The following is a 111,420-nucleotide window of genomic DNA, read 5'->3' as shown; positions in this document are numbered from 1 at the left end:
TATGTCGAAGTCGAGATCGACGAAGAGCTGATGAAGATCCTGCGGGCCGGCAAGGCCGCCGTTTTCGCGCTGCGCGAATCCGCCGACCAGGACCGCGTCGGCATCCCGATCGAACTCGCCGGCTTCGGCGAAGGCTATGACAAGCTGCCATAATATATGAAGTGCGAGGCCCTGCCCGCAGTCGCTCCGCTTTTCGTGAAGACCGGAATGAGACGGGCAGGCCCTGCAGGCTTGCCCCTTTTCTTATGTGCGCCTACATGCAGGGGCCACGGCCAAGGAGACCAGCATGACCCAGGACCTTCTCTCCCTCTTCGATTGCGACGAGGCAACCTTGACGAAGCGCGTCTCGGATGCCCTGGCCGGCGCCGATGATGGTGAACTGTACATAGAGCACGCCCAGGCGGAATCGCTGACCTTCGACAATGGCCGGCTGAAGGGCGGTTCGTTCAATACCGACCAGGGTTTTGGCCTGCGCGCGGTCGCCGGCGAGGCGGTGGGCTATGCGCATGCCGGCGAGTTGTCGCTTGCCGCCCTGTCGCGTGCCGCCGATGCGGTCGGAGCCGTCACCCATGGGCATTCGGGTTCCTATGCGGCGGCACCGCAAAGGACCAATGCCAAGCTTTACGGCGACGGCAATCCGATCGGTTCGCCGACCTTCGAGGAGAAGGTCAAGCTGCTGTCCGAGATCGACGCCTATCTGCGCGACAAGGACAACAAGGTGCGCCAGGTGACCGCCTCGATCGCCGCTAGCTGGCAGGTGGTCGAGATTCTCCGCGCCGACGGCCACCGGGTGCGCGACATAAGGCCGATGACCCGGATCAACATTTCCGTCATCACCGGCCAGGGCGACCGCCAGGAAAGCGGCTCCTTCGGCGTCGGCGGCCGCATGGGGTTTGACGAATTCCTCAGCGCGGAAAGCTGGCAGCACGGCGCCGACGAGGCACTGCGCCAGGCGCTGGTCAATCTGGAGGCGCAGGAAGCGCCGGCCGGCACGATGGACATCGTGCTTGGCAATGGCTGGCCGGGCGTCATGCTGCATGAAGCGGTCGGCCATGGACTGGAAGGCGACTTCAACCGCAAGAAGACCTCGGCCTTTGCTGGCCTGATGGGCGAGATGGTTGCCGCTCCCGGCGTCACCGTCGTCGACGACGGCACGATCAATGACCGGCGCGGCTCGATCACTGTGGACGACGAGGGCACGCCATCCGCCTACAATGTGCTGATCGAGGACGGACGCCTGGTCGGCTACATGCAGGACCGGCAGAATGCCCGGCTGATGGGCATGAAGGCGACCGGCAACGGCCGCCGCCAGGGCTATGCGCACCAGCCGATGCCGCGCATGACCAACACCTTCATGCTGTCCGGCGACAAGAGCCCAGACGAGATCATCGCTTCGGTGAAGAAGGGCATCTATGCCGTCTCCTTCGGCGGCGGCCAGGTGGACATCACCTCGGGCAAGTTCGTCTTCGGCTGCACCGAGGCCTATCTGATCGAAAACGGGAAGATCGGCGCGCCGGTCAAGGGCGCCATGCTGATCGGCAATGGCCCCGACGCCATGAAGCGGATCTCGATGATCGGCAACGACACCAAGCTCGATACCGGCATCGGCAATTGCGGCAAGGCCGGCCAATGGGTCCCGGTCGGCGTCGGCCAGCCACATCTCAGGATGGACCAGATCACGGTGGGTGGGACGAAGACCTGAACATGTGCCGTTGAAGCGCAAGCTTCGGCGGCATCTTGCCTTTGCCCCTGCACCGCCGTCCCCGTCTCTCCGCCTGTCCGAAAGTGATGCGCACATCATGCTGCCACGTCCGCCAAAAGCTGTGATCTTCGACATGGACGGGCTGCTGATCGACAGTGAGATCCACTATCGCAATTCGTTGATGGCCGCCGGGGCGGAACGCGGCCTGCCAATGACCCCCTCGATTTACGACGGCATGCTGGGGCAACCCTGGTCCGGCAATGCGCAGTTGCTGATCGCGCATTATGGGGCCGATTTCGATGCCGAGAGTTTCCGCCACATCTGGCTTTCGCACTTCAATCGCCTGATGGAGCAGGACCTGCGCCTGAAGCCCGGCGTAGTCGAACTGCTGGACCTGCTCGATCGGCTCGCTCTCCCGCGCGCCATCGCCACCTCCTCGGCCCATCACCAGGTCGAGCACCATCTGGCCGGTTTCGACCTGATCCGCCGCTTCGACACGGTGGTCGCGCAAGGCGACTACAGGCGTGGGAAACCGGCGCCGGATCCCTATCTGGTGGCGGCGGACAGGCTCGGCATCGCGGCTGCCGATTGTCTGGCGCTGGAGGATTCGCACAATGGCATCCGCTCGGCATCATCCGCCGGCATGATGGCGGTGATGGTGCCGGACCTGCTCGCGCCGACGGATGAGATCTTCGGTCTGTGCGCGCATGTCGCGGAGAGCCTGCTGGAATGCATGGGGTTGCTGGCGGTCAAAGCCGACGCATGAAAATCGAAATGCAGTTTGCACGACAAGCAAAATCTGCGACACTTCTCATTGGATAAATTCTGAGCAAAGCGTCTCCGGAGCGATCTCATGTCCAGCAAAAGCCTGCGTATCACTCTCGACAAGACCCTCGAAGCTTATCTTTTGACGCGAACCGGCGAAAGCAGCCCCTTTGCCAAGCCCGAAGACTATGTCGAAGACCTGATCCGACGCGAGATGAAGGCCGACGACTTGTCTGCCGCCTATCTAGCCGACACTCTCGGTGCAGCTGCTTCAGCCACTGAGGAAAGCTATCTCACCGTGTCGGCTGAAGACGTTATCCGTCGAAATTCCAGATCCTGACATGGGAGGATATCTGTTCTATTCCGTTGCGGATAAGGAACAGGATGCCATTTTCAGCGACACCAAGCTTCGATGGGGAGAACTTCAGGCCGAACGCTATATTCGCAAGCTTCATGACCACTTGTCGCTGCTGTGCGACAACAAAGCTTTATGGCGCCGTGTGCCGGGACGATTGACCGAGAAAGCCGGAATTCAGGAAACCGTCTATGTCAGCCGCTTGAGCGGCACTACATATTCTTCAGACAGCTTCCGAGTGGTCGCCTCGGCGTCATGAGTCTATTGCATGTGCAGATGGACATCCCCGACCGACTTGCAAAAGACCTGCAGATCGCGTTGCGAGAGCGCCCTTGATCACCCTCACCCGCGGGCGGGCATCAGCACGCAGTCGTAGCGGTTCTGCACCAGCATGTCGCAGGCGGTGCGGGCTTCGTCCTTGGTGACGAAGCCGGTGAAGCGGGCGCGGTAGAAGGTCGTGCCATTGCGGGTGACCATTTCGGTATAGGTGTCGAGACCCTGGAGCGGCTGGCCGATCTTGGAGCGGGCGTCCGACAGCATGTCCATGGCGGCCTGGGCGCTGGTCGCGGCGGCAATCTGGATCTGCCATTTGCGATCCTTGCCGGTCATCGACTGTGTCCGGGCCTGGGACGACGCCTGACGTGGCGCCTCATTGGCACCAACCGTTGCGCGCGGCGCGGGGACTGCCAGCGGCTGGCTTGCATCGGACAGGCTGCCGGCAGCATAGGCGGTCGCGGTGGATGCCGCGGCTGCGGATGTGCCAGCCATGCTCTCAAGGGCTGCGACAGCCGATGCCCGCGGGGCCGGCACAGGCACGGCGCCGTCCAGACGGGCGATATCCATCTGAACACCGGTCGAACGGCTGACCAGCAGCTTGTTGCCCGTCGAGGCCTTGCGGATATTGGCGGTGATCAGCTTTTCCATGACCTTGTCGCGGCTGGCGGCGGAGCGCCCCCCCATGACGACGCCAATGACGCGGCGGCCATCGTCTTCGACGGCGCTGACGAGATTGTAACCGGAGGCATTGGTATAGCCCGTCTTGATGCCGTCCATGCCCTTGTAGCGATACATCAGGTTGTTGTGGCCATTGATCGTACGGCCGCGGAAAGTGAAACTCTTGGTGGCAAACAGCTTATAGTCTTCCGGGAAGTCGCGCATCAGCGCAATGCCGAGCGTCGACATATCGCGCGCCGTGGTGAACTGCTGGTCGTGCGGCAGGCCGGAGGCATTAAAGAAGGTGGTGTTCAGCATGCCGAGTGCACGGGCCTTGCGGGTCATCATGGCGGCAAAGGCTTCTTCGGAACCGCCGAGTTTTTCACCGAGCGCTGCAGCGGAATCATTGGCGGAAACGATGATCAGCGACAGGACCGCTTCCTTGACGGTGATCTTGTCTCCGGCCTTGACGCGCAGCTTGGTCGGCGGGCGGGCGGCTGCATATTTCGAGAAGGGGACCGGGCTGTCCCAGGAGAGCTTGCCGGCGCGGATCGCATCGAGCGCCATATAGATGGTCATCATCTTGGTCAGCGATGCGGGATGATTGAGGGTATCCGGATTTTCTGAAGCCAGCACCTCACCGGTGCGTGCATCAAGCAGAAACTGCGCACTGCCTGCATGAGCCGTTGTCGAAAGTGAAAAGACCGCCACGCAAAACGACAGTACGATCATTAACTTGCTCATGAAAACTCCAATTGCTGCCTGGATCTGGATGAGAGATCCGGCAAAACTGATTCCCGCAACGCACCGGATGCGGGAGTGCGCTTAGGGCAAGAATAGGGCGACAATCAGCCAAGCGGGCTCATGTGTAACCAATCATCCCCAAGTGTTGCAACTTTTATGGTTACCGTCATGTTAATGTCACAGGGCAAGATGATGCCCTCTCACCCGGTTTTGCAGCACCTGGCGCCGAAATCAGCCGATGCGGCGCAAGTGAGATGGCGCTAAAAAAAATGTCCGGCGCCCTGTTTACCTCAACCTATCTTGAGGTTGTAGCGTCCGACCATCTTCAATGACGGTCACAAGAAAGCAGTGCATGATGGACAGCATGGAACGACGCGGGCAAGACGAACCGGACACAAAGACCGATCAAAACAATCCACAAGCTGCAGAGGCCGTCGCAGCCGATCCGGCACATGAAGCCGGACGCTGGGCCGAGCTCATTGCACCGCGCTATCTCGCCACGACATTGATGCTGTGCATGGGTGTCGCACTGTTTGCCTTCAACGGTTTTCTCGTGACGACTGTCCTGCCGACGGCGGTCGCTGATATCGGCGGTGGCGCATTGCTGTCGTGGTCACTGACGCTTTATCTGGTCGCCTCGATTGCCGCCGGCGCCAGTGCTGCCTTGCTGAAGGCGCGCTACGGCGCGCGCACCGTGCTGGTCGCCGCGGCCCTGGTCTTCCTGGCGGGCACGCTGATCGCAGCCTTTGCCGGCTCGATGAGCCAGGTGCTTGTCGGACGTGTCGCGCAGGGTCTCGGCGAAGGCGTGGTCGCGGCACTTTGCTACGCGCTGATCCCCGACATGTTTCCGTCGCGCCTGGTTCCCAAGGTCTTCGGCGCGGAAGCGACAGTCTGGGCGGTGGCTTCGTTCGGCGGACCGGTCGGCGCCGGCTACATCACGGAAACCGTGTCATGGCGCGCAGCCTTCCTGGTCAACGCGCCGCTGATCGCGATCTTCCTGGCACTCGCGCTGGTGATCGCACCGTCGAAAACCAGCAAAGCGACTGCGGAGGCGGTTCCCCTGCCCCGTCTGATCGTGTTGTCGCTCGGACTGCTGTCGATGCTGATTGCCGGTCTTGCCGAGAATTTCCTTTCGGCCAGCATCGGCGTTCTCGCGGCCATGCTTCTGGTGCTGACGTCTTTCCGACTTGATCGCAACGCGGCAAACGGGCTGTTGCCGAAGCAGGCCTTTTCGCGCCGTTCGACGCTCGGGCTCGGTCTCTGGGTGGTTCTGCTGATGCCACTCGCCCAGGCGACGAGCAGTGTCTATCTGGTCTTCAGCCTGCAGCATCTGTTCGGCTATGGCCCGACAGCCGCCGGTGCGCTCGGTGCGGTGATGGCGATGAGCTGGAGTCTGGTCGCCATTGCCATCGCCAACCTGCATTCGCTGTCTGCCCGGCGCGTGGCGATCCGGCTGGGGCCACTGCTGCAGGTCGTCGGGATCGGGCTCCTGATGCTGGCGATCGCGGGTGGGCGGATCGAACTGATCATCATCGGCCAGATTGTGATTGGCGCTGCCTTCGGCGCAAGCTGGGGCTATCTCAGCCAGATGCTGATGGATGTCGCGCCCGACCATGAGCGGGACAAGACCTCGGCATTGCTGCCGACACTGCAGTCGGCCGGATTTGCGCTGGGGGCTGCGGTCGCGGGGCTGGCCGCCAACAGCGCCGGCTTCGCCACGGCCACCGGTCCCGATGCGGTGCGCGGTGCGCTGACGGTCACCTTTGCGCTGCCGCTGGCCTGGGCGATCCCGGCCGTTCTTGCTGCGCGCAAGGCAATCGCGATGGCTCCGCCGCCCTGGCAGGTTCGGTGAAGCCATCGCGATGATGCCCGATTGATACATGTTTCAATGCCTCATTGAGCGAAGCTTAACCTGTGCCCGGCTAGGTTGGCGCTTTGGGGAGAGCGGGCCATGGAAATCCCGCGCGGGTAATATGACAAAGGCGGATTTCAAAAGGCTGGTGCGGCGGCTGGCGATCACCGGCGGGCTGGAGGTTGCGCACGGCCTGGCGAAGCTTGGCATTCTGGCATCTGCGCGTGGGCGCGGCATGATCCTGACGCTGCACCATGTCCAGCCGTTCAGACCAGCGGCGTTCGCGCCCAACCGCCATCTGGAGATCACGCCGGACTTCCTGGAAAACACAATCCTGCAGCTGAAAGCCGCAGGGTTTCGCTTTGCGCGGCTCGAGGACGTGCCAACGCTGATGGCTGACGACACAGCCGCACCATTTGTCGTCTTTACGCTCGATGATGGGTTTCGCAACAATGCCGAACACGCAGTGCCGATTTTCGAGCGCCACGGTGTGCCCTGCACGATCTTCGTCTGCAAGGGCCTGTCCGAGCGCAGCCACACGATGTGGTGGGAGACCGCCGCCGCATTGATCGGCGCGAACGACCGGGTTGCCTTCGATTTCGGCGATGGCGAGAGCGGCTTCGACACACGCACGCTATCGGGGAAACTCGGCGCCTTCGACCATGTCTGCAAGCAGATCTTCGTGCGCGATGAAACCGCTGCGATCGAACGGCTAAATGCGACGGCCTATAGCGCCGGGATCGACCCGCACGCGATCGTGGCCGACGCCGTGATGAATGCGGACGAACTGCGTGCACTGGTCAACAATCATCCGCTGGTCACGCTTGGTGCCCATACCGTCAGCCATCGCGGCCTTGGCTTCCTGGCAGACGAGGTTGTCCTTGAAGAAATCAACCAGAGCGCCGACTATGTCGCCTCGCTCTCGGGAACTAGACCCACCACCTTTGCCTATCCGTATGGTGACACGCGCAGCGTCACGCCGAAAACGGCAGCGCTTGCCGATTGGGCCGGCTTCAAGCTGTCCGTCACGACAAAGCCGGCCACGCTCTGCCCCAAGGCGATGTCGGCGCCGCAAAGCCTGCCGCGCCTGTCACTCAATGGCTTCTACCAGAAGCCCCGCTATGTCACGGCGCTGGTCTCGGGCATTCCCTCCAAGCTCGCCTATGGCTGTGGCTGAGCATCCACGCCATTAATGCAGGGCACGAATGCAGGGCACGGGTCATGGGTACATGCGGACCTTTGACCAGAGATCGTCCGGTGTCTCGCGACGGAATTCGATGCGATCATGCAGGCGGAACTTGCGGTCGTGCCAGAATTCGATCGATTGCGGCACGATGCGAAAACCCGACCAATGCGGTGGCCGCGGGACGTTTCCGAGCGCGTAGCGGGCGGTGTATTCGGCGACCGATTTTTCCAGTGCAAACCGGCCTTCCAGCGGGCGCGACTGCTTGGAGGCCCAGGCGCCGATGCGGCTGCCGAGCGGGCGGGAGGCGTAATATTCGTCGGCCTCGGCATCGGTGACGATCTCGACCGCACCGCGCAGGCGGACCTGACGGCGCAAGGATTTCCAATGAAAACACATTGCCGCCTTTTTCTGGCCGAGAATTTCCTGTCCTTTCTGGCTCTCAAAATTGGTGTAAAATACAAAACCGCGGCTATCAAAACCTTTGAGCAGAACCATCCTGACATTCGGAAGACCATCGGCGTCCACGGTTGCCAGCGCTACCGCGTTGGGATCGTTGAGCTCTGACGCCTGGGCATCCTGCAACCACGCGCCAAACAGGGCGAAGGGTTCGTTCTCTTCGGTAAAGTCACCACTTGTTAACCCGATATCCGACATATTGCCTCAAATGCTCCTGACCTTCATGATGGGTGTCCAGAACGCGATATTGGACGGGGCCCCATTTGGAAGTAGACATAGCAAAGTCGGTCGAGCGTACAAAGGGTAGGTGCATGGGCAAACGCAAGATCCTTCTCGCTCTTGCTGCGACACTTCCGCTCAGCGGATGCTTCGGCGGCAGCATGGACCTCTTCGGTTCCGATAACGTCGACAGTTCCATCTCGACCAATACCATTTCCAAGACTGGCAATTCCGGAAACGGCTCCGACGAACTGACCGTACAAAGCGCGGTATCGTCTGCGGATCTTTCCAAGACCGAGGGCAAGCCCCTCCCCTGGGCCAATGCCACGACCGGCAGCGCCGGTGTCGTGACGGCAATCCAGGAGGAAAAGGGCCAGGGCGTCATCTGCCGCAACTTCTCGACGACCCGCCACTCCTATGAGGGCATCGCGTATTTCTCGGGCAAGACCTGCACGTCCGGGTCCGGCAACTGGCAGCTGTTGAGTTTTGATCGCCGGTCCTGATATCGTTCGCATTTGAAACGTTTGCTTAAGCAAACGAGAAGAAACAACTCTTCGCCGCTCATCCTGCGTAAGATTCAATTAGCGCCTTGCGTGCAAACCTCGCCAACATTGTAGTGCCGAGACCGCATGAAACTCCGCGGGACGGCTTTGAGTATTCGCTGGGAGCCGCTCCATGACCCGGATGCGCGACTGGTCGACGGATGTTGGTGACGTTGATGCGAGATTTTTATTCAGTCCTCGGCGTTAAGCGCGATGCGGGCGCAGACGAAATCAAGGCGGCTTGGCGCTCCAAGGCGAAAAGCGTGCATCCTGATCAGAATCGCGACGATCCGCAGGCCAATAACCGCTTTGCAGAGATCGGCCGCGCCTACGAAGTCCTGAAAGATCCGGCAAAACGCAACCGATATGACCAGCAACGCGTGAAGGTCGAGGCGATGGAACGCGAGCAGACGATCATGCAGCAGCGCCAGTCGGCGCGTGAAGCTGCCGAAAAGGCAAAACAGGCCAAGGCCAATGCAGAGCGCATCCTGGCAGAGCTAGCCCAGGCGGAAGCTGCCAAAGCAAAGGCGGACACGGCTGCCGCTCATGCGGTGCAGGCTGCCAAAGCAGCGCAGGCACACGCCCAGAAGGCGGAGGCTCAATCGGCGCAGGCACAATCTGCACATGCGCAGGCTCAAGCCCAGGCCGAACAGGCTGATACCCAGCCCTCGCAGCCGGGGCAGCAAAGCCAGGCGGCGGGCCAACAGGACAAGAAGACCGACGCGGCCGGCGCACACTCCGGCAAACCGCAGGGTCCCGAGGACTTGGTCAGCCGCATTTTCGGCGAAAGCCCGGAAGCGGCAGCCGCCGCCGAAAACCTCAGGCGCGACGCCGAGGCCGCCGAACTCGCCGAGGGCACGCGGCTGCGTGCTCCAAGCTCGCCGCTTCTGGCGCCAATCGAACTGATCAGCTCGCTGGTCCGTCGCATCCGCGGCGTTCCACCACCACCGCCGGAAAAAGCGCCGGATGTCTTCTCCGAAGCCGTGGTCGCGATCAGCGACCTGCTGGAACAGAAGTCCGTGCCGATCACCCTCAACGATGGCCGCGAAGTGCGTGTGCCGCTGGACGGCGTGACCGAAGGCCATGTCGTGCGCCTGAAGGCGCAAGGGCTGAAGTTCCAGGGTATGCAGCGAGGCGACGTCGCCGTCACCATCAAGGTGGTGCGGACCGAGAAGTTCCTCGTCGACGCCTATGACATCCGCACCGTTTTGCCGATTACCCTGGAGAACGCGGTTCTCGGCTGCGAGGTCGAGGTCGAAGGACCTGAAGGCATGGTGAAGGTCACCGTTCCTGCGTGGTCGAATTCAGATCAGGTGATCCGCATCGACGAGCTCGGCTTGCCGGACGGTGCCGGCGGACGCGGCGCACTTCTGGTCGAATTGCGGGTGATGCTCTGGGAAAAGCCGGACGAGAAGGTCACCGACCTGATGCGACTGATGCGCGAAGGGCTCTATCTCTGACGCCAGGCTTGACGCCTCCCAGGAACGCCGACCCGGCATCCCTTCGGAAAACCGCGACACCGATTGTCGTGCAGGCCAGAAGGCAGGCGACAGTTAAATCCCGGTCCCTTTTCACCATAAGTGCAGCCTTCCCGCTGATTTATGGTGGTTTTTTGATGAACACACCCTTTGTTACGCTGCCTTACAGTAGATGATCCGGTTCAATCTTGTACGCCGGAACGGCCTATGCCATAGGCAGTCCATCGAAAGTATCAGGGGATCACATCATGGCTCAAGGTTCCGGCCTTATGGCAGGCAAGCGCGGCGTCATCATGGGCGTTGCAAACAATCGCTCCATCGCATGGGGCATTGCCAAAGCCTGTCACGACCAGGGCGCTGAGATTGCCTTCACTTGGCAAGGCGACGCGCTGAAGAAGCGCGTCGAGCCACTTGCGCAGGAACTCGACGCCTTTCTGGCCGGCGACTGCGACGTTACCAATCTCGACAGCATCGACGCCGTCTTCAACAATCTCGAAGCCAAGTGGGGCAAGATCGACTTCGTCGTTCACGCCATCGCGTTCTCCGACAAGGACGAACTGACCGGCCGCTACATCGAGACGACGCGCGAGAATTTCACCAAGACGATGGACATTTCCGTCTACTCGTTCACAGCCGTTGCTGCCCGTGCCGAGAAGATCATGAACGACGGCGGTTCGCTTCTGACGCTCACCTATTATGGCGCCGAAAAGGTCATGCCGCACTACAACGTCATGGGCGTCGCCAAGGCAGCGCTCGAAGCCTCCGTGCGTTATCTCGCCGTCGACATGGGTGGCCGCGGTATCCGCGTCAATGCGATCTCGGCCGGCCCGATCAAGACGCTGGCCGCATCCGGCATCGGCGATTTCCGCTATATTCTCAAGTGGAACGAGTACAACTCGCCGCTGAAGCGCAACGTCACGACCGACGAAGTCGGTACATCCGGCATGTATCTCCTGTCGGACCTGTCATCGGGCGTCTCCGGCGAAGTCCATCACGTCGACTGTGGTTATCACACGGTCGGCATGAAAGCTGTCGATGCGCCGGATATCTCGGTCGCCAAGGACTGAAGCCAGGGGTCTGACGCCGTGCTGATTTACATGATCCGTCACGGCCAGACCGACTGGAACGCCGAAGGCCGGATGCAGGGTCAGAAAGACATCGACCTCAATGCGACCGGCCGCGGCCAAGCAATGCGCAACGGCGAAACGCTGGCGCATGTGCTCGGCGACAGCGTTGCCCAGTTTGATTTCGTCGCCTCGCCGCTCAGGCGCACGCGCGAAACCATGGAGCGCCTTCGCGCCGAAATGGGACTGGATCCCCTCGCCTACCGGTTGGACGACCGCCTGAAGGAATTGTCGTTCGGCGACTGGGAGGGGTTTACGCTTGCCGAATTGGCGAAAACGTCGCCAGAGCGGGTGGCGGCCCGCGCGGAGCGAAAATGGGGCTTCATTCCACCCGGCCAGGATGCCGAAAGCTACGAAATCCTGTCCTGGCGAATCGGTGCATGGCTGAATTCGGTGGAACGGCAGACTGTCTGCGTCAGCCATGGCGGCGTCATTCGCAGTTGCTTCCGCCTGATCGGCGGGATGGACGAGGACGAGGCCTGCGATATCAATATCCCGCAGGACAGGATCCTGAAAATGGATCGTGACGCCGGCATTATCGGCTGGATGTAAAAACCGTTAAGTCATTTGAAGGAAATGGGCAGAAATCGGTCCGGGATCCCTGCCGTCAAACTATCTCCAGGTGTCTGCTACTGGATGACTTCGAGATCATCGACGACGCGCTTGCCGTCCACTTCCGTGTAGAACACGATAACCTTCTGTCCACTTTCCAAACCTTCGAAATTGAACTCGGCAGGCACGGTGTAAGTCTTGCCGTCGTCCAGCACCAGGCTCATGCTATCGACATTGACAGCCTCGATGGTCGCCTCGACATCGTCGCTGCCGGCAAAGGCAGAGATGGGGGACAGGAAGCTGGCTGTTGCCAGCAGAACAGAAATGACGATGCGCATACGGACCACCCTCGACCAAACGACTAAATAAATATGATGCAAAATAGCCTCCTGAATGTGGCGAAATTCGCCCGCAGATGTGTCCTTTTCGCAAAGATTGTGGACCGTAACGAGGGCAAGGATCAACCCACCCGCCGTTGTTATTCCCGGCTGACCCGCAATCTCACACAAGATTTCGGAGGTGGCGTCGAAAAAGTCAAAAATGGTCAAGCAGAACCAAGGCTTAGATGCGCCGCTGTATCTTGGGGCAATGCTAAATTAACCGGCGACCTCTAGACTTCCCGTAACTTGGGGTGACGGGAATTTTACAGTTGCGTATCTTCGATGCAGGACAGAGACACGATGGCGAAGGGTGGAGCAGAGGCGTTGTATGGCTCGCGCTTGGCGCTCTGATCAGCACCGTGATCATCGGCGCCGGCGTGCTGATCGACCGCAGCTCCGCACACTATGAGCAGCAGCGCGTCGAACATGAAGTCGCAGATGCCCTGCAGCACGCGCAAGTATCCCTGCGCAACCGACTGAACATCGATGTTGCCAATGCGCTGGCCATTGCCGACGACATTGCCGACGATCCGATGCTATCGCCGGCGGAGCTGAACCGGACGATCAACAAGATCGTCGCGCGAGACCCGCATCTCACCACTGTTACATTCCAACCATTGAGCGACATTCACCGGATGGCGTTTCAGCCGAAGCTGTCGCTCGAAGGCAATGTGGTGCATCTCAGCATTCCCGTGCCGCCGCCGGGCTGGGAAACGACGACCGCATGGAAGCTGATGGTCGTCTCGATGGACATTTCCAAGGTGTTTGATGCCGCGGGCCTGTCCGGTCAGCCCGATGCCAATGGACCTGATCATGCAGGCGATTTCGATCACAACATCGATCGGCTGCACCTGGCGATCGCGACCGACGGCCCGCAGGCGCGGATGCTGTTCGGCTCAGCTGGCATCCACGACAAGCAGCCAATCGCACAGAATTTCAGCCATTACGATCTCTCCTTCGTCCTGTATGGCGCACCGGCCGAAGGCTGGGACGCGGCCATGAGCCGCCTGATGCCGACCAGGATGATCGTGCTTGCGACCGTGGCCGCGATGATGGTGCCGATGCTTCTTGCACTGTTTCTGCTGCGAGAGCGCAATCGCAACATCAGCCAATTGCAGCGTCGAGAGGAGCGGCTGATCGACCTCTCGCATCGCTTCCAGCTGGCCATGGAGACATCAAATATCGGCATCTGGGACATAGACGACGAGAGCCATGCACTGCACTGGGACGAGCGTAGCGCCGGACTGCACGGCATGCCGGTCAGCCTTACGGACAATGAGGATCGTCTGGCCGATTGGTATGCGACCATCCATCCGGACGACGTGCCGAAGGCCGAGCAACAGTATTTCGACTGTGTCGTCGCCGGTACGGAGACTGTCTGGGACGTCACATACCGTATCGCGCTATCCGACGGGACCTATCGCTATCTGCGTTCCGCCGGCGCCTGCTCGGTCAACGAACGCGGCCGCAAGCGCCTGACAGGCATCGTCTGCGACGTCACCACCGATACTCTGGTGACGCAGTCGTTGAGCCAGGCCAAGGAAAACAGCGACATCAAGAATGCCGAGCTGGAACTTGCCCTCGACGAGCTGTCCAGCCGCGAACATCAGCTGGCGGAACTGTCGCACAGGCTGGATCTGGCGCTGGCGTCCTATAGTTGCGGGATCTGGGAAGGCGACCCGGTCAGTCGGACCGCCGTCTGGGACGAACGCATGCACCAGCTCTATGGCCTGCCCTATAGCGAGCAGCCTGTAACGGAACACCAATGGATGGCCTGCCTGCACCCGGACGAGCGTGGCGACATCCTGATCACCACGAAGCGGGCAACCACAAACGAACAGACGCTCAATACCATCCAGCGGGTAATCCTGCCGAACAACGAGGTCCGCTATATCCGCTCGGTCGGACAGGCGCATTTCGGCCGCGACGGCAAGAAAAAGCTGATCGGCATCGCTTTCGACGTGACGGCAGATTCACTGTTGGCGGAGCAGCTGCGTTCGGCAAAGGCCGAAGCCGACATGCGCAATATCGAGCTGGAACTGGCCAAGAACCGCATCGAGTTCAATGCCCTGCATGATCCGCTGACGTCGCTTGCCAATCGCCGTAAGCTCGACCTGGAGCTCGATTCACTGACCCGCAAGGGTGAGAACCAGCGGCACAAGTTCGCCATCCTGCATCTCGATCTCGACCGCTTCAAGGAAATCAACGACACCCTCGGTCATGCGGCCGGCGACGCCATGCTGGTGCATGCCTCCCGCGTCCTGATGCGGCATGTGCCGCGCGGCGATCTTGTCGCGCGCATCGGCGGCGACGAATTCGTCATTCTGGCCCGGCGCGCAACGACGATGGATGAGCTGACCGATCTGTCGAACCGGATCATCGAAGAGATGCGCCTGCCGATCGATTTCGAAGGCTTCGAATGCCGTTGCGGCGTTTCGATCGGCATTGCCCAGTCCGTCGGCATGGCGCCGGATGCCCGCAAGGTGCTGATCAACGCCGATATCGCGCTCTACCAGGCGAAGGAAAAGGGCCGCAACTGCTACGAATTCTTCACGCCTGACCTGCAGGCGAACATCATCGCCAAGAAGCGTATGGCCGACGATATCCTGGCGGGGCTTGATCGGGACGAGTTCATCGTCTGGTACCAGCCGCAATTCGAAACCAACAGCATGCAGCTATGCGGCGCCGAGGCCCTGGTGCGCTGGCGCCATCCCGATCGCGGCGTGCTTGCCTCCGGCGCCTTCCTGAAAGTGGCCGAAGACCTGAACGTCATGGCCCGCATCGACCAGCTGGTGCTGCAGACGGCCCTGAAGGACCAGATGCGCTGGACGGCGCTCGGATTGCAGGTGCCGCGTATTTCGGTGAATGTCTCGTCCAAGCGTCTGCATGACGAAAACCTGATCGAGCAGCTCGAAGGGCTGAACGTGCCCCAGGGCTCGATCTGTTTCGAGCTGGTGGAATCCATCTTCCTCGATGACAGCGACACGATCGCGACCAGCAATATCGACCGCATCAAGGCGCTCGGCATCGATATCGAGATCGACGATTTCGGCACCGGCCACACATCGATCGTCAGCCTTTTGAAACTCAAGCCGAAACGGCTGAAGATCGACCGGCAGCTCGTCATGCCGATCACCACGCAGCCGCAGGAACGCAGTCTGGTGCGCTCGATCGTCGAGATCGCCGGCTCGCTCGGCATCGAGACCGTGGCAGAAGGGGTGGAAACCCACGAACATGCCGCATTGCTGCGCCAGCTCGGCTGCGATTACCTGCAGGGTTATGCATTTGCCAAGCCGCTGTCCTTCGAGGATTTCAGCCGTTTCGTCACTCGGTTGCCGCAGAGAAAGGCGTCCTGACGACATTGGCCGTATTGACAACTGCCGGATACGCGAGTGTCCGGCGGATTGCCTAGGCAATCGGATTGCGCCTGTTTTCGCCAAACAAGGAAATGTCTGTCCGTTTTTTGGCTGATGGCAGGTCGAAAAGCGCTTCACACCCCTCCCGAATTTGCTCTATGAGTGACGCCATCCAAGGCCCCAGCCGACGAGCATGCCTCGTCGGCCAGAATGGAGCGGTTCGTCACCCATGTCGCATAACACCTTCGGTCATCTTTTCCGCGTCACCACCTGGGGCGAAAGCCATGGGCCGGCGCTCGGCGCCGTCGTCGACGGCTGCCCGCCCGGCGTGCGTTTTCGCCAGGAAGACCTGCAGATGTTCATGGACAAGCGCAAACCCGGCCAGTCGCGCTTCGTCACGCAGCGTCGCGAGGACGATATCGTCAAGGTGCTGTCCGGCGTGATGCCGCAGGAAGACGGCTCGATGATCACGACCGGCACGCCCGTGTCGCTGTTCATCGAGAATACCGACCAGCGCTCCAAGGATTATGGCGATATCGCCAAGCGTTACCGTCCGGGGCATGCCGACTTCACCTATGATCTGAAATACGGCATTCGCGACTATCGCGGCGGCGGACGCTCCTCTGCCCGCGAGACGGCGGCCCGTGTTGCCGCCGGTGCGCTGGCGCGGCTTGCCATGCCTGACGTCACCATTCGCGGCGCGCTGGTGCAGATCGGCAAACACAAGATCAACCGGGCCAACTGGGACTGGGCCCAGGTTGAGCAGAACCCGTTCTTCGCGCCCGACGCCGAGATCGTGCCTGTCTGGGAACGCTATCTCGACGAGATCCGCAAGTCAGGCTCCTCTGTCGGCGCCGTGATCGAGGTTGTGGCCGAAGGCGTGCCGGCCGGGATCGGCGCGCCGGTCTATGGCAAGCTCGACCAGGAGATTGCTGCGGGCCTGATGTCGATCAATGCCGTCAAGGGTGTCGAGATCGGTAACGGCTTCGGGGCCGCCGAAATCACCGGCGAGGAAAATGCCGACGAGATGCGGATCGGACCGGATGGCAAGCCGGTCTTCCTGTCCAACCATGCCGGCGGCGTGCTGGGCGGGATCGCCACCGGCGAGCCGCTGGTGGCGCGTTTCGCCATCAAGCCGACCTCGTCGATCCTGACCGAACGTCGATCGATCGATTCCGACGGCCAGGAAGTCGATGTGCGCACCAAGGGTCGCCACGACCCCTGTGTCGGAATTCGCGCCGTGCCTGTCGGCGAGGCGATGCTCGCCTGCACCATTCTCGACCATATTCTGAGGGATCGCGGCCAGACCGGCCGCCTGAAGTGAGGCCCGACCCATGAGCTATGACCAGAAGCGCGTCGTCGACGCCATCCGTGCCTTTGAAGCGGGCGAAATCGTCGTCGTGATGGACGATGACGGCCGCGAGAATGAGGGTGACCTGATCGTGGCGGCGGTGCATTGCACGCCGGAAAAAATGGCCTTCATCGTGCGCCATACATCGGGCATCGTCTGCGCGCCAATGCCGAAGGAAGAGGCCAAGCGTCTGAACCTTTCGGCCATGGTCGCCGACAATGACAGCGCCCATACGACCGCCTTTACCGTCTCAGTGGACTTCAAACATGGCACCTCGACCGGGATCTCGGCAGACGACCGGACGCTGACGGTGCGCAATCTCGCCAATCCCAATGTCGGCGCGGCCGATTTCGTCCGTCCCGGCCACATCTTCCCGCTGGTGGCCCGCGAAGGCGGCGTTTTGATGCGCTCCGGCCATACGGAAGCGGCCGTCGATCTCTGCCGGCTGGCATCGCTGCCGCTGATCGGCGTGATTTCCGAACTGGTCAATGACGACGGCACCGTGATGCGCGGACCGCAGGTCGCCTCGTTTGCCGAGCAGCATGGCCTCAAGCAGGTGTCGGTCGCCGATCTGATCGCCTATCGCCAGCGCAAGGAAACGCTGATCCAGCTGCATTCGAGCTTCGACATCCAGACGCCCTATGGCACGGCCAAGGGCCACAGCTATTCGCTGCCCTGGGACCCGATGCAGCATCTCGCCGTGGTGTTCGGCGACATCCGCGACGGCGAGGACATTCCCGTGCGCCTGCATCTCGAACATGTCGGCGCCGACGTCTTCGGCAACAACCGGCAGATCGACGGCATCATGAAGAAGATCGCCGAAAAGGGCCGCGGCGTGATCGTATACTTGCGCGAAGGCTCGGTCGGCGTCGGCGTCTCGACCACGGCGCGCACCGGCAAGCATGACCGGGAAGCCCATCAGGAAGCGCAGGCGCGCGAAAACGAGTGGCTGGAAATCGGGCTGGGGGCGCAGATCCTGAAAGATCTCGGCGTCACCTCGATCAGGCTGATGTCGTCGCGCGAGCGCCACTATGTCGGACTCGAAGGCTTCGGCATCAAGATCTCGGCGACCGAGATCGTCTGAGGAGTACAGGCGTCATTGGCATTCAGGATAGCCATCGCAAGCATTGCCGCACGGCATCACCCCACCCCGGACCTGCGGTCCGCCCCTCCCCCTCAAGGAGAGGGTGGAGAGGTGATCGGGCCTTCCATGGTCGGTGCCGGGTTGCCGGACCAGACGAGCCGGTAGACATCGCCCTGGCGGACGGACTGCACGGCTGCGGGGCGGAGCACGGCAAAACAGGTGCCGCCCGGGTGTCTGACGGATGGATAGACGATGCCGTTTGCCCCTGCCCTGCGGGCCGCCTCGGCAAGCGCGTTGCCGAGCGGATAGCCAAACGTCTTGTCGGGATCAAGCGCGCCATGAGCCGGCGCGGCGCGCAGATCGACGAAATCACCCGACAGGCTGCAAAACATCTCGGCATAGTCGACCACAGCGTTGAAATCCCCGGCCCTGCTGAGGAACTCGGTCATGTGGAAGGCGATTTCGGCGAGGCAGGTTTCGACTGCCAGCGCCGAGTACCAGGCGCCCCGGTCAGAACCGTTGAAACGGTTCGGCTCGCGCGGCTTAGCATAGGCAAAACAGGCATTGATGAAATGGGCGTGCGGCACGTCATAGACCAGTTCATTGGCGGCGAGCCCGGAAATACCGCGCGTCTCGGCGATCATCCTGTTGCTGGTGGCGGCCTCGATCTCGGCCAGTTCGGCGAGTTCATCGGCAGTGTCGACGAGGGGTTGCAGCACGGCCTGGCGCAGCCGCGCCGTCGAGACAAGCCGCACGGTCCTTGGATAGGCGATCGTGACGATCGGTGCGCCGTCGACCCGCAATCAGAGCCCCCCGCGCACGGCGTCCACATAGCGGCGGACCTCGAGCATATGGGGTATGCCACCGTCGATCATGGCGGCGAGCGGCGTCCGGCGATCAAACAGCGGGCCGGAATTGTCCAGCGACAGCCAGCGGTCGGCCATGCTGTCGGCAAATAGGAGATGCAGCCCCTTGTAGATGCCGGTCAGGGCGGAGATGCGTGTCATCTGGTCCTGGCTCAGGATCTTGACCGCCGTTTCCGGCTTCAACCTTTCCCAGGTGCTGACAGAGACGCCGAGCAATGCCGCCGCCTGTTGGCTGGTCAGGTCCCACTGGGCTACGATGCGGCGATAGGCTTTCAGCGCCGTCTTCGACAGCCGATCACGATCGGCCTCTGTCGCAAATCCCTGCGGCCTTGCGGCTAATTTGGCCTGTGTCCGGTCGAGCATGCCTTGCATGGAAACCACCTCCATCAAATGACTGATAGAATATACTTCATCTGATGGGCTTACAAGGAGTCCGGCGAACCGATCTTCATCGCCATGCCGAGCGAGCGGGGTGCTGTCTCGGCAAAACCGAACTGTTCGTAAAGCCTGTTGGCCGGAACATCGGCGATCAGGCTGACATAGGCGGTGGCCGGCAAATGCGCCTGCATGTAGTCGCTGAGGGCCGCCATGATGCGCTTGCCCAGCCCCCTGCCCTGATGCTCGGGCAGGACTGCGATATCGGTCACCTGATAGAAGCAGCCGCCATCGCCGATGATGCGGCCCATGCCGACGATCTCTGAGCCCTGCATCAGCGAGACGCCGAAGATCGAGCCCGCCAGTCCGCGGGTTGCGGCTTCCTCGGAAAACGGGCTGAGGCCGGCCTGCTGGCGCAGGCGGAGATAATCTTTTACGGCAGGCGTGACGGGTTCGATGCGATAGGCGTCAGATGTGGCGGACATTGCGGCAAATTTTCCTGCTTGCGATGGGGTAGATTGGTGGACGCAGGCCATCGAGACAGCCAGCGCGGAAAGGTCAGCCGAGCCAGCCGTCGCGCAAGGTGACCTGCTCGACGCCGGAAAAGCGGGCGAGACGGCCCAGTTCGGCTTCCAGTTTTTCAAGGCGGCCGGCAGAGGGGCGCACACCCGGTTCCAGCCACAGGCGCTTGACGTCGAGCACGCCGGCCTTGCGGTCGGCCTTCATGTCGATACGGCCGATCAGGCGATCGCCTTCGAGCAGCGGGAAAACATAATAGCCGTATTGGCGCTTCGCTTCGGGCACGAAGACCTCGATGCGGTAGAAGAAGCCAAACAGGCGTTCGGTGCGGTTGCGGTCGCGGATCAGCGGATCGAAGGGGCTGAGCACGCGGATGCGGGCCGGCGGTTCGGGCGCATCCAGCAAGGTTTGAAGCCCCTCCATAAACGCGAAGGACAAACGCGACTTGCCGTCCATCGTCCCGATCAGCACCTCCTCCAGTTCCCCGCGATGGGCGGTCACCCAGGCCTTCGCCTCGTCGGGCGTGACGATATCGAAAAAGGCGGCGATCTCGCCGGACGTGGCAAAACCCAGGCGTGTCAGTGCTGACCGGCAGGCCCAGTCGACGAAGCTGTCGTGATCGACTTCGCCGGCATGGTGTTCGCCTGGGATCACCCGCTCGGACAGGTCATAGACCTTCTGGAAATTTTCCCGCCTTGCGATCGACAGCTTGCCGGTGTGCCAGAGGAATTCCAGCGCCGTCTTGTTGGGATGCCAGTTCCACCAGCCGCCCGACTTGTGGTCCTCGGCCTTGACGTCGCGCGACAGGATCGGCCCGCCGGACCGGATACGCTCATAGGTCTCCACGAAAGCCTGGTCGAAACCCTCGCCCTGCCATTTGCGCCAGTTTTCGAGGATCTTCGCCTCGCGGCGGCGAAAGCGGTGCTTCCAGTAAGGGAAGAAGGCCGATGGGATGATTGAGGCGTCATGCGTCCAGTGTTCGAAGAGGGAGCGGTCCTTTTCCAACAGATGCGACAGGTCCTCGCGGCGATAGGTCTGGCTGCGGGAAAACAAGATCTGGTGATGGGCGCGCTCGACCACCTGGATGCTGTCGACCTGGACGAAACCGAGATCATGGATCAAGCCATAAAGGCCCTCGCGGCCAAGCGCCTTGTGCGGCGGGCGCGACAGGCCCTGCCGTTCGAGGAAGATGCGCCGGGCCTGCGGATTTGAAATTGGAATCGCCATGAGACTGAGGCTAGCGGATGTTCGCGGTTTGTTCAATCGACGAATTTTCTCTATTTTCAACTGGCACGGCAAAGCGATACAACCGGAGGATTAAGACACGCGACGGACGACACGAAGGAACGCAGATTGAGCGATCCCAGAGACTGGCCCCGTTTCCGACCTTTGATCCTAGGGGAACTTCCGGTCCACCAGTTGAAGAGCTTTGGCCTCCACTTGACCAAAGGCTTCGTGACCTTCTCCATCCCTGCCCAAAAGCACGCATTCAGGTCGCACCCGGACAGCTTTGTGTCATGCGTGCCATCTCTCACAGACCGTCACGGATCCAACCCATGTGGGCCAGTCCCCGAAGCATGTCGGCCACGGGTTCGAACTCGTCAGGGAAGTCAATCAGGCTGGACTCATCGTTCTGGTGGCCGTGCTGATCAAGCCCGCGGGACAGGGCATCTACATGGTAAAGTCCACCTATCCCATAGACCGGGACAAACTCGCCAACCGATTGCGAAAGGGACATCTGATCCGCGCCAAATGAAAAACCCCGCACGAGCGGGGTTTCCATTTCCGCCGGGGTGCCAAATCCCGGATCTCTTCGCCTTGCGGCTACTGACCCTTGCGGGTGCGTGGGTAGGCCGTTCCCACCTCGAAACTTCTATGCAGAATATGGAGCGAAGAGGCGATTTTGTCAACGAAGCAGCCGTCGTTGTCGCCTACGCGGCCCCATTCCCCTCATCGCACCGAGGGTCTATAGAACCGGCAGGCTTCAGGAGACGTCCGCCCTTGCATATCCGTTTCGACCAGACCGAACTCCGCTACGGCGAACATTCAGCGCTGAAGCCGCTCACGCTTGCGCTATCCGAGCAGCGGATCGGCGTGATCGGGCTCAACGGCTCGGGCAAGACCAGTTTCGCCCGGCTGATCAACGGCCTTGCCAAACCGACGTCGGGGACAGTGACGCTGGACGGGCTCGACACAGTGAAGGACGAGAGGGCCGTGCTCAGCCGGACCGGCTTCATCTTCCAGAACCCGGCGAACCAGATTATCCTGCCGATCATTCGCGACGACATCGCGATGGGGCCGAAAAGCCGCGGACTGAAAGGCCCGGCGCTCGAGGCTGCTGTCGACCGCGTTCTGGAGCGTTTCGGCATCACCCATCTGGCCGGTCGTCGGCCGCATGAACTGTCGGGCGGTGAACTGCAACTGGCAGCACTTGCCGCGGTCGTGGTCACCGAGCCGGGGTTGATCCTGTTCGACGAGCCGACCAACCAGCTCGACCTGAAGAACCGGGCGATGGTCAAGGCGGCGATCGAGGGGCTTGCCCAGCAGGCGATCGTCATCACCCACGACCTCGACCTGATCAGCGATTATCCGCGCGTGCTGGTGTTCCACGAAGGGGCGCTGGCCTTTGACGGGCAGGGCGAGGAGGCCGTTCAGCGCTATATCGAGATCGCTGGCGCATGAGGAGCCTCTATCACGACGGCCAGACAGTCATGCACCGCCTGCCGGCCAGCGCCAAGCTCGCCGGGCTGATGGTCTTTGCCGTGCTGCTGTTCCTGACGCGGTCGATCCCGCTGCTGGCACTTGCGATGCTGGCGACCGGCTCAATTTATCTTGGCCTCGGCCAGCCGCTGCGGGTGGCCATCCGGCCGCTGATCCCGATCCTTGTCACCATCCTCGCCGTCGTCGGCCTGCATCTGGTGTTCAACGGCATCGAGGAAGCAAGCGTCACGGGGCTGCGACTGACGGCGCTGATGCTGCTGGCCGCAAGCGTCACGGTAACAACCAGCATTTCAGATTTCATCGCGGTCATCACCCGCGCGGCGATGCCGCTGGAACGGCTGGGGCTGCTGAAGGCCGCCGATATCGGCCTTGCGGTCGGGCTGGTCGTGCGCTTCATTCCGGAAATCATGACGCGCTACGATGCCATCCGCGAGGCGCATCGCGCCCGCGGGTTGAAACCGAAGGCCGGCACGGTGATTGCGCCGCTGATCATCGCCACACTCAAGGATGCGGACAGCATCGCCGCCGCCATTGACGCCCGCGGCATTCGCGGGCAGTGAAGCAGGATCAGGTTTTTCAGGAGGATGTCATGAAGACACGCGACCTCGTACTCATCGCCTTGTTTGCCGCCATCATCGTCGCGCTCGGCGCCGTGCCGCCGATCACGCTCGGCTTCATTCCGGTACCGATCACCGCGCAGTCGCTTGGCGTCATGCTGGCCGGCGTGGTTCTCGGCGCCAAACGCGGTGTTCTTGCGGTGGCGCTGGTCATCCTGCTTGTTGCGATCGGCCTGCCGGTGCTGTCGGGCGGACGCGGTGGCCTGGGTGTCTTTGCCGGCCCGACCGTCGGCTTCCTGATCGGCTGGCTGCCGGCCGCCTATGTTACCGGCCGGATCGCCGAAGGTTTTGCCGGTTATACGTTCGCCGCAACCAAACAGACGCTCGGCTTCATCGCGGCGGCCGCCATCGGCGGGGTTGTCGTGCTCTATCTCTTCGGCATCGGCTATCTTGCCTTCGGCGCCGGTCTCGGCTTCGAAAAGGCCTTCTACGGCTCGCTCGCCTTCATCCCCGGCGACCTTTTGAAGGCCGTCGTGGCAGGCCTTGCCGGACGCGCCGTGATGGTCGGTTATCCGATCCTGCAGCGGAGCGCCTGATCAGACGGGCCAGAATGCCCGTGCTACGGCATCGGCACAGATGGAGCGCTTGTATTGAGTGACCGGCTGGACATTAGCGAGCCCTTGGTGCGCGCACTGATCGCCGAGCAGTTTCCACATTGGGCGGCACTGCCGGTTCGCAAGGTGGTGCCCGGCGGCTGGGACAACCAGACATTCCGGCTCGGCGAGACGATGTCGGTGCGGCTGCCCAGTGCGCAACGCTATGCGGCGCAGGGGGCGAAGGAACAACGGATCCTTCCCGTGCTGGCGCCGCAGCTTTCTCTGCCGATCCCGACCCCGCTGGCACGGGGACAGCCTTCGTCACATTATCCCTTCCCCTTCGGCGTTTATGGCTGGATCGCCGGCGAACCGGCCATGACGGCAGCGATTACGGAGATGGCCGGATTTGCCGACAACCTTGCCGGCTTCCTGCAATCGCTGCATCGCGCCGAGACGGCGGGCGGCCCCGTGGCGGGCCCGCACAGTTTCCACCGCGGCGGCGACCTGGACATCTACAGCGCCGAGACTGTCGCGGCGATTGCCGAACTTTCCGACGAAATCGATGGCGATGGCGCGACAGCGATCTGGGATGAAGCCCTTTCAAGCCGCTGGGAGCGGCCACCGGTCTGGGTTCACGGCGACATCGCGCCGGGCAATCTGTTGGTGGCGGACGGAGAACTTGTTGCCGTGATCGACTTCGGTACGTCCGCCATCGGCGATCCTGCCTGCGATCTGGTCATTGCCTGGACCTTCCTCGATGGCGAGGCAAGAACACGATTTCACACCGCCCTGCCACTTGATGCCGCGACATGGCAGCGTGCAAGAGGCTGGGCTCTATGGAAGGCGCTGGTCACAACGGTCGACATGCGCCGCAACGGTTCACCGGCACTTAACGACCAGCGTCGGCTTCTGACGCTTATCCTGGATGTGGCTCTCTAACGCAGATAGCGATAGAGCCAGTCGCGCGTGTCTTCCGGAAGCGCCACCGGTTCGTTGGTGTCGGGATCGCGGGCCGTCCAGATCACGTCGACCTCGGCCGCCGCCTGGCCGTTCTTGTCGAACATCACCTCGAAACCGAGCGACTTGCCGCCGATCTTGTCGATCTTGACGGTCAGGGTAACCTTGTCTTCGAAACGCAAGGGGAAAAAAAGCCGCAGTTCGAGCTTGGAGACGGCAAAATGCGGCTCGTCCTCGAGCGGCGGGCGATAGCGCCAGAAATGCGTCAGGGCGGCCTCGGCATGGGTCACATAGGCGGCCGCCTGCATCTCGCCGGACATGCCAATGTCGCGATAGGGAATGGTGAGTTGGCTCACCTCGACCCGTTCGATCTCATTCATGAATAAGGCCTGTCTTTCCATGGCTTTGGCGCATTTAACGGCATTGACTAAAAGATAACAAGGCCGACCGCCAACCGTCGCAAAACAGGGTAAACCTCCAAACGGATGCCGAATACGGTAAAAACGTCGTCTTGCGGTGGAAGATCACGCGCTTGCGCGTTATGTACTGCGGCGATCGAGGAAATATGCCATGACCACACATCTTTATGAGAACCCGCTGTTTCTCGAGCACAATACGCCGCCCGGCCACCCGGAGCGCGCCGACCGGCTGCGCTCGCTGAACATCGCCCTGGAGCATCCGAATTTCGAACGGCTGGTGCGGATCGAAGCGAAGCAGGCCAACGAGGATGCGGTGACGCTGGCGCATCCGGAGGAGCATCTGTTCGCCGTGATGCGACAGATCCCCGAGGAAGAGGGCGAGATCAACCAGATCGAGGCCGATACCTATGCCTCGCCGAAAAGCCTGCAGGTGGCGCTGACCGCGATCGGCGGCGCTCTTTCGGCGGTCGATGACGTGATGACGGGCAAGGCCGACAACGCCTTTGTCGCCGGGCGGCCGCCGGGGCATCATGCCGAGAAGAGCAAGGCGATGGGGTTCTGCCTGTTCAATACGGTGGCGATTGCCGCGCGCCACGCGCAAAAAGTCTATGGCGTCGAACGTGTCGCGATCGTCGACTGGGACGTGCATCACGGCAATGGCACGCAGGACATCTTCTGGGATGACCCGTCCGTGCTGTTCTGCTCGACACACCAGATGCCGCTTTATCCCGGCACCGGCGCCAAGGACGAGACGGGCATCAAGAACAACATCGTCAATGCACCGCTCTCGCCGAATGTCGGCTCCGACCATTTTCGCGAAGCGTTCAAATCACGCGTGCTGACGGCGCTCAATGATTTTTCGCCCGACCTGATCCTGATCTCGGCCGGCTTCGACGCCCATCACCGCGATCCACTGGCGCAGATCAACCTGGTCGGCGAGGATTTCGACTGGGCGACCGGACGCCTGCTCGAAGTTGCCGATCGCTTTGCCAAGAACCGGGTCGTCAGCCTGCTGGAAGGCGGCTATGATCTCGAGGGGCTCGCCGAATCGGCTGGCCTGCATATCGCTAGACTGATGAAGGGTTGAGTATGTCCGACACCGCCGCCCCCGCCGACCTGACCGGCTATTCCTTCGAAAAGGCCGTGGCCGAGCTCGAAAGCATCGTGGCGCGGCTGGAACGCGGCGATGTGGCGCTGGACGAATCCATCGCCATCTACGAACGCGGCGAACTGCTGAAGAAACATTGCGAGACGCTGCTCTCGGCCGCCGAAAACCGCATCGAGAAGATCCGCCTCGACCGCGCTGGCAAGCCGGCCGGCGTGGAACCGCTCGACGGGCAGTGAGCTTATCTCACGGCTCCTGCTGAAGCCGACAACCATTGCCCAAACTTATGTTCTCACAGCGCAATCACTGTGCGAATTTCATCGTATCCCGCAGTCAGCGCCAGCCCGTCACGATTGATCAGACCGGCCGCGGTCAAAATCTCGACGTCCTCATGCACCCGGCGGTAGTCGCGCTTGAGGCTACGGGCCAAGGCTGCAACGCTATCCTGGGGATGACGGTGAAGATACCGCAACAACTCAAGGCGCTTGCCCGTCATGGTTCGGGCAAAGGCCTCCCAGTCGACGAAGGTCAGGTGCTCTTCCGAAACCGGATCTCCCGCCTCGGCGCGATGCCATGCGTCGATAAAACGACTAGCAGCCTGGTCGAAGGAGCCGCCGACGTGGATATTGATATCCTTGCTCATATTGTTTCACCTCTGGCCAGTTCGACATCGCTTCTGAAGTCTGTGAGCAATCGCTCCACGGAGACAAATCGGTATGCCTCCTCACGTGGTCCATAATGTCTATGATCACCTTTACCGCGCTCGTTATCGTACAAGACGATGCGCTCGCCGGGCCGACCATAGAACAGCGAGTATTTCATGAAATGCCGCGATGGCGGGACAGGCATAGGAACCCGCCAGACGGTCATCTCGAGAATGGCCCCATCGTTGTAGATGATACGTTCACGAAAGAGCAGCTCGGCCTCCATATCGACAATATGGCATTCAACGCCATAGGCGTCAATCAATCGTAGACACCGCAAGTTCCCCGAAAATTGAACGCTGCGTCACAGCTTCCGTCGGCGCAGCGCACTGTGCGTGGCCTCAATCCCGGATTACAGTGGCGCCACGAAAAACCGGAGACCGCACCCATGTCCTTCTTCCCCGGCAATGACCCCGTGCCCGGCGATGCGTTTGCCTGCGATGCGATCGAGCATCTGATCATCCCGCGCTCCAGCGATATCGGCAATTTTTCGGTGCGGCGGGCGCTGCCTTCGGCCAAGCGGCGGCTGGTCGGACCGTTCATTTTCTTCGATCGCATGGGTCCGGCCGTGCTGAAGGCGGGCGATGCGATGGATGTCAGGCCGCATCCGCATATCGGACTGTCGACAGTAACCTATCTGTTCGACGGCGAGATCAAACATCGTGACAGCCTCGGCACCGAACTGGTGATCGCGCCCGGCGACATCAACCTGATGACGGCCGGCCGTGGCATCGTGCATTCGGAGCGCACGCCGGAAAACCTGCGCGGCCACCCTCTGTCGATTTCCGGCCTGCAGACATGGCTGGCGCTGCCGGAGCGGATCGAGGAGATCGATCCGGCCTTTGCCCATACGGCAAAGACCGAGTTGCCTCTGTTTGACGCGGGCGGTGCGTCCGGGCGCGTGGTGATCGGTTCGATGGGCGGCATAACGTCGCCGGTCAAATCGTTTTCCGAGACACTCTATGTGGACCTGACCCTGAAGCCGCATGCCCGTTTCCCCTTCGATGCGACGCAGGAAGAGCGGGCGCTCTATGTGCTTGAAGGCGAAATCGAGATCGCCGGCGACCGGTTTGCCGCCGATCAGTTGCTGGTTTTCCGGGCCGGAGACGCGATCACGCTGATCGGTGGCGCCCAGGGCTGTCACGTCATGCTGTTCGGAGGTGCTGCGATGGATTCGCAGAAATTCATCTGGTGGAATTTCGTTTCCTCGTCGAAGGAACGCATCGAACAGGCCAAGGAGGAGTGGAGAACCGGCCGCTTCGATATCGTTCCTGGCGACGAAGAGGAGTTTGTGCCTTTGCCGGAAGGGCGTTGATGTCTATATAAGGACTTGATGCCAGCGATTTGCCCTCTTCTTGCGGGAATGATATCGCGCATCCAACGACGACTAGAAGAGGCATGAGCCCGTGACATCCCTGCCCGACACACCCCTTCTCGACACGGTCAAGCTGCCTGCCGATTTGCGGACCATCGATGATCGTGATCTGCCGCAACTCGCCCGCGAGCTGCGCGACGAGATGATCGACGCCGTCTCCAAGACCGGTGGCCACCTGGGTGCGGGCCTTGGCGTGGTCGAGCTGACCATCGCCATCCACAAGGTGTTCAACACGCCGGACGACCGGCTGATCTTCGATGTCGGGCATCAGTGTTATCCGCACAAGATCCTCACCGGTCGTCGCGACCGTATCCGCACGCTGCGCCAGGAAGACGGGCTTTCCGGCTTCACCAAGCGCGCCGAGAGCGAATACGATCCCTTTGGCGCTGCGCATTCGTCCACCTCGATTTCCGCCGGCCTCGGCATGGCGGTGGCGGCGGAGCTCTCCAAGTCCGACCGCAAGGTGATCGCCGTGATCGGCGATGGCGCAATGTCGGCCGGCATGGCCTATGAGGCGCTGAACAATGCCGGCGCGCTCGATGCCCGGCTGATCGTCATTCTCAACGACAACGACATGTCGATCGCGCCGCCGACCGGGGCAATGAGTGCCTATCTGGCACGTCTCGCCTCGGGCCGCACCTATATGGGCATCCGCGATATCGGCAAGAAGCTGACGGCCTATCTCGGCAAGAATATCGACCGGGCTATCACCCGCGCCGTCGAGCATGCGCGCGGCTATGTGACCGGCGGCACCATGTTCGAAGAGATGGGCTTCTATCACATCGGACCAATCGACGGGCATTCCTTCGAGCATCTGCTGCCGGTTCTGCGCAATGTGCGCGACAACCAGCAGGGACCCGTTCTGATCCATGTGGTGACGCAGAAGGGCAAGGGCTATGCGCCGGCGGAAGCCGCCGCCGACAAATATCACGGGGTCAACAAGTTCGACGTGATCACCGGCACCCAGGCAAAAGCCAAGCCGAATGCGCCGAGCTATACCGCCGTGTTCGGCGATGCGCTGGTTCAGGAGGCAACGCTTGACGAGAAGATCGTCGGCATTACCGCAGCCATGCCGTCGGGCACCGGCCTCGACAAACTGCAGGAACTCTTCCCGAAGCGCACTTTCGATGTCGGCATCGCCGAACAGCATGCCGTGACCTTTGCTGCAGGCCTCGCATCCGAAGGTTTCAAGCCGTTCTGTGCGCTCTATTCGACCTTCCTGCAGCGCGGCTATGACCAGGTCGTGCATGACGTGGCGATCCAGGGCCTGCCGGTGCGTTTCCCGATCGACCGTGCCGGCTTCGTTGGCGCCGACGGGCCGACCCATGCCGGTTCGTTCGACACCGGCTTCCTCGCCTCCCTGCCCGGTTTCGTCGTCATGGCAGCCGCGGACGAGGCGGAACTGAAACACATGGTGCGCACGGCCGCGGCTTACGACGACGGCCCGATCTCGTTCCGCTACCCGCGCGGCGAAGGTGTCGGCGTTGCCCTGCCGGAACGCGGCGAAATCCTTGAGATCGGCAAAGGCCGGATCGTCAAGGAAGGTACCAAGGTGGCGCTTTTGTCCTTCGGTACACGTCTGGCCGACTGCCTGCTGGCCGCCGAGGATCTCGACGCGGCGGGCCTGTCGACGACGGTTGCTGACGCGCGTTTTGCCAAGCCGCTCGATGTCGACCTGATCCGACGTCTCGCCCGCGACCATGCGGTGCTGGTCACCGTCGAGGAGGGCGCCGTCGGCGGCTTCGGTAGCCAGGTCGTGCATCTTCTGGTCAATGAAGGCCTGCTCGACGGCGGTCTCAAGATGCGTTCGCTGGTCCTGCCGGACTACTGGATGGACCAGGCCAAGCCTGAGGTGATGTATGCCAAGGCCGGCCTCGATGCCGCCGGAATTCTCAAGACCGTGTTTGCCGCACTCGGCGAAAGCCATGCCGGGGTGAATGCGGCGGGGTAATCTCCGTGATGGCCTGTTGCTGGCACCGACGATCAGCAGACATTGAAGCGTACGCCGGTTCGGCGTACAATATGTGCTTTCACTCTATCGGAGGCGGCAGCCATGGGCGCAGGCAAGGACAGTATCGACACGACGACTGAGCGTGCCAGCGAACGGATGAATTTCCGCACCAAGCCGCATATCAAAAAAGCGATCCAACGCGCGGCAGCGCTGCGCGGCCTTGATGACTCGGTCTTCACCATGAACGCTGCCTATGCTTCAGCGCTGGAAACCATTGAAGCGCATGATCGCACGCGACTGGCGCCACTGGATCACGCAGTGTTTTTCGAAGCCCTGGACGAAGTGCCGGCCCCGACGGCGGCTTTGCGCGCGGCTTTCGACAGCTATCAGAAACGTGTCACTGCAAAATGAGCAGACGGGCGCCTCACACGGTTGCCATAGAGCCACTGGATCCGGCACGGCACGATCGCGACGGGTTTTCCTGTGGTGTCGCTGCGGTTGACAACTATTTCAGAAAGACGGCCAACAAACTTTCAAAAGCCGGCAATACCCGTGTCTTTGTCATGGTCTCGCAAGATAGCGATGTGATCGGCTTCTACGCGCTCAATGCGCATGCTGTCGATTATCAGGATCTTCCAGCGCGTTTCTCCAAGACGCGGCCATCGAACGGATCGATCCCCGCAGCCTTTATCTCGATGATCGGGGTCGATAGACGTCATGCAGGACAAGGATATGGTGGCGACCTGCTGATCGACGCCCTTTTGCGCGTCATGCATGCAGCCGAGAGGATCGGCATTTCTGTCGTCATTCTCGATGTTCTCGACGATGGAAATGCCGACCTTGTCGAGCGCCGGAGTGCGCTTTACATCCGCTATGGCTTCCAGCCGCTGCCATCGAATCCCCGTCGATTATACCTGCCGGTCGCCACGATAAAGTTGCTCCTGCTGGACTTCCCAGCCCTGTCCCGATAGAGGAAGCCAAGATAAGCGGGTGCTGAACAGCGCCAGGAGGTCCCCATGCACAGTGTGACGACAGCGGAGGACTTCGCGCCCGACTGGGCCGCGATCGGCGTCGTCATCCTGGGGGTTACTGCCTTTGCCGTCGGCCAGGGACTGACTTATCCGCTGATTGCGCTGATCCTCGAAAGCCGTGGCGTGTCTTCGACGATGTCCGGACTGAACGCATCGGTGTTTGCGCTCGGGCTTGCCTCCTCGACATTGATGATCGGCACCCTGACGCGCAGGATGCGCGGCGACCGGCTGATCATCGCCGCCCTGTGCGGCGTCTCGGTGGCGCTTGCGACCTTTTCCGCTTTCGACCAGATGTGGGTCTGGTTTGCCGCACGTTTCCTGCTCGGGTTCTGCACCAGCATCATCTACACGGTGAGCGAAGCCTGGCTGAACACGGCCTGTCCCGACCGGATACGCGGGCGGGTGTCCGGGGCCTATAGCGCCGGCATGTGTGCGGGTTTTGCCGCCGGACCGCTTGCCATCCCGCTGATCGGCATCGAAGGTGGCTTCGCCTTTGCGCTGACGGCTGCCTATGTCGCGCTTGTCGCCTTCGCCTCGGTCATGCTCGGACGCTACGCCAAGACCAAGCCGGAAGCGTCGCAGGCGGGCGGACTCGTGACCTTCGTCAAGCTTGCGCCGATCCTGACGCTGATGGTGCTTGCCTTCGGTTTTTCGGACATCGCCGCGATCTCGATGATCCCGCTCTATTTCGTCGAGCGTGGCTATTCGACCAATTTCGCCGCCTTCGTCGTCACCATGGTCGCCCTGCCGACGGCGATCGCGCAGCCGTTCGTCGGCTGGCTGCTCGACCGCGTGTCGCGGCCGGTGGTGGCGGTCTCCGGTTCGCTGATTGCCGCACTCGCCTTCCTGGCCCTGCCGCTGATGACATCGCAGGCAGGCCTGCTCATTGCCGTCTCCATTCTCGGGGCCGCCAGCTTCTCACTTTATACCGCCAGCCTGACGCTGCTGGGGGAGCGCTTCCGTGGCGGGCTTCTGGTGTCGGGCGCTGCCGTCTTTGCCCTGTCCTATGCGATCGGCAGCGCCTTCGGCTCGGGCGCCACGGGGGCCAGCATGGATCTCGTCTCGGTTGATGCCGGGCCGGTGTTTACCGGTCTTTTGATGCTGGTCTTCACCTTCGTTTTTGCGGTCAACCTGCTGCGCATCCGGCAGCGGAACTGAGGCGGGCTGATGCTGGAAACTTCGCCCCCGGAGATCTTCGACTGTCAAAGCTGCGGTGCCTGCTGCGCCTATTCGGCAGACTGGCCGCGCTTTTCGCTCGAAAGCGACGAGGAGCTTGCCGCCATTCCCGAGGCGATGATCGCCAAGGACGAAAGCGGGATGAAGTTCGAGAACGGCCGCTGCTCGGCGCTGACCGGCGAAGTCGGCAAACATGTCGGCTGCTCGGTCTATATGGTCCGGCCGCATGTCTGCCGGACCTGCATGCCGGGCGACGAGGAATGCAAGATCGCCCGGGCCGAATTCGGCTTCAGCCTGAACGGGCTGCCGGAGCCGGAGGTCTACTTCAAATAAGGCCTGTCAGGGGATGGTGACGCCGAGCTTGTCGGCAGGCAATTCGCTGCCGATCTGGGCTGTCTTGTCCTGCTTGTTGTAGACGCAAAGATAGCTGACCCTGGCGTCCGCACCGGCAGCCTTGCCGTTCAGGATCGCCACGCCATAACTCTCGGTGCCGAAGGGATCGACGACAATCGACGGCGTTTCAAGACTGCCTTTGGCAGCCTCGAGGCACTTGGTGGAGACGTCCTTGGCGAAGTCCGCCCAGGCGGTGTCGGATGAAGCATAAGCCGTGGCGGATGTTGCAAAAGCCATTGCGAAAACAAGCGTGAAGCGTGACATTTCATATTCCTTCGGATGAAAACTCGAGCCGTATGACTCCGGCTAAACCATTGCCGCAAAACATGGCAAGGCCGAGACAAATCTTTCCGATCGCGTACCGATTTTAGGTGATCAGCGGTTGCCTCACCCCTGTTCCGCACCTATGTTCCCGTCACCTGCCAAAACGCAATCTTTTGCCAAGAGGAGATACCACCATGGCCTTCGAATTGCCCGCCCTTCCCTATGCCTACGACTCGCTCGGCCCGTTCATGTCGGCTGAAACTCTCGAGTTTCACCACGACAAGCACCATCAGGCCTATGTTACCAACGGCAACAACCTGCTGAAGGATTCGGGCCTCGAAGGCCTGTCGCTGGAAGAGGTCGTCAAGCAGTCCTATGGCAAGAATGCCGGCCTGTTCAACAATGCCGGCCAGCACTACAACCACATCCACTTCTGGAACTGGATGAAGAAGGACGGCGGCGGCAAGACCCTGCCTGGCAAGCTGCAGGCCGCAATCGACAGCGACCTTGGTGGCTATGACAAGTTCAAGGCCGATTTCATCGCCGCTGGCACGACGCAGTTCGGCTCCGGCTGGGCCTGGCTCTCGGTCAAGGACGGCAAGCTGGAAATCTCCAAGACCCCGAATGGCGAGAACCCACTGGTTCACGGTGCCTCGCCGATCCTCGGCGTCGACGTCTGGGAACATTCCTACTACATCGACTACCGCAACGCCCGTCCGAAGTATCTCGAAGCCTTCGTCGACAGCCTGATCAACTGGGATTACGTGCTGGAAATGTACGAAGCTGCCTCGAAGTAATTCGGCAGACTTTTGTTCTGACAGAAAAGCCCGGCGCGGAAACGTGTCGGGCTTTTCTGTGTCTTTCCCAGATCTCCATGTCTTTCCCAGATCGGCGGTCGCGGCGATGGAACAATTTCACGGTGCTGGCGTTTGTCTCTCGAAGTCAGAAACAACGTGAAAGGATCCACCGTGGCCACGAATTCAGCCCTTCAGGCAGAACTGCGCGAACTGCGCGATCAGATGAGCGAACTCCAGGACGTCATTGCACAGCAGGCAAGCCGCAAGGGTATCGACCTGCGCAACAAGGCGTCGGATGTCGCGCAGACCGCAGCGCAGAGCGCGACCCGGACGGCCAGCGCCGTTGTCGATTACGCCCGTGATGGCGCAGACAGCGTTGCCGGTGTCGTGCGACGCCATCCGACCGCGACCTCGACCGCCCTGCTCACCATCGGCATTATCGGTGGCCTCATCGGTTATCTGGTCGCCACCTCCACGCCGGCGCCGCGCGACAGCCGCTGGTCGTGGCACTGAGGAACGTCGGCATGGCCAAGGTAACGTACCACGTCGTCGCGCATGACGAAGGCTATGCCTATCGGCTGGGCGCGGTCTATTCCGAGGCCTTTGCGACACATGCCGAAGCCGTACGTGCCGCACGGCACGCGGCCGGTGCACAGCAATTGGCCGATGGCGATGCCGAGATCAGCTGGCAGGATGAGGCCGGCAACTGGCATCACGAGCATGCCGATGGCGCCGACCGGCCGCAGACGGATGTCGTTGACGACGTCTAGTCGGTCACATCTGGTCCAATGACAAAAGACCCGGCCGCTTGCGCGCCGGGTCTTTTCGCGTTGTGACAGAGCGAGATGGTTGCCAGATCAGAATTCCGACCATTCCTGTTCCGACTTTGCCGGGGCTGCGGCACCACCGAAGGCGCGACCGAGCTTGCTGGCCAGAGCCCTGGCCGGCGATGGCGCTGCGGAATGCGACACCGATGCAACCTGAGGCGTGCCTTTGCGAGCTGCCGGTGCTGCCGTGGGTGTAGCGGTGGACTGGCGCAAGGCGGCGGCCGACTGTCGTGCAGCCACATGCTGCCCCTGGCCCAATCGGAACTGGGCAAGCAGCGTATTCAACGAACCTGCCTCTGCGGCCAGCGAATGCGAGGCTGCCGTCTGCTGTTCGACCATGGCGGCGTTCTGCTGGGTGCCCTGATCCATGGCGTTGACGGCAGTGTTGATTTCCTGCAGGCCGGTCGACTGTTCGCGGGCCGCCGTCACGATCGCATTGACGTGCTGGCTGATTTCCTGAACGGCCGCGACAATCTTTTCCAGCTCGATACCGGTTTCGCCGACCAGAGACACGCCGTTGCTGACATGGTTGGTGGAATTGGAGATCAGGCCCTTGATCTCCTTGGCCGCATTGGCCGAGCGCTGGGCCAGTTCACGAACTTCCTGGGCAACCACGGCAAAGCCCTTGCCGGCTTCGCCAGCACGGGCCGCCTCGACGCCGGCATTCAGTGCCAGCAGATTGGTCTGGAAGGCAATGTCCTCGATGACGCCGATGATGTTGCCGATCGCCCCGGACGACTTCTCGATTTCGGTCATCGCCTGGACCGCATTGCGGACGACAGTGCCGGAGCGCTCGGCGCCGGTACGGGTACGCGCCACCAGCTCACCGACATTCTCGGCGCGCCTTGCGGTATCCTTGACCGTGGTCGTCACCTGTTCCAGGGCGGCGGCGGTTTGCTCGACGGAGGCTGCCTGCTGCTCCGTGCGGCGGGAGAGATCATCGGCCGAAGCGCGGATCTCGGCTGCACCGGCATTGATCGCCTGGGCATTGGCACCGACCGAATTCAGGGCGGCCTGAAGCTTGTCGAGCGAGTCGTTGAAATTGCCGCGCAGGCTGTCGAGGCGCGCGGCAAAAGGCTTGTCCAGCCGGAAGACGACATCGCCATTGGCCAGCGCCGAGAGGCCTTCGGCCAGTTGCCCCATGGCAAACCCAACTTCCTCGGCCTCGCGGGCCTTTTCGGCTTCACTCTTCTGCCGTTCCGTTTCCGCCTGCTGGCGCATCGACTGGCGCTCCTCGGCCATGCGGGCACTTTCGATCGCCGCATCCTTGAAGACCAGAACGGCCTTGGCCATTTTGCCAACCTCGTCGCCGCGATCGACGGCCGGAACGTCGATGGCGTGGTTGCCGGCAGCAAGGCTGGTCATGGCTTCCGTCATGCCGGTGATCGGCGTGACGATCGATCGGGCGAGAAGATAGATGAGGCCAATGGCAAAGACGCCGGCGACCGCCGCGCCAAGGAACAGGGCAAGCTCAAGCTGACGATGGGCGGCTTCGAGCGCGTCACGGGTCTTCGCCGTGCGGGCGGCAAGCGACGCCTTGATATCGGCTGCGGCCTGACGGAACTGGTCCAACTGACCGCCGCTCGATTTGTGGCCGATTGCGACGATCTCGGCCAGCGGTGCATCGCCCTTGGCCGCAAGGATCTGCGGATCCACAACTTCGCTGGCATAACTGTCGGCCGACATGCGCATCGCGTCGAGCGAACGCAAGATATCCGGTTCACCGGCAGCCATTGTCTTGGCCGCGTCGATCGCCGTGTTCAGCGCCTGACGTTCTGCCGTGACCGCGCCAAGCGTGCTGTCGCTGCGCATGAGCAGGAAGCCGCGCTGGTTGACCGCCTGTTCGAGCATCGCCGCCACCGACGCGTCGACGAGACTGCCGATATGCTGCGAGCGATCCTGGTCGCGTGCGGCGAGCTTTGCGCCATAGGCCTGCAGCAAAACCACCAGCGAAGCGATGAAGCAGCCCGTCATGATGGCGCAGAACGTCAAAATGAGTTTCTTGCTCAATGATAGATTTTTCAATGACATAGTGACGACTTTCCGACCCCGTGGGAGAGGGGCACAGGCGACACAAAACGTGCGCCAGCAATGCGGGTCCATGATCCGATCCGGGCGTGCGCGACCATCATGACGCGCGTCAGGGACCGCCGGTTCTGTTCGATCGGCCGGATAGTTGCCCAAACCACTTTACAAGGCGTTACCGCTCCGGCTCCGACTTGACGACTGTCAAGGCTGGCTGGGGACAAACTGCAAAAGTCCCAGATCCTGCGTCAGGTTGGTGGTTTTGAAACGCAACCCGAACGGTCGGACCTTCGTCAAGCGTCACAGGGCGAAACGCAAATCGCCCCCGGATACCGGGGGCGATCGCATATAAAAGCAACCGTCGTGGGTGCGATCAGAACTCGCTCCACTCTTCCTTGACAGCCAGGTTGCCCTGGACGGCAGGCCCGCGACGGACCGGCGCCGACGGTGCCCGAACAGCCGTTGAAGACGCGTAGCCGCGATCGGCCATGGCCGGCGCCGCCGAGGCCTGTCCCGCCAGCTTGAACTGACCGACGAGACTGCGCAGACGTCCGGCTTCCTGGGCCAATGTGGCAGATGCGGCCGTCGATTGCTCGACCATGGCGGCATTCTGCTGGGTGGTCTGATCCATTTGGTTGACGGCTGTGTTGACCTCGGCCAGGCCCGTCGACTGCTCGCGGGCGGAGGTGGCGATAGCATCCATCAGGTGATTGATCTGCGAGACATAATCGCCGATCGCCTTCAGCGCGACGCCGGTGTCGCGCACCAGCTTGACGCCGTTGTCGACCTCGGCCGAGGAGTTCTGGATCAGACCCTTGATTTCCTTGGCGGCATTGGCCGAGCGCTGGGCGAGTTCGCGGACTTCCTGGGCAACGACGGCAAACCCCTTGCCCGCCTCACCCGCTCGGGCCGCTTCAACGCCCGCATTCAGGGCAAGCAGGTTGGTCTGGAAGGCGATCTCGTCGATGACGCCGATAATGTTGGCGATCTGGCTGGAAGCCTGTTCGATACGCTGCATGGCATCGACCGCGTTGGACACCACTTCCGCAGACTTCGTCGTGTTTTCATTGGCCAGGATGGCGACCGAGCGGGCCTCCTCCGTGCGCTTGGACGAATTCGACACGTTGACGGTAATCTGGTCCAGGGCTGCGGCTGTCTCTTCCAAGGCAGCAGCCTGCTGTTCGGTGCGCTTCGATAGGTCATTTGCGCCCGAGGCGATTTCGCGGGTGCCGTTGTCGATGCTGCCGGTCGTTTCCGCAACTGAGCTCATCGTCTGCGCAAGCTGCGTGACCGAGGCATTGAAATCGTCGCGCAGGCCTTCGAAATCCTCCGACACGGCCTCGGTTATCTTGTAGGTCAGATCGCCGGAAGCCAGCTTCTTCAGGCCAATGGCGAGCGCGCTCGTGGCCTGCAGGAGCTTGCGTCGCGCATCTTCCTCTGCCTGCTTCTGCAGAATGACGCGCTGTTCCTCGGCGCTCTTGCGCTGGAATTCGGCGTCTGCCGTCAGGCGATTGTTCTCGATCGCCGCCTGCCGGAAGACCTCGACGGCGCCGGCCATGGCGCCGATCTCATCCGCACGTCCGGAGAAAGGAATGGCATCATCGACATTGCCGCCGGCCAGTTTGCGCATCGCGTCGGTGATCCGCTCGATCGGCCTGGCGACGCCGGCAAGAGCGTAGAAAATGGCGGTGATCAGCAGGATCGCGAGAACGCCGATGGCCGCATAGGTCTGGATTAGGGCGGAATCGAAGGCGGCTTCGCCGGCGCGGACCGAGTCGTCCGCCCCCTGAACATTGATCGCAACGAGTTCGTCGATCGTCTTGGAGACCGGCTCCATCAGCGCCCGCATCTCGTTGAGAACCTCGCCCGCCTCGGCATTCTTGTTGACCCGCGACAGGACGAGCATGTCCTCGCCGCGCTTTTCATAGGCAATCACGCCATCCCTGATGGCCGCGAGTTTCTGGCGTTCGACTTCCGAAGAGATCAGCGGCTCATAATGCTTGATGGCTTCGATAACAGTGGCCGAATGGGACTCCACCGCCTTGTCTGCGGCAGCGATCGCCTCAGCCGTCAATGACGTGATATGGTTGAGATAAGCAATGCGAAGTCCGAAGACCTCGGCCTGGATCTCCTTGACGGTCTTGACGCTCGGCAGCCAGTTGCGTGCGATGTTTTCCGAAGATGTATTGACCGTGTTCAGGGCACTGACCGACAGCCAGGCGAAAACGGATGAAACAAGGGCGATCAGCGTGAAGATCGCAATCAAAGAAGCCTTGATGCTCAGACGGGACATGTCTTGCCTTCCCTCAATATGTCGTGTGGCGACGGCAGGTTTCGCGTTCACATTGCTTCATCATGAGGGCCGTGACGGTGAAGCCCGTGGTCATCGCGAGCCATGGAACAATTTAGATGGGCTATATTTAATTTTCTCTAAAATACTAAGATCGGGCTGCTAAAAATCGCATAGCTATCCGTAAGCTATTGTTAACTAAGACCGGATGAGGAAGGCCATCAACGGGGCGACGACAGCAGGAAGCGAAGCTTTAAAGCGGGGCCAGAAACGCCGAAGCCCTCCGGGCCCGAAACCGGAGGGCTTCTGCTTGTCTGCGGTCCGGGAGGAGGAGGTATCCGCAGCCTAGATAGAGCACGAAAGCCGCGGGCGGATGGAGGAGATCCGGCTTTGCAGGCTCAGATAAACATTAGCTGACTTTTATTAATTAAAAGCTAATTAACCAGAAGTCCGCATTTTTGACAAGTATCAAGCACCGGCAGGGCATAAATGCGGCAGCCGCTGGCGTGCGCGGCACAAAAGACTTGCGCCGAAGGCCCTCTCGGATCATTGACGGGACATGACAGATCTTCCAGAGCCCCAACGCCTCGACCAGTTGCTGGTCGCCCTCGACCTTTTTGCCAGCCGCTCGCGCGCGCGCGACGCCATCCAGCGCGGAACCGTCAAGGTCGACGGCCGGGTGGTGAGCAAACCGAGCCTGGTGTTTGCCGCCACGCATACCTTCACCATCGACGATCCGGCACAGGACTATGTCTCGCGCGCGGCGCTGAAACTGGTTGCCGGTCTCGATCATTTCGGCCTGTCGCCCGAGGGCTGCGACTGCCTCGATGTCGGCGCCTCGACCGGCGGCTTCACCGAAGTGCTGCTGAAGCGCGGGGCCGCCCATGTGACCTCCGTGGATGTCGGACACGACCAGTTTCATCCGCGCCTGGCGTCCGATCCGCGTGTGACCAATATCGAGGGCCTTAACGCCCGCTACATGGAGCCGGACGATATCGACGACCGGCCGATCGATTTCATCGTCTCGGATGTCTCGTTCATCTCACTCAAGCTGGCCCTGGTGCCAGCGCTCGATCTTGCCGAGCCGGGGGCTTACTGCCTGCTCCTGGTCAAGCCGCAGTTCGAAGCCGGTCGCGACGCGATCAGCAAGGCCGGGCTGCTGAAGGAACCTGAAACGGCGCCTCTGGTGGCAGCCGAGCTCGAACGCTGGCTGACCGAAGACATGGGCTGGACCAGCCTTGGAATGATCCCCTCCCCCATCGCCGGCGGCGACGGCAATGTGGAGTTTTTGCTCGCCGGCCAAAAGCCGCTCGACGACGCTGATGAAGACGCAGATGACGAAACGGGCGAGGACGCCGAATGAGCGCCGAGACCGTGACCATATTGAGCCTCGGCGCCAAGGGCGACGGCGTCGCGCATGACGAAAACGGACCGATCTTCGTGCCTTTCGCCCTGCCCGGCGAAACCGTGTCGATTGCGCGGGTCAAGGGTGAAGGCACGATCATGTCCTTCGCCACGACCTCGCCAGACCGGATCGAACCGGTGTGCAAACATTTCGGCCCCGACGGCGTCGGCGGCACCTGCGGCGGCTGTTCGATGCAGCATCTGGCAAAACCCGCCTATAATGCCTTCAAGCGACAGATCCTGATTGCGGCGCTGAAATCGAAGGGCATCGAAGCGCCGGTCGCTGACATGGTCGAAGCACATGCCCATCAGCGGCGCCGGATCGTGTTTACCGTGCGCCGGCGTGAAAAGGATCTGGTCATCGGCATCAACCAGGCCGAGACGCATCATGTCGTGCCGATCGAGGAATGTCCCATCGCGTCGAACGGGATCATTTCCCGACTCGACGCTCTGAAGGTCATCGCCAGAGCTGCGGGATCGGACGCCTTCCGGATGACCGTGACCGAAACGCTGACCGGCCTCGACATTTCCCTCGACGGCTTGCGTGGTGGGCTTGGCGATCGCGAACGCCGCGCCGTCAGCGACGCGGTGATCAAGCTGCGCGGCATTGCCCGCGTGTCTGCAAATGGCGAAATCGTCATCGAGCCGGTCAAGCCGATGCTGGATTTCGGCGGCGCACGCGTCTCGCTGCCGCCGGGTGGTTTTACCCAGGCGACGTTCGAGGCCGAGGAAACGATGGCCGAGATCGCGATCACCCATATCGGCAAGGCCAAACGCGTCGCGGACCTGTTTGCCGGGATCGGCACATTCGGCCTGCGCATTGCCCGCAAGGCGCAGGTGCATGCGGTCGAGGGCGACGAGAAGGCGATCAAGGCACTGGATCACGGTGCCCGCAATACACAGGGCCTGAAGACCTTCAGCGTTGAACGGCGCGACCTGTTCCGCCGGCCGCTGATGACCTCGGAATTCAAGCATTTCGATGCCGTCGTCTTCGACCCGCCGCGCGCCGGCGCCGAAGCCCAATGCGCCGAGCTGGCAAGATCGCAGGTGAAAAAGGTCGTGGCGATCAGCTGCAATCCGCTGACGCTGGCCCGCGACCTGTCAATCCTGATTGCCGGCGGCTACAGGATCGACCAAGTGACACCGATCGACCAGTTCCTCTGGTCGCCGCATGTGGAAGCCGTCGTGACGCTGTCGAAGGGCTGAACTGCGGTTCAGCGTCCGTCAATCGCCAGATTTTTCGATACACGCAGATACTTCTTTTGCGTGTATTTTGGTTGCTTGCGCAATTACTGATTTCATCCGATGATTGTATCGCTCTTCGAGCACAATCCAGGGAGCCGGGAGCCAGGGAACCAGGAGACTGTCATGTCGGAAATTGCCATGCACGGACACGGTGTCCGCGGGATGAAACGCGCCTCCTTGATGGCGCTGGCCGGAAATGCCGATCCGGGAAAGTTCGGCCTGATGTTTCCACATCTGCCGCCGCTGGTTGCCAACGAGGATGCGCTGTTCCAGCTGGCATTGGCGATGAAGGACACCAAGGGCGACGACGGAGACAATCCGAAAATTCCGGCCGGCTATACCTATCTGGGGCAGTTCGTCGACCATGACATCACGCTCGACACGACGCCGCTGAAGCAGCAGAAGGCCGACCCGCTGGCGACCACCAATTTCCGCTCGCCGGCGCTCGATCTCGATTCGCTCTATGGTGACGGACCGGGCATCCACCCTTATCTCTATGCGAAGGACGGCATATCCTTGCCGCCGGGGCCGCGCTTCCTGATCGGCAAGGCGCATGAATCCGATGGCCTCGTTGCGCAACGCATTCCCGAACGTCCCAACGACCTGCCGCGCAACAGCCATGGCCATGCGCTGATCTTCGACGAGCGCAATGACGAGAACCTGCTGGTCGCGCAGTTCCACCTGCTGATGCTGAAATTCCACAACAAGGTGGTCGACCGGATCGCGGCGAGCAAACCGGGGCTGACCGGCCTCGATCTCTTCCACGAGGCGCGGCGGGTCGTGACCTGGCACTACCAGTGGATCGTGATGTTCGATTTCGTCGAGAAGCTGACCGAACCCGGGCTGATCCGCAGGATCAAGCAGGAAGGTCGTCGCTTCTACCGTTTTCGCGCCAAGCCCTACATGCCGGCGGAATTTGCTGCCGCTGCCTATCGGCTCGGCCATTCCATGGTTCGCCAGTCCTACAGCCACAATGCTGTGTTCCGGACGGGAGGCATCACCGAAGGCACACTCAACCTGATGTTCAACTTCACCGGTAAATCCGGTCAGATCGTCGGAGACCTCGCGCCGGACGTGCCGCCGACACCGCTCGGGCCGCTGCGCAGCCTGCCGTCCAATTGGGTGATCGACTGGCGCCGGTTCTTCGAACTTGGCACGCTGGCGCAGACGGATCCGACTTTCACGCTCAACCTGTCTCGGCGGCTCGACCCGTTCATCGTGCCGGAACTGCACGCACTGCCCGGCCATCCGCCGGACATGACGACACCGCAGGCGCGTGAATTCGTCCTGCCATTCCGCAATCTCCGGCGCGGCGCCCAAATCGGTCTGCCGTCCGGCCAGGATGTCTGTCTTGCGATGGGCTTTGCCCCACTCAGCCAAGCCAACTTGTCGGACGGCGAAGATGGTGTGGTGGCGGCAACCCATGGTTTTCACAAGCGCACGCCGCTCTGGTATTACATCCTGAAGGAAGCGGAACAGCTGCACCATGGCGAGCGGCTCGGGCCTGTCGGCTCGACGATCATCGCCGAGACCTTTCTCGGCCTGGTGCATGGGGACGACAGATCCTTCCTATGGCAGCGATCAAACTGGGTGCCGGAACTGCCCGGCGAGACGCCGGGCCATTTCACCATGGCCGACCTCGTGCGCTTCGTCGATGACATCAACCCGGTCGGCGCCGGCTGACGTCACGAGAGCGGCTCAATAGGTGAAGAGCGTGCCTGTGCCGGTCGTATTGGCGCAGCGGCAGCGCTCGCCGACACGACCGGAGCTGGCCGGGCAGGATGCTTCTGCACCGCCGTTGCGGGTGCCTGACGGGGGAATGACGCAGTAGTAGCGCTGTGGCCGGACGCCCGGCTGCCTCTGGCGTCTCGACTGGCTCTGGATGATGACATCCTGATTGTCGTTCACCAACTGGAAATCGGCCTTGGATCGGCTGCCTGCCATCGCGGAGCCGGAAACGGTCGGCAGGTTCAAGACGGCCAGGCAAAGGAAAACGCAAAATGCACGCAACATGGCGACCTCTAATACTTCGCTCTTCATCTCGATAAACGCATGAGACGAACGTTTGTGCGATCACTATCGGCAGAACCGGTGAACAGAAACTGAACCGACGAACAAACTCCGGGCAAAAAAACGGCACCACGATGGGTGCCGTTTCTGCGTTTCAGGGTGAAAACCGGGATCAGGCCGCGTAGCGACGACGCGGCTCCTGCGTGTTTGCCCGCTCATCGATGCGGAACTGGGCGAGAAGACCGGTCAGGGCTGCGGCTTCGGTGGCCAGACCATGACTTGCCGCCGTCTGTTCCTCGACCATGGCGGCGTTCTGCTGGGTGCCCTGGTCCATGGTGTTGACGGCGGTGTTGATCTCGGACAGGCCGGTCGACTGTTCGCGCGACGCGGTCACGATCGCGTTGACATGGCCGTTGATCTCCTGAACCTCGCGAACGATGACGTCCAGCGCCTGGCCGGTCTGGTTGACCAGTTCGACACCGGCACGCACCTGGTCTCCCGATGCACTGATCAGCGTCTTGATCTCCTTCGCCGCATTGGCCGAGCGCTGGGCGAGTTCCCGGACTTCCTGGGCGACGACGGCAAAACCCTTGCCGGCCTCACCGGCGCGGGCGGCTTCCACGCCGGCATTCAGCGCCAGCAGATTGGTCTGGAAGGCAATCTCGTCGATCACGCCGATGATGTTGGAGATCTCGCCGGACGACTTCTCGATCCCCTGCATGGCGCCGACCGCGCGCTGCACGATCTCGCCGGACTTTTCCGCCCCGCCCCGGGCACGGGTGACCAGCTGGCCGACTTCCTCGGCACGATGGGCACTGTCCTTGACCGTGGTGGTGATTTCCTCGAGGGCGGCGGCCGTTTCTTCGACGGAGGCCGCCTGCTGCTCGGTGCGGCGGGCGAGATTGTCGGCCGACGAGCGGATTTCGGTCGCGCCGCTGTCGATGGCGCGGGCATTGCGGCCAACCATGGCCAGCGCATCATGCAGCTTGGTCACCGAGTTGTTGAAGTCGGCGCGCAGGCGATCGAGATCACCGGCGAACGGCGTGTCGATGCGGTGGACGAGATCGCCATTGGCAAGGCGACCGAGGCCATCGGCCAGAGCCTGCACGGCGAACGACACCTGCTCGGCCTCGCGAGCCTTGATCGTTTCGCGCTCGCGGCGCTCCTGTTCGGTCATCGTGCGGGTTTCATCCGCCTCGCGGGCCAGGCGCCCACGCTCGATGATATTGTCGCGGAAGACGGCAACGGCGGCTGCCATCTGGCCGATTTCGTCGACGCGGTCGGTGCCCGGAATATCGGCGGAGACATCGCCACCGGCGAGCTTGCCCATGACCCCGGTCATATCGACGACCGGACGCACGACGAGCCGCGAAAGCAGTGCTGCAAGCACCGCCGTCATCGCGATGACGCCGATGATCGTGGCGATGGTGGCGGCCACGCGGAACTGGCCGATGCTGGCATAGGCCAGGTCGCTGTCGACGGTGACGCCGAGATACCAGTCGCCCATCGGCAGGCCCTTGATCGGCAGGAAACTGACCAGGACGGACTTGTCGGCAAATGTGCTTTCGCTGATGCCGCTGCCGATCGTCGGCGTGTTGGCCGGGAAGGCATCAGCCAGCTTCTTGGTCACCAGCGCATTGTCGGCATGAACCAGGATGGTGCCATCGGCCTTGACGAGAAAGGCGGAGCCCTTGCCGCCCATGTCGACGGATTTGACCATGTCGACCAGGGAGGTCAACGAGAAGTCGCTGGCGGCGACGCCGAAGAGCTTGCCGTCGCGCTTGACCGGCATGGCGGCGCTGATGATCAGGTTGCCGGTCGATGCATCGGCATACGGGTCGGTCAGGACCATCTTGTCGGCCTTGACGGCATCCTGGTACCACGGGCGCTTGCGCGGATCGTAGCCTTCCGGCAGCGGCTGGTTCGGAACGGAGGTGAACACGCCCTGCTCGTCGCCAACATAGGTCGACATGAACTCACGGATCAGCACGGGATTGTCGAAGGCCGCGGTGATGCCGGCGGCGTCGCTCGCCTTGGCGGCCGCATTGCCGGCCAGCTCGGTCAGCATGACGCGGGCACCCAGCCAGTTGGCGATGCTCTGCGATGCCTGAAGGCCGGAGGAACTGATCTCGCTTTCCACCGCATCGGTGGCGGCCCGGCGTTGCAGGCTATCGATATAGACCGAGAAACCGGTCAGAGCGGCCACGACCACAAGGGACGCGACCAGCAGGATTTTGGTCATCAGATTGGAACGGGCGCTCACGGGAATTCCTGAAATTCTCATCCGACATTTCGGCATGCAGATGCAGCCGGGCCGGACACTGCCATTGGGTCATGGTGTGACAAGCATGCAACCTCATGTCGATGCCGCGATTCTTTTGGATCGCCATTCACCCATGAATAGGTCGAGAGAATTAAGAGGAATTTAAGCAAAAGCTCACGCTGGCAAATAAACTGACGAACGTCATTTATTTCCGCAGTGCGACCCGAGCCTAGCGTCCTTTCATGAAGGCCTCGAAGGCGGCGCGGGCTTCCGTGCTCTTCAGCTGGGCGACAAAATGCACCAGCTCTTCCTGCATGCGTTGACGCACCTCGTCCGGATTGCCCCGAACCAGGGCACGGGCGATCTTCATTGCGGCCGGCGGCTTTGCGGCGAGCGCGGCGGCTATCTTCAGGGTTTCGGCCTCGACGTCTGCGGGCGCGACCACTTTCCAGATCAGGCCGGCCTCTCGCGCCTGCTCGGCGGAAAACCCTTCGCTTGCGGCCAGCATGGCAAAGGCACGCTGATGGCCCATGATGCGCGGCGCGATCAGGCTGGAGGCGGCTTCCGGCACCAGGGCGAGATCGACGAAGGGGGTCTTGAACAGGCTGCGGTCGGAGGCGACGGTGAGGTCGCAATGCATGTGCAGCGTGGTGCCGATGCCGATGGCGAGGCCGTCGACGCCGGAGACCAGCGGCTTGGTGACCTCGGTCAGCGCCTTCAAAAGGCCAAAGGCGGCGGGTTCACCCACGGCGCCGGCCATGGCGAAACCGAGGAAATCGGCCATGTCGTTGCCGGCCGAGAAACAGCCTTCCGAGCCGAGGAAGACGATGGCGCGGACCTGATCGTCGGCTTCGCCTTCGAGCAGACCGGCGGTGAGCTTCTGGTACATGGCCTGGGTAATGGCGTTCTTCTTGTCCGGCCGGTTGAAGCGCAGGACGAGGACGCCGGGATGGGTGTCTGGGCGGGTGATCTGGATGTGGTCGGTCATCTCGGGTTCCTGAGGTGATCCCCACCCTCCCCTTGAGGGGGAGGGTCGGAGCGCAGCTCCGGGGTGGGGTGAACAACGGCAATCGATGGGATTTGCAATGGGGTCACCCCCACCCGCCGCTTTGCGGCGACCTCCCCCCTCAAGGGGGAGGTGGAGCGTTAAGCGAATAAAGCCCGTGCCGCCTCCAGGCTCGCAGCACCATTGATGACGCGGTCCTTCAGGGCTGCGGTTTCTGCGATGATGTTTTCGGCGGCAAAGCGGCAGAGCGCCAGGCGATGGTCGCGGCCGTGTTCCTCGTCGGCGAGTGCACCCTTGGCGAGATAGACGCCGGTGAGCGCCAGGCCGAAGAGACGCTGGTAAGGCGTGGCACCGGCGAGTGCAGCACTTGCGTTGCCTGCAGCCAACTGCGAGAGCAGCCATTCCGTCGTCTCATCCAGATCGGCGAGGCTTGCGTCCAGACGGTCTGCGGTTTCGCCGAAGCCGTCGAGGTTGGAGGCACGGACCGCCGCGACGATGTCCCGCAACTCATCGATGAAGCCGCGCACCTGGGCGCCGTTCGATAGCGGCAGTTTGCGGGTGACGAGGTCGGCGGCCTGGATGCCGTTGGTGCCTTCATAAATCGGGGCGATGCGGCTGTCGCGCCAGAAGCGGGCAGCACCGGTCTCCTCGATGAAACCCATGCCGCCATGGGTCTGGATGCCGAGCGAGGCCACTTCGACGCCGGCATCGGTGGCGAAGGACTTGGCGATCGGGGTGAGCAAGGCTGCGCGCTCGGCCCAGTGACGGGCCGTATCACCCGCCTCGTGGTGGCTCATGTCGGTGGCGTGGGCGCAGACATAGCAGATGGCACGCGCGCCTTGCGTCAAAGCCTTCATCGTCACCAGCATGCGGGCGACATCCGGGTGCTCGATGATCGGGCTCATGCCGCCGGTCTGGCCCTGCCCCGTCCAGCCAGGGGCTTTGCCTTGGGTGCGGTCCTTTGCATATTGAACCGCCTTCTGGGTGGCGGCCTCGCAGATGGCCACACCCTGCATACCGACCGCGAGACGCGCATTGTTCATCATCGTGAACATGCAATTCAGGCCCTTGTTCTCCTCGCCGATAAGATAGCCGATGGCACCCGGCTCATCGCCGAACTTGCCGTCGCCGTAGATCATCGTGCAGGTCGGCGAGCCGTGGATACCGAGCTTGTGCTCGAGCGAATGGCAATGGAGATCGTTGCGTGCGCCGAGCGAACCGTCGTCGTTGACGAGGAATTTCGGCACGAGAAAGAGCGAGATGCCGCGGGTGCCGGCAGGCGCATCGGGCAGGCGCGCGAGAACGAGATGGATGATGTTCTCGGTGATCTCGTGTTCGCCCCAGGTGATGAAGATCTTCTGGCCGAAGATGCGGTAGGTGCCATCATCACGACGCTCGGCGCGCGATTTCATCACACCGAGGTCGGAGCCGGCATGCGGCTCGGTCAGGTTCATGGTGCCGGTCCATTCGCCGGAGACCATTTTCGGCAGATAGGTCTGCTTGAGACTGTCGGCGCCGTGGACCGTAACCGCATCGACTGCGCCCATGGTCAGCGTGGGGCCGAGCGCAAAGGCCATCGAGCCGGAATTCCACATTTCCAGCGCTGCTACATTGAGCATATGCGGCAATGCCTGGCCGCCGAATTCTTCCGCAGCGGTCAGCGAATTCCAGCCGCCTTCGGCCCAGTGGCGATAAAGATCGGCCCAGCCGTCGGGAACGATGACCTTGCCGTCGACCATGCGGGCACCCTGGGTGTCGCCGATCTCGGCAAGCGGTGCGACTTCGTCAGACGCGAAGCGACCAGCCTCCGACAGAATGGCATCAACGAGATCGTCGCTCAGGTCGCCGAGCTTGCCCTCGTCAATTGCCTTGGCCAGACCGGCCACATGCTTCAAGGTGAACGCAATCTCCTCCACGGGCGCCTTGTACATGGCATTCTCCTCCACATCTCATGTGCAACTGCCCGCAATCATCCCCCACCCGGGATGTGCGAAGCTTCCCACTTTGGCTAATTGATTTTTACGTAAACGTCAAACTATTTGCATGAACGCAGCCCTTGAGCCGGCACCCGTCACGCCTCTTCGCGATCATCATTTGTGGCCGCATCTGTTGCCTAGGGCCTTGCAAACCATAGCATGAGCGCTGCGCCATCGGTGTTTCAGGCATGCGCGATGTAGCGGCGCGTCCCCCATTCGTCACATGTCTGTCATCGCCACTGACTAACCCAAATGCTGGAACCATTCCAATCCAACCTCGGAGGTCAACCATGAGCGACACGAACACGAACCATCTGTCCTGGGATGAATGGGACGAACTGCACAACCCGCCGCCGGCCGTGACCGATTTCGACCGCGTGGTCGAGCGCGCCGTCTCGCGCCGCGGCTTTCTCGGTGTACTCGCCATGGGTTCGGCTGCTGTTGCCATGGGCTCGGTGGGCAACCTGATGTCCTCGACATCCGCACAGGCCCAGGAAGCCGCATCGCGCTTCCCGTTCAAGCCGATCGCCATTGCCACCGACGCCACCGTGCATGTGCCGGAAGGCTATAGCTGGAAGCCGCTCGCCAAGTGGGGCCAGCCGCTGTTTTCCAATGTCGCCGATATCGATCCGGTCAACGGCGTTTCGCTGGAAGCCTCCGACAAGGTGTTCGGCGAGAATACCGACGGCATGGAGAGCTTCGTCGTCGGCACCCATCAGGTGATCGCCGTCAACCACGAATATGTGAACAACGAGACCAACCTGCCCAACAACGAAAAGGGCATGCCGAAAAGTCTCGACGACGTGAAGATCCTGCAGAACATGCAGGGCGTGACCGTGATGGAAGTGGCTGAAGGTTCCGACGGCTGGCAGATCGTCCTCGACAGCCCGTTCAACCGCCGCATCCATCACAACACACCGATGAAGCTCTCCGGTCCGGCTGTCGGCTCGGACCTCGTCAAGACGGCTGCCGATCCGAACGGTGTCGACTGTCTCGGGACCTTCAACAACTGCGGCGCCGGCAAGACGCCCTGGGGCACGTATCTCACCTGCGAAGAAAACTTCAACGGTTACTTCGGCTCGACCGTCGCCGACTTCAAAATGCCTGACGATTACAAGCGTTACGGCATCGTTGCCGAGACGCGCTACGGCTACGAACTCTTCGACGAGCGTTTCGACGTGTCGAAAAATCCGAACGAACCGCGCCGCGCCGGTTATGTCGTCGAGATCGATCCGACGGATGCATCCTCGACCCCGATCAAGCGCACCGCGCTTGGCCGTATCAAGCATGAAAACGCCGCCGTGGTGATTGCCCGCGACGGCCGTGTAGTCGTCTATATGGGCGACGACGAGCGTGGCGAGTTCCTCTACAAGTTCGTCTCCGCCGGCATCTATGTCCCGGGCGGCGACACATCGACGCTGCTCGACGAAGGCACGCTCTTTGTCGCGAAATTCTCCGACGAAGGCACCGGCGAATGGCTGGCGCTGACGCCGGAGACCACCGGCATGAAGGCAGACGAGATCGCCGTCTTTACCCGCCAGGCCGCCTCCAAGGTCGGTGCGACCACGATGGACCGTCCAGAATGGGTCGCGGTCAACCCGGTCGCCATCGAAGCCTATTGCGCGCTGACCAACAACAGCCATCGCGGCGTCCTGAAGGACGGCAAGATGCGCACCAATGCTGGTGGCGACGTGATGGAAATCAGTGCCGTCAACCCGCGCGAAAGCAACGAGTTCGGCCAGATCGTACGCTGGTATCCGGAAAACGACGACCACGCAGACGGCAAGTTCAAGTGGGACCTGTTCGTCATGGCCGGCAATCCGGACGTGCACAAGGGCGATGCCTATGCAGGTTCGTCGAACATCAATTCCGGCAACATGTTCAACTCGCCGGACGGCATGATGTTCGATTCGACCGGACTGCTGTGGATCCAGACGGATGGCGAGGATTCGAACGAAGGCGATTTCGTCGGCCAGGGCAACAACCAGATGCTTGCCGGCGATCCGGCAACCGGCCGCATCGAACGCTTCCTCACCGGCCCGAAAGGCGGCGAAGTGACCGGCATGACCTGGACGGGCGACAAGCGGACGATGTTTGTCGGCATCCAGCATCCGGGCGCGCCCTTCCCGGATGGCGAAGGCAAGCTGCCGCGTTCGACCATCGTCGCCGTCAAGCGAGAGGACAATGCCAGGATTGGCTAAGCCCTCGACATGAACCATCATGGAGCGCGCCGGCAAACCGGCGCGCTTTTTGCGTTCTCCGCCCGCATAGGTCTCGCCGCCGCATACAGCTTCGAAGGACAGCCGCCCATGCTCAATGCAATCCATGCCCTGCCGGGCCTTGTCTGGGGTTACCGGATCGATCCGGTCTCGGGCCAGGCAACACGGCTTTCAGCCGAGGTCACGCCTGCGATGCTGGCCGAAGGTCCCGGATTTCTCTGGTTGCATTTGAACATCGCGGATGCGCGCGTCGGCGCCCTGCTCGACGGTTTCGAATGGCTGACGGAGCAGGCGCGTTCCGTGCTGACCACACACGACACGCACGCCGCCTTGACGGTGGACGACCAGATGGTGTTCGGCACGCTGGTGGATTTTCAGCGCGAGTTCGACAAGGAGACACGCGATCTCGGCTGGCTGCACTTTGCCCTGGGGGAACGGTACATCATCACCACCAGGCTGCAACCGATCCGCTCGCTCGACCGGGTGCGGGCCGCAGTCGAGAAGAATTCCACGAAATATCGCAGCCCGATGCATCTGTTCGAAACGCTGGTGGCCGAATTCCAGCGTGGCATCATCGCGGTGGTGATCGACCTGACCGAGGAGCTGAACGCGATCGAGGATGTCGTCTATGACAGCGAATTGCGTGACGAGCGGCGCAGGCTGGCGCCGGTGCGGCGTGTGGTTGTCCGGCTCTACCGGCATTTGCGCACCATGCTGTCGCTGATGCGCCGCGCGGCGGCCAGCGACGACGAGGACATGCCATTCGGCTTCGATGAAGTGGCACAGCGGCTGACAGCCAGGCTGGAATCCGTCGATCACGACGTCCATGCCCTGCAGGAGCGCGCCCGGCTGCTGCATGAAGAAATCGATTCGAAACTGTCGTCAGAAACCAATCGACACCTCTACATCCTGTCGCTGATGACCGCGTTCCTGCTGCCGCCTTCCTTGGTTACCGGCTTTTTCGGCATGAACACATCCAATCTGCCGTTCGCCGCCGAGGCCGACGGCACGATCTTTGCCATCGGCTTCATCGCGGTCTCAATCGCCGCTGCCTGGTATCTGCTCAGGCGGGCGGGCATTCTCTAAGTAAATGCGCGTCTGCGTCTGGCCCAAACCAGCGTGTGGCAAGACCAGCATTGGCCAAAACGACAATACCCGGCACGAGGCCGGGTATTGAAGCGCTGACGGGGCGAGCTGTTCGGGCACGCCGATCAGAGAGGTATTGGCTCAATAGTAGGGCGACAGGCAACGCTGACGCGGACCGTTGTAGGGCTGGAACGTATTGCTGCGGCTGTCATACGAGCGGTAGCGGTTGGCGCACCACTGGTAGTGGCTCGGATTGATACCACCGGCGCTGGCGCGCGGCGGCTGCGAGGCCACAGCACCGCCAATGATCGCGCCGGCTGCAAACGCCGCAAGCGGGAACCAGGCGCCATTGTGATAGCGATAGCCCGGGCGACGATGCGAGTAACCACGGTGACCGTTGTGATAATGATCGCGGTTATAGTGACGGCGATATTCACGACGACGGTACTGAACCTCGGCGACGTCGGAGCTTGCCTCGACCGGCGCACGCGGCAGGCTCATGGCCTGTGCCGGCACGATGCCGGTAAAGCCGACGGCGGCAGCCAGTACGAGACCGGCCATACGTTTGAATGCAGTCTTCATGCGACTTTCTCCCTGCGTTTTCCGCGACCAGCATTATGTCCCGGCCCATGCCTTGAGACTGCTGATCCTGAAACGAAAATTAACGGCTTCATCCTGAACCCAGCATTAACATTGGTTTTATTCTAAAACTGATGCCGCCGCCTGTTTCGATGGCCGCGACCAAGCGACCGCGATTGCCTGTTAACGGGGCTGAGAGGAAATTGTTCCATCGAAACAAAGTCATGACGAAGGCCATGCGCCGGGCGCAAATCCCGGATGAAACGCAAAAGGCGTGCCGGCAATGCGGCACGCCTCTTGAAAACAGACCTGCGACCTTCAGGCCTCGATTTCGATATCGCCTTTCGGGCGCGAACAGCAGGCCAGAATGTAGCCCTCGTCGATTTCCTCATCGAGGATGCCGCCATTGTGCTCCATCTCGACCTCGCCGGAAATCTTGAGCACCTTGCAGGTGCCGCAGAGACCGGATTCGCAGGCGGCTCCGATGCGCACGCCGGCAGAACGGGCCGCCTGCAGAACGGTATGGCCCGGCGCACAAAGGCCGTCCTTGCCGGACATGGCGAATGTCACCATAGTCGGCTGCTCGCCATCAGAATGGTCGGCGACGACGATCGGCAGTTGCGGCTTGGCCGGCTGGAAGGTCTCTTCGTGATACTGGCTCATGTCGAAGCCGGCGCCGGACAAAGCCTCGCGAACCGTGGCCATGAACGGCTCCGGTCCACAACAGAAGACAGTGCGCTCAAGGAAATCAGAGGCCAGAAGCGCGATCTTCGCCTTGTCGATGCGGCCTTTCAATCCCGACCAGAGCTGTCCGCGACCCAATTGCTCGATGATGAAGCCGAGCGTGAAATGCGGCATGTCGCGCGCCTTGGCCTCAAGCTCCCAGCGGAAGATGATGTCGTCGGGCGAACGCGCACAATGCAGGAAGGCGATATCGCTGTCGGGCGAGCGATCGCCCATGTCGCGGCTCATCGACATCATCGGGGTGATGCCGGAGCCGGCCGAGATGAACAGGTATTTCTTGCCCGGATGGCGGGCATAGGAGAAATCGCCGAGCGGGCCGATCGCCTTCAGCGCCATGCCGGGCTTCAGGTTGTCGAACATCCAGCGGGTGCCGATCGAATCCTTCTGCGCCTTGACCGTGATTGCCACCGTGTAGGGCCGCGACGGGCTGGACGACAGCGTATAGGTGCGCATCACCGGTTCCGGCGAGGCCGGGATCTCCAGCGTGACGAACTGGCCGGGCTGGTAGCGGAACCACAGGCCCGGCTTGTTCGGCCGGAAGGTGAAGGTCATCACGTCGGGGGCTTCCGGCGTGACGGCAACGCATTCGAGCATGTGCTCCCGGTCCGACCAGGGACGCATCTCATCGACATGGCGATACTGGGTGACAGCGATATTCATCTCAGGCCACCGCAGACAGGCGGGCCTTGTCGCCCTGCAGCCTGTTGATCATGAAGGTCGTGTACCAGTCGACGAACTGCATGACGCCACCTTCGTGCTCGACCGAATAGGGCCCCGGCTCATAGGCCGGCGAACGGATGCCAAAGGCATTTTCCTCGACGATCGAGCGGTCCTGGTCATTGGTCATTTCCCAGACATGGGTCAGTTCCTTGAGATCGTAATCCACACCTTCGACCGCATCCTTGTGCACCAGCCAGGTGGTGGTGACCGCCGTTTCCTCGGCCGACAGCGGCGTGACCCGGAAGGAGATCGCGTGATCGACCAGGATGTGGTTCCAGGTCGAGGGATAGTGGAAGAGAAGCATGGTGCCGATATGCGAGGTCGAGACATCGTCAGACAATGGGCGCCTGACGGCGCGCTTGCCGGACATCGTGTAGCTTTCGGCCTCCTGGATTAGCGGCATGCGGGCGGTGCGGAACTGGCCGGACGGGTCAATATTGAAGGTGCTCGGCAGACCGGCGGCTTCGCAGCGGGCCCAGTGTTCAGCGATGACCGGATCATCGCCGGCGCCCTGCACGCCAGTCGCAGTCGGGGCTTCCGGATAGGTGCGGCAGAGTTCCGGGTGGTTGCTGGCGCAATGATAGCACTCGCGGTTGTTTTCCCAGACGAGTTTCCAGTTGCCCTTCTCGATGATGGTGCTGCGATGGGCGACCTTGGCTTCGGCAAGCCGATGCGGCTTCATGTAGGGTTCGATCGACGCGCGGACCGGGGCGAAATCGGCCGGCTCATTGGCCAGGCAGATGAAGATATAGCCGGCGACGCTTTCGCAATGAACCGGCTTCAGGCCGAATTCACTCTTGTCGAAGGTTTCGCCCATCTGGCGGGCGAAGACCAGCGAACCATCGAGATCATAGGTCCAGTTGTGATAGGGACAGACCAGCTTGGCGGACGCGCCACGATCCGAGGTGCAGACACGGTGGCCGCGGTGACGGCAGGTGTTGTGGAAGGCGCGGATCACCTGATCCTTGCCGCGGACCATGACGATCGGATAGTCGCCGACCTGAGCGGTGAAATAGTTGCCGGCGCGCGGGATCTCGCAGTCATGGCCGATGAACAGCCAGTCGCGGTACCAGATCTGCTCCATGTCGAGCTTGAAATAATCCTGATCGATGTAGAAAGGCTGCTCCAGGCTGAAGCCTTCCCGGCGGTTCTTCAACTGCCGCAATACGGTGCTGTGCAGATCCATGTCGTCCTCGTTCGTTTCACCGGCGATGGAACAGGAGCGCAGCACCAATCGACCCGAAACGGGCGATCACGGCTATCTCCGGCCGCCCACCGCGACCTCATATATCCTTGCATCAAGGCTGGTTTCCGGGCTCTGGAGACGTCTGTTGCCAGACTACGTGCGGCGCCTTCCCAGGATCTTCCCAGTGGCCTTTTGCCGTCACGCGAATCTCCACCACCGTTGCGGGGGCAGCGCCGGATTTTGACCGGCTTCCCGATTTCCCACCCTCCCTACGGGGCAGCACCTCGAGCTTGCCGATATCTAAACACAGCCAGCCGTCGGGTGCTGCATTGCGAAACGACACGTCCGGGAATGTTTGCGACATGCCCATGCAAATGCGCCAAAAGCAGCTCCTCAAAAATGATGTGTCTTTTCTTGGGGATAGGTCGTTTCAGTGACGTCTGTGACTATTGCGATGGCGCAAAATGACAAATCTGTGCAGGTCGCAGCAAGAACTGCATTGCGGCAAGCCTCGCGAAACCTCAAGGGGCCACAGTAGACGCAAATCATGATTAACCATGTCGCTGTAAGATCGGCGTACCGAGCCAGTAACCGTCAGAGCCTCGACATGCAAAAACTTCGATATTACGCGGCCCCGAAAGTCCCGGACAAAAGCGCGACTGCGACGAAGGCCGCGCATACCGAATTCCTGCGCACCGGACGCATCTCGCGCCATCGCGACGACTGGCTTTCGGAGGAAAAGCGCTACCTCACCTATGCGGAGGTGGCCGTGCGTACCGGGCGGCGTCTGGAAACGGCGGCGGAGACCACCCATAGCCGGATCAACGGCTTTCATCGCTCGATCCAGTTTCCGAAAATTATCTTTCACAAGACGCTCGATGACAGCCCGCATCTCGGCTACTGTCACGTCACGGCGGCACGCACCAATTTCGCCCAATATGCCGACGTGAAATGGGCCTTCTACATTGCCAACTTCTTCGCCGAAATCGGCGGCAGCGAGCAATTCTTCGAACAGATCCGGCAGAGCTATACCCGGATGTATTTTGCCGTGGCAATCAAGCCGGAAACCGAGCAGAAGGCCATGGTCGTCGACCGGTCGATCCGCGACAACGGGCTGCTGTTTCGCACCCACGACCCACGGGAAGCCTTGCGCAATGTGTTGATGCTGGGTGCCCGCGACACGGAAATCCGCAAGATCATCGCCAAGCTCTGACCCCAGGCCTGCTTAGCCGGGCTCAGGACCGGCTCAGACGCCGAAGCCACCCACCGGCTTCTTCTTGTAGATAAGCCAATCCTTGGACGTATAGTCGTTGGCGCCATAAATCGTGACGGTGTCGCCGCCATTGGCCTTCGAGGTGGCAAGCGCCTTCTCGGCAAAATTGGTGAAATCGAACGCATTCGGAGCCTGTTCGGAGAAGCAGACGCCGAAGGACATGGCCATCTGACCCGGAGTGCGCCCGCTGGACGAGCCAACAAAGGCCGTTGCCTTGAGCTTGGCGCGCACCAGCTCGATGACACGGCTGATTTCATCCGCGTCGGACGTATAGAGCAACAGACCGAAGCGGCCGGCATCGAAGCGGCAGGCAAGGTCGCCGCCACCGGATGCGGCCTCGAGCACCTTGGCAACCTGCATCAGGAAACGTTCCGCGACAGCCGGCCCCATCTGTTCCTGGATATGGGTGAAATCGTCGATTTCCCCGACGGCAACGCCGCAAAGAACCGGCATTTCCGGATTGGCATAGATCTTTGCCACGGCCTTGTTGAAGGCGCGGCGGCTGGCAAGACGGGTGAGCGGATCGACAAATTTCGCCTGTTCGGCTTCCTCGGCCTCGCGTTGCATGTCGGCCAGCGATGCCGTCTTGTCGACCACGGCGCGCACGACATTGCTGTTCTGGTGGGCGCGTTTTTCGGTCGCGGCCTTGAGCGCCTTGATCGACTGACCAAGCGGCGTTCCCTCGAGATCGGCCTCTGTCAGGATGGTTTTCGAGGCATTGCCGATGGCACGACCATAGTCGGAGAGGGAAATCTTTTCCTCGTTGAGCAGATTGATGAAATTGCTCATCTCCGCGCGGACCTGGCCGCTCTGGCGGCTGAGCAGGCCATCTTCATGGTGATGGGGCAGGTATTTGCGGCCCAGTTCGTCCAGCGCCTCCTGGCTCTTCACCTTGCCGAGCGCGATGAATTCCCGCACCAGTTCCGGATTGCTGCCGGCGTAGGCCTCGTAGACAAGCTCATAGTTGCGCGGAAGTCCGTCAATGCCCATCTGATGCATGGCAGTTGCCACACGAAGCGCTATGCTGGAGGCGGGATTCTTGACTTGCTGCATCTGTGGCTTCCCGGCTTGAGGCGGCGTTTGTCTCGTTGTCGGCGACTATAGGCAGAAGAATTCTTTCTTTCGGTTACATCGATATATAAAATTTTATCTTTGCTGGATCCCCTCAAATTACACTGTGGAACATTGTAGGCAGTGGTTCTGCAAAAAGGCATTTGATCGCGCATAAGGGAACACGCTAAGGACAGCGGGAACACAGCTAACGAGGCAGGCACATGGCCCGGATCATCGCAATCGGCGACGGCATGGATGAGGCGATCAACGCCGCATCGGTGATCCTTGCACTCGGCCGTCCGGTAGCGATCCCGACCGAAACGGTTTACGGCCTTGCTGCCGACGCCACCAATCCGGCCGCCATCACCAGCATCTACGAGACGAAGGGCCGACCGCGGTTCAACCCGCTGATCTGCCACATGGCCGACCTGGACATGGCCGAGCAGCATGCCGAGTTCGATCCGCTTTCGCGCAGACTGGCCGAGCATTTCTGGCCCGGGCCTCTGACATTGGTGCTGGCGCTCAAGCCGGAAAGCGACATCCACCCGCTGGCAACGGCCGGGCTGGACAGTGTTGGCATCCGCGTTCCTGTCGGCTTCACCGGCGACCTGATCCGGCATTTCGGCCGGCCGCTTGCGGCACCGAGCGCCAATTCGTCCGGCAAGATCAGCCCGACGTCGGCAGCCCATGTCGATGGCGATCTCGGCGACAGGATCAATCTGGTGATCGATGGCGGCGCCTGCGAAGTCGGCGTCGAATCCACAATTCTCAAGGTTGAGGACGGTGAAATCCACCTGCTGCGCCCTGGCGGCGTGTCCGTCGAGGATATCGAGGCATTCGCCGGTGTGCCGGTGCAGCGCCCCAAGATTGCCGGCGCGGCGATCATCGAGGCCCCCGGCATGCTGGCCTCGCATTACGCGCCGAATGCAGGGGTCCGCCTGAATGCCACTTCGGTTGGCAGGCTCGAAGCGCTTCTGAACTTTGGCAACACAGCCGTCGCCGGTCAGGACGACTCCAGAATGGTGTTGAACCTGAGCCCCGCCGGCGATCTGGCCGAGGCGGCCGCCAATCTGTTCGACTATCTCAAACAGGCCGATGCGACCGGTGCCGTCGCCATTGCCGTAGCGCCCGTGCCCGACACCGGCCTTGGCGAAGCGATCAATGACAGACTGGTGCGCGCCGCTGCACCGCGTGATGCGGAAGGACCCGTGGAATGACCATGACGCTGACCATGACATTGACGCGGGCCGAAACGCTGCGGGCATTCATCGACATCGTGGGGGAAGCCCATGCGCTGATCCTGCAGGACGACATCAAACCGTACCTCACCGAGAACCGCGGGCTCTATCACGGTTCATCGCCACTGGTGCTGAAGCCTGGTTCGACAGCGGAGGTTTCTGCCATCCTAAAACTCGCCAGCGAGACCGGAATGCCGATCGTCCCGGTCAGCGGCGGCACCGGCCTTGTCGGTGGCCAAGTGCCGCGCGAGGGCAGCGAGGACATTCTGCTGTCCCTGGAGCGGATGAACAAGATCCGTGAAATCGATCCGCTCGCCGACGTGATCGTCGTCGATGGCGGCTGCATCCTGGCCGAGGTGCAGAAGGCGGCCGAAGCGCATGACCGGCTGTTTCCGCTGTCGCTCGGGTCCGAAGGCTCCTGCCGGATCGGTGGCAACCTCTCGACCAATGCCGGCGGCACGGCCGTGCTTGCCTATGGAAACATGCGCCAGCTTTGCCTCGGGCTAGAGGTTGTGCTGCCGACCGGCGAGATCTGGGACGGTCTGCGGCGGCTGAAGAAGGACAATAGCGGCTATGACCTGCGCGACCTGTTCATCGGCGCGGAAGGCACGCTTGGCATCATCACGGGCGCCGTGTTGAAGATGTATCCGCGGCCACGCGGCAAGCAGGTGGCCTTTGCCGGCCTGACGTCTCCGACACAGGCACTGGCGCTGTTCGAGAAGGCATCGCAGCACTGCGGCACGGCGCTGACCGGGTTCGAACTGATGCCGCGCCTCGGAATCGAATTCACCACGAAACATATCCCCGGCGTGCGAGACCCCTTGCCCTCGGCCCATGCCTGGTATGTGCTGATCGACATTTCCACCTCCGATTCTGCCGAGACGGCGGACACGATGATCCAGGCGCTGCTCGAGGACGCCTTCGAGGCCGGCCTGATCGAAGACGCGGCGATTGCCAGCTCGCTTGCCCAGCAGGAGGCCTTCTGGCATTTGCGCGAGAGCATGTCGGAGGCGCAGCGGCCGGAGGGTGGCTCGATCAAGCATGATGTGTCCGTGCCGGTGTCGCGCATTCCGGCTTTTCTCAGCGAAGCGGACGCGGCCGTGCGCCGTGTGATGCCGGATGCCCGCATCTGCGCCTTCGGCCATCTCGGCGACGGCAATATCCACTACAATATCAGCCAGCCGGTGGGCGCCGACAAGGCAGAGTTCATCGGCCGCTGGCGCGAGATGAATGCCGTGGTGCACGGGATCGTGCATGCGCATAACGGCTCGATTTCCGCCGAACACGGTGTCGGACAATTGAAGCGGGACGAGCTTGCCGCCAGCCGGCCGGCGATCGAGACCGAATTGATGCGGCGGATCAAGCAGGCTTTCGACCCGAAGGGCATCATGAACCCCGGCAAGGTCATCGACTGACCATGACCAAGGAGACGCGCCTGACACTCAGGATCGACCTTGCCAATGGCGCGCGTCTTGGTCCGGGCAAGGCGGAGCTTCTGGCGCTGATCGTCGAACACGGCTCGATCCGGGCGGCGGGGGCTGCGATCGGCATGTCCTACCGCCGGGCGTGGCTGCTTGCCGACGAGATCAACCGGATGTTCACCGAACCGTCGATCTTCACCCGCCATGGCGGCAAGAGCGGTGGCGGCGCCGGACTGACGCCGTTTGGCGAAAGGCTGCTCGCCTGCTGCCAACGGATGGACAGCGAGAGCCGGAAGGCTTTGGCGGCGGATCTTGACTGGCTCGATGAGGCGATGAACCGCGCGTTCGAAACGGGCAAGTCGGAAAAGCCGGAGCGCGATTAGCTCAGGCGCGTCGAAATAGGCCTTCCGGCGCGATCGACACCGTCTTGAACAGCAGATGGACCGGCTTGCCGATGGCGAGTTCAAGCTGGGTCGCCGAACGGCGGGTGACCTCGACGACCATGTGTTCGCCACCGCAATCGACAACGATCGCGACGGCTGCGCCATTTTCGCGTTGAATATCCGTGATCTCTCCGGCCAGACGATTGAGGGCCGACAGACCGCCGACATCGGCGGTGGCCAGCACGATATCGGCGACTGGGACAAAGACGCGGATCTCCGTGCCGGGAGGCAAATCGACCGCCCGCAGAAACAGGGGACCGGCTGCGGATTGCGCTTCGGTCAGCCCGTCATCCTCATGGCGGGCGGTGATGGTCGCGCAGATGAAGTTGCCGGCCGGCAGGGCGCCGGCGCCACGCGGCACATTGGACAGCACCGCATCCGGCGCGCCGATGGCAATGGTCCTGCCACGCTCCAAGACCACGACACGGGTCGCGAGCCGCGCGACTTCCTCGATCGAATGGCTGACATAGACGATCGGTATGCCGACCTCGTCGCGGATACGCTCGATATCCGGCAGGATCTGCTGCTTCAGCTCGCTGTCGAGGGCCGACAGCGGCTCATCCATCAGCAGCAATCTCGGGCTTGCCATCAAGGCACGGCCCAGCGCGACGCGCTGCTTTTCGCCGCCCGACAGGTTTTGCGGACGCCGGTCCAGCAAGGCGGAGAGCCGCAACAGATCGGCAACACGTGCGAGGCTCTCGCGGCGCTCGGTGCGCGGCAACAGGCGTTCGCCATAGGCAAGGTTCTGGCGCACCGTCATATGCGGAAAGAGCCGCGGCTCCTGAAAGACATAGCCGATGCGGCGGCGATGGGGCGGCAGGAAAAGACCATGATCGCTATCGCTCCAGGTTTCGTCCGAAAACCGGATCTGCCCTTCGCTCGGCCGAACAAGGCCGGCAATCATGTTGATCAGCGTCGTCTTGCCGGACCCCGAGGGGCCGAACAGCGCCGTCAGACCTTCCCCGATCTGAAGCTCGGCCTCAAGCGAGAAGCCCCCCTGCTGATGGCGGATGGCGATGTCCAGCATCAGCCCTCTCCCATGCGTGCGGCCAGGCGGCGGGCGAGAACTTCGGACGCAATCAGCGCGGCGAAGGAAATCGCAATCGAGATCAGGGTTAGCCGCATGGCGGCCACATCGCCGCCCGGCACCTGGGTATAGGTGTAGATGGCGCTTGCCAGGGTCTGGGTTTCGCCCGGAATGTTGGAGACGAAGGTGATCGTCGCGCCAAATTCGCCCATCGCCTTGGCAAACGCGAGGATGGCGCCGGCGGCAATGCCCGGCAGGATCAGCGGCAGGGTCACCGTTACGAAGACATAGGGCGGCGGCGCACCAAGGGTTGCGGCTGCGGCTTCCAGCCGGCGATCGACGGCGTCCATGGACAGGCGGATGGAACGGACGAGAAGCGGAAAACCCATGACGGCGGCAGCGAGCGCTGCCCCGGTCCAGCGGAAGGAAAAGACGAGGCCGAACCAGCTTTCCAGAAAGGCGCCGACGCTGCCCTTGCGCCCGAAGGTGATGAGCAGCAGATAGCCGGTCACCACCGGCGGCATGATCAGCGGCAGATGAACCAGGCCATTGAGCAGCGTCTTGCCCCAGAACTCGCGGCGCGACAGCAGCCAGGCGACGGCGATACCGACAGGCAGCGAAAAGACCACGGCAACGGCCGCGACCTTCAGGCTGAGCAGCATTGCGGTCCATTCCTCGGCTGTCAGCGTCACGCGGTCATCCTGGTTGCAGTCTTTCAACGCCGGTCAAAGAGTTTTGACCGCACGGTCTTGATCAGTTCGTTTTGGCGAGCACGGTAAAACCGGCCTCGGTGAAGACGGCGTGGGCCTTTGCCCCCTGCAGATAGGCCAGGAAGGCGGGGGCGGCGGCATTGGTGCTGTCAGCGGTCAGAGAAGCCGGGTAGACAATGGCCTGATGGCTGTTTTCGGGGAAGCGATCGAGAATGCGAACGGTTGGATCGACCTTGGCATCCGTTTCATAAACGATGCCAAGCGGCGCTTCGCCACGCGATACCAGGAGCAAGGCGGCGCGGACATTCTCAGCCTGTGCCACCTTGTCCTTCACCGCGTCCCAGACGCCGAGTTTCTCCAACGCGGCCTTGCCATAGGTACCGGCCGGCACGGCATCGACATTGGCCATGGCGAGATGGCCGTCCCCGAGAAGCGCCGCCAGCGGGAAGCCTTGGGTAATGGTTGTGGTCTGCGTGGACTCTTTCGGCGCGACAAGCACGATACGGTTGCCGAGCAGATCAACCCGGCTATCCGACTTGATCATGCCTGCCTTGTCGAGATGGTCCATCCATTTCAGGTCTGCCGAAATGAACAGGTCGGCCGGCGCGCCTTCCTCGATCTGCCTGGCGAGCGCCGAGCTGCCGGCAAAGGACAGCCGGACATCATTGCCAGTCTCCGCCTTCCAATCGGCCGCGATCTTGTCGACGCTTTCTTTTAAGCTTGCTGCCGCGAATACGGTGACCGGCTCGGCGGCGACGGCGGCCATGGGCACGAATATGATGGCCGCTGCGGCAATGACGACGCGGCTGCCGAAAGCAATACGTTTCCAGAATTCGCGCATCGAAAAACCTCTAATCCGATATATTCAGCGAGATACATCGATAGATCAAAAAAAACCTGCCGGCAAGTTGCGGCAGGTTTTTAGCGACGATCAAATCACATGGCGCCAGCCCTCGCAGGGACTAATATTTCAAACCGGCCAAGCTGGTCAGGAGGTCGGCGGAAATCCCCCCGCCGCTGCCCTGGAGAATGGACAGTGCGGACGTGTCGTAGCTGGCGTTTTCGGTGTCATACATGGCCGTGTAACGCTGCAGGAAGCGCTCCATCTTGGCCGGGTCCTGGAAATCCGAGAGCGTGATGTTGTCCTCGACGATCTTCGCCTGCATGTCGACGTCCATGTTGGAAAAATCCTCGGAATAACCGAAGGTCGTGCGGAAGACTTCCAGCAGTGCCTCATCGGCGATCAGGTCATAGGCATCGGTCAATGTCGGCGCCGTGCGTTCGAAATACAGCGCCAGGCGAACACCCTGATTGCTTTCGCCTTCGATCTCTTCAAACGTCTGGCGCAGGTAGAGATTGATGGTTTCCAGCGTTTCGCCGCGTTGCTGCACCGTTCCGACGGTATCATCGGTCAGGTTGCCCTCGCTGTCGAAATTGAACGAGGCGAGCATTTCCGCCCATTTGGTATTGGCCTGCTGGTTCGCGAAGCTCTTGGGATCGTCGAGATCCGACGCAAACAGCTGCTTGAGGAAGTCGTCTGTTACCTCATCGCCATCGAAGCCGAATGCGCCGAGCACGACATCGACGACACGGCGGTCGGCCAGAAGTTCGTCAACAGTGCGGATGGTGGCGATCTGCTCCTGGTAATATTCGGACTCCTTGGTGGCCGCTTCCTTTGCCGTCGTCTGCTCGTCGCCCTCCAGGTAGAGGATCTTCTTGACGATGTAGTCTTTGGCGACATTGGTCGCCGTCGCTTGGTTTTGCGCCTGCAACGGTGCCTTCGCATCACCTTCGCTATCGAAGTTGAACAGCGTCGCCATCTCGATCAAGCGGGAATCCCGCGACTTGTTGGCATAGCTGTTCGGATCGGTGATGTCGCTGGTCAGCGCCTTGCGCAGCTCGGAATTGCTGAACTCGTCGGCTTCAAAGCCAAAGGCACGCTGCAGCATCAGGCGCAGGGAGCTGTTGTCGAGAATATCGTCGACGCTGGTGATCTCGGCCATTTTTTCAGTGAAGTAACTGGTTGACGACGCCTTGAGCTCCTCGCTCTCGTCATCGTAAAACTCTGCAAAGCCGGTATTGGTTGACGCAAGCTGGGCACTGCCCTGCGCCGAGTAGCCCGTCTTGACGTTGCCGTCCGTGCCAAAATTGAACTTTTGTGCAACGGCGACCCAAGCGCTGCCGCCGTTGGTGATGGCGTAGTTGCCCGAAGCACTCACGTCACTGGTCACGATCGACTTGAACACCGAAGCGGTCACCGTTCCGTCAAGCTCCAGAGCGGTCTTGACGTAGTTGAACAGCCGCTCGTCGCCGGTGATGTCCTCGACGGTGGTCACATTGGCGATCTGCGCGGTGTAATAGGCTTTTTCGCGCTGAAGATAATATTCGGAGGCGTAGGTCTGCTCTTCCTCGATATAGAGACCAACGGTGCTTTCCTTCTGGTCGGCGGTCTGGGCCGTCGTGCCCGAAAGAGAGCCATCGGTGTTGAAGCTGAAAGCCTGGGCCAACTTGAGGAAAGCCGCCGAATTCGACGCGTCGTTTTCCACCAACTGGTTGACGTAGCTTGCGCTGTCACTGAGATCGCTGGTCAGGATCTTGGTGAAATGTTCCTTGGTGTAATAGGTACCGTCAATGCCATAGGCATCGAGAACATAGTTGAACAGGCGGGTGTTCTTGACCAGGTTGTCGGCCGAGGTGACGGTGTCGATCACCGACTCGTAGTAGTAGGTTTCCGTCTCGATCGCGTCGTTTTCCGCAACGAGCTGCTCATCCAGAAGTGCCAGCAGCTTGGTCTCCTGCGCCGACGTCTGGGAATCCTTGGTCTGGCCGGTGAACTGGAAAGCGGCGGCGAAATTGCGATATCGATCGTCGGACAGCACGTTGGCAAAGCTGGAGCTTTCGCTGAGATCGCTTTCCAGGACCTTTTTCATATAGGCCTTGGCATAGGTCATCTCCTCGAGACCGTGGGCCTTCATTGCAAAGGAATAGAGCCGGTAGTCGTCGAGGAATTCATCCACGGACGTGACGTTGCCGATATTCTCCTCGAAATACGCGGTTTCGCGCGCAACCTGGCTGTCAGAGGCGACGCGGTTGAGGCTCGACTTCATATCTCGCGTCGCAAGATCATAGCTCAGATATGTGGAGACCATCGCGTCCTCGGCAGAAAAATCGATTTATACGAATCGCATCATGCGCCTTAATCCTTGCTCGGAGCTTTATATCTTTATGAAGAAACGCTGCGAATGCGCTTTTTGAAACTGCCGCATGAAGCAGGCGGCATACCGGCTTGGCCTTCCCGCATCCCGGCGATCCGACATCTGTATCGATCTGGAATAGATCGTGGCCGATTTTCACTTTTCAGCAACCCTGTGCAGTACGACAAAACTAACCATTTGAGACTGCAAGGTTTTTTTTACCGCGATTTTTAAGCTGTCTCGAACAGCCGCTGGCTATGTTGCCCCCACAGAGGACGAGAAGTCCCAAACAGACGAGCACATGACGCGCTCTCGGGTAAAACAAGGGTAGCATGAAGATGACGAACACGGTTATGAAGCCCGATTGGGCAGGAGCCACTCTGCGACTGGATCCCTCGCGGTTCCCACAGCAGGTCTCCTACGCACTGCACGGCTCCTTAGGCGATGTGACAATCACCATCGACGAACGCGGCGCGGTGCTGCGTAAAATCCTTCCTGGTAGCGGTCTCCCCCTCTCCTTCGCTCTGCCTGCCCGCGCATTCAAAGGCGTTGCGGCCCGGGCGATCGACCATGGCGACGGCGAAGTGACCGTCACACTCGAACTGCATCACGACGATCCGGATCTGTGCATCCCACTGCTCGTCGCCCATGATCTCTGCGATATCGCTGCCGACTGGCGCGGCTGGGCGGATGCCTTCCGCATCCCGATGCTGATGGTCGAGGCCGACGGCATTGCCCGTCCGCTGGAAGATCATATCGGCGAGGTGCGCACCCGTGACACGCAACCGCGTCGCCGCCACTCCTATTTCGCCGAGCGCCGCCCGCGCTTCCTGGTGCGCCGCACGACCGGTTCGCTTGGCGTAACCATGAAGATTTCCGGCAAGGAAATCATCGCCCGCAGCTGATTTCGTCCCAAGACGAGACATTAAGCGGCCCGGAAGGCGACTTCCGGGCTGTTTTTTTTGCGTCCGGTTTCAGGCCGGTCGTGCCGATCCGTGCCACTCGACTTCGACCGTCACATGCGACAATGCCGTCAGCCTTGCCAGCTTTTCACGGTAGTGAGACGGCGGTTTCGGCGCATCCGAGGTGAGCGACACGATCGCGCCGTGATGGCCCGGCCCCAATTGCCAGACATGCAAGTCGGCAATGTCGGCACCCTCGGCCTCGATGATCTTGCGGATCTCGTTCGGCAGCGGCTCGTCGCGCGGAACATAGTCCAGCAAAACCGAACCCGACTGACGCATCAGATCGAGGGCCCAGCGGCCAATGATGATCGTGCCGACCAGGCCGATGGCCGGATCGAGCCAGAGCCAGTTGTAGACGCTGCCGAAGATCAGCGCCGCGATCGCCAGAACCGACGTCAGGGCATCGGCCAGAACATGCATATAGGCTGCGCGAAGATTGCTGTCCTCGGCCCTTTCGCCCGTGTGATGCGTGTGGCCTTGATGAGTGTCGGCAGGGTGAGACTCAGCGTGCTCACCATGCGCATGACCGTAACCATGCCCCTGTTCCGACGCATGATCAGGCCCGTGATCAGGCGCATGGCTTCCGTGAGCCTTGTGGCTATGGGAATGGGAATGGGAATGGGAATGGTCGGCATGATGTCCGTTGCCATGCAACAGGACGGCGCAAACCAGGTTCACGCCAAGGCCAACCGATGCAACGATTATGGCTTCGGAAAAGTTGATCGGCACCGGAGCGGTAAACCGCAACAGGCTTTCCCAGCCGATCAGCAGCGCCACCATGGCCAGGACAATGGCGCTGGCGAAGCCCGCGAGGTCGCCGACCTTGCCGGTTCCGAAGCTGAAGCGGCTGTTCTCGGCATTGCGGCGTGCATAACCATAGGCGAGCGCGGCGATCAGGATCGCACCGGCGTGGGTCGCCATGTGCCAGCCATCGGCCAAAAGCGCCATCGAACCGAAGAGAATGCCGGCGGCGATTTCCGCTACCATCATTGTCGCGGTAATAGCAATCACGATCCAGGTTCGGCGCGCGTTTCGATCATGATCGGCGCCGAGAAAGACATGCGCGTGCCGGCTGGCGAGCCGGTTTACGCCCAGCGGCACGGCTGTTTGCGGATGGGCGTGCGGATGGGGATGGGGATGATCATGTCCGGTCACTTGAGATAACTCCTGACGACATCGATGAGTTCTGCTGCGTTTCTGGCCTTCTCGGCATCGGGATCGTGATCCGGATCGACGAGATGTTCGCGAATGTGATCCTCGATCAATTCGGCCGTGAGACCGGCAATCGCGCCGCGCACCGATGCGACCTGATTGAGGATCTGGGTGCAGGGCGCCTTTGCCAGCAAGGCGGTTTCGATCGCTTCCAACTGCCCCTTCATCCGGCGGACGCGGGCAAGCAGCTTGGCCTGATGTTTGTGTGTATGGCTCATAGCATAGGGGGGTACCCTATATTGACGTCCGGAACAAGGTTTCGGAGCGGCGCGCACCATCACATTCAATGTCAAGCGAAGGGCAAAGCGAGCGCAAGTCCGGCAAAGATGATCAGGCCGATACGATTGTTCGACTTGAACAGCGCCAGGCACTGGGCGCCGTCATTGATGTCGAGCACCTTGATCTGCCAGGCGAACAGGCCTCCAGCGACAACAAGGCCGAGAATGGCCGGGAAGCCGGCGCCCGCGGTGACAAAGGCGATGAGAAGCAGGATGAGGGTCAGACCGTAAAGGCCGGCGAGCCAGAGTTTCGTGTCGTCGCCGAACAGGCGCGCGGTGGAGCGCACGCCGACCAGCGCGTCGTCCTCCTTGTCCTGATGGGCATAGATCGTGTCATAGCCGATGGTCCAGGCAACAGCGCCGACATAAAGCAGGACAGCGGCGAGAGACAAATTGCCATGGAGGCCAGCCCAGCCCATCAGCCCACCCCAGGAAAAGGCGAGGCCGAGAAAAAATTGCGGCCAGTCGGTGAAGCGCTTGGCAAACGGATAGATCGCGACGACCACCAGCGAGGCCATGCCCAGGACGATCGAAAACAGGTTGAAGCAGAGCAGCACGGCAAGGCCGACCAGCGCCTGTAGGCCCATGAAGATCTTGGCATTGCGGCGCGATACACGGCCGGACGGCAGTGGGCGGGAGCGGGTGCGCGCCACCTTGTCATCAATCTCATGGTCGACGAGGTCGTTATAGGTGCAGCCGGCACCCCGCATGGCAACCGATCCGACAAAGAACAGGACGAGATGGACGGCAAACAGCGCAAGGCTCAGCCTGCCTTCGGCGGCCAGCACATTGGCCGCCAGCGCCGAGGACCAGAAACACGGCCACATCAGCAATTGCCAGCCGATCGGCCTGTCCCAGCGGGCCAGCTGGGCATAGGGCCAGAGCCAGCGCGGCAGGACGCGATGGACCCAGTTGTCGGAAGCGGCGTCGATGACGCGATCGGTGTGCTCGGCTGAACTGTTCATAGGGTCAGTGATAGAGCAAGGCAGCGGTCAAGAAAACCGCCCTTGCCGCTCAGCAGCCGCGAAAAATCAACACAGCCTGCAACAGATGCGGCGGGGTCTTAATCGAGGCTGAAGCCGAACTTGTAGCTGGCGGAGACGCCGAATGTCAGCTGGTTCTTGCTGCCGCGCTCCTCGACAAGGCTGCTGTCGGCCGCAGGGCCGGTCAGGCGCTTGTATTCGGTAAAGGCGCTCATCTGCAATTTTTCGGTGGCGTCCCAGGTGATCGCGGCGCCGGCGCCGACGGAGGTGAAGCCGCCATCCGGATGATACTCGGTGAGGCCGGATGCAGCCGATTCACCGGCATCGACGCCATAATAGGCCTTGGTATAGCCGCTCGTCGCATAGGTGGCGCGCGGACCACCGGAAATGCGCAGATCCGGGGCGATATCGGTGAAGGCATCGAGCGCGAGATCGGCGACGAGGCCGTCATGGCTGCGAATGCCCTGGCGCAGTTCGGCGCGGGCACGCAGATAATCGGTCACATAGACATCAGCAAAGCCACCGATCTCGCCGCCCCATTTGATTTCGGAGAGGCCGATCAACTCGTCGGCATCGCCCGCGTCGCGGCCCGGAATGAACTTGCCGGCGACACCGGCGCGAACAACATCGGTATCGTAGATTGCAAAGGAGGCGCTGTCGTTGCGCGAGCTGAAGCGTGGCTGGTTGCCGCGACCGAGCGAAATGATCGGCGAGAAGAACAGCTTGTTGTCCTTGGCACCTTCGAATTTCGGCGCGGAAATACCCGAGCCGCCGAGCGTCAGGTACCAGTTGCCCGACCAGAAGCCTTCGGCTTTCGCCTGACCGGCAAATGCCAGGGCGCAGGAAGACAGGATGATGGCACGGGCGGCATTTCGCATGATGGACCCCAGACTATACGCAATACGAAGCTCCGCAGCGGCGGAGGCGAACTGCTTCAATATTGCAGCAATGCGTTACGGGATCTTTAACCAAGGCACGCAACTTGGCTGTGGATCGACCAATCAGGCAAGGTTCTGATTTTCCGTCAAATTCCGATAAACTTGCCCGCTTTGCACGCAGCACGGCTCCTTTGCGGAGCAAGAGGACACTTTCTCCTTGACCTTGGCCGACCGGGAGACTTTGCTCGTTTGCAAATGAGAACAGGAGACCTCTGATGGCTGTCGATTCCTCTGCCCGCACGACCACATTCACCTATGTCGATGGCGACTGGTTTTCCGGCAATCCGCCGCTGATCGGACCGACATCGCATGCGATGTGGCTGGGCTCCACGGTGTTCGATGGCGCCCGCTGGTTCGACGGCATCGCGCCGGATCTCGACCTGCATTGCCAGCGGGTCAATCGCTCGGCGGAAAACCTGGGCTTGAAGGCGACAATGACCGCGGAAGAGATCGAACGCCTGGCCTGGGACGGCATCGCCAAATTTGACGGCAAGACAGCCATCTATATCAAGCCGATGTACTGGGCCGAACATGGCCAGGCCGGTTCCGTTGTTGCCGCGGATCCGGAATCGACGCGTTTTGCGCTCTGCCTGTTCGAGGCCCCGATGCACACCGCCAAGCCGTCATCGCTGACGCTGTCGCCCTATCGCCGGCCGACACCGGAAAGCGCGATGACAGATGCCAAGACCGGCAGCCTTTACCCCAATTCCGGCCGGATGATCATCGATGCCCGCAGCAGAGGCTTCGACAATGCGCTGGTGCGCGACATGAACGGCAATGTCGTGGAGACGGCCTCTTCCAATGTCTTCATGGTCAAGGACGGCATCGTCTATACGCCGGCTGCCAACCGCACCTTCCTGGCCGGCATCACCCGCGCCCGGATCATCGGCCTCTTGCGCCATGCGGGCTTCGAGGTGCGCGAGGTGACGCTCTCGGTCGAGGACTTCATGAATGCCGACGAAATCTTCCAGACCGGCAATTATTCCAAGGTGGTGCCGGTGACCCGGCTCGATGACCTGCAACTGCAGGAAGGCCCGGTGACCCGCAAGGCACTCGATCTCTACATGGACTGGGCAAAGTCGTCGCACAGCACCGACGGCTGAGGACGCCAAGGCTGAGTACGCCAAGGCAGGGCCTCGCCTTGATCCCGGCGTCCGGCCTCTCTATCTCTCGCTCAACCGCCTGTTCCAATTCTGGAAGGAAATCACCTTGTCCATCTTCAACAACCTGCCGACACCGCCGACCGTTGCCAAGAAGCCGGTGAGCGACACCCGCCACGGGATCACCCGCACCGACGACTACGCCTGGCTCCGGGCCGACAACTGGCAGCAGATGTTCAAGGATACCTCGATCCTCGATCCGGAAATCCGCAGCTATCTGGAGGCAGAAAACGCCCATATGGACGCGGCCATGGCCGATACCAAGGCGCTGCAGAAGGTACTGTTCGATGAGATGAAGGGCCGGATCAAGGAGGACGATTCCTCGATCCCGATGAAGGACGGCCCGTTTGCCTATGGCTCGGCCTTTGTCACGGGCGGTGAACAGCCGCGCTATTTCCGCATCCCGCGCGATGGCGACCCGAAGGACGAGTTGCTGCGCGACCTTTTGCTCGATGGCGACAAGGAAGCGGCGGGCAAGGATTATTTCCGCCTGTCCGGCATCGACCACACGACCGACCACAGCTTCGGCATCTGGGGCTATGACGACAAGGGTTCGGAATATTTCACCCTGCGCATCCGCGATCTGGCCACCAAGCAGGACCTCGCCGACGTGCTGGACAATACCGCCGGCGGCGGGGTCTGGGCGCCGGACGGCAAAAGCTTCTTCTATACGCTGCAGGACGAGAACCACCGGCCGTCCAAGGTCTTCCACCACATCGTGGGTGAGCCGCAATCTTCCGACCGGCTGGTCTACGAGGAGAAAGATCCCGGCTTCTTCATGGGTGTCGGCGGCTCGCTGCTCGACGATTATATCTATATCGACATCCACGACCACGAGACCTCGGAATACCGGTTGCTGTCGACCAAGGACCTGACGGCCGAGCCGCAAATGGTGGCGGAGCGCGAGGAAGGCATCGAATATGCGATGACCGAAGGCGGCGACGTCTTCTACATCCTGACCAATGCCGGCGGTGCCAAGGATTTCAAGATTGTCGAAGCGCCGGTCTCGGCACCCGGCAAGGCGAACTGGAAAGAGGTCGTTGCGCATGAACCCGGTCGACTGATCCTCAGCCACATGGCCTTTGCAAGGCATCTCGTCTGGCTCGAGCGCCGCGAGGGCCTGCCGGTGATCATGATCCGCGACCGGACGTCCGGCGAAGAGCATTCCATCGCCTTTGCCGAGGAGGCCTATTCGCTCGGCCTGTCCGGGTCGGCGGAATACGACACCGACGTCATCCGCTTTTCCTATTCGTCGATGACGACGCCCAGCCAGTTGTTCGACTACAATATGGCGACGCGCGAACGCACCCTTTTGAAGACACAGGAAGTCCCGTCCGGCCACAATCCGGATGACTATGTCACGCGCCGCGTCTTTGCCAAGGCCCATGACGGTGTCGACGTGCCGGTCACTCTGCTCTATCGCCGCGACACGCCGCTCGATGGCTCGGCACCCTGCCTGCTCTACGGCTACGGCGCCTATGGCATCACGATCCCCGCCGGCTTCAACACCAATTGCCTGTCGCTCGCCGATCGCGGCTTCGTCTATGCCATCGCCCATATCCGCGGCGGCAAGGACAAGGGATTCTCCTGGTACGAAGACGGCAAGATGGAAAAGAAGGCCAATACCTTCAAGGACTTCATCGCCGCCGCCGACCATCTGGTCGCAGAGAAATACACCTCCTACGACAATATCATCGCCGAAGGGGGATCTGCCGGCGGCATGCTGATGGGGGCGATCGCCAATATGGCACCGGAGAAATTCGCCGGCATCATCGCCGCCGTGCCCTTTGTCGACGTACTCAATACCATGCTCGACGACACGCTGCCGCTGACACCGCCGGAATGGCCCGAATGGGGCAATCCGATCGAGTCCGTCGAGCAATACAACTGGATCGCCGCCTATTCACCCTATGACAATGTCGGGGCAAAAGCCTATCCGCCGATCCTCGCACTATCAGGTCTTACCGACCCTCGCGTGACCTATTGGGAGCCGACAAAGTGGATCGCCAAGCTGCGCGAGCACGCCCCGGATGCCGGCCCCTTCCTGCTGAAGACCAATATGGCGGCCGGTCATGGCGGCAAATCCGGCCGCTTCCAGCGACTGGAGGAGATCGCATTTGAATATGCATTCGCGATCAAGGTGGCGGGGAAGATGTAAACGGTCTTTTGACGCGCAAGCTTTTACGGGTGTCTTTTTGTGATTGCTTGCGCAATTTCTAAAAAATCAAATCAATACATCCATGATTCGCTCGCCGCGTAGTCCGAGCGAGGGTTTGGCGCAAGGCCAAATCTCGCTCTTGCGGCGCAGCACGCAAGCCTCGCGCAAGGTTCAAAGGTTAACAAATGGTTAATTCTTTCAATCGAGGCGTCAGCCATGAGGATCGACAGCGGTCTTAGCAGCAACTACTCCTATCAAAATCGCTACGTGCCCAGCACGGCCGATGCCGATGACGCTGCGCCGGATACCAGCACGACTTCGAAGGCCCGCACCGGCAGCCCCAACACGTTTTCCAGCACATTGCTGTCGAACCAGCTTGCTTCGGCGCTGTGGACCGTCGAGGGCGGACGCAAGGCTTCGCTGACGGCCGAGTCCGCAACCGCCAACAGCGACGAGCGCGTTTCCAACTCGGCTTCACAGCAGGTCGAAGCGGCTTACCGCGAATACGACCTGCCGGATTATGCCGAATTCTGAGCTATGCGGATAAAGGTTACGCAACCGGCCAGGGCAACCCGGCCGGTTTTTTTGTGCCCGCGCGTCGGCAGGGCTGTCAGTGGCTGTGCTTGTGGTCATCGCCGTGATGATGATGCGCATGACCATCGCCGCAGCAGGCGCTCGCCGAAACAACAACCGGCATGGCTCCTTCTCCCGCGTGGCCGTGACCATCAGCCGGTCCGCCATGCCACTCCGTCCATGACTGCCGCAGGATCTGGATCGACGACGTCAGGAAAAGGCCGGCCATGATGGCGGCGACGATCAGGTCGGGCCAGGCGGTCGCCGTGCCCCAAACGCCCACCGCCGCGATCATGACGATGACATTGCCGATCGCATCATTGCGCGAGCATAGCCAGACGGAGCGCACATTGGCGTCGCCATCCTTGTAGTTCATCAGGAGCAGAACACTGGCGACATTGGCGATCAGCGCCATGAAACCGATGGCACCCATGATCGGCGCTTCCGGCAGCCCCATGTAGAAGACGCGGTACAGCGTGGAACCGAAGACCCAGAGCCCCATCAGAAACAGGCTCACGCCCTTGGCGGCGGCGGCCGTCGTGCGCACCCGGATCGTGGCGCCGATGACAGCGAGCGAAATGCCGTAGGTGACGGCATCGGCGAAGAAATCCAGCGCATCCGCCTGCAGCGCCTGGGAACGGGCCAGCTGGCCGGCGGTCATCTCGATGAAGAACATTCCGGCGTTGATGGCGATCACCATCCATAGTCGCCGCTTGTAGGTGTCCGACATGCCGTCGAAGGGGCCATGGCTGTGGCCGCAAGAGGCGCTCATGCGATTTCCTTTCCTGCTTGATCTCGTCCTGCATCCTTTCTAAGATCTATAGCGACTAGAGGTTCAAGAGGTTTTTTCACCGATGTATTCGATTGGCGATCTGTCGCGCCGCACGGGGGTCAAGGTGCCGACCATCCGCTACTATGAGCAGATGGGACTGATCTCGGCGCCAGACCGCACAGAAGGCAACCAGCGGCGCTACGAGAAACCCGATCTCGAACGCCTGACCTTCATCCGTCACGCGCGCGATCTCGGCTTTCCGATCGAGGCGATCCGCGAGCTTCTGACCCTGAGCCGACATCCGGAAGAGCCCTGCGGCACCGCCGACCAGATCGCTCGCGAACAACTGGCCGATGTGCGCGAAAAGATCGCCAAGCTGCGCAAGCTCGAAGACGAACTCACCCGCATCGTCTCCCATTGCGAGGGCCATACGGTTGGAGATTGTTATGTCATCCGGGCGTTGTCGAACCACGGGCTTTGCGAACACGAACATTGAGGACATTCCGATGCCGGTGATCAGACGTGAGGAGGCCGCACTCGAAGTGGGCAAGGCCGAAGGCATCAACGCCGAGCTCGGCCCCTATTCGGCACGTCTTCTCAGCGATGCCGGCGGACTGACACAATTCGGCGCCTTTCTCGAGACCCTGCCGCCGGGTTCGCGCTCGTCGCACCAGCACTGGCACGAGCGGGAGGACGAGTTCATCTTCGTCGTGTCGGGCCAGGTGACACTGATCGAGGGCGATGACGCGACCGACATGCAGCCCGGCGACGCGGCGACCTTCAAGGCGGGCGTGGCCGTCGGCCATTGTCTGGAAAACCGTTCTGCCGCCGACGCCAGCTACCTCGTCGTCGGCACCCGCGCTCCGGACGACGTGGTGCATTACACCCGAAAGGACATGCTGCTGACCAAGGTCAATTTCGACAAGCACCTAACCGACCGGGCGGGGAATGCGTTGACGCGGTGATCCACAGGGATGGATATTGACAACCGATTAAAATCGGCGCATTGCAATTTTCATGATCAACGCACGCGCAACCATCTCCTGCACGTATTTTTGGGCCTACCGGTAACCGGCGGCTCGACAGATCACTTTGTCAACAGGCCGCCGTCAGGCGGCCTTGTTGTTTAAAAAACGCAGCTTCCCCTGACGGCACATCAAAAAAGGGAAGCGAAAATGACCGAAGATACCGAAACAACACTGCCGCGCCCGCCCGTCGTGGTGATCCGCCATGCCCGGCACCAGGACCTGCCGCAACTCAACGACATGATCTTGGCCCTTGCCGCCCATCACGGCGACGCCTCTGCGATGACTGCGGAAACGCTGGAACGCGACCTGTTCGGCGCCCTGCCCTGGATCACCGCGCTGGTTGCCGATGGCGGCGAAGGCCTGATCGGCTACGCCATTCTGGTGCCGCTCTACAGGGCCGACGAAGGCAAGCGCGGCATGGACCTGCATCATCTGTTCGTCCGAGATGGCCAGCGCGGCAATGGTATCGGCCAGCATCTGGTTGCGCGGGCCCGCGATATTGCTCTCCAGTCCGGCTGCGACTACCTTTCGGTAGGCGCTGCGACCGGCAATGTGGCGGCGCATCGGTTCTACGAGCATATGGATTTCGTACCGCGCCCCGTCACCGGAATGCGCTACATTCAGCGCCTGTCGTAACAGGTCGATGCCAAGCTGCAGGGAGACATGTCGATGACCCGTATAGCCATTGCCCTGACCGAAGACTTCGCCGACTGGGAATGCGCCCTGCTGATGGCGGTGGCGCGATCCTATCTGGGCGTCGAGATCAGGACCGCTTCGCCCGATGGCCGGCCGGTCACCTCGATGGGCGGACTGAAGATCACGCCCGATCTCGCCTATGATGCCGTGGATGCCGAGACCTTCGACGCGCTGATCATTCCCGGCGGCTTGAGCTGGGAGAAAGGCACGGCGCCGGATTTCACCGCAAAGGTGGTCGAATTTCACGGCGCCGGCAAAGTGGTCGGCGGGATCTGCGCGGCGGCGAGCGCGCTTGCGGCGACCGGTGTCCTTAACGACGTGGCCCATACCGGCAACCGTCTGGCCTCGCATCAGAAATATCCGGGCTACCGCGGCGGCGCACTCTACCGCGACCAGCCGCAGGCCGTGTCGGACGGCAAGGTGATCACGGCACCCGGCAATTCGCCGGTCACCTTCACCATGGAGATCCTCAAGGCGCTCGATCTGTGGAGCACCGAAGCAGAAGACGAGATCGCCGTGTTTGCCAATGAACATCTGCCGCATGGCGCCGTTGGCTGACGTCGAGGCAAGTCTCCGAGACTGAACTTTGGAAGATAGTTCGCTTGCAAGCGGCGGCGCCACATTGCGCGCGCCGGCCACGCCATGGCGAAAAGGCCAAATGCTCCGTCGCTTGACCGTGATCAATGACCTGCGCTGCTTCTTTGGATAAGATCGGATTGCAAAATGAGAGGCAGATGTCGCGCAGCCACGGCTGCGGGCATCAAGATCATTGAGGAGTGATGACCATGAACAATGCAGTCAAGAAGCTTCCGATCACCACCGAAAATTCACAGACACCCGTCACCGATCGGCCTTGGGCGGCGCTCGAAACGTTGCGCCAGGAGATCGACCGGCTGTTCACCGACTTCCATCCGTTTTCGTTGCGGGCGCCCGCCCCGCGGGCGTTGCGCAGCCTCGATCCGTCTGCCTTCCCATGGCAGGTCGCGCCGGCCGTCGACATGGTGGAAAAGGATGGCTTCTACGAGGTGACGGCCGAACTGCCCGGCATGGACGACAAGAGCGTCGAAGTGAAGGTCGCGAATGGCGTCCTGACGATCCGCGGCGAGAAATCGGAAGAGAAGAAGGAAGACAAAAAAGACTATCATCTGTCCGAGCGACGCTACGGTTCGTTCCAGCGGAGCTTTGCCCTGCCCGACGGCATCGACCGGGACAAGATCGAAGCGACTTTTGCCAGAGGCCTGCTGCGCGTGACGCTGCCGAAGACGGCCGAGGCGGTCAGCAGTGAAAAGAAGATCGAGATCAAGGCCGCCTGAACAGGCTGACAATGGCAATGGATTGGGCATGGGCACGCCGACGTGCCCATACAGCATGCGTGACGGCGCTCAACCGAGGCCTTGTGATGCGTTTATCGGTCGAACGCCGACCTGTCCCCAATTCAAACATCTGGATCAACGACACGACAGCAAAAACGGAGGAGGCGTACATGGCGATTTCGCGCAAACAGGAAGAGCGGTTGCTGACCGAGGAGGAATGGCATCTGGTTCAGCAGTCCCACCACCCGGCGGTTCAGCAGTTGAACGATGCCGATCTGATCAACCTGCTCAAGCAGGTTCGCGATCGACGCAATCGCGCCAAGACCGAGGCGCATCGCCAAACGCGCGAATTACGCGGCAAGGCTGCGGCGAAAGGCGCGGAGCCGGTCAGGAAAGATGTCGGCACCAGAGGCAAACTCGAAATCCTGGCGATGAGCATGCGCCGGCTGAACGGCGAACATGCCCGCCGGCAAAAGATGCAAGGCAAGGTGCAACTGATGGAGAACATGCGCGCTGCGCTGGCCCTGAAGCAGAGCGCCGAGACCGAGCGCGACGAGAGCTACAATTCGCGCCATGCGCATGCCGGCATGCGGGCAATCGAATCCAAGCGCTACAAGAGCCTTGTCCGCCCGGCGGAACGGGGACGGCTACGCTCGGCTGCAGCGGCGGCACAGGCAAAGCGGGATTCCCGCAGCGCAGCCAGATAAGGCTGTATCACCGATGTGGTCGGGAAAGGCGGCAACAGAACGCCATCCTCAATGGCGCACGGGCGGCTTTTCCGACCATTTTTGCAAGGTGGTCTTGATCAGAATGAGCGCCGCCTGCTGGGCATGATCGCGCTCGCGCGGATCGACAATGGCCGAAAGACGTCTTTCGAAGGCACGCACCGTCTCGTCCACCCAGCGATGCAGGGCGGGATCGGGATAGTTGTCGAGCAGCGAGCGGATTGCCGATTCCATCCGCCGACGTTCGATGCTCATGGTTCCTCCGAAGTCATTTCGAGGAGTGCATGATGACGGCGCTGGCTTGCGCGATGCTTGAGGCGGCATTTTCAATGGGCGGCGAAACGCCGACGAGTGAGCGGCGCGTGTTCCGCTCACCGATTATTGGACGGCGGGTATGGCCTTGAGATAGGCGGCAATCGCCTCCCGGTCGCTGGCCGGCAGTTCCGCCATGTTTTTCTGCACCTCGACCATCGTGCCGCCGACGCTGTCGAATTCGGGGGTAAATCCGGTTTCGAGATAGCTGGCGATATCGGCCGCGCTCCAGACACTGATGCTCTTCGAGCCTGGCGTGATGTTGGGGATGGTGCCCTCACCTTCCGGGTTAGGCCCGCCAGCCAGCCACTGGCCGCTTTTGAAACCACCCAGCGCATCGCGCGGCGTGTGGCATTCGCCGCAATGGCCTGGACCTTCGACGAGATACTGGCCGCGCTTGACCATGTCGCTGGCATCCGTCACCGCGACACGCGGCTGGTCATTGAGGTAGAGGAATTTCCAACCACCAAGAGACTGGCGGATATTGAAGGGGAACGGCAATTCATGTGCCGGCGCCACGGCGTCGCTGGCAGGAAGCGTCTTGATGAAGCCGAACAGATCGTTGACGTCATCCGGTGTCATGCGGGCATAGGACCCGTATGGAAAGGAAGGATAGAGATGCTCGCCGCGGCGCCCGACACCCCGGGTCATGGCATCGCCGAATTCGGCAAGTGTCCAGGCGCCGATACCGGCCGTCGGGCTGCTGGAGATGTTGGGCGCATGAAAGGTGCCGAACGGGCTGTGGATCGGCGCACCGCCCGACAGGATGAGGCGCGCATCACCGCTGCTGCCGGCCGGTGTATGACAACTGGTGCAGCCGCCAGCAAAAAATACCTCGCGGCCATGCGCCAGATCCGGCTCGCCGAGGCCGGCCCAGACAGAGGTATCCTGACGCGCCGGTGCGGCGACGACAAGAAATCCGCCAACACCCAGAGCGCCGATCACCGACAGGCCAACGAGGCCCTTCACCCATTTCGACACCATCCAGCGCCTCCGCAAGATCCACGCGGCCCGCAGCCGAGCCATAACGGACGGTCGCCCGACAGATGACCTGCCGGGCGCGCCAGACGCTTATTTCTTCAGACGGTAGGTCTCGTGACAGGTGCCGCAGGTCCCGCCGACGGCCTTCATCACCGCACCGACGCCAGCCTGGTCGGTCGGCATAGCCGCAAGCTGGGCTTCGGCGGCGGTCGCAAGCGCCATCGACTTCGTCTTGAAGTCATCCATGTTTTCCCAGATCTTCGGGCTGGCTTCGGTTTCCAGACCGGTCTCGGAGCCCGCCGGGAACTGGTCGGGGAAGGTCTTGCCGACTTCGACCATGGTGGTCAGCGAAGCCTTGACGACCTCCGCATCGAAAGGCTTTTCGCCCTTGGCGATTGCCGCCAGCGCACCCATGGCGCCGCCGGTCTTCTTCATCATTTCCTGACGGACGACCTGCGGCTCACCCGCCGCAATGGCCACCGTCACGCCAAGACAGATCGCCGCTGCGGCCGTCAAAACGAGCTTCAACTTCATTCCCATTCTCCCACGGAGTTTGCCGGCGAACCGACGTTGGCTTCGAGCACGGGAATGTTTGCAGGTTTGGATGGGCGGAATGAAGTCACAAAGCGGTGATTTGAAAAAAGAGCGTCAATCCACTGATTTTCATGAAAGATCAGCGTCACCCACGGGCGTCCGGCGCTGTCCGGGACGTCGTTTCACGTCAACTCATGCGCGAGGGTGAAGAGTGCGGCGGCAATCAGCAACAGGCCGGCGCCGCGGCCAATGGCCTTGGTCACACCCGGATTTGCCACCAGCGCATGGCGCGCGCGGTGGCCCGCCAAGGCAACGCTGCCATAGACCACACCCTGCACGGCCATGGTCATAATGCCCATGACAACGCCCTGCAGAACCAGGGAGCCATATTGCGGCCTGAGGAACTGGGGATAGACGGCAACGACGAAGAGATAGGCCTTGGGATTGAGCAGGCAGGTGGCAAGCGCCTGACCGAATGTCGACGAAAGACGCCTTGTGGCACCGGCCTGGACCGCCTCGACGGTGATGGAACTGCGGATGAGTGAAAAACCGATCCAGATCATGTAACCGGCCCCGGCCAGCAAAATCGGGGTAAAGAGCTCCGGCACGAATGCCACCAGCGCGGCTGCACCCAACGTGCCGGAAACGGTGTGGATTGCGCCACCAGCCATCATCCCGGCGGTTGCGGCCAGCCCGGCGCGTTTGCCGCCGGAAAGAGCGCTGGCCAGCACATAGATCATGTCCATGCCCGGCACGACGACGATACCGGTCAGCAGGAGAAGGAAAAGCCAGAGATTTTCGGCGTAACTCATGTCAGTATCCTCGGTACGGTTTGTATTGTGGGGCTGGTTTATCTCAAGTATTCAGTTTGTTATGCGCTCAATACAGAGATGCTCCTGACAGCATTGTGTCAGGAGGCTGAGGAGACAGAATGCGCAAGGCATCGCGGCTGTTCGAGATCATCCAAATCCTCAAGCTGTCCCGATCGGCGGTGACGGCTCAGAATATTGCCGACAAACTGGAAGTGACCGTACGCTCCATCTACCGCGACATCGCCGCGCTGCAGGCCATGCGCGTGCCGATCGAAGGAGAACGTGGGCTCGGCTATATTCTCAGACCCGGCTTCGACCTTCCACCATTGATGTTCACCGTGGAGGAAACGGAGGCGATCATGCTCGGGCTGCAGATGCTCGAGCGGAGCGGCGACAGTTCGCTCATGCGCTCAGCGGATTCGGTAAACCGGAAGATCGCCGGCGCTGTGCCGGAACCACTGCGGCGGAGCCTGCAATCGTCCACCTTGTATGCCTGGGGCTCGCCGCCGCAGATGCCAACGGATTTCGAGCTGGAACAGGTTCGCACAGCGATCCGCGAGGAACAGGTGCTGCGGATCGATTATCGTGACGACCGCGGTGAGGTCAGCCACAGGACGATCAAGCCGCTTGCGCTGATCTACTATGCACAATCGGTCAACCTCGTTGCGTGGTGCGAGTTGCGGCTGGCAATCCGCCACTTCCGCAGTGAGCGCATCAGCCAATGCCTGATGGAGGAGCGCTTTTTCAAGGGCGATGGCGATCGTCTACGTGCCGAGTGGACGCGCGCATGGGCCACGACTTCCACACCAGCGGCACCGGCTTAGAGCGGAAGCCTTCGGCTCTGTTCGCGGCCAAAGCCCTCAATCTCGATGCGATCGGGATAGAGATCCAGCACCGCGAAGGCATTGTCGAATTCGGTATCGACCATGCCGCAGAAATTGACGAAATGGGTGCCGCCGAGCAGTCCATAGTTACCGGAATGGAAATGGCCGCAGAGATAGGCAATGGTGGCCGGCGATGCCGCCAGCATGCCGGCGATCTCTTCCGACTGCCAGAGATTATGATCCGAAGGCGGGTAGATCGGATAGTGGCCGAGCACGATGACCGTCTCGCCAGCGGCCTCGGCATCGCGCAATTGCTGCGCCAGCCACTCCGTCTGACGTCTGCTCATGCCCGCGTTCCAGTCCATGGCGTTGACCGCATCTGCCGCCTTCAGCGCCGCAAGACGGGCCTGCGCCTCGATGCGACGCGGATCGCCCTCTGGTGGTGCAAACAGCGAGACCTCGTTGCCATCAGTGACGATCAGGCGAATGCCGTTGATCGATTGGCTGTAATAAGGCGCCGGCATGCAGAGCACCTGATGAATGTCGGTGAGCCGCTCGGGCGCCACCGCGAAATCGTGATTGCCCGGCAGCAGGATTCGCGGATGTCGCAAATGGTCGAGCTGCGCCAGAACCGGGGCAAAGTTCTCGAACTCCCGATCGATCAGGTCACCCAGGACAACGACGACATCCAAAGGCATCGTGTTGAAGCACTCCACCGCCTCGGACAGTTTCTCAAGGCTTCTGGCATAGTGCCGGTCCAGTGTCGGGTGGGGCGGCAGCAAAGCAAACTGCGGATCGGCGATGACACCGATCCGCAGGACAGGAAATTCTTGCAGCATAAATATTATCAACACATGTGTTTCAACAAACGCGCGATACACTTTGCTCATGACAATAAGATGACATCGAGCATTGCGGAGTCATCAGATCAGTTTTCGCTAAATCGTTAGCCATTCCTAAACATTCCTTTGTTACTTCTCGCAATCTGAACGGATCCGGTTGCGATCTGATTGCTATGAGAGCGCGTTCGAGAAAATTTCACCACATGCACTTGTTGCAACTGGACCGTTCTTTTCATGGCTCAATTACTGGACTCGTCGTCTTTCAGGGCTCTACCGGATGAACAGCACCAAGCGGAGGAGGATCGCCTGCTGTTGCAGCGCAGGGTCGCCGAAGCCTTTGTTCCGATCGTCCGCGGCTTTCTCCTGCCGGCCATGGTCTATTACGCGTTGATTTCCATTGCGCATTTCTTCGGTGAAACCGGGGTTGAGCAGATCATTCTGACGGGAATGCCGATCGCGACCGTCGCGTTGGCGCTGTATCTCCTGCGCAGTCTGCGCGGTGATCTCAGCCACGGGAAACTGGAACTGATCAGTCTCAGCATGCATCTCGCGATGTATGCGAACACCGTGGCCTATCTTTCGATCCATCTGGAGGCGCACAAGCTCGTCTATTTCGTGCTGCTGATCCTGGTCATTTCAACATCGGCCGTCAGCGCACGGGTCATCATCTTCGGATCGGCGATTTCGCTCGCCACGATGATCTGGCTCGCGCACAAAGCCGGGCCGGATATCCTGCTGCAATATGCCTTTATCGGTCTTGCCGGAGGTTTCGCCGCTCTCGGCATGGCCTGGCTGATGCGGACGGCCATCCTCAGGGCAGTCGCGGCGCGCACGATGGCCGATGACTTGCGGCGCAAGGCTGAAGTTCTGGCCGACTTCGATACGCTCACCGGACTGCCAAGCCGCCACAGCTTCTTCTTGTCGTTCAACCGCGCTCTGACACACGCGGTCGTGGCGAAATCCGGTTTCCACATGGGCATTCTCGACCTCGACGGCTTCAAGCCAGTCAACGATATCTATGGTCATGTTACAGGCGACCGGTTGCTGGTTGAGGTCGCAGAAAGGCTGCGCGCGGCCTTGCCCGATGATTGTTTCCTCGCGCGGCTTGGTGGCGATGAATTCGCGCTGATCGTTCCGGACACGCCACTTCGCAGCGAAGTCCTCATGCTGGGAGAGCGGATGTGCAGCGCCATGCGCGATCCGTTTATCCTTGGAAACCTGAGCATCACCATTTCCGCTTCGGCAGGTTTTGCCCATTGCCCAACGCATGGCGACAGAGCCAGCCAACTCTATGAGCGTGCCGATCATGCGCTCTATAGTGCCAAACGCGCGGCCCGCGGTGACGTGGTGGTCTTCTCGTCCCGCCACGAGGCGGAGATGAAGGACGTCGGGCGCGTCGACCAAACGCTGCGCAACTGTGATTTTTCCAAGGAAATGTCGCTGGCCTATCAGCCGCAGATCGACATCAACACCAGCCGCACGATCGGCTTCGAAGCCCTTGCACGCTGGAACAGCCCGACGCTAGGCTCGGTTTCACCATCGGCGTTCATCCCGGCGGCCGAGCGCTCCGGCCTGATCGAACGCATGACGGCGGTGCTGCTGCACAAGGCGCTTTCAACCGCAACGACATGGCCACAAGAGGTCAAGCTGTCCTTCAATCTCTCGGCAGTCGATCTCGTCTCGCCGCGATCGATCGGCACCATCACGCATATCGTGCGCGAAAGCGGCATTGCCCCAAGTCGAGTGATCTTCGAAATCACCGAGACCGCCGTGATGACGGATTTCGAACGTGCCCGTGAAAGCCTCGAACTGCTGGCGGGCATGGGCTGCCTGATCGCACTCGACGACTTCGGCTCCGGCTATTCCAACTTCGGCTACATCAATCGTTTCCCCCTGCACAAGTTGAAGACCGACAGGAACTTCGTTCTCCGGCTCAGGGAAGACGATGGCGTGGGCGGTAACATCCTGCGCGCAATCGCCGACCTTTCTGCGAACCTGGGCATCGAATGCCTGGCCGAGGGTGTCGAATCCGATTTCGACCTGGAAGCGGTTCGGGCCGCGGGCATTTATCAAGTCCAGGGCTACTATTTCGGTCGCCCGATGGATGGGCTCGATTCGATGAACTATCTTCAGGCTGAATCGCACCGACTGGCATCCTAGATCCGCATCAGCCCGGCAGTTTTGGCTGCACCCTTGTCGTCTGCGGCAACAGTTCATTGGCGATCGTGATGACGATCAGCGAGAGCGGGACGGCGAGCATGGCGCCGATGGCACCCCACATCCACGTCCAGAAGACGATCGCCACGAACACCAGGAAGGAATTGATTTCCAGGCGACGTCCCATCACTGCGGGCGTGACCAGGTTTTCGACAATGCCGTGCACCGTGAAGTAGACAATGGCAGGCAGGAGACCGACCAGAATGCTGTCGTGCACCAGCAGGCCGGCGACAGCCATGGACAGCGTGATCAGCGTGATGCCGAGAAACGGCACGAAGCTCGCGAGAAAGGCAAACAGCCCCCACAGCGCGCCATTGCCGAGACCGCCGACCATGGCGACTGCTGCAGCAACCATAGCCGACACGGCATACAGGATGATTGCCGTGGCGAAATAGAAACCCAGCGCCCGCTCGATCGAATTCAAGGTGCGGATGGCCGCCAGCCGCCTTGCCCTGTCCTTGAAGCCGATGATCAGCGCCTTGCGCAGCGACAGGCGGCTGCCGAGAAACAGCATCAGGCCGCCGAAGAAGATCAGCGTCTGCACCAGCGCCGGTGTTATGCCCACAGCCAGCGTCGATAGAACAGCGCCGCTGTTTTCGAGCATGGCCTCCGGCGTGACCGGGCCGCTGGTCATCGCCTCGAGCGGACGCTTCAGCCAGGAAATGCGCTCCAGCCGCGGCATGATCTGGTCGATGGCCTGCTCGATCATTGCAGGTCCCCGGCTCGCCAGATCGCTCAGCGGCGCGGCGAGCGCGCTGCCGACAAACAACAGGAGACCGCCGAACATGCTGGAGAGAATGAAGGCCGTCATCATCGGCGGAATGCCGAGATTGCCGAGCTTGTCGGCGGCCAGGCCCAGGATCAGGCCAACCACGATCGCCAAAGTCAGCGGCATCAGCACGGATGACGCCAGATAGATCGCCGCCACAGCCATCACGGTGAAAATGCCGATGACCGACCAGGCGAGCGCAAAGTCCAGCCCGGTCTTGCGAACCTTGACGCGATGCGGTGTGTTGCGTCGCTGCTGCATGGCCCGAAAGGCTGTTTTTTCCATCGGCGACATGTGTGACACGGCGTGCGCATCGTGTGCCGAATCGTCTCCAGCCGGTCTCGCTTCCATCATGACATGTCCCTCTGCGCTGCCTGCCAACGCGCGAGGCTGCGCAGGGTTCCGTCGCGATGGAACAAAGTCAGGTGGCGAGCAGGATGCCGATACCCCACGGGTCTTTCAGGCTGTAGCCTTCCGTCGTCCGGGTGACCGGTATTTCCAGGCCCTCCAGGTTTGCCAGGACCGTGTCGAGGCTCGCCCGGTCGTTGAAACTCAGCGAATAGTCCGACAGTCCCGTCATGATATCCGAGCGCGCGCCGGCATTGCGGCTGTTCCAGACATTGGCGGCGATGTGATGGTGGTAGGCGCCGGAGGCAAAGAAGCTGGCGCCGGGATAACTCGCCATCTTCTTCAGGCCAAGAACGCCTTCGTAGAACCGATCGGCTTCCGGCACATTGCCGACCTGCAGATGCATATGGCCGATGGCGGCATCCGGCGCCATGCCGCGCCATTCCGTTTTCGGGGCGCTGTCATAGAGCGCCTGGAGATCCAGCCGGTGGGTTGCCATCTCGACGGTTCCATCGGAATGATACGTCCAGTCAGCCGGCTTGCGGTCGGCATAAACCTCGATGCCGTTGCCTTCGGGATCCGACAGATAGAGCGCCTCGCTGACCAGATGGTCGCTGGCACCTTCGAGCTGGATATTGCGCTGGGCCGCGTGGGCCAGCCAGTGGGCAAGCTCCTGGCGGCTGGGCATCAGGAAGGCCGTGTGGAACAGGCCGGCGGCATTGCGCGGCGCGCGCGCCACGTCGCCCCGCGTCGTCAGGGTCAAAAGCGGCTTGTCGCCGACTCCCAGCACGACGCCCGACGTGCTTTTCTCGATGACGGAGAGGCCGAGCATCGTCTGATAGAAATTGCTGACGGCGGCAAGATCGGTGACCACAAGATGGGTGCGTCCGACATGCACCGGGCGACTGAGGGCGAACATCTCGTCCCTTGTTGCAGCGATATCGGTCATCATGATGGCTCCTGTTCCAGTCGGCACTCTATGGTCTGTTGTCAGAGCTATGCGCCCTTAGGGTCGTTCACGATAGACAGCATATCTTCGACTTATCGTTCGACATTCATTGACGATCGCTGACCTGCAAAATTTGATCCTGATCAATGCGGCGTGCAGATCGCGGGACCATTGTCAGCCCATCGGGAGGAAACGCCGCCGAACGGCGTCACGATGAAGGAGACCATGATGTATAAGAAGATCATTGTGCCAGTGGACGCTGCCGCGCTCGACAAGGGAGAAAAAAGCCTGCGAAAAGCGGCATCGCTGCTCGATGCCGGCGGCGAAATCGTGCTGTTGACCATTGTCGAGGATCTGCCCGGCTATCTGACGATCGACGTTCCGGTCGATCTCATCGAAGGTGCGATCCGCGACGCCAAGGCGCAACTGGTCGGCCTGAAGGAAAAGACAGCGATCGCAGCCAGGATCGAGATCCGATCCGGCGCCCCGGCCCGCGAAATTCTGGCCGCGGCCGAGGAACATGGAGCCGACCTGATCATTATCGCGTCACATGTTCCGGATTACTCCAACTACTTTATTGGCGCGACCGCAGACCGGGTTGTGCGCCACTCGAAGGTCTCTGTCCTGGTTGATCGCTGACGCCAAAGATAACAACAACAACATTTCGGAGGACGCCCATGGATACCGCAGGCTACGAACGCATCCTGACCCAGAGAAAAGCGGAGATCGAAGCGCGCCTGACCAAGATCGACGACGACCTCGGCCAGCAGCGCAGCGCCGACAGCGAGGAGCGGGCGACCGAAACCGAAAATGACGAAGTGCTGGAGGAGTTCGGCCAGGTGGGCGAAACGGAACTTCGCGCCATCGACGCCGCACTCGACCGGATCGGTGCCGGCACCTATGGTGCCTGCGTAACCTGCGGGCAACCGATTGCGGCAGCCCGGCTCAAGGCCGTGCCCCATACGCCGTTTTGCCAGGAATGCGCTGCCGGGAGAGAAGCCCGCGCCTAGCGGAGCCTGTCGAGGCTGACATCAAGATCTAAAACAAAGAGGCCGGAGCCACATGCTCCGGCCTCTTTGTTGTCGATGTGTTACTTCTTGCGCATGGCCTCGGCCAGCGCCGCGCCGAAACCGCCGACGGACGGCGTTTCCGGTTTCGGCGGCTTGGCATTGGCGTGGCGCATGGCTGTCGCTGCACCACGGGCATCGCCGCGCATCGACGGCGCCTGCGCCTCGCCGCCATCCTTGCGCATGGTCAGCGCAATGCGCTTGCGCTTGACGTCGAATTCGACGACGCGCACCTTGACCACGTCGCCGGCCTTGACCACTTCATGCGGGTCCTTGACGAAACGGTCGGCGAGCTGGGAGACATGCACCAATCCATCCTGGTGCACGCCGATATCGACGAAGGCGCCGAAGGCTGCGACATTGGTCACCGTGCCTTCCAGTGTCATGCCGACCTTGAGGTCGGAGATCTCCTCGACACCGTCGGCAAAGGTTGCCGTCTTGAAGCTCGGGCGCGGGTCGCGGCCGGGCTTTTCCAGCTCGGCCAGGATGTCCTTGACCGTCGGCAGGCCGAACTGCTCGTCAATGAACTGCTTCGGATCGAGCGCCTTCAAGGTGGCGCTGTCGCCCATCAGGGTGCGCAGGTCGCGGCCACAGGCGGCGACGATCTTCTTCGCCACTCCATAGGCTTCCGGGTGGACCGAAGACGAATCGAGCGGTTCCTTGCCATTGGGGATGCGCAGGAAGCCGGCGCATTGCTCGAAGGTCCGGGCGCCGAGGCGGGCAACCTTGAGCAGGTCCTTGCGGCTTTGAAACGGGCCGGTCTGGTCGCGGTGGCTGACGATCGCCTCGGCAATCGAACCGCCCAGACCCGACACGCGGGCGAGCAGCGGCGCGGACGCCGTATTGAGATCGACGCCGACCGCGTTCACCGCATCTTCGACGACGGCATCGAGCGAGCGGCCGAGGCGGCCCTGATCGACATCGTGCTGGTACTGGCCGACGCCGATCGACTTCGGTTCGATCTTCACCAGTTCGGCCAGCGGATCCTGCAGGCGCCGCGCGATCGAGACGGCACCACGCAGCGAGACGTCGAGATTGGGGAATTCCTTGGCGGCTGTTTCCGAGGCCGAATAGACCGAGGCGCCGGCTTCCGAGACGATGACCTTGGTCGGCTTCGGCGCGGTCGCCGGGAACTGGGAGAGCATGTCGGCGACCAGCTTTTCCGTCTCGCGGCTGCCGGTGCCGTTGCCGATCGCGATCAGCTCGATATTGTGCTTGCGGATCAGGCTGGCGAGCTCAACCTGGGCGCCGCGGATGTCGTTCTTCGGCGGGAAGGGATAGACCGTGGTGGTGTCGAGCACCTTGCCGGTGCCATCGACGATGGCGACCTTGACGCCGGTGCGGATACCCGGATCAAGACCCATGGTCGGGCGCGAACCGGCAGGGGCTGCCAGCAGCAGATCCTTGAGGTTGCGGGCAAAGACGTGGATCGCTTCTTCCTCGGCGCGCTCGCGCAGATCGCGCATCAAGTCGAGCGACAGCGACACCGACAGCTTGACGCGCCAGGTCCAGCCGGCGACATCCATCAGCCATTTGTCGCCGGGGCCCTTGGCGGCAATGCTATAGGCGGCGGCAATGGTGCGCTGCGACGGCTTGACCGGGGACGGATCGTCGCGATCGACCTCGATGGCCAGTGTCAGGAACTCCTCGTTCCAACCGCGCAGCATGGCAAGCGCCCGGTGGCCGGGTACCGTCGCCCAGCGCTCGAAATGGGCGAAATAGTCGGCGAATTTCTCGCCAGCCGCTTCCTTGCCCTCGACCACCTTGGAATAGAGCGTCGCACGCGCCTTCATGTCATTGCGCAGGCGTCCGAGCAGATCGGCGTTTTCCGAGATCAGCTCAGCGACAATATCGCGGGCGCCTTCGAGTGCTGCCTTCACGTCCGGCACATCGTCGGTGATATAGGCGGCGGCCAAGACTTGCGGGTCGGCAGCCCGATCGGCCCAGATCGCGTCGGCCAGCGGCTGCAGGCCCTTTTCGCGGGCAATCTCGGCGCGGGTTCGGCGCTTGGGCTTGTAGGGCAGATAGATGTCTTCAAGCTCGGCCTTGGTGGTGACCATGGCAATCTTGCGCGCCAGTTCGTCGGTCATCTTGTCCTGCGAGGTGATGCTCTCGACGATCGCCTTGCGGCGGGCGGCCAGTTCGCGCAGATAGATCAGCCGTTCGGCGAGATTGCGCAGCTGCGTGTCATCCAGACCACCCGTCACTTCCTTGCGGTAGCGGGCGATGAAGGGAACGGTCGCGCCCTCGTCCAGAAGACCGACCGCCGAGACGACCTGGTCGGGCCTCGCATTGATCTCGGTCGCAATCAGGGCTGCAATGGATTTGATGTCGTCGGCCATGGGAATTCTCCAGTCTTTCAAGCGGCGACCATAGCCGCGACAGCCGTGAAGGCAACAAAGTGCTCTACCCCTCCACAGGATTGCGGCGGTTCCGGGTTTTTCCTTGACCTTTGCCGCCTTCCCCCTTAACCGCCGCCTATCCAAGACAATCGGAGAGCGGGTGATGAAGGTTCTGTTGATCGGTTCGGGCGGACGCGAACATGCGCTGGCCTGGAAAATCGCCCAGTCTCCCCTGCTCTCCAAACTTTATGCCGCTCCCGGCAATCCGGGCATTGCCGAGCATGCCGAGCTCGTCTCGGTCAACGTCGAGGATCATGCCGCCGTCATCGCCTTTTGCAAGCAAAACAGCATCGACTTCGTCGTTGTCGGGCCGGAAGCGCCGCTGGTTGCCGGCCTCGCAGATGCACTGCGCGCCGAAGGCATCGCCGTCTTCGGACCTTCGGCTGCGGCCGCCCAGCTCGAAGGCTCCAAGGGCTTCACCAAGGATATCTGCGCAAGGTTCAACATTCCGACCGGCGCCTACCAGCGGTTCAACAATGCACCGAAGGCGAAAGCCTATGTGCGCGAACAAGGTGCGCCGATCGTCATCAAGGCCGATGGCCTGGCCGCCGGCAAGGGCGTGACCGTCGCCATGACCGTCGAGGAAGCGCTGGCTGCGATCGACGACTGTTTCGAAGGTGCGTTCGGCGATGCCGGCGCCGAAGTCGTGGTGGAAGCCTATCTCGACGGCGAGGAAGCCAGCTTCTTCTGCCTGTCCGACGGCAAGACCCTGCTGCCTCTCGCCACCGCCCAGGACCACAAGCGTGTCGGCGACGGCGATACCGGCCCGAACACCGGCGGCATGGGTGCCTATTCGCCGGCCCCTGTCATGACACCGGACATGGTCGAGCGGACGATGAAGGACATCATCGAGCCAACGATGCGCGGCATGGCGGAACTGGGCATGCCGTTTTCCGGTGTGTTCTTCGCCGGGCTGATGATCACGGCGAAAGGTCCGGAACTGATCGAATACAATGTGCGCTTCGGCGATCCGGAATGCCAGGTTCTGTTGATGCGGCTGAAGAGCGATCTTTTGCCGATCCTTTTTGCCTCAGCCACCGGCACGCTGGACCAGGTCACAGCGGATTGGAGCAATGATCCGGCGCTGACCGTGGTGCTGGCCTCCAAGGGTTATCCGGGCAGCTATGCCAAGAACACGCCGATCGCCTCCATTCCAGTGGCATCCGACGGCGCCAAGGTCTTCCATGCGGGCACCGCCTCGAAGGACGGCCAGCTTGTCGCCACCGGCGGCCGGGTGCTGAACGCCACGGCAACGGGCCGGACCGTCGCAGACGCGCAGGCCGCGGCCTATGCGCTGGTCGATTCTGTTTCCTGGGACAACGGGTTTTGCCGGCGCGATATCGGCTGGCAGGCTGTTGCGCGCGAGACAGCCTGATCGCGCGCAAAAACCTGGGGCGCCGACCGATAAATCGCAAATTCGTTCAATTTTTACCATTCCCCCTGACCGGATCGAAAGAAAGCGGCGCTAGTCTCCTCGTGAACAATCCGAGGAATTCGAGATGCGCCCGTTTCTTTTGACAGCCACGATGCTTGCCATCACAAGCCCCGCTTTCGCTTCGTCGATCGAGGTCGTCGTCGGCACGCCGACACAGGCGCACAGCATCACCGCCATCCAATGCCCGAACTGCCCGCCGCCGCAGATCAAGAAGGACAAATACGCCTATCAGGTGCCAACCGTGCCCAGCGGTTCACAAACTGCGGAAATTCTCGACATCGATGGTGAGAAGAAGATGAAGCGGGTTGAAAGCTGGCTCGGCGGCTCGCCGGTTGTCATTATCAGCTCCGCAGACGGCTGGTCGACGAACGGCTCGATGGTCATTGCCGGGAACACGCCGGCCGCCGGCCAGATCGACCATGAGGCTACCACCGCGGCGGTCAACGTCGCTCCGCCGGCCGATGGCAAACTCGATCTCGATACCGCCGGTTTCGACCTTCGTCTCAACTAGGCTTCTTTCCCTTTCCTGCCCCTTCCCTGCCCAAATTCAGCCGCACGATCCAGGCTGAGCGGGCTGCCGCGCGAATGCGGACAAACGCTCCGGCATGTCCGGAGCGTTTGGTTTCTGTGCGCCATGCGCTGCAAGTACGGGCTCGCGGATCAACGTTTGCCATGCGCGGCGGATCACTCGCATCGGCGCCTATTGTTTTATTAATATTTGATACGTAGTTTTGTCTTCGATGCAATGCAGCATCGGCAGCGAGACGAAAGCGGCCTCCGTCATCATCGACCTTGAGCGGGCACGGCGGACAACAGCTCTCACTTCCGATCCTGCGAGGGTTTATGAACCGCCTCAAGATTTCCATGCAGCTGATGCTGCTTGTCGGCGGCCTGATGGCCGCTTTTGCCATTGCCACTTTTTTCCAGGTGCGCTCGTCTTCCGAAGCCATCTATCATCAGCGCTACGAATTGCTGCGCACTCAGGTCGAAACGGCCCTTTCGGTCATGCAGACCTATGACGACCGGGTCAAGTCGGGCGAATTGTCCCTGGACGACGCCAAGACGCAGGCATTTGCGACCTTGAACAAGATGAAATTCGAACCGGACGGCTATTTCTTCGGCTACGACTATGACGTGGTTCTGGTCTTCCACCCGACGTCCAAGACCGTCGGTCAGAGCAGCAAGGGCAAAGGCGATCCGAATGGCTATGCCTATCGCGACGACCTGGTCAAACTCGGCCAAAACGGCGGCGGCTATGTCGAATTCATCGGCCCGAAGCCCGGCCGCGACCCGAACGACTACAGCTATCCGAAAGCCGCCTATGGCAAGACGTTCGAGCCGTGGAAAATCGTCATCATCACCGGTCTTTATACCGACGACCTGAAGGCCGAAGTTCGCGCCAACATCATGGAGACGATCGGCATTTCGATCGGGATTTTTGCCCTGGCGCTGGGTGCGGCCTTCGTGATCGTCCGCGGCATTACCAAGCCACTGAATGCGATCCACAGCGCGCTCGAGGCGGTTGCCGAAGAAAATGTCACGATCACCATTCCGCACACGGACATGCGCAACGAAGTCGGCATGATGGCGAAGGCGACGCAGGCGCTGCAGGAGAAGATCCGCGAACGCCATGCATTGGCCAAGCGCCAGGAAGAGCAGCAGCGCGAGATGGACGGCGAGCGCCAGCAGAATGCCGACATGCAGGTGGCCGAAGCCCATCAGCAGGCACATGTTGTCAGCACCATCGGCGCATCGCTTGGCAAGCTTGCCGAAGGCGACCTCACGGTTCGCTGCAATGATCTCGGCCCGAAATATGCGGCCCTGCGCGAAAACTTCAACGAGGCGCTCGGCCGTCTCGAGGAAGCCATGGCGCGCGTCAGCCTGAAGGGCAATGATATTGCGGTCAGCAAGGAAGAGATCCGTCGGGCGTCTGGCGAACTCGCCACCCGGACGGAGCGCCAGGCGGCCAATCTGGAAGAGACATCGGCGGCGCTCGACGAACTGACCGTTGCCGTTCGCCAGACAGCCGACGGCGCCCGGGAAGCGGCCAGCCGCGTCGGCAGCGTCTCGACCGAGGCACGCCAGAGCGACGCGATCGTGTCGCGTGCCATCGAGGCGATGAGCGGCATCGAAAAGTCGTCCGAGGAAATCACCAAGATCATCGGCGTGATCGACGAGATTGCCTTCCAGACCAACCTTCTGGCGCTGAATGCGGGCGTCGAGGCGGCACGTGCCGGCGAAAGCGGCAAGGGTTTTGCCGTCGTTGCCCAGGAAGTACGCGAATTGGCCCAGCGTTCTGCGGCCGCCGCCAAGGAAATCAAGGACCAGATCGCCCGTTCCTCCGCCCAGGTCGAGCAGGGTGTGCAGCTTGTCGGCCAGACCGGCGAAGCCTTGAAGCGCATCTCCGACCAGATCGCCAGCGCCAACGACATCGTCTCGAAGATCTCGCACAGCGCCCAGGAGCAGGACACGACCCTGCGCTCGATCTCGTCTTCGGTGAACCAGCTCGACACCGCCACCCAGCAGAACGCCGCGATGGCCGAAGAGACAACGGCATCGGCCGAGGTTCTCGCCAATGATACCGGCGATCTTCTGGACCTGATCCGCGGCTTCCGCACATCCGGTGCCAAGGCGGCCCAGGGCCATCAGCCGATGCGCATGGCAAGCTGAGCCAAACGCCTGTCGAAGATATGAAGTGGAGAACCGCCGGCGCAATCCGGCGGTTTTTGTTTAGGTGGCGGTATGCATGTCGACGCAGGCAGCCAGCGCCTCGATCTCCCGATCGGAATAGACGGCGATGCCGGCTTCCCGCATCAACGCCGCCGTGACGCCGTTGCCGACATGCCGCCTGCCGGCGAAGGAGCCGTCATAAATGAAACCGGAACCGCAGGACGGGCTGCCGTCGATGAGGAGCGCATAGGCGCAGCCCTGCGCTCTTGCGAACTCGACGGCCCTGCGGCCCCCTTCGAGGAATTGCGAGGTCACATCGCCACCGGTTATTTCGATGACCCGCGCGCGTCCTGCAATCACATCGGCACCAGCCAGGCCATTCTCGATCTCGGCCGACGGGCGCGGCGTCGGCATGCCGCCAGCCTGTTCGGGACAGAAGCCGACAAGCCGGCCCTCTGCCTGCCAGCGGGCGATAGCAGGATGATCGAGCCGCTTGCCCTTGCCATCGTAGCGCACCGGGCGGCCGAGCAGGCAGGCACTGATGAAGATCTTGGGAAACATGGAGCTATTCGTCTAGGCGCCGGGCAATATCGCGTTTTTCGTGAACTATGCGGATGACGTCAACAACGCCGTCATCGACAACATAAAATATCAGGTGATGCCGGATTCTATACCGACGATAATCCGAACGCAGCCCCGCGACCGGCCGACCAAGATGTGGATTGGTGACCAGATGGTTGATCGAGGCAAAGATGTCGGAGACATAGTGCTCGGCTTGCGTCGCGGACCAATTTTCAACCGTGTAGTCCCAGATCTCTTCGAGATCGGCCTCTGCCCTAGGGCGGAGCCTGTATGAGCTCACAGTGTGCGCTCACGCATGCGTGCGAGAAACTCATCTTTATCGACATAGCGCCCAGGCCCGCTGTTCTCGCCCTCGATCAAGGCCTGCCTGAGCCATTCGAGCTTGTCCTGCTCCTGCTTCAACAGCCGCAGGCCCGCCTCGACGACCTCCTGGGCGGAGCCGAACTGGCCGCTTTCGACCTGGGCGTCGACGAAGCTTTCCAGGGGCTCGGCCAATGTGATCTGCACCGACTTGTTCATCCATGCTCCTGTGCGCCAAGGACCGGTATCGCCGGATCATACTACAGGGAATGCAAGCGGACCAAACGATTACGGGAGTTCACGCCGCATTCACTGCAATCTGCACACCCGTTTCATCCTGCAACATACGGATAATGGCAAAGAGATTATCCGCCCGTGGATTGCCATTGGGACCGAACATGCGCATCAGGCTCTTGGCCGGCATTCCCGTCTTTGCGCTCAATGTCTCGAAGCCAACCGTTGCGTTGATGAAATCGCGCAAGACCATGCGCCCGGTCTCAACCTCGCCGGACAAAAGCAATTCGATCGCCTCGCTGAGCAGCGCTGCGCGAAACCGCGGATCCGCTTGAGCGCGGTCGCGAATGGTATGCTTGAAGTCACGCGTGAGTGCCATGTCAACCTGCCTTACGCCTGCGGTACTCCGCCCAGCGCCTTTGCGCCATGCGAATATCCGCATTCTGCCGTTTCTTCGTTCCGCCAGCCAAGAGAATGACAAACTGATTACCCTGCCGACCGAAATAGATCCGGTAGCCCGGACCAAAATCGATCTTGTATTCCAGAACACCCTCGCCGACGCCTTTGACATTGGACAGATTGCCAAGTGCAATCCGCGTCAAACCGGTCGAGACCTTGGCGGCAGCAAGCGCATCCAATTCGCAAAACCACTCGGCGAACGGACTTCGACCTTCTTCCTCCTGGAATTCAAGGATTTCCATGCAGGCATGGTATCACATACGACACCATCGACAAGTCAATTGCACAAAACGAGAAAGCCCCGCCGGAGCGGGGCTTATCGATCAGCCGGTGATTCTGGAGAAGTCGGCGACGGTGCCCGTCGCCTCGCGGATCGCTTTCAGAAGCGCCAGACGGTTGGCGCGGATGGCGGCGTCCTCGTCGTTGACCAGCACGTCCTCGAAGAACCTGTCGACCGGGGCGCGCAGCGCAGACAGCGCCTGCATGGCGGCGCGGAAGTCTTCCTTCGAGACCGCCTCGGCCGCAGCCTTGGTCGCCTCGGTGACGGCGGCAAAAAGCGCCTTTTCGGCGTCGAGCTTCAGCAGATCGGCCGAGACGCTGTCGGCGACGACCGTGCCCTTCTTCTCTTCGGCGGCGAGCAGCTGGGTGGCGCGCTTGGTGCCGGCGAGCAGGTTGAGGCCGTCTTCCGAAGTGATGAAGGCGGTCAAGGCTTCGGCCTTGCGGGCGACCATCAGCAGATCGTCGGCCTCGGGCGTCAACACGGCATCGATGATGTCGTGGCGGGCGCCCTGGTCGCGCAGGTAGACTTTGAGGCGGTCGTGGAAGAAGGAGAGGAGGTCTACCGTCTGCCGAAGCACAAAACTTCCATCTTCACCCACAGAAGCTACAGCGGGACCAACACCCGATGCAGCCGCATGGCGCACTTCTGCAGCATTGCTGACGCCCAGGGCCTCGAGCTGGTTTGCGAGCTCGTGTTGTTCCGAAGACTTTCTGGTGATCTCCGCCAATAGAATTCGATTTGCACCCTGCGAAAGAAGTGGGATCAGTCTGACCTTTACACCGCTCTCCAAAATCATCCGCACCACACCCAGAGAGGCACGCCTCAGCGCATAGGGGTCCTTCGAGCCGGTCGGCTTTTCGTCGATCGCCCAGAAGCCCACCAGCGTATCCAGCTTGTCGGCGAGCGCGACCGTCAGGCCGACCTTGTCGGCCGGCAGGCGATCCGACGGGCCGTTCGGCTTCCAGTGGTCTTCGATCGCAGCGGCGACGGATGCGTCCTCACCCTGCAGAAGTGCGTATTTGCGGCCCATGGCGCCCTGAAGTTCAGGGAATTCGCCGACGGCTTCGGTGCGCAGGTCGGCCTTGGCGAGCACCACGGCGCGGTCGACGAGGGCGATGAAGGTGTCGAGGGGGCCCTGCCCCTCACCCCCGGCTTCGCCGGACCCTCTCCCCGCAAGCGGGGCGAGGGGGACGCCCGCGCAAGCCGCCTGGTCCTTCTCCCCGTTCGACGGGGAGAAGGTGGCCGGCAGGCCGGATGAGGGGCTGTTTCGCGACGCATAGACGATCGGCGCTAGCACCTTCGCCAGCGCGCGGATGCGGGCGACGCGTTCACCTTGGCTACCGAGCTTGGCGTGGAAGGTGACGTTGAGCGCATCGAGCTTGGCCATGCGCTGGTCGAGCGGCTTTGACAGATCGAGGTCGAACTTGGCGGCCGAGGCCTTCAGTGTTTCAAGATCCGGCAGGTCGCCCTGGTCGCGCTTCCAGAAATGCAGCGCGTCGGACAGGCGGGCGCGCACGACCTTGCCATTGCCGTGGACGATCTCCTTGCCGCCATCGGTGGCCTGGATATTGGCGATCAGGATGAAGTGGTTCGACAGCTTGTCTGCCTGCCCTTGCGGGCGCACGACAAAGCATTTCTGATTGGTCTTGATCGTCAGGCGGATGATCTCGGCCGGGATCGACAGGTAATCCTCCTCGAAGGTGCCGAGCAGGACCTGTGGCCATTCGACGAGGCCGGAGACTTCCTCCAGCAGGCCCTCGTCCTCGACTAGGTCGAGGCCATTGGCAAAGGCGATGTCGCGGGCGTCGTGCAGGATGATGTCCTTGCGGCGATCGGCATCGAGGATGACCTTGGCGCGCTCCAGGCTGGTGACATAGTCGTCGAAGCGGCGGACGGTGATGGCGTCGGGCGCGTGGAAGCGGTGACCATAGGTGATGTTGGAGGCGACAATGCCATCGATCTCGAAGGGAATGACCTGCACTTCGTCATGCTCGGGGCCGAAGGTGCAGACGATCGACTGCAGCGGGCGCACCCAGCGCAGGCTTTCCATGCCCTTGCCTTCGACGCCGCCATAGGTCGAGCCCTTCGGCATCGATGCATAGCCGGAGCGCATGGACGTCGGCCAGGAGAAGGCGCGGATGATGCCGGGCATGACAGCGGCGATGATCTCTTCGGCGGCCCGGCCGGGCTTGTCGATATAGGCGACATAGAAGTCGCCCTTCTTCGGATCGGTCTTGACGACGGCCTGATCGATCGAGGTGAGGCCCGCGCCACGCAGAAAGCCATCGATCGCTCCCTGGGGTGCAGAGACGCTCGGGCCTTTCTTTTCTTCACGGATATCGGCGGAACGGGCCGTCAGGCCACGAATGTCGAGCGTCAGGCGTCGCGGCGTCCAATATTCGCGCGCGCCCTCATACGTCAGACCGGCATCGACCAGCGCATCGGTGACCGCCTTCTTCAGATCGCCAGCGGCCTTGCGCTGCATGCGGGCAGGGATTTCCTCGGAGCGGAGTTCGAGCAGAAGATCGGGCATCAGACTGACTTTTTCGCTTGTTGCATAGGGCTGCGGGGGACTTAGCAAGCCGCGCGGAAAAAGTCATCCATGCATTCACCGAAAATGGCAGTCGGCTCCTTCCGACTATGCCGCCGTCATGACCGGGATCGCCGCGATCTCCTCAGCCTTTGCAACCGCCTCGACCTTGAGGTCATAACTCGTCTGGAGGTTCATCCAGAACTGCGGCGACATGTCGAAGAAACGCGCCAGACGCAACGCCGTATCAGGCGTCACGGCCGATTGCTCCGCGACAAGGCGTTCAATCCGGGTGCGCGGCACGTTCAATTGCTTCGCCAGCGAACCTGCGCTCAGATCCATGGGCTGAAGGAATTCGTCGCGCAGGATTTCTCCGGGATGGACCGGGGGCAAAGTGACCGGCATGGTTCGACCTCCTCTGTTCCTTCGATTTCAATGGTAGTCTACGATTTCGACCCTATCGGCACCACCGTCGGACCAAATGAAGCACACCCGCCATTGATCATTGATGCGGATCGAATGCTGTCCGGTTCGATCCCCCTTCAACATCTCAAGGCGATTGCCGGGCGGGCGCATCAGATCTGTCAGGCTCGTCGCATTGTCGATCATCGTCAGCTTGACGACGGCGCGCCGAACAAGATCCGCTGGAAAACCTTTCGGCGCCTTCCCGGTTGCGACGATCTCGCTCATGGCATTCGCATAAGAACGGATCATCGCTTACTCCGAATGGCAAAATGTATCACGCAACGATACATCAAGCAAGTCGGCGCGCTCCCACTCGCGCGATCGCTCTACCATCCGCCGCCGCCACCGCCGCCGCCGCCGCCACCGGAGGATCCGCCGGAGGAAAAACCGGAGGTCGACGAAGACGAGGAACTGGGCGGAGGGGCTGGAATGGTCGAGGCGATGGTGGTTGCCATCGAGGAGGAGAAGCCGCCGATGCGGTCGCCGAACGTGCCACGATTGCGGCCGTGATACCACATCGGCTGATAGGGCTCGGCATCGGCCCGGGCTGCCGCCAGCCAGGTCTCGAAGGTTGACGACCAGGGCTTTTCGACCCCGAGCGCCACGGCAAAAGGCAATAGCGTTTCGAAATGCGACGGCGACATGGTCGGGGCACCGGCCATATTCATCCGGTCCTTTTCGGCCAGCGTCATATAGATGCGCAGGCCCTCGATGCCGTCCATCAGCTTGCGGCCGAGCGGGGTTGGCGCATCCATCAGGAAGAAGAACAGGAAATTGGCGAGAATGATGCCGCCGATGGCGATGATCACATGCAATTGGCCGCTATGTGACAGGTCGAACAGGATCGCCATCACGATCGTGCCGAAGATAGACAGGCCGACAAAACCGACAAAGGCACCGATGACAATCGAGACGATCCGGGTCAGCAGAGATGCGCCGCTTCGCAATCCCTTGCCGATGCCGACCGAAAAAATGCCGAAGAACACCGCGAAGAAGGTGGGGACGATCATCAGGGCCACCGTGTCTTCCTGCAGGTCGCCGAAGATCAGCAGCAGGGCGAGGATGACGACGCTGAGCGCAATGCCGCCGGCGATATAACCGGTATTGCCGCGGTAATATTTGCCGCGATGTTCTTTCTCGATCGCCGAACGGAAGCTGTTGCCAACCTGTTGGACGCGTTTGCCATTGGCCTTGTCGATGGTCAGCGTATCGCCCTTCGATCCAACCGCGGCCAGAAGGACCTCATGTCCGGAGGGCAGCTTGTCCTTCGTGGCCTTCGCCGTGCGGGTCAGCGTGATGGACTTCTCCAGGTCATCCAGGGTGATATAGCCCTTCACCGCCAGATCGAGGGCCGATGCAGACAAGGCGGTCCAGCCGCCATTGGAAAAACCCTTGTTGTCGACATAGTTGACCAGGGCCGGCGAGATGCCGTCGGGCGCATCCCAGCGCGGCACGATCACGCCCTTGGCCGGGTCGCGGCCGACAGCCATCCAGGATCGCAGGTAATAGGCAAGGACGAGGATGAGGCCGCCGATGGACGCGATGTCGGCAAAATTGTCGCGCAGGTACCACCAGAACCCGGTCTCCGGCTCGGGCGCTGCCACCGTGCCCTTCGGCATGGCGAGCACGATGGTCAGGCCCTCCTGTGCCCCAAGCGGCGCCGTGGTTTCAAACTGCAGGCCGCCGCTGCCGGGGATAACCCGGGCATTGGTCTCGGTGGAGCCGACAGCGCCGGTATAGACGGCGGTTCTGGTCGGTTCGATATCGCCCGGCAAGGTGACGCTGGCGCTTGCCGCTTCGATCGGGAACATCCAGCCATTGCCGGTGACGTTCCAGTAGAGTTCGTCATGATCGTCGAAATAGCGGATCTGCTTCGCCGTCGTGTAGGTGATCACATAGGTATGTTCGCCCGGATCGAGCGTCACCTCGGCCGATCCGGCATAGATGCGGATGCCGCCATCAACAGATTCCGTGTGATACGGTTCCGGCGCGCCGTCGCGCTCGACCGAGATCAGGTCGAATTCGACCTCGCGGCGCTTGCCGCGCTCATTGGTGTAGTAGAGCGGGAAATCACGGAAAATGCCGCGTTTGATGTCGACGCCTTCGGCATTGACGGTAATGGTTTCCGTCACCTCGAGGCTCGCATCACCGGACACGGCGATGTCGGCATGATAGCTGCGGATGACCTCCTCGGCCCATGCGCCGCATGCCGTCCAGAGTGTGAGAAGCAAGGCAGCGCAGAGGCGAAGGAGCATCGTGGTTATCCGTTGGTTCTGACCTGTTCGACGCCCAGCGAGGCCAGCTCGCTCCAATAGGCGGGATAGGTCTTGCCGACACAATCGGGGTCGAGAATGGTGATGTCGCGGATCTTCAGGCCGGCCAGCGCAAAGCTCATGGCAATGCGGTGATCGGCAAACGTGTCGATATCGGCGGGCAGTGACTGGCCGGACAGCGACGGATCGGCCGCAACGATCAGATCGTCGCCTTCTTCCGTAGCCAGACCCTTACGGATGTTGTTCAGCCCGGTCGACACGGCATGGATGCGGTCGCATTCCTTGACACGCAGATTGGCGATCCCGACGAAACGCACCGGCGTGTTGTTGAAGGCGGCGAGCACGGCAATCGTCGGGATCGCATCCTGCATCTGGCTGCCGTCGATCACGGCCGGCATGTTGGGAAATGCGGCGATGACGTCATATGCCTTGGCGTCGGGCTGGGTAAAGGCATCGGATGGCGTGCCGATGTCGATCCTACCGCCGGTCAGGACTTCGGCGCCCCAGAGATAGGTGGCGGCCGAAGCATCCGGCTCGATATGAAAATCGGTCGCCGTATAACCGGTCGGCTGGATGACCCAGGATGACGGCGTCGGCTGCTCGACCCTGGCGCCGAAAGCGCGCATGGCCGACAGCGTCAGGTCGATATAACCGCGCGCGCCGATATCTGCACCGGCAAGCTCGATGGTGAAGGGTTCGGAGCCACAGGCTGCCGCCATCTGCAGGGCCGAGACATACTGGCTGGAGAGACCGGCATCGATGACGACGCGGTTCTTCTTGAACGATCCGTTGGCATCGATGGCAACCGGCGGGCAGCCGGAGGGCGCGGCGATTGCCACGCCGAGCGACTGCAGCGCATCAACCAGAGGCTTGATCGGCCGCTTGCGCATATGCTCGTCGCCATCGACGATATAACGCCCCTGGCCGAGCGCCAGAGCTGCCGTCAGGAAGCGGGTGGCCGTGCCGGCATTGCCGAGAAAGAGAGGCTCAGCCGGCGGTTTCAATTCGCCGGAACTGGTGACGACGAAAGTGGTCGCGTCCGGCTCGTCGACTGTCACGCCCATGGCGCGCAGGGCGTCTGCCATATAACGGGTGTCGTCGCTTTTCAGCGCGCCGGTCAGCCGGCTGGTGCCCTTGGCAAGGCCGGCGAGCAGCAGCGCCCGATTGGTGATCGACTTCGAGCCCGGAGGGCTCACCCGGCCGGTCAAGGCATGGGCAGGCGGAATGATGGTCAGTCTGTCAGTCTTCATTGTCTCGTCTCAGAGGGGCCGCGTGGGCGAACGTCAGAACTTGACCGTCGGTACCGCACGGTCGGCCTCGTTGGCAATCTCGAAATAGGGCTTCTTGGAAAAGCCGAACTGGCCGGCGACGAGATTGTTGGGAAAGGTCTCGACCTTGACGTTCAGATCGCGGGCCGCGCCATTGTAATAGCGACGCGACATCTGGATCTCGCCCTCGATGGTTTCAAGGGAGTTCTGCAGTTCGACGAAGTTTTCGTTGGCCTTCAGGTCCGGATAATCTTCGGCCAGGGCGACGATCTTGCCAAGCGCCGCCCCCAGCAGACCTTCGGCAGCGGCACGACCGGCGACGTCGCCTGCGGGCACGGCCTGGGCCTTGTTGCGCAGTTCGACGACGCTTTCCAGCGTGCCTTTTTCATGACCCGCATAACCCTTGACCGTCTCGATCAGGTTGGGGATCAGGTCGGCGCGGCGCTTGAGCTGGACATCGATGCCCGACCAGGCCTCTTCCGCCATCTGGCGGGCCTTCACCAGGCCGTTGTAGATGAAGACGACATAGGCGGCGATGGCGGCAATAATGGCAAGCGTCGTGAACATGTATGTAAATCCCCCGGTTGTTGATGGTTACCTTAAAGCAAACGACGCTTTATTGAAGAGCGGAGCAGACGAAAACCGCGCCGCACAACCCTGTTGAAAAATCGTATCTAATTGGATACAATCCTCGTGAACAGTTTCGAAAAAACGGGACCTTTCGATGAATGGCTGCGGTCCCTCAAGGACAGGACAGGCAAGCTTCGAATTCTTGCGCGGCTGACATCGGCAGAACAGGGGAATTTCGGCGACTGCGCACCGGTGGGCGCAGACGTCTTCGAAATGCGCATTCACCACGGGCCAGGGTACCGAGTGTATTATACCCGTCGCGGTGCAACGGTTTACCTGCTTCTGATCGGCGGTGACAAGTCTTCGCAGAAACGGGACATCCGGAAGGCCATCGCAATGGCTGGCAGCCTATGAGAGAAGCGAACATGACCATAACCAGCAAATTCGAGATCGCCGACTACCTCGAAGACCCAGAGGCGATGCTTGAATATCTGGCGTTGGCCATAGAAGACGAAAATCCCGACGTTTTTATTACCGCCTTGGGGCATGTCGCCAAGGCCAGGGGCATGTCGCAGATAGCCGAGCTTTCGGGCCTTGGTCGGGAAAGCCTTTACAAAGGGCTGAAATCCGGATCAAAGCTGCGCTACCAGACGGTGCAAAAAGTGGTCAACGCCCTGGGTTTCCGATTGTCTCTCGAGCGCAACGACGCCGCCTGACGGCAGCGTCATTTTGCATGTATCAGGCCGCCTTGCCGAAATTCACCCCGCCGGCGTCGGTCAGCAAAAATGCTTCGCCGCAGGCCTTGGCGAGCGTGCGCACGCGCAGGATATAGCTCTGGCGTTCGGTGACCGAGATCACACCACGGGCATCGAGCAGGTTGAAGACATGGCTTGCCTTGATGCACTGGTCATAGGCCGGGAAGACGCATTTGTGCAGGCGCTGATTGTCGTTGTCCGAAGGAGCGCCGGCGGCGAGAATCGCCTGGCATTCCTTTTCCGCGTCTTCGAAATGGCGCAGCAACATCTCGGTATTGGCGAATTCGAAGTTGTGGCGGGAATATTCCTGCTCAGCCTGCAGGAAGACGTCGCCATAGGAGATCTTCTCTTCGCCTTCGCGACCATTGAAGTTGAGGTCGTAGACATTGTCGACACCCTGGACATACATGGCGAGACGCTCAAGGCCATAGGTCAGTTCGCCGGCAACCGGCGAGACGTCGATGCCGCAGACGGCCTGGAAGTAGGTGAACTGCGACACTTCCATGCCATCGCACCAGCATTCCCAGCCGAGACCCCAGGCGCCGAGCGTCGGGCTTTCCCAGTCGTCCTCGACAAAACGGATGTCATGCAGCAACGGATCGAGCCCGATCGCCTTCAGCGAGCCCAGATAGAGTTCCTGCAGGTTGGACGGGTTCGGCTTCAGGATGACCTGATACTGGTAATAATGCTGCAACCGGTTGGGGTTTTCGCCATAGCGGCCATCGGAGGGGCGGCGCGACGGCTGGACATAGGCGGCCTTCCACGGCTTGGGGCCCAGCGCACGCAGCGTCGTTGCCGGATGGAACGTGCCTGCCCCCACTTCCATGTCGTAAGGCTGCAGCACGGCGCAGCCCTTGTCGGCCCAATAGGCATGCAAAGTCAGGATCAGCGCCTGGAAAGAACGCTTCGGGTCCATATGCGGGGCAAGAGACGTGGTCATGGGATATCGTCCAAAACTTGGCTGGAAATGTGTGGTCCGTCTGGTGCCACGATGGGGCGGACGGGTCAAGCATCCGGGACGGAATGCAGGCGCGGCAAAGCGCAGATTGCGGCGCTAGCGATCCAGATCGGCGATCTGGTTCAATTGGCCATTCAGCGAGAAAACGACGCCATCCGGCCGAAAATGGATCTTCGCCTCGCCCTTGAACAGGTCCGAGACAACCCGCTCGGTTAGGCGTGAACCGAAGCCGCGACGGCTCGGTTCGCTGACCGGCGGACCACCGCTTTCGCGCCAGTCGAAGGAAAAGCTCTCGTCCCCGTCACACGCCCAGCGGATGTCGACACGCCCGCCCGGCAAGGACAGGGCACCGTATTTGGTGGCATTGGTCGCCAATTCGTGAATGGCCATCGACAGGCCCAGCGCCTGTTGTGCCGACAGATAAACATTCGGACCCTGCATCTGGAAGCGCATTTCGTCATCGCTATGCGGCGCAACCGCGGCATTGGCGATCGCCGACACCTGGGCCGCCGTCACGCTCGTGCCGGTGAGCAGATCCTGCGCCTTGGCCAAGGCCTGGATGCGGGCGGAGATCGTCGCGGCGGCATCCGACAGGGATGACGCGCCGCGCAAGGTCTGGCTGACAATCGACTGGACCATGGCAAGGGTATTCTTCATCCGGTGCGCAAGTTCGCGGTTGAGAAGCTTCAACTGCTCCTCGTGCTGCTCGCGTTCGCGGATATGCTCCTTGGCGTCGGCATAGGCCTGTTCGAGGGCCGCCCGATCATTCATCGCCCGTGTCGTCTCGGTGACGATATTCAGGATTCCCCCGATAGTGCCCGCTTCGTCATAAATGGGGCTGTAGGAAAACGTCCAAAAGGTCCGCTCGTCGTAACCGTTGCGGGTCATGGTCAGCGGCAGATTCTCGGTCCAGGTTCCCTGGCCGGCAAGAGCGCTGCGGACGAAAGGGAGAACGTCTTCCCAGACGTCGGACCAGAGCTGCTTGAAAGGCTGGCCGATTGCCGGCTGTCGTTGTCCGAGCATTGGCAGATAGGCATCGTTGTGGAATTGCAGCAGGTCGTCACCCCACCAGAAGCACATGGGCTGTCGGGAGCACAGAACCATATGAAGTGTCGATTTCAGCGACTGTGGCCAATGATCCGTTGGCCCCAAGCTCGTCGAAGACCAATCGAAGCCGCGAATTTCTTCTGCAGCCTCTCCACCGATATTGAGGAAATCCTGCGCGCGAATTGTCGTTCCCCTTCGAGGCCATCATCATCAGGCGTCAGAACCGACATTCTGCTTCCGCCTGCATATTGTTCACTTTGACGTGAATCTAGGGCGGAACATGGGTCAACTCAAGACGCGGGATGAGATCAAATTTCGCTCCTCGGGGTTCAGTTACGATAGGCCTTGCCTGCGAAAGGTGCTGAACTGAAATTTCTGAACAGTGCCCCATGGAGTGTGATGGGCGTGGCTGCGGCTGTCGCACAGCTCGAAGTCAGCTCCGAGCAGCCGTTGCAGGCTGACGGCATCATGGCGAGCGACGGGCAGGCCGCTGCATTTTTCCGGACCATCCGGGGCGAAGGTACCGATGATCGCCACTCCGCCAACCGAAAGCGCTGATTTCAACACGACAATATAGGCCTCCTGGTCTTCGGTTGCCGTGAGAAAATGAAATGCGGCCCGATCATGCCAGGCGTCAAAAAGGCGACCGGGCCTCCAGTCGCGGATGTCGGAAACGACCCAGTCTACCCCAGGCGCGGCCGACAGACGCTCTCGCGCGCGCTCAAGGGCCGCAGCGGAGAGATCAAGCACCGTGACATGTGCCTGTCCGGCACGCATCAAAACATCAACAAGAGCAGAGGCGCCGCCGCCGATATCGACCACCGTCGCATCAAGCTCAACCCCGGCTGAGCGCAAAAGCGAAACGGACAGATCAGGCCTTTGCTCGTACCAGCTAACTTCGTTGTCGGCCTTGTTCTGGTAGACGTTTTCCCAATGGTGCTGAGCGGGCCGCACCTCCGTTGGCGAGGTCGGTGTGTCTTGCGACGGCACCATTGGACCCAGAGCTTCAGACGGATACTGACCTGCATCGGGCTGGATTTCCTCTGCCATCGGCCACTCTCCTGCGGGGTTGAGCGAAACACGGCGACAAGACCGGTTGGCGCAGTTCTATTCGTCCTCGCGCCGTACCCGGTATTCGCCGGTTTCCTTGTCCTGGATCAGCGTGCCGATGGCGCCGGTTTCGCGCTCTTTTTCGGCCGCGCGGGACTTCTTTGCCAGTCTTTCCGCATCGCTGACGAACTTGCGGTATAGCAACCAGCCACCGCCGAACAGCAGGCCGAAAAATATCAGTTGCGCCATATCCCCTCGCCCCGTCGCATCTTATTGTTGTCTTGCCGAGGTCAAAGACCGTAGCGCGACCATAGTGCCTTCTCCTCCAGCGTGTCGGCAAGTCCCGACACGGCCTGAGCGGCGATCTGATCGATCGATCCGAAGGCATCGACGCCGGTGACGCGCTTGCCGAACAGGCTCTTGGCACCGCTGATCAGTTCCAGCCGTGCATCCTTGCCATATCGTGTCTTGATTTCCTGGCGCATATTGCCCAGCCGATCGACAAGACCGAGTTCGACGCCGCGCCGACCGGTCCAGAAGAGACCGGAAAACAGCGTCGGATCTTCGGCCAGGAGCACGCCGCGCCGGGCCTTGACCATGTCAATGAAGATCTCGTGGATTTCCAGCTGCAGGGTCTTCAGATATTCGATGTCGCCTTCCTTCTCCGGCTGGAAGGGATCGAGGATCGCCTTGTTCTCGCCGGCGGTATAAACGCGGCGCTCGACGCCGATCTTCTTCAGGAGCTCCGGGAAACCGAAGCCGCCGGACACCACACCGATGGAGCCGACAATCGAGGTGGCATCGACAATGATCTCATCGCCGGCAATGGCGAGCATATAGCCGCCGGAGGCCGCAACATCCTCAACGAAGACGAGCACGCGCTTGTTCTTCTCTTCGGCAAGCGCACGAATTCTGTCAAAGATCATGCGCGACTGGACAGGCGAACCACCTGGAGAATTGATCGACAGAGCCACGGCCGGACTGTCCTTCATGGCGAAGGCCTTTTCCAACTGCGGCGCGACACTGGCAAGATTGAGGGCTGGGCGGAACTTCGAGCCACCGCTCATGATCGCACCATGCAGACGCACGACCGGAATAACGGTTCCCTGCTTGCGGAAGCGTTTCGGCACCAGCCGCTTCAAAAAATCTGCCATGGACGCACAATCTCCTACCTGTCAAAACCTTGTGGGAGATGTAAGAAGCCGGCCCCCAAACGCAATGGCTGCAGTCAAAATTCACCCGACGCGCCATCAGCGCAGACGGCTGTAGCCGATGCGCCCGTTGTTCAGATCGTCAACCAGCGGCGCGAAGGCATGGCTGTCCTCGCGATCATGCATCAGCAGCGGCGAGCGCAGTTGCAAACGCGCCCGCGATCCCATGATCGCGGTGACCAGAATGCGCGTCGCGCTCTCGCCCGGCCGCGGATGGATAGCGGTAATTTCCACACCGCCGAAGCGGCGACCGCAGGCGGCGATGATCTCGGCGATTGATTGCGGCCTGGCAATCAGCGACAGTTGTCCGCCCGGCATGGTGATGGCACCGGCGGTGCGGATCCAGCTCTCGAACAGGTTTTCCGTCATGGCATGCGCCTCGGCCTTCAAGACGTCGGGCGTACGGCGGTCGCTGGCATCGTTGAAAGGCGGGTTCATGATGACATGGTGGAAGCTGTCATCGCGCAGGCCGGCGGCAAACCGGGCACGGCCGGTCAGGGTGACGTCCGTTTCAAGAACGGAGATACGGTCGGCGAATTTTACGTTTTCAATGAGGGCAAGGCTCTTGCGCGCGAATTCCGCCATGTCCGGCGAGCGTTCGACGAGTACCACCTCGGCATCCGGCAGGCGCGAGGCCACGGCAAATCCGGCAGCACCTGCCCCCGCTCCCAGATCCGCCACACGAAAGGCCCCGTCCTGCATCACCAGGGATGCAAGCAGCATGGCATCCATGCCGGCGCGGTGGCCGCGACCGCGCGGCTGGACCAGATGGAAACGGCCTCTGTGAAAGGCATCGATGGTTTCGACCGGCTGGGGCGACATGGGGCTTCAGGCCTCGTGGTCCCGCAATTCTGCGGCAAGACCGGCGTCGGTCAGGATCTGGCGCGCCTGATCGACCTCGTCTGAATCGACCAGAAGCCGGCGCTGCAGCATGCCGAGCGACCCTTCGAGAATGCTCATCTGCTGGTCGGCAATCATCACGGAAATACCTGCATCCCGCATCAGGCTTTCGGCAAAGGACAGAAGGACGACGTCGTTCGAACGGATGATCTCGTGCATTTTATCCAGAAAACCTTCTTCTTTACCGTTCCGGGACAATTCGCCCCTTGCCGTGGGTGCCTCGGCTTTTTATTGTCGAGACAGAATTGAACAGGAGTCCGGTGCGTTGGGCGTAGTCATACCGCTTGAGGAAAACAAAAACAAACAGGCTTCCATCAAGCCCTTGGTGGACCTGACCAAAAGCGGCATGGAACGGGTCAACCAGCTGATCCTGTCGAAGGCGGGCTCGGACGTGCAGATGATCCCGGAAGTCGCCAATCACCTGATTTCATCGGGCGGCAAGCGGCTGCGACCAATGCTGACTTTGGCAACCGCCGCGATGTTCGGCTACGAGGGCGAGCATCACATCAAGCTGGCGACCGCCGTCGAATTCATGCACACGGCAACGCTGCTGCATGACGACGTGGTCGACGAAAGCGATCTCAGGCGCGGTAAGTCGACGGCGCGCACCATCTGGGGCAATCAGGCCAGCGTTCTCGTCGGCGACTTCCTGCTTGGCCAGGCGTTCCGGATGATGGTCGATGTCGGCTCGCTCGATGCGCTCGACGTGCTGTCGACGGCGGCCTCTGTCATTGCCGAAGGCGAAGTGTTGCAACTGTCCGTCGCCAAGAACATGGAAACCACCGAAGACGACTACCTGTCGGTCATTCGTGCCAAAACGGCCGCGCTGTTTGCTGCGGCGGCCGAAGTCGGCCCGATCGTCGCCCAGACCGACAAGGCGACGCGCAATGCGCTGAAATCCTACGGCATGAATCTCGGCCTCGCCTTCCAGCTGGTCGACGACGCGCTGGATTACGGCGGCAAGGCTGCCGATCTCGGCAAGAATGTCGGCGACGATTTCCGCGAAGGCAAGATCACCCTGCCGGTGATCCTGTCCTACCGCCGCGGAACGGCCGTCGAGCGCGACTTCTGGCGCGAATCCATCGAAGGCGGCCAGAACGACGACGCGAGGCTCGAAAGGGCTTTGGGCCTGATCAGCCGCTATGGTGCGCTCGGCGAAACGATCCAGCGGGCACAGCACTACGGCACGATCGCCCGCGACGCGCTGGCCCCCCTGCCGGAGACGCCGTGGAAAGATGCGCTCAACGACGTGATCGACTTCTGTATCGCCCGGGTGAATTGACCCGGGCAATTGTGGCGCACGGGCGATTGCCTTGCGGGCCTGCTTCAAAAAAGCCATTCTATGCGTGAATCATCGCGCGTCGTTCCCATATAAGCACGACCTGCGCACTTTATCGGTTCTTGAAAGGCTCGTTCATGCGGCAAAGTCCCGCCACTCGCTTCCTCGCCGGCACTGCCCTGGCGCTGCTTCTTAGCGTCTTCCAAGCCCCGATCGCTTCAGCTGCGTCGCCCGACACGCCCGCCGAAACCGAGAGCTTCGATCTTGACAGCGTCGACAGCTTTGCCGGCGCTTTCCTGGCCGCCCGGACTGCCGAAGCCGACCGCGACTACGCCAATGCCATCCTGCTCTACAAGAAGGCGCTCGAGCTTTCGCCTGACGAACTGGATATCCAGCAGCGGCTGATGATCGCCCTGATCATGAACGGAGACTTCGACGAAGGCGCAAAGCTCGCCAAGGAACTGGAGAACGA

117 protein-coding genes and 1 riboswitch (2 of these 118 running past the window's edge) are annotated in these 111,420 nt (G+C 61.4%); of the genes, 60 read left to right on the top strand and 57 right to left on the bottom strand.

From position 1 onward, the window contains the following. The 5 genes from LQ231_RS07340 to LQ231_RS07320 form a co-directional block, all read left to right on the top strand. Positions 1 to 153, top strand: the final stretch of a protein-coding gene (locus tag LQ231_RS07340; protein ID WP_113140546.1) for an invasion associated locus B family protein. The gene continues 378 nt to the left of window position 1, outside the view; the window shows 153 of its 531 coding nt (coding positions 379-531); the start codon falls outside the window, past its left edge; its stop codon occupies positions 151 to 153. A gap of 133 nt (positions 154 to 286) precedes the next feature. After that, complete coding sequence (gene tldD, locus LQ231_RS07335) at positions 287 to 1,702, top strand: metalloprotease TldD (protein WP_230170846.1); 1,416 nt, start codon at positions 287 to 289, stop codon at positions 1,700 to 1,702. A 97-nt stretch (positions 1,703 to 1,799) separates the two neighbouring features. After that, positions 1,800 to 2,468, top strand: a complete 669-nt coding sequence (locus LQ231_RS07330; protein WP_230170845.1) for an HAD family phosphatase — start codon at positions 1,800 to 1,802, stop codon at positions 2,466 to 2,468. Positions 2,469 to 2,555: 87 nt separating this feature from the next. After that, the gene (locus LQ231_RS07325; RefSeq protein ID WP_230170844.1) at positions 2,556 to 2,807 is read left to right on the top strand and encodes a hypothetical protein; all 252 of its coding nucleotides are present in this window, start codon (positions 2,556 to 2,558) and stop codon (positions 2,805 to 2,807) included. 1 nt (position 2,808) lies between these two features. Then, entirely contained in the window at positions 2,809 to 3,081 is a 273-nt protein-coding gene (locus LQ231_RS07320) for a type II toxin-antitoxin system RelE/ParE family toxin (protein WP_230170843.1), read from the top strand. Positions 3,082 to 3,164: 83 nt separating this feature from the next. Here the strand turns inward: LQ231_RS07320 and LQ231_RS07315 are convergent, their stop codons facing one another. Then, the gene (locus tag LQ231_RS07315; protein WP_230170842.1) at positions 3,165 to 4,499 is read right to left on the bottom strand and encodes a D-alanyl-D-alanine carboxypeptidase family protein; all 1,335 of its coding nucleotides are present in this window, start codon (positions 4,497 to 4,499) and stop codon (positions 3,165 to 3,167) included. A 352-nt stretch (positions 4,500 to 4,851) separates the two neighbouring features. Here LQ231_RS07315 and LQ231_RS07310 point away from each other — a divergent pair, with 352 nt between their 5' ends. Further along, positions 4,852 to 6,351 (top strand): MFS transporter, encoded by a 1,500-nt coding sequence (locus LQ231_RS07310; RefSeq protein WP_230170841.1) that lies wholly within the window; start codon positions 4,852 to 4,854, stop codon positions 6,349 to 6,351. A gap of 121 nt (positions 6,352 to 6,472) precedes the next feature. Next, complete coding sequence (locus LQ231_RS07305; RefSeq protein WP_230170840.1) at positions 6,473 to 7,528, top strand: polysaccharide deacetylase family protein; 1,056 nt, start codon at positions 6,473 to 6,475, stop codon at positions 7,526 to 7,528. A gap of 42 nt (positions 7,529 to 7,570) precedes the next feature. Here LQ231_RS07305 and pdxH read toward each other — a convergent pair whose 3' ends face one another. Further along, a complete protein-coding gene (pdxH, locus tag LQ231_RS07300) occupies positions 7,571 to 8,191 on the bottom strand; it encodes a pyridoxamine 5'-phosphate oxidase (protein WP_230170839.1) in 621 nt (206 codons plus the stop codon). Between the two features lie 65 nt (positions 8,192 to 8,256). Between pdxH and LQ231_RS07295 the strand changes: the two genes are divergently transcribed. From LQ231_RS07295 to LQ231_RS07280, 4 genes are all read left to right on the top strand, one after another. After that, positions 8,257 to 8,715 (top strand): RT0821/Lpp0805 family surface protein, encoded by a 459-nt coding sequence (locus LQ231_RS07295; RefSeq protein WP_113140539.1) that lies wholly within the window; start codon positions 8,257 to 8,259, stop codon positions 8,713 to 8,715. Between the two features lie 215 nt (positions 8,716 to 8,930). Further along, the gene (locus LQ231_RS07290) at positions 8,931 to 10,214 is read left to right on the top strand and encodes a DnaJ domain-containing protein (RefSeq protein ID WP_230170838.1); all 1,284 of its coding nucleotides are present in this window, start codon (positions 8,931 to 8,933) and stop codon (positions 10,212 to 10,214) included. Positions 10,215 to 10,480: 266 nt separating this feature from the next. Next, positions 10,481 to 11,299, top strand: a complete 819-nt coding sequence (gene fabI, locus LQ231_RS07285) for an enoyl-ACP reductase FabI (RefSeq protein ID WP_113140538.1) — start codon at positions 10,481 to 10,483, stop codon at positions 11,297 to 11,299. Between the two features lie 18 nt (positions 11,300 to 11,317). Then, positions 11,318 to 11,908, top strand: coding sequence for a histidine phosphatase family protein (locus LQ231_RS07280; RefSeq protein ID WP_230170837.1), 591 nt, complete (start codon positions 11,318 to 11,320; stop codon positions 11,906 to 11,908). Between the two features lie 77 nt (positions 11,909 to 11,985). Here LQ231_RS07280 and LQ231_RS07275 read toward each other — a convergent pair whose 3' ends face one another. Beyond that, positions 11,986 to 12,246: a DUF1344 domain-containing protein gene (locus LQ231_RS07275; protein ID WP_113140536.1), complete on the bottom strand. Its 261-nt coding sequence runs from the start codon at positions 12,244 to 12,246 to the stop codon at positions 11,986 to 11,988. A 311-nt stretch (positions 12,247 to 12,557) separates the two neighbouring features. Here LQ231_RS07275 and LQ231_RS07270 point away from each other — a divergent pair, with 311 nt between their 5' ends. From LQ231_RS07270 to ribB, 3 genes are all read left to right on the top strand, one after another. Beyond that, the gene (locus tag LQ231_RS07270) at positions 12,558 to 15,644 is read left to right on the top strand and encodes a GGDEF domain-containing phosphodiesterase (protein ID WP_230170836.1); all 3,087 of its coding nucleotides are present in this window, start codon (positions 12,558 to 12,560) and stop codon (positions 15,642 to 15,644) included. A gap of 229 nt (positions 15,645 to 15,873) precedes the next feature. After that, positions 15,874 to 16,968 (top strand): chorismate synthase, encoded by a 1,095-nt coding sequence (gene aroC / locus LQ231_RS07265; RefSeq protein ID WP_230170835.1) that lies wholly within the window; start codon positions 15,874 to 15,876, stop codon positions 16,966 to 16,968. Positions 16,969 to 16,978: 10 nt separating this feature from the next. Further along, on the top strand, positions 16,979 to 18,079 hold the full coding sequence (gene ribB, locus LQ231_RS07260) for a 3,4-dihydroxy-2-butanone-4-phosphate synthase (RefSeq protein WP_230170834.1): 1,101 nt from the start codon (positions 16,979 to 16,981) through the stop codon (positions 18,077 to 18,079). A 92-nt stretch (positions 18,080 to 18,171) separates the two neighbouring features. Here ribB and LQ231_RS07255 read toward each other — a convergent pair whose 3' ends face one another. The 4 genes from LQ231_RS07255 to LQ231_RS07240 all read right to left on the bottom strand — a co-directional run bounded on the left by LQ231_RS07255 (position 18,172) and on the right by LQ231_RS07240 (position 21,066). After that, positions 18,172 to 18,882, bottom strand: coding sequence for an RES family NAD+ phosphorylase (locus tag LQ231_RS07255; protein WP_230170833.1), 711 nt, complete (start codon positions 18,880 to 18,882; stop codon positions 18,172 to 18,174). Further along, complete coding sequence (locus tag LQ231_RS07250; RefSeq protein ID WP_230170832.1) at positions 18,883 to 19,317, bottom strand: antitoxin Xre-like helix-turn-helix domain-containing protein; 435 nt, start codon at positions 19,315 to 19,317, stop codon at positions 18,883 to 18,885. Between the two features lie 50 nt (positions 19,318 to 19,367). Beyond that, on the bottom strand, positions 19,368 to 19,805 hold the full coding sequence (locus LQ231_RS07245; RefSeq protein WP_230170831.1) for a GNAT family N-acetyltransferase: 438 nt from the start codon (positions 19,803 to 19,805) through the stop codon (positions 19,368 to 19,370). A gap of 73 nt (positions 19,806 to 19,878) precedes the next feature. After that, on the bottom strand, positions 19,879 to 21,066 hold the full coding sequence (locus LQ231_RS07240; protein WP_230170830.1) for a winged helix-turn-helix domain-containing protein: 1,188 nt from the start codon (positions 21,064 to 21,066) through the stop codon (positions 19,879 to 19,881). Positions 21,067 to 21,397: 331 nt separating this feature from the next. Between LQ231_RS07240 and LQ231_RS07235 the strand changes: the two genes are divergently transcribed. The 5 genes from LQ231_RS07235 to LQ231_RS07215 all read left to right on the top strand — a co-directional run bounded on the left by LQ231_RS07235 (position 21,398) and on the right by LQ231_RS07215 (position 24,652). Next, positions 21,398 to 21,595 (top strand): hypothetical protein, encoded by a 198-nt coding sequence (locus LQ231_RS07235; RefSeq protein ID WP_230170829.1) that lies wholly within the window; start codon positions 21,398 to 21,400, stop codon positions 21,593 to 21,595. 245 nt (positions 21,596 to 21,840) lie between these two features. Then, positions 21,841 to 22,521, top strand: a complete 681-nt coding sequence (locus LQ231_RS07230; protein ID WP_230170828.1) for an ABC transporter ATP-binding protein — start codon at positions 21,841 to 21,843, stop codon at positions 22,519 to 22,521. Beyond that, complete coding sequence (locus tag LQ231_RS07225; RefSeq protein WP_230170827.1) at positions 22,518 to 23,120, top strand: energy-coupling factor transporter transmembrane protein EcfT; 603 nt, start codon at positions 22,518 to 22,520, stop codon at positions 23,118 to 23,120. Before LQ231_RS07230 ends, LQ231_RS07225 begins: the two co-directional genes overlap by 4 nt. Positions 23,121 to 23,149: 29 nt before the next feature. After that, positions 23,150 to 23,713: a biotin transporter BioY gene (locus tag LQ231_RS07220; protein WP_113140526.1), complete on the top strand. Its 564-nt coding sequence runs from the start codon at positions 23,150 to 23,152 to the stop codon at positions 23,711 to 23,713. Between the two features lie 54 nt (positions 23,714 to 23,767). Further along, positions 23,768 to 24,652, top strand: coding sequence for an aminoglycoside phosphotransferase family protein (locus LQ231_RS07215; RefSeq protein ID WP_230170826.1), 885 nt, complete (start codon positions 23,768 to 23,770; stop codon positions 24,650 to 24,652). Here LQ231_RS07215 and LQ231_RS07210 read toward each other — a convergent pair. Then, a complete protein-coding gene (locus LQ231_RS07210) occupies positions 24,649 to 25,050 on the bottom strand; it encodes a thioesterase family protein (protein ID WP_230170825.1) in 402 nt (133 codons plus the stop codon). The two genes, LQ231_RS07215 and LQ231_RS07210, sit on opposite strands and share 4 nt — an antisense overlap. 190 nt (positions 25,051 to 25,240) lie before the next feature. Here LQ231_RS07210 and LQ231_RS07205 point away from each other — a divergent pair, with 190 nt between their 5' ends. Continuing rightward, positions 25,241 to 26,176 (top strand): histone deacetylase family protein, encoded by a 936-nt coding sequence (locus tag LQ231_RS07205; protein ID WP_230170824.1) that lies wholly within the window; start codon positions 25,241 to 25,243, stop codon positions 26,174 to 26,176. Positions 26,177 to 26,178: 2 nt separating this feature from the next. Further along, positions 26,179 to 26,433, top strand: coding sequence for an exodeoxyribonuclease VII small subunit (locus LQ231_RS07200; RefSeq protein ID WP_007605460.1), 255 nt, complete (start codon positions 26,179 to 26,181; stop codon positions 26,431 to 26,433). Between the two features lie 53 nt (positions 26,434 to 26,486). Here the strand turns inward: LQ231_RS07200 and LQ231_RS07195 are convergent, their stop codons facing one another. Both LQ231_RS07195 and LQ231_RS07190 read right to left on the bottom strand, forming a co-directional pair. Further along, positions 26,487 to 26,837, bottom strand: a complete 351-nt coding sequence (locus tag LQ231_RS07195; RefSeq protein ID WP_230170823.1) for a hypothetical protein — start codon at positions 26,835 to 26,837, stop codon at positions 26,487 to 26,489. Beyond that, positions 26,834 to 27,163, bottom strand: coding sequence for a DUF6516 family protein (locus tag LQ231_RS07190; RefSeq protein ID WP_356635312.1), 330 nt, complete (start codon positions 27,161 to 27,163; stop codon positions 26,834 to 26,836). The genes LQ231_RS07195 and LQ231_RS07190 overlap by 4 nt, the downstream gene beginning before the upstream one ends. Before the next feature lie 123 nt (positions 27,164 to 27,286). Here LQ231_RS07190 and LQ231_RS07185 point away from each other — a divergent pair, with 123 nt between their 5' ends. The 6 genes from LQ231_RS07185 (at position 27,287) to LQ231_RS07160 (ending at position 32,764) form a co-directional block, all read left to right on the top strand. Then, on the top strand, positions 27,287 to 28,213 hold the full coding sequence (locus LQ231_RS07185) for a pirin family protein (protein ID WP_230170822.1): 927 nt from the start codon (positions 27,287 to 27,289) through the stop codon (positions 28,211 to 28,213). 91 nt (positions 28,214 to 28,304) lie between these two features. Beyond that, positions 28,305 to 30,224 carry a 1-deoxy-D-xylulose-5-phosphate synthase gene (gene dxs / locus LQ231_RS07180; RefSeq protein ID WP_230170821.1) on the top strand — a complete coding sequence of 640 codons (1,920 nt, stop codon included), beginning with the start codon at positions 28,305 to 28,307 and terminating at the stop codon, positions 30,222 to 30,224. Between the two features lie 102 nt (positions 30,225 to 30,326). Beyond that, positions 30,327 to 30,635, top strand: coding sequence for a DUF1778 domain-containing protein (locus LQ231_RS07175; RefSeq protein ID WP_113140520.1), 309 nt, complete (start codon positions 30,327 to 30,329; stop codon positions 30,633 to 30,635). Then, entirely contained in the window at positions 30,632 to 31,195 is a 564-nt protein-coding gene (locus LQ231_RS07170; protein ID WP_230170820.1) for a GNAT family N-acetyltransferase, read from the top strand. The genes LQ231_RS07175 and LQ231_RS07170 overlap by 4 nt, the downstream gene beginning before the upstream one ends. A gap of 45 nt (positions 31,196 to 31,240) precedes the next feature. Beyond that, positions 31,241 to 32,413, top strand: coding sequence for an MFS transporter (locus LQ231_RS07165; RefSeq protein WP_230170819.1), 1,173 nt, complete (start codon positions 31,241 to 31,243; stop codon positions 32,411 to 32,413). Positions 32,414 to 32,422: 9 nt separating this feature from the next. Continuing rightward, positions 32,423 to 32,764, top strand: a complete 342-nt coding sequence (locus LQ231_RS07160; protein WP_230170818.1) for a YkgJ family cysteine cluster protein — start codon at positions 32,423 to 32,425, stop codon at positions 32,762 to 32,764. Positions 32,765 to 32,770: 6 nt separating this feature from the next. On the opposite strand, the gene LQ231_RS07155 is transcribed toward LQ231_RS07160, so the two are convergent. Beyond that, a complete protein-coding gene (locus LQ231_RS07155; protein ID WP_230170817.1) occupies positions 32,771 to 33,088 on the bottom strand; it encodes a hypothetical protein in 318 nt (105 codons plus the stop codon). A gap of 194 nt (positions 33,089 to 33,282) precedes the next feature. Here LQ231_RS07155 and LQ231_RS07150 point away from each other — a divergent pair, with 194 nt between their 5' ends. The 3 genes from LQ231_RS07150 (at position 33,283) to LQ231_RS07140 (ending at position 34,655) form a co-directional block, all read left to right on the top strand. Further along, on the top strand, positions 33,283 to 33,885 hold the full coding sequence (locus tag LQ231_RS07150; protein ID WP_007597963.1) for a superoxide dismutase: 603 nt from the start codon (positions 33,283 to 33,285) through the stop codon (positions 33,883 to 33,885). A gap of 171 nt (positions 33,886 to 34,056) precedes the next feature. Next, a complete protein-coding gene (locus LQ231_RS07145) occupies positions 34,057 to 34,398 on the top strand; it encodes a DUF883 family protein (RefSeq protein ID WP_113140515.1) in 342 nt (113 codons plus the stop codon). Positions 34,399 to 34,409: 11 nt separating this feature from the next. After that, entirely contained in the window at positions 34,410 to 34,655 is a 246-nt protein-coding gene (locus LQ231_RS07140) for a DUF2188 domain-containing protein (RefSeq protein ID WP_113140514.1), read from the top strand. Between the two features lie 87 nt (positions 34,656 to 34,742). Here LQ231_RS07140 and LQ231_RS07135 read toward each other — a convergent pair whose 3' ends face one another. Both LQ231_RS07135 and LQ231_RS07130 read right to left on the bottom strand, forming a co-directional pair. Further along, positions 34,743 to 36,743, bottom strand: a complete 2,001-nt coding sequence (locus tag LQ231_RS07135) for a methyl-accepting chemotaxis protein (RefSeq protein WP_230170816.1) — start codon at positions 36,741 to 36,743, stop codon at positions 34,743 to 34,745. Positions 36,744 to 37,110: 367 nt separating this feature from the next. After that, the gene (locus LQ231_RS07130; RefSeq protein ID WP_230170815.1) at positions 37,111 to 39,030 is read right to left on the bottom strand and encodes a methyl-accepting chemotaxis protein; all 1,920 of its coding nucleotides are present in this window, start codon (positions 39,028 to 39,030) and stop codon (positions 37,111 to 37,113) included. 556 nt (positions 39,031 to 39,586) lie between these two features. Between LQ231_RS07130 and LQ231_RS07125 the strand changes: the two genes are divergently transcribed. From LQ231_RS07125 to LQ231_RS07115, 3 genes are all read left to right on the top strand, one after another. Beyond that, positions 39,587 to 40,390, top strand: coding sequence for a TlyA family RNA methyltransferase (locus LQ231_RS07125; protein ID WP_113140511.1), 804 nt, complete (start codon positions 39,587 to 39,589; stop codon positions 40,388 to 40,390). Next, complete coding sequence (locus LQ231_RS07120; RefSeq protein ID WP_230170814.1) at positions 40,387 to 41,637, top strand: class I SAM-dependent RNA methyltransferase; 1,251 nt, start codon at positions 40,387 to 40,389, stop codon at positions 41,635 to 41,637. The genes LQ231_RS07125 and LQ231_RS07120 overlap by 4 nt, the downstream gene beginning before the upstream one ends. A 162-nt stretch (positions 41,638 to 41,799) precedes the next feature. Continuing rightward, complete coding sequence (locus LQ231_RS07115) at positions 41,800 to 43,359, top strand: heme peroxidase family protein (RefSeq protein ID WP_230170813.1); 1,560 nt, start codon at positions 41,800 to 41,802, stop codon at positions 43,357 to 43,359. Between the two features lie 15 nt (positions 43,360 to 43,374). On the opposite strand, the gene LQ231_RS07110 is transcribed toward LQ231_RS07115, so the two are convergent. The 4 genes from LQ231_RS07110 to LQ231_RS07095 form a co-directional block, all read right to left on the bottom strand. Continuing rightward, on the bottom strand, positions 43,375 to 43,689 hold the full coding sequence (locus LQ231_RS07110) for a hypothetical protein (protein WP_113140508.1): 315 nt from the start codon (positions 43,687 to 43,689) through the stop codon (positions 43,375 to 43,377). A gap of 169 nt (positions 43,690 to 43,858) precedes the next feature. Beyond that, on the bottom strand, positions 43,859 to 45,949 hold the full coding sequence (locus LQ231_RS07105) for a methyl-accepting chemotaxis protein (protein ID WP_290371346.1): 2,091 nt from the start codon (positions 45,947 to 45,949) through the stop codon (positions 43,859 to 43,861). A 229-nt stretch (positions 45,950 to 46,178) separates the two neighbouring features. Next, entirely contained in the window at positions 46,179 to 46,937 is a 759-nt protein-coding gene (locus tag LQ231_RS07100; RefSeq protein ID WP_230170811.1) for a crotonase/enoyl-CoA hydratase family protein, read from the bottom strand. Between the two features lie 158 nt (positions 46,938 to 47,095). Further along, entirely contained in the window at positions 47,096 to 48,886 is a 1,791-nt protein-coding gene (locus LQ231_RS07095; protein ID WP_230170810.1) for an acyl-CoA dehydrogenase, read from the bottom strand. A 335-nt stretch (positions 48,887 to 49,221) separates the two neighbouring features. On the opposite strand from LQ231_RS07095, the gene LQ231_RS07090 reads away from it, so the two are divergent. Continuing rightward, complete coding sequence (locus LQ231_RS07090) at positions 49,222 to 51,132, top strand: PhoX family phosphatase (protein ID WP_230170809.1); 1,911 nt, start codon at positions 49,222 to 49,224, stop codon at positions 51,130 to 51,132. A 108-nt stretch (positions 51,133 to 51,240) separates the two neighbouring features. After that, on the top strand, positions 51,241 to 52,236 hold the full coding sequence (locus LQ231_RS07085; RefSeq protein WP_230170808.1) for a CorA family divalent cation transporter: 996 nt from the start codon (positions 51,241 to 51,243) through the stop codon (positions 52,234 to 52,236). A gap of 141 nt (positions 52,237 to 52,377) precedes the next feature. On the opposite strand, the gene LQ231_RS07080 is transcribed toward LQ231_RS07085, so the two are convergent. From LQ231_RS07080 to LQ231_RS07070, 3 genes are all read right to left on the bottom strand, one after another. Further along, positions 52,378 to 52,818 (bottom strand): BA14K family protein, encoded by a 441-nt coding sequence (locus LQ231_RS07080; RefSeq protein ID WP_007597083.1) that lies wholly within the window; start codon positions 52,816 to 52,818, stop codon positions 52,378 to 52,380. Between the two features lie 315 nt (positions 52,819 to 53,133). Next, positions 53,134 to 54,219, bottom strand: coding sequence for a hybrid-cluster NAD(P)-dependent oxidoreductase (locus LQ231_RS07075; RefSeq protein WP_230170807.1), 1,086 nt, complete (start codon positions 54,217 to 54,219; stop codon positions 53,134 to 53,136). Position 54,220: 1 nt separating this feature from the next. Next, positions 54,221 to 55,465, bottom strand: a complete 1,245-nt coding sequence (locus LQ231_RS07070) for an aromatic ring-hydroxylating dioxygenase subunit alpha (RefSeq protein WP_113140731.1) — start codon at positions 55,463 to 55,465, stop codon at positions 54,221 to 54,223. Positions 55,466 to 55,563: 98 nt separating this feature from the next. Beyond that, a riboswitch (cobalamin riboswitch) is annotated at positions 55,564 to 55,767 on the bottom strand. A gap of 305 nt (positions 55,768 to 56,072) precedes the next feature. Between LQ231_RS07070 and LQ231_RS07065 the strand changes: the two genes are divergently transcribed. Then, positions 56,073 to 56,678, top strand: a complete 606-nt coding sequence (locus LQ231_RS07065) for a DUF6656 family protein (RefSeq protein ID WP_113140502.1) — start codon at positions 56,073 to 56,075, stop codon at positions 56,676 to 56,678. Between the two features lie 33 nt (positions 56,679 to 56,711). Here LQ231_RS07065 and LQ231_RS07060 read toward each other — a convergent pair whose 3' ends face one another. Further along, positions 56,712 to 57,791 carry a GGDEF domain-containing protein gene (locus LQ231_RS07060; RefSeq protein ID WP_230170806.1) on the bottom strand — a complete coding sequence of 360 codons (1,080 nt, stop codon included), beginning with the start codon at positions 57,789 to 57,791 and terminating at the stop codon, positions 56,712 to 56,714. Between the two features lie 221 nt (positions 57,792 to 58,012). Between LQ231_RS07060 and LQ231_RS07055 the strand changes: the two genes are divergently transcribed. From LQ231_RS07055 to LQ231_RS07045, 3 genes are read left to right on the top strand one after another with little or no spacing between them, the layout of a single operon-like run. Then, entirely contained in the window at positions 58,013 to 59,008 is a 996-nt protein-coding gene (locus LQ231_RS07055; protein ID WP_230170805.1) for an L-threonylcarbamoyladenylate synthase, read from the top strand. Next, positions 59,005 to 60,444 carry an FAD-binding oxidoreductase gene (locus LQ231_RS07050; RefSeq protein ID WP_230170804.1) on the top strand — a complete coding sequence of 480 codons (1,440 nt, stop codon included), beginning with the start codon at positions 59,005 to 59,007 and terminating at the stop codon, positions 60,442 to 60,444. Before LQ231_RS07055 ends, LQ231_RS07050 begins: the two co-directional genes overlap by 4 nt. Positions 60,445 to 60,446: 2 nt before the next feature. Beyond that, positions 60,447 to 60,833 carry a LysR family transcriptional regulator gene (locus tag LQ231_RS07045; protein ID WP_113140499.1) on the top strand — a complete coding sequence of 129 codons (387 nt, stop codon included), beginning with the start codon at positions 60,447 to 60,449 and terminating at the stop codon, positions 60,831 to 60,833. A gap of 1 nt (position 60,834) precedes the next feature. Here LQ231_RS07045 and modC read toward each other — a convergent pair whose 3' ends face one another. The 4 genes from modC to LQ231_RS07025 all read right to left on the bottom strand — a co-directional run bounded on the left by modC (position 60,835) and on the right by LQ231_RS07025 (position 65,779). Continuing rightward, on the bottom strand, positions 60,835 to 61,920 hold the full coding sequence (gene modC, locus LQ231_RS07040) for a molybdenum ABC transporter ATP-binding protein (protein WP_113140498.1): 1,086 nt from the start codon (positions 61,918 to 61,920) through the stop codon (positions 60,835 to 60,837). Beyond that, a complete protein-coding gene (gene modB, locus LQ231_RS07035) occupies positions 61,920 to 62,612 on the bottom strand; it encodes a molybdate ABC transporter permease subunit (protein ID WP_290371345.1) in 693 nt (230 codons plus the stop codon). The genes modC and modB overlap by 1 nt, the downstream gene beginning before the upstream one ends. Before the next feature lie 61 nt (positions 62,613 to 62,673). Further along, entirely contained in the window at positions 62,674 to 63,471 is a 798-nt protein-coding gene (modA, locus tag LQ231_RS07030) for a molybdate ABC transporter substrate-binding protein (RefSeq protein ID WP_230170803.1), read from the bottom strand. A gap of 121 nt (positions 63,472 to 63,592) precedes the next feature. Further along, positions 63,593 to 65,779, bottom strand: a complete 2,187-nt coding sequence (locus tag LQ231_RS07025) for a DUF1217 domain-containing protein (RefSeq protein WP_230170802.1) — start codon at positions 65,777 to 65,779, stop codon at positions 63,593 to 63,595. 383 nt (positions 65,780 to 66,162) lie between these two features. On the opposite strand from LQ231_RS07025, the gene LQ231_RS07020 reads away from it, so the two are divergent. Then, positions 66,163 to 66,729: a DUF6101 family protein gene (locus LQ231_RS07020; protein ID WP_037074509.1), complete on the top strand. Its 567-nt coding sequence runs from the start codon at positions 66,163 to 66,165 to the stop codon at positions 66,727 to 66,729. Between the two features lie 69 nt (positions 66,730 to 66,798). On the opposite strand, the gene dmeF is transcribed toward LQ231_RS07020, so the two are convergent. From dmeF to LQ231_RS07000, 4 genes are all read right to left on the bottom strand, one after another. After that, positions 66,799 to 67,890, bottom strand: a complete 1,092-nt coding sequence (gene dmeF, locus LQ231_RS07015) for a CDF family Co(II)/Ni(II) efflux transporter DmeF (protein WP_230173264.1) — start codon at positions 67,888 to 67,890, stop codon at positions 66,799 to 66,801. Between the two features lie 50 nt (positions 67,891 to 67,940). Next, on the bottom strand, positions 67,941 to 68,219 hold the full coding sequence (locus LQ231_RS07010) for a metal/formaldehyde-sensitive transcriptional repressor (RefSeq protein ID WP_230170801.1): 279 nt from the start codon (positions 68,217 to 68,219) through the stop codon (positions 67,941 to 67,943). 71 nt (positions 68,220 to 68,290) lie between these two features. Further along, entirely contained in the window at positions 68,291 to 69,244 is a 954-nt protein-coding gene (gene ubiA, locus LQ231_RS07005; protein ID WP_230170800.1) for a 4-hydroxybenzoate octaprenyltransferase, read from the bottom strand. A gap of 98 nt (positions 69,245 to 69,342) precedes the next feature. After that, positions 69,343 to 70,140, bottom strand: coding sequence for a MipA/OmpV family protein (locus LQ231_RS07000; protein WP_230170799.1), 798 nt, complete (start codon positions 70,138 to 70,140; stop codon positions 69,343 to 69,345). Between the two features lie 275 nt (positions 70,141 to 70,415). On the opposite strand from LQ231_RS07000, the gene LQ231_RS06995 reads away from it, so the two are divergent. The 3 genes from LQ231_RS06995 (at position 70,416) to LQ231_RS06985 (ending at position 74,052) form a co-directional block, all read left to right on the top strand. After that, positions 70,416 to 71,303 (top strand): branched-chain amino acid aminotransferase, encoded by an 888-nt coding sequence (locus LQ231_RS06995; protein ID WP_230170798.1) that lies wholly within the window; start codon positions 70,416 to 70,418, stop codon positions 71,301 to 71,303. Between the two features lie 106 nt (positions 71,304 to 71,409). Further along, complete coding sequence (locus tag LQ231_RS06990) at positions 71,410 to 73,518, top strand: S9 family peptidase (RefSeq protein ID WP_230170797.1); 2,109 nt, start codon at positions 71,410 to 71,412, stop codon at positions 73,516 to 73,518. Positions 73,519 to 73,734: 216 nt separating this feature from the next. After that, on the top strand, positions 73,735 to 74,052 hold the full coding sequence (locus LQ231_RS06985; RefSeq protein ID WP_230170796.1) for a hypothetical protein: 318 nt from the start codon (positions 73,735 to 73,737) through the stop codon (positions 74,050 to 74,052). Between the two features lie 76 nt (positions 74,053 to 74,128). Here the strand turns inward: LQ231_RS06985 and LQ231_RS06980 are convergent, their stop codons facing one another. After that, positions 74,129 to 74,863, bottom strand: a complete 735-nt coding sequence (locus LQ231_RS06980; RefSeq protein ID WP_230170795.1) for a cation transporter — start codon at positions 74,861 to 74,863, stop codon at positions 74,129 to 74,131. Between the two features lie 82 nt (positions 74,864 to 74,945). Here LQ231_RS06980 and LQ231_RS06975 point away from each other — a divergent pair, with 82 nt between their 5' ends. From LQ231_RS06975 to LQ231_RS06950, 6 genes are all read left to right on the top strand, one after another. After that, entirely contained in the window at positions 74,946 to 75,359 is a 414-nt protein-coding gene (locus tag LQ231_RS06975) for a helix-turn-helix domain-containing protein (protein WP_230170794.1), read from the top strand. A 10-nt stretch (positions 75,360 to 75,369) separates the two neighbouring features. Further along, entirely contained in the window at positions 75,370 to 75,828 is a 459-nt protein-coding gene (locus LQ231_RS06970; RefSeq protein ID WP_230170793.1) for a cupin domain-containing protein, read from the top strand. 210 nt (positions 75,829 to 76,038) lie between these two features. Continuing rightward, on the top strand, positions 76,039 to 76,527 hold the full coding sequence (locus LQ231_RS06965; protein WP_007604761.1) for a GNAT family N-acetyltransferase: 489 nt from the start codon (positions 76,039 to 76,041) through the stop codon (positions 76,525 to 76,527). A 33-nt stretch (positions 76,528 to 76,560) separates the two neighbouring features. After that, entirely contained in the window at positions 76,561 to 77,145 is a 585-nt protein-coding gene (locus LQ231_RS06960; protein WP_230170792.1) for a type 1 glutamine amidotransferase family protein, read from the top strand. Between the two features lie 227 nt (positions 77,146 to 77,372). Continuing rightward, positions 77,373 to 77,900, top strand: a complete 528-nt coding sequence (locus tag LQ231_RS06955; RefSeq protein ID WP_230170791.1) for an Hsp20/alpha crystallin family protein — start codon at positions 77,373 to 77,375, stop codon at positions 77,898 to 77,900. 170 nt (positions 77,901 to 78,070) lie between these two features. Then, positions 78,071 to 78,607, top strand: a complete 537-nt coding sequence (locus tag LQ231_RS06950) for a hypothetical protein (protein WP_230170790.1) — start codon at positions 78,071 to 78,073, stop codon at positions 78,605 to 78,607. 48 nt (positions 78,608 to 78,655) lie between these two features. Here the strand turns inward: LQ231_RS06950 and LQ231_RS06945 are convergent, their stop codons facing one another. The 5 genes from LQ231_RS06945 to LQ231_RS06925 form a co-directional block, all read right to left on the bottom strand. After that, entirely contained in the window at positions 78,656 to 78,880 is a 225-nt protein-coding gene (locus LQ231_RS06945; RefSeq protein ID WP_007604790.1) for a hypothetical protein, read from the bottom strand. 123 nt (positions 78,881 to 79,003) lie between these two features. Beyond that, on the bottom strand, positions 79,004 to 79,921 hold the full coding sequence (locus tag LQ231_RS06940; protein ID WP_230170789.1) for a cytochrome c: 918 nt from the start codon (positions 79,919 to 79,921) through the stop codon (positions 79,004 to 79,006). An 87-nt stretch (positions 79,922 to 80,008) separates the two neighbouring features. Beyond that, positions 80,009 to 80,452, bottom strand: coding sequence for a cytochrome c (locus LQ231_RS06935; protein WP_113140480.1), 444 nt, complete (start codon positions 80,450 to 80,452; stop codon positions 80,009 to 80,011). Then, positions 80,449 to 80,601, bottom strand: coding sequence for a hypothetical protein (locus tag LQ231_RS06930; protein ID WP_162742569.1), 153 nt, complete (start codon positions 80,599 to 80,601; stop codon positions 80,449 to 80,451). Before LQ231_RS06930 ends, LQ231_RS06935 begins: the two co-directional genes overlap by 4 nt. 33 nt (positions 80,602 to 80,634) lie before the next feature. Continuing rightward, positions 80,635 to 81,264, bottom strand: a complete 630-nt coding sequence (locus LQ231_RS06925; RefSeq protein WP_230170788.1) for a LysE family translocator — start codon at positions 81,262 to 81,264, stop codon at positions 80,635 to 80,637. Between the two features lie 119 nt (positions 81,265 to 81,383). Here LQ231_RS06925 and LQ231_RS06920 point away from each other — a divergent pair, with 119 nt between their 5' ends. Next, complete coding sequence (locus LQ231_RS06920; RefSeq protein WP_230170787.1) at positions 81,384 to 82,088, top strand: YafY family protein; 705 nt, start codon at positions 81,384 to 81,386, stop codon at positions 82,086 to 82,088. Here LQ231_RS06920 and LQ231_RS06915 read toward each other — a convergent pair. Then, on the bottom strand, positions 82,085 to 82,927 hold the full coding sequence (locus tag LQ231_RS06915) for a metallophosphoesterase (RefSeq protein ID WP_113140725.1): 843 nt from the start codon (positions 82,925 to 82,927) through the stop codon (positions 82,085 to 82,087). The genes LQ231_RS06920 and LQ231_RS06915 overlap by 4 nt on opposite strands. 237 nt (positions 82,928 to 83,164) lie before the next feature. Between LQ231_RS06915 and LQ231_RS06910 the strand changes: the two genes are divergently transcribed. Beyond that, entirely contained in the window at positions 83,165 to 85,090 is a 1,926-nt protein-coding gene (locus tag LQ231_RS06910) for an EAL domain-containing protein (RefSeq protein ID WP_230170786.1), read from the top strand. Between the two features lie 7 nt (positions 85,091 to 85,097). On the opposite strand, the gene LQ231_RS06905 is transcribed toward LQ231_RS06910, so the two are convergent. Further along, positions 85,098 to 86,270, bottom strand: coding sequence for an AI-2E family transporter (locus tag LQ231_RS06905; protein ID WP_230170785.1), 1,173 nt, complete (start codon positions 86,268 to 86,270; stop codon positions 85,098 to 85,100). A gap of 67 nt (positions 86,271 to 86,337) precedes the next feature. Continuing rightward, complete coding sequence (locus tag LQ231_RS06900) at positions 86,338 to 87,213, bottom strand: VOC family protein (protein WP_230173262.1); 876 nt, start codon at positions 87,211 to 87,213, stop codon at positions 86,338 to 86,340. 228 nt (positions 87,214 to 87,441) lie between these two features. Here LQ231_RS06900 and LQ231_RS06895 point away from each other — a divergent pair, with 228 nt between their 5' ends. Both LQ231_RS06895 and LQ231_RS06890 read left to right on the top strand, forming a co-directional pair. Next, positions 87,442 to 87,852 (top strand): universal stress protein, encoded by a 411-nt coding sequence (locus LQ231_RS06895; RefSeq protein WP_113140722.1) that lies wholly within the window; start codon positions 87,442 to 87,444, stop codon positions 87,850 to 87,852. Between the two features lie 38 nt (positions 87,853 to 87,890). Then, on the top strand, positions 87,891 to 88,223 hold the full coding sequence (locus LQ231_RS06890) for a TraR/DksA C4-type zinc finger protein (protein WP_230170784.1): 333 nt from the start codon (positions 87,891 to 87,893) through the stop codon (positions 88,221 to 88,223). A gap of 80 nt (positions 88,224 to 88,303) precedes the next feature. Here LQ231_RS06890 and LQ231_RS06885 read toward each other — a convergent pair whose 3' ends face one another. Then, positions 88,304 to 90,622: a Tex family protein gene (locus LQ231_RS06885; protein WP_230170783.1), complete on the bottom strand. Its 2,319-nt coding sequence runs from the start codon at positions 90,620 to 90,622 to the stop codon at positions 88,304 to 88,306. A 163-nt stretch (positions 90,623 to 90,785) separates the two neighbouring features. On the opposite strand from LQ231_RS06885, the gene purD reads away from it, so the two are divergent. The 3 genes from purD (at position 90,786) to LQ231_RS06870 (ending at position 94,787) form a co-directional block, all read left to right on the top strand. After that, on the top strand, positions 90,786 to 92,057 hold the full coding sequence (purD, locus tag LQ231_RS06880) for a phosphoribosylamine--glycine ligase (protein ID WP_230170782.1): 1,272 nt from the start codon (positions 90,786 to 90,788) through the stop codon (positions 92,055 to 92,057). Positions 92,058 to 92,181: 124 nt separating this feature from the next. Further along, complete coding sequence (locus LQ231_RS06875) at positions 92,182 to 92,628, top strand: plant virulence effector HPE1-like domain-containing protein (protein WP_113140471.1); 447 nt, start codon at positions 92,182 to 92,184, stop codon at positions 92,626 to 92,628. Positions 92,629 to 92,960: 332 nt separating this feature from the next. Continuing rightward, positions 92,961 to 94,787: a methyl-accepting chemotaxis protein gene (locus tag LQ231_RS06870; protein ID WP_230170781.1), complete on the top strand. Its 1,827-nt coding sequence runs from the start codon at positions 92,961 to 92,963 to the stop codon at positions 94,785 to 94,787. 60 nt (positions 94,788 to 94,847) lie between these two features. Here the strand turns inward: LQ231_RS06870 and LQ231_RS06865 are convergent, their stop codons facing one another. The 11 genes from LQ231_RS06865 to LQ231_RS06815 form a co-directional block, all read right to left on the bottom strand. Next, positions 94,848 to 95,348, bottom strand: coding sequence for a DUF523 domain-containing protein (locus LQ231_RS06865; RefSeq protein WP_230170780.1), 501 nt, complete (start codon positions 95,346 to 95,348; stop codon positions 94,848 to 94,850). A gap of 4 nt (positions 95,349 to 95,352) precedes the next feature. Further along, on the bottom strand, positions 95,353 to 95,649 hold the full coding sequence (locus tag LQ231_RS06860) for a type II toxin-antitoxin system RelE/ParE family toxin (protein WP_113140468.1): 297 nt from the start codon (positions 95,647 to 95,649) through the stop codon (positions 95,353 to 95,355). Continuing rightward, the gene (locus LQ231_RS06855) at positions 95,646 to 95,888 is read right to left on the bottom strand and encodes a type II toxin-antitoxin system ParD family antitoxin (RefSeq protein WP_113140467.1); all 243 of its coding nucleotides are present in this window, start codon (positions 95,886 to 95,888) and stop codon (positions 95,646 to 95,648) included. Before LQ231_RS06855 ends, LQ231_RS06860 begins: the two co-directional genes overlap by 4 nt. A 79-nt stretch (positions 95,889 to 95,967) precedes the next feature. Then, positions 95,968 to 96,282 (bottom strand): transcriptional regulator, encoded by a 315-nt coding sequence (locus LQ231_RS06850; RefSeq protein WP_230170779.1) that lies wholly within the window; start codon positions 96,280 to 96,282, stop codon positions 95,968 to 95,970. A 1-nt stretch (position 96,283) separates the two neighbouring features. After that, positions 96,284 to 96,604, bottom strand: a complete 321-nt coding sequence (locus tag LQ231_RS06845) for a type II toxin-antitoxin system RelE/ParE family toxin (protein WP_230170778.1) — start codon at positions 96,602 to 96,604, stop codon at positions 96,284 to 96,286. Between the two features lie 81 nt (positions 96,605 to 96,685). Beyond that, a complete protein-coding gene (gene glyS / locus LQ231_RS06840; RefSeq protein ID WP_230170777.1) occupies positions 96,686 to 99,175 on the bottom strand; it encodes a glycine--tRNA ligase subunit beta in 2,490 nt (829 codons plus the stop codon). Positions 99,176 to 99,280: 105 nt separating this feature from the next. Beyond that, complete coding sequence (locus tag LQ231_RS06835; protein ID WP_230170776.1) at positions 99,281 to 99,577, bottom strand: HigA family addiction module antitoxin; 297 nt, start codon at positions 99,575 to 99,577, stop codon at positions 99,281 to 99,283. Between the two features lie 27 nt (positions 99,578 to 99,604). Next, a complete protein-coding gene (locus tag LQ231_RS06830) occupies positions 99,605 to 99,886 on the bottom strand; it encodes a type II toxin-antitoxin system RelE/ParE family toxin (protein ID WP_113140462.1) in 282 nt (93 codons plus the stop codon). Between the two features lie 77 nt (positions 99,887 to 99,963). Then, complete coding sequence (locus LQ231_RS06825) at positions 99,964 to 101,892, bottom strand: DUF2207 domain-containing protein (protein ID WP_230170775.1); 1,929 nt, start codon at positions 101,890 to 101,892, stop codon at positions 99,964 to 99,966. Between the two features lie 5 nt (positions 101,893 to 101,897). Next, positions 101,898 to 103,160, bottom strand: coding sequence for a 3-phosphoshikimate 1-carboxyvinyltransferase (aroA, locus tag LQ231_RS06820; protein WP_230170774.1), 1,263 nt, complete (start codon positions 103,158 to 103,160; stop codon positions 101,898 to 101,900). A gap of 33 nt (positions 103,161 to 103,193) precedes the next feature. Continuing rightward, entirely contained in the window at positions 103,194 to 103,745 is a 552-nt protein-coding gene (locus tag LQ231_RS06815) for a LemA family protein (protein ID WP_230170773.1), read from the bottom strand. A 126-nt stretch (positions 103,746 to 103,871) separates the two neighbouring features. On the opposite strand from LQ231_RS06815, the gene LQ231_RS06810 reads away from it, so the two are divergent. Both LQ231_RS06810 and LQ231_RS06805 read left to right on the top strand, forming a co-directional pair. Next, on the top strand, positions 103,872 to 104,162 hold the full coding sequence (locus LQ231_RS06810; protein WP_230170772.1) for a type II toxin-antitoxin system RelE/ParE family toxin: 291 nt from the start codon (positions 103,872 to 103,874) through the stop codon (positions 104,160 to 104,162). Positions 104,163 to 104,173: 11 nt separating this feature from the next. Then, positions 104,174 to 104,464, top strand: a complete 291-nt coding sequence (locus LQ231_RS06805) for an addiction module antidote protein (RefSeq protein WP_230170771.1) — start codon at positions 104,174 to 104,176, stop codon at positions 104,462 to 104,464. A 22-nt stretch (positions 104,465 to 104,486) separates the two neighbouring features. On the opposite strand, the gene LQ231_RS06800 is transcribed toward LQ231_RS06805, so the two are convergent. The 7 genes from LQ231_RS06800 to LQ231_RS06770 all read right to left on the bottom strand — a co-directional run bounded on the left by LQ231_RS06800 (position 104,487) and on the right by LQ231_RS06770 (position 109,828). Further along, complete coding sequence (locus LQ231_RS06800) at positions 104,487 to 105,443, bottom strand: glycine--tRNA ligase subunit alpha (protein ID WP_230170770.1); 957 nt, start codon at positions 105,441 to 105,443, stop codon at positions 104,487 to 104,489. Between the two features lie 114 nt (positions 105,444 to 105,557). Further along, entirely contained in the window at positions 105,558 to 106,541 is a 984-nt protein-coding gene (locus tag LQ231_RS06795; protein ID WP_230170769.1) for a PAS domain-containing sensor histidine kinase, read from the bottom strand. Positions 106,542 to 106,841: 300 nt separating this feature from the next. Next, positions 106,842 to 107,501, bottom strand: coding sequence for a class I SAM-dependent methyltransferase (locus LQ231_RS06790; protein WP_230173260.1), 660 nt, complete (start codon positions 107,499 to 107,501; stop codon positions 106,842 to 106,844). A 114-nt stretch (positions 107,502 to 107,615) separates the two neighbouring features. Next, the gene (locus tag LQ231_RS06785; RefSeq protein WP_159946839.1) at positions 107,616 to 107,807 is read right to left on the bottom strand and encodes a hypothetical protein; all 192 of its coding nucleotides are present in this window, start codon (positions 107,805 to 107,807) and stop codon (positions 107,616 to 107,618) included. Positions 107,808 to 107,848: 41 nt separating this feature from the next. After that, positions 107,849 to 108,712, bottom strand: coding sequence for a S49 family peptidase (locus LQ231_RS06780; protein WP_113140454.1), 864 nt, complete (start codon positions 108,710 to 108,712; stop codon positions 107,849 to 107,851). 96 nt (positions 108,713 to 108,808) lie between these two features. Continuing rightward, on the bottom strand, positions 108,809 to 109,591 hold the full coding sequence (locus LQ231_RS06775) for a methyltransferase (protein ID WP_230170768.1): 783 nt from the start codon (positions 109,589 to 109,591) through the stop codon (positions 108,809 to 108,811). A 6-nt stretch (positions 109,592 to 109,597) separates the two neighbouring features. After that, positions 109,598 to 109,828, bottom strand: a complete 231-nt coding sequence (locus LQ231_RS06770) for a DUF2007 domain-containing protein (RefSeq protein ID WP_113140452.1) — start codon at positions 109,826 to 109,828, stop codon at positions 109,598 to 109,600. Positions 109,829 to 109,934: 106 nt separating this feature from the next. Here LQ231_RS06770 and LQ231_RS06765 point away from each other — a divergent pair, with 106 nt between their 5' ends. Together LQ231_RS06765 and LQ231_RS06760 are read left to right on the top strand one after the other, a co-directional pair. Then, positions 109,935 to 110,951 carry a polyprenyl synthetase family protein gene (locus tag LQ231_RS06765; RefSeq protein ID WP_230170767.1) on the top strand — a complete coding sequence of 339 codons (1,017 nt, stop codon included), beginning with the start codon at positions 109,935 to 109,937 and terminating at the stop codon, positions 110,949 to 110,951. Positions 110,952 to 111,085: 134 nt separating this feature from the next. Further along, positions 111,086 to 111,420 carry the 5' portion of a tetratricopeptide repeat protein gene (locus LQ231_RS06760; RefSeq protein WP_230170766.1) on the top strand. 1,477 nt of this gene lie beyond the right edge of the window, so 335 of the gene's 1,812 nt are visible here — the first part of the coding sequence; its start codon is at positions 111,086 to 111,088; the stop codon falls past the right edge of the window.

This window comes from Rhizobium sp. CECT 9324 (assembly GCF_918741265.1).
Lineage (GTDB): Bacteria > Pseudomonadota > Alphaproteobacteria > Rhizobiales > Rhizobiaceae > Allorhizobium.
The sequence above is the reverse complement of the archived record's forward strand: the minus strand, read 5'-3'. Positions and strand labels throughout refer to the sequence as shown.

Coding starts and splice junctions, on each gene's coding strand:
- LQ231_RS06935 (WP_113140480.1), bottom strand. CDS start 80,452: ATGAAGTTGAAGCTCGTTTTGACGGCCGCAGCGGCGATCTGTCTTGGC.
- LQ231_RS07045 (WP_113140499.1), top strand. CDS start 60,447: ATGACCAAGGAGACGCGCCTGACACTCAGGATCGACCTTGCCAATGGC.
- ubiA (WP_230170800.1), bottom strand. CDS start 69,244: ATGAACAGTTCAGCCGAGCACACCGATCGCGTCATCGACGCCGCTTCC.
- modA (WP_230170803.1), bottom strand. CDS start 63,471: ATGCGCGAATTCTGGAAACGTATTGCTTTCGGCAGCCGCGTCGTCATT.
- LQ231_RS06850 (WP_230170779.1), bottom strand. CDS start 96,282: ATGGCACTCACGCGTGACTTCAAGCATACCATTCGCGACCGCGCTCAA.
- tldD (WP_230170846.1), top strand. CDS start 287: ATGACCCAGGACCTTCTCTCCCTCTTCGATTGCGACGAGGCAACCTTG.
- LQ231_RS07320 (WP_230170843.1), top strand. CDS start 2,809: ATGGGAGGATATCTGTTCTATTCCGTTGCGGATAAGGAACAGGATGCC.
- LQ231_RS07060 (WP_230170806.1), bottom strand. CDS start 57,791: ATGCAGCAAGTCAAGAATCCCGCCTCCAGCATAGCGCTTCGTGTGGCA.
- LQ231_RS07245 (WP_230170831.1), bottom strand. CDS start 19,805: ATGTCCGCCACATCTGACGCCTATCGCATCGAACCCGTCACGCCTGCC.
- LQ231_RS07120 (WP_230170814.1), top strand. CDS start 40,387: ATGAGCGCCGAGACCGTGACCATATTGAGCCTCGGCGCCAAGGGCGAC.
- LQ231_RS06915 (WP_113140725.1), bottom strand. CDS start 82,927: ATGCTGCAAGAATTTCCTGTCCTGCGGATCGGTGTCATCGCCGATCCG.
- LQ231_RS07110 (WP_113140508.1), bottom strand. CDS start 43,689: ATGTTGCGTGCATTTTGCGTTTTCCTTTGCCTGGCCGTCTTGAACCTG.
- LQ231_RS06950 (WP_230170790.1), top strand. CDS start 78,071: ATGGCGATTTCGCGCAAACAGGAAGAGCGGTTGCTGACCGAGGAGGAA.
- LQ231_RS06925 (WP_230170788.1), bottom strand. CDS start 81,264: ATGAGTTACGCCGAAAATCTCTGGCTTTTCCTTCTCCTGCTGACCGGT.
- LQ231_RS07250 (WP_230170832.1), bottom strand. CDS start 19,317: ATGCAAGGCATGCTCGACCGGACACAGGCCAAATTAGCCGCAAGGCCG.
- LQ231_RS06900 (WP_230173262.1), bottom strand. CDS start 87,213: ATGACCGATATCGCTGCAACAAGGGACGAGATGTTCGCCCTCAGTCGC.
- LQ231_RS06885 (WP_230170783.1), bottom strand. CDS start 90,622: ATGGCCGACGACATCAAATCCATTGCAGCCCTGATTGCGACCGAGATC.
- LQ231_RS07100 (WP_230170811.1), bottom strand. CDS start 46,937: ATGACCGACCACATCCAGATCACCCGCCCAGACACCCATCCCGGCGTC.
- LQ231_RS07160 (WP_230170818.1), top strand. CDS start 32,423: ATGCTGGAAACTTCGCCCCCGGAGATCTTCGACTGTCAAAGCTGCGGT.
- LQ231_RS07010 (WP_230170801.1), bottom strand. CDS start 68,219: ATGAGCCATACACACAAACATCAGGCCAAGCTGCTTGCCCGCGTCCGC.
- LQ231_RS06790 (WP_230173260.1), bottom strand. CDS start 107,501: ATGGTGCCGTCGCAAGACACACCGACCTCGCCAACGGAGGTGCGGCCC.
- LQ231_RS06845 (WP_230170778.1), bottom strand. CDS start 96,604: ATGGAAATCCTTGAATTCCAGGAGGAAGAAGGTCGAAGTCCGTTCGCC.
- LQ231_RS06835 (WP_230170776.1), bottom strand. CDS start 99,577: ATGCCGGTCACTTTGCCCCCGGTCCATCCCGGAGAAATCCTGCGCGAC.
- LQ231_RS06830 (WP_113140462.1), bottom strand. CDS start 99,886: ATGATCCGTTCTTATGCGAATGCCATGAGCGAGATCGTCGCAACCGGG.
- LQ231_RS06770 (WP_113140452.1), bottom strand. CDS start 109,828: ATGCACGAGATCATCCGTTCGAACGACGTCGTCCTTCTGTCCTTTGCC.
- LQ231_RS07205 (WP_230170824.1), top strand. CDS start 25,241: ATGACCACACATCTTTATGAGAACCCGCTGTTTCTCGAGCACAATACG.
- modC (WP_113140498.1), bottom strand. CDS start 61,920: ATGCTGGACATCGCCATCCGCCATCAGCAGGGGGGCTTCTCGCTTGAG.
- LQ231_RS06980 (WP_230170795.1), bottom strand. CDS start 74,863: ATGAGCGCCTCTTGCGGCCACAGCCATGGCCCCTTCGACGGCATGTCG.
- LQ231_RS06785 (WP_159946839.1), bottom strand. CDS start 107,807: ATGGCGCAACTGATATTTTTCGGCCTGCTGTTCGGCGGTGGCTGGTTG.
- LQ231_RS06920 (WP_230170787.1), top strand. CDS start 81,384: ATGCGCAAGGCATCGCGGCTGTTCGAGATCATCCAAATCCTCAAGCTG.
- fabI (WP_113140538.1), top strand. CDS start 10,481: ATGGCTCAAGGTTCCGGCCTTATGGCAGGCAAGCGCGGCGTCATCATG.
- LQ231_RS06955 (WP_230170791.1), top strand. CDS start 77,373: ATGAACAATGCAGTCAAGAAGCTTCCGATCACCACCGAAAATTCACAG.
- LQ231_RS07025 (WP_230170802.1), bottom strand. CDS start 65,779: ATGGTCTCCACATATCTGAGCTATGATCTTGCGACGCGAGATATGAAG.
- LQ231_RS06890 (WP_230170784.1), top strand. CDS start 87,891: ATGGATACCGCAGGCTACGAACGCATCCTGACCCAGAGAAAAGCGGAG.
- LQ231_RS06805 (WP_230170771.1), top strand. CDS start 104,174: ATGACCATAACCAGCAAATTCGAGATCGCCGACTACCTCGAAGACCCA.
- LQ231_RS07065 (WP_113140502.1), top strand. CDS start 56,073: ATGCAAAAACTTCGATATTACGCGGCCCCGAAAGTCCCGGACAAAAGC.
- LQ231_RS06910 (WP_230170786.1), top strand. CDS start 83,165: ATGGCTCAATTACTGGACTCGTCGTCTTTCAGGGCTCTACCGGATGAA.
- LQ231_RS06985 (WP_230170796.1), top strand. CDS start 73,735: ATGAGGATCGACAGCGGTCTTAGCAGCAACTACTCCTATCAAAATCGC.
- LQ231_RS06895 (WP_113140722.1), top strand. CDS start 87,442: ATGTATAAGAAGATCATTGTGCCAGTGGACGCTGCCGCGCTCGACAAG.
- LQ231_RS07135 (WP_230170816.1), bottom strand. CDS start 36,743: ATGTCATTGAAAAATCTATCATTGAGCAAGAAACTCATTTTGACGTTC.
- LQ231_RS07290 (WP_230170838.1), top strand. CDS start 8,931: ATGCGAGATTTTTATTCAGTCCTCGGCGTTAAGCGCGATGCGGGCGCA.
- LQ231_RS07325 (WP_230170844.1), top strand. CDS start 2,556: ATGTCCAGCAAAAGCCTGCGTATCACTCTCGACAAGACCCTCGAAGCT.
- LQ231_RS07240 (WP_230170830.1), bottom strand. CDS start 21,066: ATGGCGATTCCAATTTCAAATCCGCAGGCCCGGCGCATCTTCCTCGAA.
- LQ231_RS06975 (WP_230170794.1), top strand. CDS start 74,946: ATGTATTCGATTGGCGATCTGTCGCGCCGCACGGGGGTCAAGGTGCCG.
- aroC (WP_230170835.1), top strand. CDS start 15,874: ATGTCGCATAACACCTTCGGTCATCTTTTCCGCGTCACCACCTGGGGC.
- LQ231_RS07220 (WP_113140526.1), top strand. CDS start 23,150: ATGAAGACACGCGACCTCGTACTCATCGCCTTGTTTGCCGCCATCATC.
- LQ231_RS06815 (WP_230170773.1), bottom strand. CDS start 103,745: ATGTTCACGACGCTTGCCATTATTGCCGCCATCGCCGCCTATGTCGTC.
- LQ231_RS06945 (WP_007604790.1), bottom strand. CDS start 78,880: ATGAGCATCGAACGTCGGCGGATGGAATCGGCAATCCGCTCGCTGCTC.
- LQ231_RS07080 (WP_007597083.1), bottom strand. CDS start 52,818: ATGAAGACTGCATTCAAACGTATGGCCGGTCTCGTACTGGCTGCCGCC.
- LQ231_RS07170 (WP_230170820.1), top strand. CDS start 30,632: ATGAGCAGACGGGCGCCTCACACGGTTGCCATAGAGCCACTGGATCCG.
- LQ231_RS07210 (WP_230170825.1), bottom strand. CDS start 25,050: ATGAATGAGATCGAACGGGTCGAGGTGAGCCAACTCACCATTCCCTAT.
- LQ231_RS07225 (WP_230170827.1), top strand. CDS start 22,518: ATGAGGAGCCTCTATCACGACGGCCAGACAGTCATGCACCGCCTGCCG.
- LQ231_RS06995 (WP_230170798.1), top strand. CDS start 70,416: ATGGCTGTCGATTCCTCTGCCCGCACGACCACATTCACCTATGTCGAT.
- LQ231_RS07115 (WP_230170813.1), top strand. CDS start 41,800: ATGTCGGAAATTGCCATGCACGGACACGGTGTCCGCGGGATGAAACGC.
- LQ231_RS07310 (WP_230170841.1), top strand. CDS start 4,852: ATGATGGACAGCATGGAACGACGCGGGCAAGACGAACCGGACACAAAG.
- LQ231_RS07055 (WP_230170805.1), top strand. CDS start 58,013: ATGGCCCGGATCATCGCAATCGGCGACGGCATGGATGAGGCGATCAAC.
- ribB (WP_230170834.1), top strand. CDS start 16,979: ATGAGCTATGACCAGAAGCGCGTCGTCGACGCCATCCGTGCCTTTGAA.
- LQ231_RS07200 (WP_007605460.1), top strand. CDS start 26,179: ATGTCCGACACCGCCGCCCCCGCCGACCTGACCGGCTATTCCTTCGAA.
- glyS (WP_230170777.1), bottom strand. CDS start 99,175: ATGCCCGATCTTCTGCTCGAACTCCGCTCCGAGGAAATCCCTGCCCGC.
- LQ231_RS07330 (WP_230170845.1), top strand. CDS start 1,800: ATGCTGCCACGTCCGCCAAAAGCTGTGATCTTCGACATGGACGGGCTG.
- LQ231_RS07140 (WP_113140514.1), top strand. CDS start 34,410: ATGGCCAAGGTAACGTACCACGTCGTCGCGCATGACGAAGGCTATGCC.
- LQ231_RS06825 (WP_230170775.1), bottom strand. CDS start 101,892: ATGCTCCTTCGCCTCTGCGCTGCCTTGCTTCTCACACTCTGGACGGCA.
- LQ231_RS07050 (WP_230170804.1), top strand. CDS start 59,005: ATGACCATGACGCTGACCATGACATTGACGCGGGCCGAAACGCTGCGG.
- LQ231_RS07090 (WP_230170809.1), top strand. CDS start 49,222: ATGAGCGACACGAACACGAACCATCTGTCCTGGGATGAATGGGACGAA.
- LQ231_RS07095 (WP_230170810.1), bottom strand. CDS start 48,886: ATGTACAAGGCGCCCGTGGAGGAGATTGCGTTCACCTTGAAGCATGTG.
- pdxH (WP_230170839.1), bottom strand. CDS start 8,191: ATGTCGGATATCGGGTTAACAAGTGGTGACTTTACCGAAGAGAACGAA.
- LQ231_RS07150 (WP_007597963.1), top strand. CDS start 33,283: ATGGCCTTCGAATTGCCCGCCCTTCCCTATGCCTACGACTCGCTCGGC.
- LQ231_RS07125 (WP_113140511.1), top strand. CDS start 39,587: ATGACAGATCTTCCAGAGCCCCAACGCCTCGACCAGTTGCTGGTCGCC.
- LQ231_RS07075 (WP_230170807.1), bottom strand. CDS start 54,219: ATGAATATCGCTGTCACCCAGTATCGCCATGTCGATGAGATGCGTCCC.
- LQ231_RS06795 (WP_230170769.1), bottom strand. CDS start 106,541: ATGTGCTTCTGGTGGGGTGACGACCTGCTGCAATTCCACAACGATGCC.
- LQ231_RS07185 (WP_230170822.1), top strand. CDS start 27,287: ATGTCCTTCTTCCCCGGCAATGACCCCGTGCCCGGCGATGCGTTTGCC.
- LQ231_RS07130 (WP_230170815.1), bottom strand. CDS start 39,030: ATGTCCCGTCTGAGCATCAAGGCTTCTTTGATTGCGATCTTCACGCTG.
- LQ231_RS07275 (WP_113140536.1), bottom strand. CDS start 12,246: ATGCGCATCGTCATTTCTGTTCTGCTGGCAACAGCCAGCTTCCTGTCC.
- LQ231_RS07155 (WP_230170817.1), bottom strand. CDS start 33,088: ATGTCACGCTTCACGCTTGTTTTCGCAATGGCTTTTGCAACATCCGCC.
- LQ231_RS07000 (WP_230170799.1), bottom strand. CDS start 70,140: ATGCGAAATGCCGCCCGTGCCATCATCCTGTCTTCCTGCGCCCTGGCA.
- LQ231_RS06800 (WP_230170770.1), bottom strand. CDS start 105,443: ATGACCACGTCTCTTGCCCCGCATATGGACCCGAAGCGTTCTTTCCAG.
- LQ231_RS06780 (WP_113140454.1), bottom strand. CDS start 108,712: ATGGCAGATTTTTTGAAGCGGCTGGTGCCGAAACGCTTCCGCAAGCAG.
- LQ231_RS07085 (WP_230170808.1), top strand. CDS start 51,241: ATGCTCAATGCAATCCATGCCCTGCCGGGCCTTGTCTGGGGTTACCGG.
- LQ231_RS06865 (WP_230170780.1), bottom strand. CDS start 95,348: ATGTTTCCCAAGATCTTCATCAGTGCCTGCCTGCTCGGCCGCCCGGTG.
- LQ231_RS06940 (WP_230170789.1), bottom strand. CDS start 79,921: ATGGTGTCGAAATGGGTGAAGGGCCTCGTTGGCCTGTCGGTGATCGGC.
- LQ231_RS07070 (WP_113140731.1), bottom strand. CDS start 55,465: ATGGATCTGCACAGCACCGTATTGCGGCAGTTGAAGAACCGCCGGGAA.
- LQ231_RS06875 (WP_113140471.1), top strand. CDS start 92,182: ATGCGCCCGTTTCTTTTGACAGCCACGATGCTTGCCATCACAAGCCCC.
- LQ231_RS06960 (WP_230170792.1), top strand. CDS start 76,561: ATGACCCGTATAGCCATTGCCCTGACCGAAGACTTCGCCGACTGGGAA.
- LQ231_RS07195 (WP_230170823.1), bottom strand. CDS start 26,837: ATGAGCAAGGATATCAATATCCACGTCGGCGGCTCCTTCGACCAGGCT.
- LQ231_RS06965 (WP_007604761.1), top strand. CDS start 76,039: ATGACCGAAGATACCGAAACAACACTGCCGCGCCCGCCCGTCGTGGTG.
- LQ231_RS07175 (WP_113140520.1), top strand. CDS start 30,327: ATGGGCGCAGGCAAGGACAGTATCGACACGACGACTGAGCGTGCCAGC.
- LQ231_RS06775 (WP_230170768.1), bottom strand. CDS start 109,591: ATGTCGCCCCAGCCGGTCGAAACCATCGATGCCTTTCACAGAGGCCGT.
- LQ231_RS06905 (WP_230170785.1), bottom strand. CDS start 86,270: ATGATGGAAGCGAGACCGGCTGGAGACGATTCGGCACACGATGCGCAC.
- LQ231_RS06855 (WP_113140467.1), bottom strand. CDS start 95,888: ATGAACAAGTCGGTGCAGATCACATTGGCCGAGCCCCTGGAAAGCTTC.
- LQ231_RS07315 (WP_230170842.1), bottom strand. CDS start 4,499: ATGAGCAAGTTAATGATCGTACTGTCGTTTTGCGTGGCGGTCTTTTCA.
- LQ231_RS07020 (WP_037074509.1), top strand. CDS start 66,163: ATGACGAACACGGTTATGAAGCCCGATTGGGCAGGAGCCACTCTGCGA.
- LQ231_RS07305 (WP_230170840.1), top strand. CDS start 6,473: ATGACAAAGGCGGATTTCAAAAGGCTGGTGCGGCGGCTGGCGATCACC.
- LQ231_RS07165 (WP_230170819.1), top strand. CDS start 31,241: ATGCACAGTGTGACGACAGCGGAGGACTTCGCGCCCGACTGGGCCGCG.
- LQ231_RS06970 (WP_230170793.1), top strand. CDS start 75,370: ATGCCGGTGATCAGACGTGAGGAGGCCGCACTCGAAGTGGGCAAGGCC.
- aroA (WP_230170774.1), bottom strand. CDS start 103,160: ATGAAGACTGACAGACTGACCATCATTCCGCCTGCCCATGCCTTGACC.
- purD (WP_230170782.1), top strand. CDS start 90,786: ATGAAGGTTCTGTTGATCGGTTCGGGCGGACGCGAACATGCGCTGGCC.
- LQ231_RS06870 (WP_230170781.1), top strand. CDS start 92,961: ATGAACCGCCTCAAGATTTCCATGCAGCTGATGCTGCTTGTCGGCGGC.